The 86,447-nt window shown below is 38.8% G+C and carries 77 protein-coding genes, 3 tRNA genes, 1 pseudogene and 1 riboswitch; of the genes and pseudogenes, 38 read left to right on the top strand and 43 right to left on the bottom strand.

All coding sequences use genetic code 11. From position 1 onward, the window contains the following. The first annotated feature begins 170 nt into the window (after positions 1 to 170). Positions 171 to 851, top strand: a pseudogene (locus JW794_04280) (DNA alkylation repair protein). Beyond that, a complete protein-coding gene (locus JW794_04275; GenBank protein ID MBN2017332.1) occupies positions 844 to 1,296 on the top strand; it encodes a GNAT family N-acetyltransferase in 453 nt (150 codons plus the stop codon). Before JW794_04280 ends, JW794_04275 begins: the two are co-directional and overlap by 8 nt. Before the next feature lie 141 nt (positions 1,297 to 1,437). Here the strand turns inward: JW794_04275 and JW794_04270 are convergent, their stop codons facing one another. The 13 genes from JW794_04270 to surE all read right to left on the bottom strand — a co-directional run bounded on the left by JW794_04270 (position 1,438) and on the right by surE (position 10,617). After that, on the bottom strand, positions 1,438 to 2,196 hold the full coding sequence (locus JW794_04270) for a class I SAM-dependent methyltransferase (GenBank protein ID MBN2017331.1): 759 nt from the start codon (positions 2,194 to 2,196) through the stop codon (positions 1,438 to 1,440). Further along, positions 2,196 to 3,524 carry a glutamine synthetase gene (locus tag JW794_04265; protein MBN2017330.1) on the bottom strand — a complete coding sequence of 443 codons (1,329 nt, stop codon included), beginning with the start codon at positions 3,522 to 3,524 and terminating at the stop codon, positions 2,196 to 2,198. Before JW794_04265 ends, JW794_04270 begins: the two co-directional genes overlap by 1 nt. Next, positions 3,517 to 4,140: an RdgB/HAM1 family non-canonical purine NTP pyrophosphatase gene (gene rdgB, locus JW794_04260; GenBank protein ID MBN2017329.1), complete on the bottom strand. Its 624-nt coding sequence runs from the start codon at positions 4,138 to 4,140 to the stop codon at positions 3,517 to 3,519. Before rdgB ends, JW794_04265 begins: the two co-directional genes overlap by 8 nt. Beyond that, the gene (locus tag JW794_04255; GenBank protein ID MBN2017328.1) at positions 4,137 to 4,655 is read right to left on the bottom strand and encodes an NUDIX hydrolase; all 519 of its coding nucleotides are present in this window, start codon (positions 4,653 to 4,655) and stop codon (positions 4,137 to 4,139) included. The genes rdgB and JW794_04255 overlap by 4 nt, the downstream gene beginning before the upstream one ends. A gap of 7 nt (positions 4,656 to 4,662) precedes the next feature. After that, the gene (gene efp, locus JW794_04250; GenBank protein ID MBN2017327.1) at positions 4,663 to 5,220 is read right to left on the bottom strand and encodes an elongation factor P; all 558 of its coding nucleotides are present in this window, start codon (positions 5,218 to 5,220) and stop codon (positions 4,663 to 4,665) included. Positions 5,221 to 5,233: 13 nt separating this feature from the next. Continuing rightward, a complete protein-coding gene (gene recR / locus JW794_04245) occupies positions 5,234 to 5,827 on the bottom strand; it encodes a recombination protein RecR (protein MBN2017326.1) in 594 nt (197 codons plus the stop codon). Then, positions 5,827 to 6,153 carry a YbaB/EbfC family nucleoid-associated protein gene (locus JW794_04240; GenBank protein ID MBN2017325.1) on the bottom strand — a complete coding sequence of 109 codons (327 nt, stop codon included), beginning with the start codon at positions 6,151 to 6,153 and terminating at the stop codon, positions 5,827 to 5,829. The genes recR and JW794_04240 overlap by 1 nt, the downstream gene beginning before the upstream one ends. 91 nt (positions 6,154 to 6,244) lie before the next feature. Next, entirely contained in the window at positions 6,245 to 6,826 is a 582-nt protein-coding gene (locus JW794_04235) for a TerB family tellurite resistance protein (GenBank protein ID MBN2017324.1), read from the bottom strand. Positions 6,827 to 6,854: 28 nt separating this feature from the next. Then, a complete protein-coding gene (locus JW794_04230) occupies positions 6,855 to 7,925 on the bottom strand; it encodes an AI-2E family transporter (protein MBN2017323.1) in 1,071 nt (356 codons plus the stop codon). Positions 7,926 to 7,928: 3 nt separating this feature from the next. Continuing rightward, positions 7,929 to 8,513, bottom strand: coding sequence for a cyclic nucleotide-binding domain-containing protein (locus JW794_04225; GenBank protein MBN2017322.1), 585 nt, complete (start codon positions 8,511 to 8,513; stop codon positions 7,929 to 7,931). Next, a complete protein-coding gene (locus JW794_04220) occupies positions 8,510 to 9,196 on the bottom strand; it encodes a small multi-drug export protein (GenBank protein ID MBN2017321.1) in 687 nt (228 codons plus the stop codon). The genes JW794_04225 and JW794_04220 overlap by 4 nt, the downstream gene beginning before the upstream one ends. After that, positions 9,190 to 9,843, bottom strand: a complete 654-nt coding sequence (locus JW794_04215) for a protein-L-isoaspartate(D-aspartate) O-methyltransferase (protein ID MBN2017320.1) — start codon at positions 9,841 to 9,843, stop codon at positions 9,190 to 9,192. Before JW794_04215 ends, JW794_04220 begins: the two co-directional genes overlap by 7 nt. Positions 9,844 to 9,858: 15 nt before the next feature. Continuing rightward, positions 9,859 to 10,617: a 5'/3'-nucleotidase SurE gene (gene surE, locus JW794_04210; GenBank protein MBN2017319.1), complete on the bottom strand. Its 759-nt coding sequence runs from the start codon at positions 10,615 to 10,617 to the stop codon at positions 9,859 to 9,861. A gap of 176 nt (positions 10,618 to 10,793) precedes the next feature. On the opposite strand from surE, the gene JW794_04205 reads away from it, so the two are divergent. The 3 genes from JW794_04205 (at position 10,794) to JW794_04195 (ending at position 13,390) form a co-directional block, all read left to right on the top strand. Beyond that, a complete protein-coding gene (locus JW794_04205; GenBank protein MBN2017318.1) occupies positions 10,794 to 12,554 on the top strand; it encodes a tetratricopeptide repeat-containing sensor histidine kinase in 1,761 nt (586 codons plus the stop codon). 148 nt (positions 12,555 to 12,702) lie between these two features. Continuing rightward, the gene (locus tag JW794_04200) at positions 12,703 to 12,957 is read left to right on the top strand and encodes a helix-turn-helix transcriptional regulator (GenBank protein MBN2017317.1); all 255 of its coding nucleotides are present in this window, start codon (positions 12,703 to 12,705) and stop codon (positions 12,955 to 12,957) included. 1 nt (position 12,958) lies between these two features. Beyond that, on the top strand, positions 12,959 to 13,390 hold the full coding sequence (locus tag JW794_04195) for a hypothetical protein (GenBank protein MBN2017316.1): 432 nt from the start codon (positions 12,959 to 12,961) through the stop codon (positions 13,388 to 13,390). 319 nt (positions 13,391 to 13,709) lie between these two features. Here the strand turns inward: JW794_04195 and JW794_04190 are convergent. Then, a tRNA-Asp gene (locus tag JW794_04190) sits at positions 13,710 to 13,786 on the bottom strand. Positions 13,787 to 14,023: 237 nt separating this feature from the next. On the opposite strand from JW794_04190, the gene JW794_04185 reads away from it, so the two are divergent. From JW794_04185 to JW794_04170, 4 genes are all read left to right on the top strand, one after another. Continuing rightward, a complete protein-coding gene (locus JW794_04185; protein MBN2017315.1) occupies positions 14,024 to 16,168 on the top strand; it encodes a T9SS type A sorting domain-containing protein in 2,145 nt (714 codons plus the stop codon). 80 nt (positions 16,169 to 16,248) lie between these two features. Continuing rightward, complete coding sequence (locus JW794_04180) at positions 16,249 to 17,535, top strand: ABC transporter substrate-binding protein (protein ID MBN2017314.1); 1,287 nt, start codon at positions 16,249 to 16,251, stop codon at positions 17,533 to 17,535. 502 nt (positions 17,536 to 18,037) lie between these two features. Next, positions 18,038 to 18,577, top strand: a complete 540-nt coding sequence (locus JW794_04175) for a hypothetical protein (GenBank protein MBN2017313.1) — start codon at positions 18,038 to 18,040, stop codon at positions 18,575 to 18,577. A gap of 16 nt (positions 18,578 to 18,593) precedes the next feature. Continuing rightward, positions 18,594 to 22,286: a PKD domain-containing protein gene (locus tag JW794_04170; protein MBN2017312.1), complete on the top strand. Its 3,693-nt coding sequence runs from the start codon at positions 18,594 to 18,596 to the stop codon at positions 22,284 to 22,286. A gap of 96 nt (positions 22,287 to 22,382) precedes the next feature. Here the strand turns inward: JW794_04170 and JW794_04165 are convergent, their stop codons facing one another. The 11 genes from JW794_04165 to JW794_04115 all read right to left on the bottom strand — a co-directional run bounded on the left by JW794_04165 (position 22,383) and on the right by JW794_04115 (position 29,524). After that, positions 22,383 to 22,814 (bottom strand): hypothetical protein, encoded by a 432-nt coding sequence (locus JW794_04165; GenBank protein MBN2017311.1) that lies wholly within the window; start codon positions 22,812 to 22,814, stop codon positions 22,383 to 22,385. 165 nt (positions 22,815 to 22,979) lie between these two features. After that, positions 22,980 to 24,635, bottom strand: coding sequence for an arginine--tRNA ligase (locus tag JW794_04160; protein MBN2017310.1), 1,656 nt, complete (start codon positions 24,633 to 24,635; stop codon positions 22,980 to 22,982). Positions 24,636 to 24,646: 11 nt separating this feature from the next. After that, positions 24,647 to 25,009 (bottom strand): ribosome silencing factor, encoded by a 363-nt coding sequence (rsfS, locus tag JW794_04155; GenBank protein MBN2017309.1) that lies wholly within the window; start codon positions 25,007 to 25,009, stop codon positions 24,647 to 24,649. Between the two features lie 6 nt (positions 25,010 to 25,015). Beyond that, positions 25,016 to 25,291 carry a LytR C-terminal domain-containing protein gene (locus tag JW794_04150; protein MBN2017308.1) on the bottom strand — a complete coding sequence of 92 codons (276 nt, stop codon included), beginning with the start codon at positions 25,289 to 25,291 and terminating at the stop codon, positions 25,016 to 25,018. 138 nt (positions 25,292 to 25,429) lie between these two features. Beyond that, positions 25,430 to 25,918 carry an HIT domain-containing protein gene (locus JW794_04145; GenBank protein ID MBN2017307.1) on the bottom strand — a complete coding sequence of 163 codons (489 nt, stop codon included), beginning with the start codon at positions 25,916 to 25,918 and terminating at the stop codon, positions 25,430 to 25,432. 4 nt (positions 25,919 to 25,922) lie between these two features. Beyond that, a complete protein-coding gene (locus JW794_04140; GenBank protein ID MBN2017306.1) occupies positions 25,923 to 26,666 on the bottom strand; it encodes an NTP transferase domain-containing protein in 744 nt (247 codons plus the stop codon). A 5-nt stretch (positions 26,667 to 26,671) separates the two neighbouring features. Further along, positions 26,672 to 27,289 carry a deoxynucleoside kinase gene (locus tag JW794_04135; protein ID MBN2017305.1) on the bottom strand — a complete coding sequence of 206 codons (618 nt, stop codon included), beginning with the start codon at positions 27,287 to 27,289 and terminating at the stop codon, positions 26,672 to 26,674. Next, on the bottom strand, positions 27,270 to 27,710 hold the full coding sequence (folK, locus tag JW794_04130) for a 2-amino-4-hydroxy-6-hydroxymethyldihydropteridine diphosphokinase (protein ID MBN2017304.1): 441 nt from the start codon (positions 27,708 to 27,710) through the stop codon (positions 27,270 to 27,272). The genes JW794_04135 and folK overlap by 20 nt, the downstream gene beginning before the upstream one ends. 32 nt (positions 27,711 to 27,742) lie before the next feature. After that, the gene (folB, locus tag JW794_04125; GenBank protein ID MBN2017303.1) at positions 27,743 to 28,102 is read right to left on the bottom strand and encodes a dihydroneopterin aldolase; all 360 of its coding nucleotides are present in this window, start codon (positions 28,100 to 28,102) and stop codon (positions 27,743 to 27,745) included. A 39-nt stretch (positions 28,103 to 28,141) separates the two neighbouring features. Then, positions 28,142 to 28,585, bottom strand: coding sequence for a SoxR reducing system RseC family protein (locus JW794_04120; GenBank protein ID MBN2017302.1), 444 nt, complete (start codon positions 28,583 to 28,585; stop codon positions 28,142 to 28,144). Between the two features lie 6 nt (positions 28,586 to 28,591). Next, positions 28,592 to 29,524, bottom strand: coding sequence for a PorV/PorQ family protein (locus JW794_04115; protein ID MBN2017301.1), 933 nt, complete (start codon positions 29,522 to 29,524; stop codon positions 28,592 to 28,594). A 190-nt stretch (positions 29,525 to 29,714) separates the two neighbouring features. On the opposite strand from JW794_04115, the gene JW794_04110 reads away from it, so the two are divergent. The 4 genes from JW794_04110 (at position 29,715) to JW794_04095 (ending at position 37,834) form a co-directional block, all read left to right on the top strand. Then, the gene (locus JW794_04110) at positions 29,715 to 35,216 is read left to right on the top strand and encodes a protein kinase (protein MBN2017300.1); all 5,502 of its coding nucleotides are present in this window, start codon (positions 29,715 to 29,717) and stop codon (positions 35,214 to 35,216) included. Then, on the top strand, positions 35,216 to 36,187 hold the full coding sequence (locus tag JW794_04105; GenBank protein MBN2017299.1) for a hypothetical protein: 972 nt from the start codon (positions 35,216 to 35,218) through the stop codon (positions 36,185 to 36,187). The genes JW794_04110 and JW794_04105 overlap by 1 nt, the downstream gene beginning before the upstream one ends. Positions 36,188 to 36,477: 290 nt before the next feature. Further along, positions 36,478 to 37,620, top strand: coding sequence for a KamA family radical SAM protein (locus tag JW794_04100; GenBank protein MBN2017298.1), 1,143 nt, complete (start codon positions 36,478 to 36,480; stop codon positions 37,618 to 37,620). Further along, on the top strand, positions 37,604 to 37,834 hold the full coding sequence (locus tag JW794_04095; GenBank protein ID MBN2017297.1) for a DUF2007 domain-containing protein: 231 nt from the start codon (positions 37,604 to 37,606) through the stop codon (positions 37,832 to 37,834). Before JW794_04100 ends, JW794_04095 begins: the two co-directional genes overlap by 17 nt. 32 nt (positions 37,835 to 37,866) lie before the next feature. On the opposite strand, the gene JW794_04090 is transcribed toward JW794_04095, so the two are convergent. The 6 genes from JW794_04090 to JW794_04065 form a co-directional block, all read right to left on the bottom strand. Continuing rightward, entirely contained in the window at positions 37,867 to 38,121 is a 255-nt protein-coding gene (locus JW794_04090) for a hypothetical protein (protein MBN2017296.1), read from the bottom strand. After that, entirely contained in the window at positions 38,114 to 38,656 is a 543-nt protein-coding gene (locus JW794_04085) for an isoprenylcysteine carboxylmethyltransferase family protein (GenBank protein MBN2017295.1), read from the bottom strand. The genes JW794_04090 and JW794_04085 overlap by 8 nt, the downstream gene beginning before the upstream one ends. Positions 38,657 to 38,693: 37 nt before the next feature. Continuing rightward, positions 38,694 to 39,398 (bottom strand): DUF4332 domain-containing protein, encoded by a 705-nt coding sequence (locus tag JW794_04080; protein MBN2017294.1) that lies wholly within the window; start codon positions 39,396 to 39,398, stop codon positions 38,694 to 38,696. Between the two features lie 148 nt (positions 39,399 to 39,546). Beyond that, on the bottom strand, positions 39,547 to 40,761 hold the full coding sequence (locus tag JW794_04075) for an aspartyl protease family protein (GenBank protein MBN2017293.1): 1,215 nt from the start codon (positions 40,759 to 40,761) through the stop codon (positions 39,547 to 39,549). Positions 40,762 to 40,778: 17 nt separating this feature from the next. Continuing rightward, positions 40,779 to 41,378, bottom strand: coding sequence for a TetR/AcrR family transcriptional regulator (locus JW794_04070; protein ID MBN2017292.1), 600 nt, complete (start codon positions 41,376 to 41,378; stop codon positions 40,779 to 40,781). 115 nt (positions 41,379 to 41,493) lie between these two features. Further along, positions 41,494 to 42,951 carry a transporter substrate-binding domain-containing protein gene (locus JW794_04065; protein MBN2017291.1) on the bottom strand — a complete coding sequence of 486 codons (1,458 nt, stop codon included), beginning with the start codon at positions 42,949 to 42,951 and terminating at the stop codon, positions 41,494 to 41,496. A gap of 235 nt (positions 42,952 to 43,186) precedes the next feature. Between JW794_04065 and gcvPA the strand changes: the two genes are divergently transcribed. The 10 genes from gcvPA to JW794_04015 all read left to right on the top strand — a co-directional run bounded on the left by gcvPA (position 43,187) and on the right by JW794_04015 (position 52,745). After that, positions 43,187 to 44,533 carry an aminomethyl-transferring glycine dehydrogenase subunit GcvPA gene (gene gcvPA, locus JW794_04060; GenBank protein ID MBN2017290.1) on the top strand — a complete coding sequence of 449 codons (1,347 nt, stop codon included), beginning with the start codon at positions 43,187 to 43,189 and terminating at the stop codon, positions 44,531 to 44,533. 1 nt (position 44,534) lies between these two features. Continuing rightward, a complete protein-coding gene (gene gcvPB, locus JW794_04055) occupies positions 44,535 to 45,983 on the top strand; it encodes an aminomethyl-transferring glycine dehydrogenase subunit GcvPB (GenBank protein MBN2017289.1) in 1,449 nt (482 codons plus the stop codon). 2 nt (positions 45,984 to 45,985) lie between these two features. Next, positions 45,986 to 46,171, top strand: a complete 186-nt coding sequence (locus JW794_04050; GenBank protein MBN2017288.1) for a 4Fe-4S binding protein — start codon at positions 45,986 to 45,988, stop codon at positions 46,169 to 46,171. Then, positions 46,161 to 47,342 carry an NAD(P)/FAD-dependent oxidoreductase gene (locus JW794_04045; protein MBN2017287.1) on the top strand — a complete coding sequence of 394 codons (1,182 nt, stop codon included), beginning with the start codon at positions 46,161 to 46,163 and terminating at the stop codon, positions 47,340 to 47,342. The genes JW794_04050 and JW794_04045 overlap by 11 nt, the downstream gene beginning before the upstream one ends. A 36-nt stretch (positions 47,343 to 47,378) precedes the next feature. Next, positions 47,379 to 47,470, top strand: a riboswitch (TPP riboswitch). 35 nt (positions 47,471 to 47,505) lie between these two features. After that, the gene (thiE, locus tag JW794_04040; GenBank protein MBN2017286.1) at positions 47,506 to 48,144 is read left to right on the top strand and encodes a thiamine phosphate synthase; all 639 of its coding nucleotides are present in this window, start codon (positions 47,506 to 47,508) and stop codon (positions 48,142 to 48,144) included. Between the two features lie 3 nt (positions 48,145 to 48,147). Further along, positions 48,148 to 48,951: a hydroxyethylthiazole kinase gene (gene thiM / locus JW794_04035; GenBank protein ID MBN2017285.1), complete on the top strand. Its 804-nt coding sequence runs from the start codon at positions 48,148 to 48,150 to the stop codon at positions 48,949 to 48,951. 29 nt (positions 48,952 to 48,980) lie between these two features. Then, a complete protein-coding gene (gene thiC, locus JW794_04030) occupies positions 48,981 to 50,249 on the top strand; it encodes a phosphomethylpyrimidine synthase ThiC (protein MBN2017284.1) in 1,269 nt (422 codons plus the stop codon). A 41-nt stretch (positions 50,250 to 50,290) separates the two neighbouring features. Continuing rightward, a complete protein-coding gene (locus JW794_04025) occupies positions 50,291 to 51,037 on the top strand; it encodes a hydroxymethylpyrimidine/phosphomethylpyrimidine kinase (protein ID MBN2017283.1) in 747 nt (248 codons plus the stop codon). A 70-nt stretch (positions 51,038 to 51,107) separates the two neighbouring features. Then, the gene (locus JW794_04020) at positions 51,108 to 51,758 is read left to right on the top strand and encodes a hypothetical protein (protein ID MBN2017282.1); all 651 of its coding nucleotides are present in this window, start codon (positions 51,108 to 51,110) and stop codon (positions 51,756 to 51,758) included. A gap of 66 nt (positions 51,759 to 51,824) precedes the next feature. Next, on the top strand, positions 51,825 to 52,745 hold the full coding sequence (locus JW794_04015) for a glycosyltransferase (GenBank protein MBN2017281.1): 921 nt from the start codon (positions 51,825 to 51,827) through the stop codon (positions 52,743 to 52,745). Here the strand turns inward: JW794_04015 and JW794_04010 are convergent. After that, positions 52,742 to 55,063: a patatin-like phospholipase family protein gene (locus JW794_04010; protein ID MBN2017280.1), complete on the bottom strand. Its 2,322-nt coding sequence runs from the start codon at positions 55,061 to 55,063 to the stop codon at positions 52,742 to 52,744. The genes JW794_04015 and JW794_04010 overlap by 4 nt on opposite strands. Before the next feature lie 178 nt (positions 55,064 to 55,241). Between JW794_04010 and JW794_04005 the strand changes: the two genes are divergently transcribed. Further along, positions 55,242 to 56,420: an aminotransferase class I/II-fold pyridoxal phosphate-dependent enzyme gene (locus tag JW794_04005; GenBank protein MBN2017279.1), complete on the top strand. Its 1,179-nt coding sequence runs from the start codon at positions 55,242 to 55,244 to the stop codon at positions 56,418 to 56,420. Between the two features lie 17 nt (positions 56,421 to 56,437). On the opposite strand, the gene JW794_04000 is transcribed toward JW794_04005, so the two are convergent. From JW794_04000 to JW794_03970, 7 genes are all read right to left on the bottom strand, one after another. Beyond that, on the bottom strand, positions 56,438 to 57,478 hold the full coding sequence (locus tag JW794_04000; GenBank protein ID MBN2017278.1) for a hypothetical protein: 1,041 nt from the start codon (positions 57,476 to 57,478) through the stop codon (positions 56,438 to 56,440). Positions 57,479 to 57,529: 51 nt separating this feature from the next. After that, on the bottom strand, positions 57,530 to 58,621 hold the full coding sequence (locus tag JW794_03995; GenBank protein ID MBN2017277.1) for an alanine racemase: 1,092 nt from the start codon (positions 58,619 to 58,621) through the stop codon (positions 57,530 to 57,532). Beyond that, positions 58,622 to 61,954 carry a hypothetical protein gene (locus tag JW794_03990; GenBank protein MBN2017276.1) on the bottom strand — a complete coding sequence of 1,111 codons (3,333 nt, stop codon included), beginning with the start codon at positions 61,952 to 61,954 and terminating at the stop codon, positions 58,622 to 58,624. Between the two features lie 6 nt (positions 61,955 to 61,960). Further along, positions 61,961 to 62,365, bottom strand: a complete 405-nt coding sequence (locus JW794_03985; GenBank protein MBN2017275.1) for a PspC domain-containing protein — start codon at positions 62,363 to 62,365, stop codon at positions 61,961 to 61,963. Next, positions 62,355 to 64,229 carry an amino acid permease gene (locus tag JW794_03980; GenBank protein ID MBN2017274.1) on the bottom strand — a complete coding sequence of 625 codons (1,875 nt, stop codon included), beginning with the start codon at positions 64,227 to 64,229 and terminating at the stop codon, positions 62,355 to 62,357. The genes JW794_03985 and JW794_03980 overlap by 11 nt, the downstream gene beginning before the upstream one ends. Positions 64,230 to 64,324: 95 nt before the next feature. Then, a complete protein-coding gene (locus JW794_03975) occupies positions 64,325 to 66,469 on the bottom strand; it encodes an LruC domain-containing protein (GenBank protein MBN2017273.1) in 2,145 nt (714 codons plus the stop codon). A gap of 135 nt (positions 66,470 to 66,604) precedes the next feature. Then, positions 66,605 to 68,590, bottom strand: a complete 1,986-nt coding sequence (locus JW794_03970; protein MBN2017272.1) for an LruC domain-containing protein — start codon at positions 68,588 to 68,590, stop codon at positions 66,605 to 66,607. Positions 68,591 to 68,734: 144 nt separating this feature from the next. Between JW794_03970 and JW794_03965 the strand changes: the two genes are divergently transcribed. The 14 genes from JW794_03965 to JW794_03900 all read left to right on the top strand — a co-directional run bounded on the left by JW794_03965 (position 68,735) and on the right by JW794_03900 (position 80,775). Next, positions 68,735 to 69,802 (top strand): CehA/McbA family metallohydrolase, encoded by a 1,068-nt coding sequence (locus JW794_03965; GenBank protein ID MBN2017271.1) that lies wholly within the window; start codon positions 68,735 to 68,737, stop codon positions 69,800 to 69,802. Positions 69,803 to 70,047: 245 nt separating this feature from the next. Then, positions 70,048 to 70,998, top strand: coding sequence for an HD domain-containing protein (locus JW794_03960; protein ID MBN2017270.1), 951 nt, complete (start codon positions 70,048 to 70,050; stop codon positions 70,996 to 70,998). Between the two features lie 89 nt (positions 70,999 to 71,087). After that, complete coding sequence (gene thrS, locus JW794_03955; protein ID MBN2017269.1) at positions 71,088 to 73,004, top strand: threonine--tRNA ligase; 1,917 nt, start codon at positions 71,088 to 71,090, stop codon at positions 73,002 to 73,004. 31 nt (positions 73,005 to 73,035) lie between these two features. Continuing rightward, the gene (locus tag JW794_03950; GenBank protein MBN2017268.1) at positions 73,036 to 73,854 is read left to right on the top strand and encodes a 7-cyano-7-deazaguanine reductase; all 819 of its coding nucleotides are present in this window, start codon (positions 73,036 to 73,038) and stop codon (positions 73,852 to 73,854) included. 70 nt (positions 73,855 to 73,924) lie between these two features. After that, positions 73,925 to 74,809, top strand: coding sequence for a M28 family peptidase (locus tag JW794_03945; protein MBN2017267.1), 885 nt, complete (start codon positions 73,925 to 73,927; stop codon positions 74,807 to 74,809). After that, positions 74,802 to 75,437 carry a ComEA family DNA-binding protein gene (locus tag JW794_03940; GenBank protein MBN2017266.1) on the top strand — a complete coding sequence of 212 codons (636 nt, stop codon included), beginning with the start codon at positions 74,802 to 74,804 and terminating at the stop codon, positions 75,435 to 75,437. The genes JW794_03945 and JW794_03940 overlap by 8 nt, the downstream gene beginning before the upstream one ends. Position 75,438: 1 nt before the next feature. After that, on the top strand, positions 75,439 to 75,927 hold the full coding sequence (locus JW794_03935) for a hypothetical protein (protein MBN2017265.1): 489 nt from the start codon (positions 75,439 to 75,441) through the stop codon (positions 75,925 to 75,927). Then, positions 75,927 to 76,694, top strand: a complete 768-nt coding sequence (locus JW794_03930) for an HAD family hydrolase (GenBank protein MBN2017264.1) — start codon at positions 75,927 to 75,929, stop codon at positions 76,692 to 76,694. Before JW794_03935 ends, JW794_03930 begins: the two co-directional genes overlap by 1 nt. Beyond that, the gene (locus tag JW794_03925; GenBank protein MBN2017263.1) at positions 76,694 to 77,473 is read left to right on the top strand and encodes an NAD+ synthase; all 780 of its coding nucleotides are present in this window, start codon (positions 76,694 to 76,696) and stop codon (positions 77,471 to 77,473) included. Before JW794_03930 ends, JW794_03925 begins: the two co-directional genes overlap by 1 nt. Positions 77,474 to 77,485: 12 nt before the next feature. Beyond that, the gene (locus JW794_03920; GenBank protein MBN2017262.1) at positions 77,486 to 78,745 is read left to right on the top strand and encodes a tetratricopeptide repeat protein; all 1,260 of its coding nucleotides are present in this window, start codon (positions 77,486 to 77,488) and stop codon (positions 78,743 to 78,745) included. After that, a complete protein-coding gene (locus JW794_03915) occupies positions 78,684 to 79,757 on the top strand; it encodes a radical SAM protein (GenBank protein MBN2017261.1) in 1,074 nt (357 codons plus the stop codon). Before JW794_03920 ends, JW794_03915 begins: the two co-directional genes overlap by 62 nt. Beyond that, the gene (locus JW794_03910) at positions 79,758 to 80,537 is read left to right on the top strand and encodes an inositol monophosphatase (protein MBN2017260.1); all 780 of its coding nucleotides are present in this window, start codon (positions 79,758 to 79,760) and stop codon (positions 80,535 to 80,537) included. Between the two features lie 78 nt (positions 80,538 to 80,615). Next, a tRNA-Pro gene (locus JW794_03905) sits at positions 80,616 to 80,693 on the top strand. A 7-nt stretch (positions 80,694 to 80,700) separates the two neighbouring features. After that, positions 80,701 to 80,775: transfer RNA gene (locus tag JW794_03900), tRNA-His, on the top strand. Positions 80,776 to 80,792: 17 nt separating this feature from the next. Here the strand turns inward: JW794_03900 and JW794_03895 are convergent. The 4 genes from JW794_03895 to JW794_03880 form a co-directional block, all read right to left on the bottom strand. After that, positions 80,793 to 82,676 carry a T9SS type A sorting domain-containing protein gene (locus JW794_03895; GenBank protein ID MBN2017259.1) on the bottom strand — a complete coding sequence of 628 codons (1,884 nt, stop codon included), beginning with the start codon at positions 82,674 to 82,676 and terminating at the stop codon, positions 80,793 to 80,795. 350 nt (positions 82,677 to 83,026) lie between these two features. Further along, the gene (locus tag JW794_03890; GenBank protein MBN2017258.1) at positions 83,027 to 84,118 is read right to left on the bottom strand and encodes a DegT/DnrJ/EryC1/StrS family aminotransferase; all 1,092 of its coding nucleotides are present in this window, start codon (positions 84,116 to 84,118) and stop codon (positions 83,027 to 83,029) included. A 113-nt stretch (positions 84,119 to 84,231) separates the two neighbouring features. Beyond that, a complete protein-coding gene (locus tag JW794_03885; GenBank protein MBN2017257.1) occupies positions 84,232 to 84,981 on the bottom strand; it encodes an N-acetyltransferase in 750 nt (249 codons plus the stop codon). Between the two features lie 8 nt (positions 84,982 to 84,989). Beyond that, positions 84,990 to 86,015, bottom strand: a complete 1,026-nt coding sequence (locus JW794_03880) for a Gfo/Idh/MocA family oxidoreductase (protein MBN2017256.1) — start codon at positions 86,013 to 86,015, stop codon at positions 84,990 to 84,992. Positions 86,016 to 86,447: the final 432 nt, after the last annotated feature.

The following is an 86,447-nucleotide window of genomic DNA, read 5'->3' as shown; positions in this document are numbered from 1 at the left end:
CATTGAGTATCTAATTTGATACTCGTTGTCTTCCTTATCCTGATTCATCGATAGAAGACCGATGATGAGATAGTAAAACTTAAAGAAAAATTATTGGTTACAATTCTTATTTTCTAACTAATTAAATGATATAAAGTTGATTTAAAATTCTCAATACTAATATTTTAGTCATGACTATACAGCAAATCATCGATATACTGACCGCAGCATCAGACGAGAAGTCTATTGAGGGTATGAAACGTTTTGGGATAACTCCTGAACAAACATATGGTGTTAAAGTGCCGATTTTGAGAGCAATTGCAAAACAAACCGGACGAGACCATAAACTCGCTTTGGAATTGTGGAACATGAATACCAGGGAGACAAGAATTCTTACCTCCATGATTGAAGAAATCGAGTGTGTTTCTGAAGTGGATATGGAAAGATATATTGCTTCATTTGATTACTGGGAAATCTGTGATCAATTCTGTATGAACCTGTTTGAAAAACTCCCCTATGCCTATGAAAAAGCGATCGAGCTTGCACAGCGTGATGACGAGTTTGCAAAGCGAACCGGATTTGTTATGATGGCACGGCTTGCTGTGAGTGATAAAAAAGCATCAAACGAGAAATTTGAGTAGTTCTTTCCTTACATTCTTAAGGAGTCAACCGACAACAGAAATATGGTGAAAAAAGCTGTTAACTGGGCACTTCGTCAGATCGGTAAAAGGAATGTAACACTGCATAAAAAGTCAATAGCGCTTGCGGAAGAAATTCATGCAACTGATAACCCCACAGCTCGATGGATCGCAAACGATGCATTAAGAGAATTGCGCAATCAGAACATTATCAGAAGGTTGAAAAATGGATAACAATATCATTCATAAACTTATTATCAGAGAAGCATCTCAAGAGGATGTAGATATAATTCTCACTATTTGGGAAAAGGCTGACCTTACGTACAAACCAAAGGGGCGAGATACAACAGAAAATCTCCTGGCACAATTAAAACTCCCTCAAATCAGAATTTTTATCGGTTCCATACATAATGAAGATATTGCGACAATAATTACTACACATGATGGAAGAAGAGGGTGGTTGAACCGTTTAGCGGTCTTGAAGAAACACAGGAATCGAGGAATAGCACAGCAATTGATAACTTACTCCGAACAATGGCTCGCATCACAGGGAATACAAATCTATGCAGCGCTTATCGATGATCCTAATGATCCCTCGATGAATTTATTTAAAAAAGCCGGTTATGTGCGGCATGATGATATTATTTATTATACAAAGAAAATCCATCCGGAAGTGTGATCGTAAATTTCAAATGACAAATTTCTAATTCCTAACAAAAATCTTAATGCCGAATGTCAAATAATTGAGATACTATCTATTTTGTAAGTAAAATAAAAAATAACTATTTGATTTGATATTTTTAAATGAGAATAAAATGATTTATTTTTTTCTGCAAATAATTATCTGTTTTGGGGAATCAGAGGTAAAAGTTGTTCCATCGAAATCTCCGAATTTATCAACGATTTCGAAACCGTTGTAATACAGCAAATCATCCAGTTCCTGCGGGTAGTATATACGCATATTGAGTTCGACAGGAAATTCATCTTTCTTCCCGATCTTGTAATACCATGTTATATGATTGATCTGCGTTTCTTTATCGTACACATTATTTTCTGTGATCGTGACTTTATCATTGCTATATGGATCTTCGTATTCTGCAACAACAAATCTTTTTGTTGGATCACTCGTCAGAATTTCCAGTTTCGGATTAAAGATATCGATGAGGAAACGTCCCTGCTTATCGAGATGATCTTTTACTGAATTACAGAGTGCTTCAAAACTTTCCCGATCATGGATATGCGCAATCGAGTTAAACGGGATGAAAATGAATCTGAATTTTCTTTCAAGAGAGAAGTATCGACAATCTGCATGTATCAGGGTGCAGGTAAGATGTTCCCGCTGTACTTTTTCTTTGGCAACCTTGAGCATTCCCTTTGAAATATCTATGCCGGTAACATCTAATCCTTTTCGTGCAAGAGGAATTGTTAATCTGCCCGTACCGCACGCAAGTTCAAGAATTGGTTCGCCATATTTTTTTGCACTTTTTATGTAAAAAGGGATGTCATCAACGATCTCTACATGCTGGGAATCATAATGAAGACCATCGCGGTAGAGCGATTCAGAATCGATAGGTTTCATCAATACAGCTCTAAATACCTTTTAAGCTCCCATTCCGTAACCTGAATTCGGAACTCGTCCCATTCTTTGAATTTTGCTTCGAGATATCGTTCAAAGGTATGATCTCCAAGTGTCTCTTTAACCAATGGATCTTTTTTCAGTTCGTATAATGCCTGCAGTAAGGAGCCCGGAAGTGTATCGATCTTCAATTCTTCAAGTTTCGCATCGCTGAAATTATACACATCTTCTTCAACCGGTTTTGAAGGTTGGAGTTTTCCGGCTAATCCATCGAGACCTGCTTTCAGCATGACTGCAAATGCAAGATAGATATTGCAGCTTGGATCAGGACTTCGCAGTTCGAGACGTGTTGATTGACTTCTTCCTTCCTGGTATCGAGGAATCCTGATCAAAGATGACCTGTTCGTTCTTGCCCAGCTAATGTACACGGGTGCTTCATATCCTGCAACGAGGCGTTTATATGAGTTGACGATCGGATTGAGGATCGCAGTCATTCCTTTGATGTGTTTCAGTTGTCCTGCAAGATAATTGTAGGCAGTCTCCGAAAGGTGATATCTGTTCCTCTCATCATAAAATACATTTTGACCCTCGGCATTGAAAAGACTTTGATGAACATGCATACCGTTACCATTAACGCCGGCAAGAGGTTTGGGCATAAAGGTTGCAAGAAGATTGTATTTTTGTGCAATAGCTTTGAGGGCAAATCGTATCGTAGTAGCATTATCTGCGGTTTTGAGAGCATGATCATAACGGAAGTCGATCTCGTGCTGTCCGATCCCCACTTCATGGTGCGTAGCTTCAACATTGATACCGATACTTTGCAACACCGATGTCATTTCCCGCCTGATCTCGTATGCCTGGTCCATGGTCATATCAAAATAACCAGCAGTATCATGAGGTAATGCCTGTATTCCACCATCTTTTTTTAGAAGAAAAAACTCAAGCTCAGGACCTGTATTAAAGAAATATCCCAATTTTTCAGTTTCAGCTAATACTTTTTTCAGAATAAAACGGGGATCACCCTCAAATGGTGTTCCGTCCGGTCCATATACATCACAGATCAGACGTGCAGTATTACCGTATTCTGAAGTAAGCCATGGGATAAATGCATAGGTATTCGGATCAGGCATAAGGTACATATCGCTCTCTGCAATCCTGGCAAATCCTTCGATAGACGAGCCGTCGAACCATGTGCCATGATCGAGGGATGATTCGAGATGATTCACCGGGATTGTGATACTCTTTACCACACCATATATATCTGAAAACTGGAGAAGAATATATTTTACTTTCTCCTCTTGTACTTTCTTGAGCACATCTTTTTTATCCATAGTTTTCCTCATTATCATGTATTTTTTGAACAATCTCTTTCAAAATTTCTTTAATCTTTTTCAATGCACGTCCACGATGACTGATGATATTTTTCTCATCAATGGATAATTCTGCAAAGGTTTTACCAGAATCTTTAAGATAAAAAATCGGATCATAACCGAATCCCATATCACCTTTTTCCTCAAATCCGATATAACCTGGACAGCTTCCCTCGACGATATATTTATTATTTTTATTCATAACGAGTACGATTACTGTTTTGAACTCAGCATCTCGATTTTCGAGAGTGATATCTCTCATGTTTTGCAGGAGCAGATGCCTGTTATCAGCATAGGTTACATCTTCACCTGCATAGCGAGAGCTATATACTCCAGGGGCTCCGCTCAGTGCATCAACAAAAAGACCGGTATCATCTGCCATTGCCGGAATACCGGTTATCTCAAAGATCTCACGTGCTTTTTTTTCTGCATTTCCTACAAGCGTATCTTGATTCTCGACAACATCAGGAAATACATCGAAATCCTTATATGTTAAAATGTCAATTGGAAGATCATATAACAGTGCTTTGATCTCTTTTATCTTATCTTTGTTATGCGTTGCAAGGACGATTTTCATTGTTCTGTAATTTTTTTCTTAATCAATGCGATCAATTTATTATGTGATGAAAAAGGAATTTCTGGAAGCTCATCTATTGAACAGAACCGTGCATCCAGAGCATCATCACCTGGAGTGAGTGAACCACCTGTAATATTCATCAAAAAACCAAATGTTATCACTCGCTGATAGATCGATGAAATCTCAAAAAAGTAACCCAGGAATTCCACAGCATCTCCTGATAATCCAGTCTCCTCTTTGAGTTCATGAACTGCACATTCTTTAGCTGTCTCGTCGATCTCGATATATCCGCTTGGCAACGCCCACGCTCCGGGTTCTGGTTCATTTTTTCTTTTTACGATCAGGAGCTCATTCATATCATTGAGTACGACACAGGCAGAAGCAGGAATGGGATTGGCATAGTAGGTCCATTCGCAGAACGGGCATGTCAGACGAATTCGATTGTTCTCGTCTATCTTCTCTGTCAATTCCCTACCACATGACAGGCAGTATCGTGGTTTTTTTGTGTACTGCACAAGTGTTTTATACTCTTTCGAGGTACTGTCCTGTCCGCGTATCAATCTTCAGTATATCCCCTTTGTTGATGAACATGGGAACCTGAACTTCAAGACCGGTTTCAAGTGTTGCGCTTTTAGTTACATTCGTGACCGTATTTCCCTTAATACCCGGTTCGCATTCGGTTACTTCAAGATTTACTGTTGTGGGAAGTTCTATATAGATGATCTCATCATCTGTTTGGAAGAGTGCTATTTCCGTATTTTCCTTGAGAAGCAGTTTGTTATCTCCGATGAGTTCTTCGTTGATCTCGATCTGAGCGTACGTGTCCGGATCCATGACTACATAATGCATGCCGTCGTTATACAGGTATTCCATTTTCTTCTTTTCGATACGCACTTCATCAACCTTCTCTCCTGAGCGGAATGTATTATCGATAACCTGACCAGTTCGTACATTTTTCAACTTAGTTCGTACAAAGGCACCTCCCTTTCCGGGTTTTACATGTTGAAATTCTACAATTTCATATAACGCATCTTTAAACACGATGACCATACCGTTGCGAAAATCTGCTGTTGATGCCATACTTACTCCAATCTTATAATTCGTTTCTATGCGTCATTGCACTGGCAAGTGTCTTTGAGCTGGTATATTCAATATCGCCGCCCACAGGTAAACCTGTTGCAAGACGGGTGATCTTTATTTGTGGACCTTGTAGCTTAGATGTCAGAAAAGACATGGTTGTCTCACCAGCGCTGCTTGGATTTAACGCAAGAATTATCTCTTTAATACTGTTTTTTTCTATGGTTTCTTGTAATTTAGGAAAATTAATATGAGCCGGGCCAATGCCGTCCAGAGGGGAGATGAGATTTCCAAGCACGAAATATTTTCCGTTATAAACTCCCGTTTCTTCAATCAGATAGACATCCTGGGATTTCTCGACCACACAGAGTGATGCTACATCACGCTCATCATCTGAGCAGAACTGGCATGGACTTTTCTCTGAGAGCATATTGCATTGCTCGCACTTTTGGATCGAAGTGACCGAATCATGAATCAGTTCTGCAAGATTGAGTCCAATTTGCTTATCCTGGCTGATGAGGTAAAAAGCAAGACGTTCTGCTGTCTTTTCACCGATTCCGGGCAGTTGCTTGAATCCGTTCTTGAGCTCTTCTAATTTTCCTTCAAACATTATGCATTCAGTCCGGGAATTTTAAGTCCACCGGTTAAACCAGACATTTCGCTTTCGACCATTTCTTTTACTTTCTGCCTGGCTTCTTCAACTGCAGCAACGATAAGATCCTCAAGCATTTCTACGTCTTCGGGATCAACGACTTCTTTTTCTATCTTTATTGAAAGCAGCTCCTGATTACCGTTCATAACGACATTTACCATGCCGCCGCCGGCAGATGCTTCAACTGTTTTCTGTGCAAGAGCTTCCTGGCTCTCCATCATTTTCTTTTGCATCTTCTGGGCTTGTTTGAGTAAGTCCTGAAGACCTTTACCACCTTGGAACATATAGTGTCCTCCTGTAAAATCAATTGTTACTAACGCTGTGAAATTGTGAATTTGTGTCAAATTTCACACATACCGAATATGAGAGGATTTTTTATATTTTTAATTCAGTGCGTACTTCCTGTTCGATTCTTTGTGTATCAGCTTCTGAAACGTCGAGTTTTTTTGCAATTTTCTTTATTGTTGAGAACTCCTTCTCTGAAAATGTTTTATCTGCATACGCTACATAATAGCAAAGACGTACAAGAAACATCCTTTTATATGGATTCTTTTTATAGATCATATTAATGATCCGTATGATCTGATCAAGATTACATGCATTTTCTTCAAGCTCAGTTTGGAAATGATCAAAAAGATGATTAAGTATCTTCATTTCATCAGGACCGATCTCTTCTGCAAGTGTCTCATATTCAAAATGGCGCTGATTGAGCTGAAATTTGAGCTCCTTCATGATCATATCTTTTTCTTGCGCATCGACCTCGCCATCGGATCTGGCGACGTAGATCAGCAGAGCCATTGCACTGCTTACAAATGAGAAATCCTCGTATTCTTGTTTTTCTCTTTTGGTTTTCGGGATGAACGCTTTGCTTTCAAAGAAATCTTTAAGAAAATGTTCCTGTGAACCTTCTTGTGTTGTATGAAATATCGAACCTTCTAATGTTTGCCAGCGAGCCATAGCTCTCCTTTCTATTTATCTTGTGTTATTAAATAATTTCAAACTGTTTTAAACTTGTTGCAGAAACCTGGATGACGGTTTTAATGAGAAATACGACTGGTACTGCCAATAATAATCCAACCACACCAAAGGCATAACCTCCAGCAATAACGGTCAGTAAAACCCAGAGTGGATGCATGCCCAATCCTTTGCCTACAAGGGAGGGAAACAGGACATTGCTGTCTATCTGCTGCACAATTATGGACATCAGTATTGCATATATGACCATAACATTGGGCACCGGACTGAAAAGTATGACCAAAATCACAGGTACAAATCCTATAAAGGGACCAAAAAATTTGATTGGATTGGTCAGTCCAATAATGATACTGAGCGTTAAAGCATATGGAATTCCAAGTATCAACAGACCGATATATGACAGGAGTGCAACGATAACTGTCTCCAGGAGAATGGAACGGAGATATCTACCAAAGCTATCCTCAATTTTCTCAAACAGATAGATGGAGAATTCAAAATACCGATTCGGTATCCAGCTAAAGAAAGTTTTAAAAAGCTGCCGTTCATCTTTCAGCAGGAAGAAACATACAAAAGGTATCACAACCAGGAATGCAAGAAAGTTAATGATCCCGCTGAGAGAATTAATAAGGATCTGAGGAATTGCGTTGATCAAACCAATGAACTTCTCACCGAGTAATTTCGTATATTCATCAACATTGATAAAGGTGAATCGCGTTTGCAGACGGTCGACAAAGTTCGCCACACCATCGAGACCAAAGGATCGGAGTGTAAATGCTTCAGGATCTCTTATGACCTCTTTAAAGAATTTTGCAGCTTCTTCTGCCTGTGTCTTCACCTGTGGAATGATCACATTGATCAATATCACGATGAGTCCGATTATAATCACATACACGATGAGAATAGAAAGTGCTCGCGGAATATGAAATTTTTGAGCATAGTTAATGATAGGAGATATAAGATAGGCAATAATGCCCGATATCACAAGGTATGACAGGATCGATTTATAGAATAAAACACCTATCACAGCAATACCGAGTGTGAGAAATCCGATCACCCAGCGAACGATTTTTATTCTATCCATAAATCAACTCTTTTCGGACTGGTCGTCCTGTGAGTCTTTAATTTCCTGAAGCTGGCATTCACTATCTTTAAGTCGCTTCTTAAGGTCATCGAGTTCATCCCGTTTCTGCGCAAGAGTCATATTCGTATTTATAAGATGAGTACAGAGAACAGTAGAGAGTTTTCTCAGGATCTTACTTCCGGCACGTGGATACTCATCAATAAACCTGTTCATATCTCGTTTCGAAATTCCCAGGAGAACAGAATCTTTAGATGCAAGGATCGTTGCAGTTCGCTCTTCTTCGAGAAAAAGACCGACTTCACCAAAAAAGTCTTTCGGTTTAATCGTTTTAAGATTTTCACCTTCTGTTGAATCGAGAAAGGTTTGAAGTTCTCCCTCTTTTACAATATACATGACGACGTTGGGATACCCTTTTTTAAATACAATCTCGTCTGACTTGTAATGGCGTTCATACAAATGCTGTGAAAGATTCCTTCTCTCGTTTCGTGTAAGGTTTTCAAACAATTCAACTTCTGAGAGGAAGCGTATCAGATCTTTTTCCTCTTCAACCTTGTCTGTCTTCGGTGTGAAGAATTCTTTGAACTTCATTTAGATGCCCCCTTTTCATTGTTTCTGGCGGCTTTTAATGCTTTGATGAATTTTATGAGCCATAGGATAAATAATGTCAATAAAGCTATACTTGCAATCAGTGCACCCCATATTCCAAACATGCTGAGTGTTGTCACGATGACCCCCGCAAGGCAGATGCCGACAAGTATGCAAATTATTGCAGGTAAGAACTTTATGCCGAAAACGTATGCTGCAATGCTACCTGTCCATGCACCGGTTATAGGCAAAGGGATCATAACAAAAAGTATCAATCCAAGAGATTCATATTTTTTAATGACAGCACCCTTTCTACGTGTACGTGCAAAAAGCCATCCGAAAAATTTCTTGAATAGAGGCACCTTTTGAAGTAGATCGAGCCCGAATTTCAGGATAAGTAAAATGATCGGAATGGGAATAAAATTTCCTGCAACACCAAGAAGATATGCCTTCCACCAAGGCATTTTATAATGATGTATCGCCCATGGTATTGCACCACGGAGTTCAAAGATCGGCAGCATTGCCATAGACATAACGATAACTTCGTCGGATAGATTCTTGTCTTTGAAATACTGTGAAAACTTCTGCTGCTTCACCGGTTCCTCAGGTGGTTCATCGCAACCAAGTGCCACAGGTATACTTATAAGCACGATCATCACTAAGATAATAAACTTTATTTTTACCATCCCTGCTCTCCGATCAAAGGTACAAACTGACATCCGCCAAAACCCTCTTTCTTTATTTTCCCTTTTTCTTTGTGAATACATACCAAATCCTGAATAAATCTGCTTCCCACAGGAATGACCAACCGACCTCCCTCTTTGAGTTGTGAAACGAGGGCATCGGGTACATTTGGAGCTGCCGCAGAAACAACGATCGAGTCAAACAAAATTTCTTTCTCCTCGTCAGACTCCGGTATCCATCCTTTTGTGCCGTCTCCCTGTTGAATACTGATATTCGTGTATCCCAGTTTTTTTAGTAATACGTGTGCTTTTTCTGCAAGAGATGGAATTCTTTCGATTGAATACACTTTTTCGGCGACCTCGGCAAGTAGGGCAGTTTGATAGCCGGATCCTGTGCCGATTTCCAGCACAATATCCTCTTCTGAGAGTTTCATGCAATTAAGCATGAGTGCAACCATGTATGGCTGCGAAATGGTCTGTCCTTCACCGATGCACATTGGACCGTCACTGTAGGAATAATGATGCGAACCAGAAGGTATGAATAGGTGACGCTCTACTTTTCTGAATGCTTCCAGAAGCCGACTGTCAGTAATACCCCGAGCTTTTATCTGGTGCTCAACCATGCTGATTCGTTGTGCTTCGTAATCCATCTATTTAAATTATTATTATATGAGCAGGTTCTTTTCTATCCACTCTTTGATCTGTGGAAAGGAAGAATACTTGGTCATATCAATCGTGATAGGTGTAATCGAAACGCTGTTTTGCTGAACTGCATGAAAATCAGTTTCCACTCCACCTGTCCAATCAGGTGTCTGCCCTCCGATCCAATAATAGGGACGTCCTCGGGGATCATGACGCTCTTTAATAAAATCACTGTACACACGGTGTCCCAGTCTAGTAACTTTAAAACTATTCACTTCTTTCAAAGGAACTGGTGGAAGGTTTATGTTGAGAATCGAATTATCAGACATGATTGAGGTCAGGTCATTTTCCAGCATGTGAAGCAGAATCTCGGCACCATCTTTAAAATCACCTTTGTCTCGAAAGCCCATAGAAACTGCAAGCGCAGGAAGTCCGAGATTCATTGCCTCTATTGCTGCAGCAACAGTGCCGGAATAAAGTATGTCTTCACCCATATTTGGACCATTGTTAATTCCCGATATCACAAGATCGATTTTATCTTTTATGATCTTATGTGTCGCAAGGATAACGCAATCGGTTGGCGTACCGTCAACTGCATATTTATCCTCTTTGATCTTAAAAATGCGTAAAGGATGGTGAATCGTTAGAGAATGTGAAGCAGCACTTCGTTCTCTGTCTGGGGCTACAATCGTTACATGGTATTTTCTGCGTAATACTTTCGCGAGTTCACCAATTCCTTCTGCAAATACGCCGTCATCATTTGTTAATAGAATATTTTTCATAGATTATCAGTGATTAAAAGCCACAGTTTGCTGTCAATATTATTGAAGAATTGAGAATATATCAAATCCACAATTTATGATTATACTTACTTTTCTTGACTCCAACAAAGTCGAATTGATGTGTTGAAAAAATTGTATTATAAATCCATTATTCTAACTTATGAAAGGAATTTCTAGTGGATAAGATCAAAGAACTCGAAGAAAAAGTTCGCAATTCCTCAGGTGAAGAGAAAGTAAGATATTTGAACGATCTAGCATTCTCATTTTATAATCATGACCCAGAAAAGACTGAGAAATATGCAATGGAAGCTCTTTCTCTTGGTGTTGAATTAAATGCATCCGAGCAGATTGCCCGAAGTTACAATAACATTGGCATTTCATTCCATATAAGGGGTGACTATAAAAAGGCATTGCAGTATTATCATAAAGCCCTTTCAGCTTTCAAACAATTAGATTTAGATCATAAAGTTGCAGGTGTAAAGAATAATATTGGTGGCATTTATGAGAAGCAAGGAGATTTTGAAAAAGCTCTCAGGTATTACCTGAAAGCGCTAAAACTTTGGGAACAAGCTGACGAAAAGCATTATACGGCAGCAACATATAACAATATCGGAATTATTTATGAGAAGCAGGGAATGTATGATGAAGCGTTACACTATCACCAGAAATCTTTAAAAATAAAAGAAGATATAGGTGACGAGAGAAATATCGCAATTTCTTTATCTAATATTGGAGTTGTATATGAAAGACAAAACAAATCAGAGCTCGCTCTGGAATATCATCAAAAAGCATTGGCAATAAAAGAAAAACTGGGTGACCAGCGATCAATAGCTATCTCTTTTCACAATATAGCTAATATATTATTAAGTCAGGAACAATATGATACGGCACTCGAATATTGCCAGAAAGCTAGCAAAATTTTCACTGATATTAATGAATCGTATGGTCAGATAACTTCTCTAACAAGCCTTGGAATTGTCTTGGAAAAACTCGGAAAATTCACCGAAGCGGAAAAGCAACTCAAAAAATCCCTTGATATGGCTCGTGAGATAAAAGCGAAAGAATTGGAAATGAATAGTCTCAATTACCTGTCTGATCTTTTTGAGAACCAAAAAGATTATGAACAAGCACTACATTATCAAAGAGAATATTCTGTGCTTAAAGAGGAAATATTCAGTGAGAAAAAATCAAAACAGATCGCAGAAATGCGAACCAAATACGAGACCGATCAAAAGGAAAAAGAAGCTGAAATATATCGCTTGAAGAATGTAGAACTTGCAACTGCAAATGAAATGGTCAATATCAAAAACCGAAAACTCGAAAACCGTGAAAACCAGTTAAAGCTTGTTAATAAAATACTCAGGCATGATCTCATTAATAATCTTTCCGTTATCGATGCTGCCTTGAAGCTGTATAGAACTGACCACGATGAAAATCTATTTGTCGAGGCAACAGCTAAAGTTAAAAAAAGTATTGCATTAATCAATAAATTAAGAGTTCGAGAAGACGAAGTAACTTCTGAAGATCTAAAACTTATCGATTTTAATGAAATTATAAACAGGATAATCAAGCACTATCCGGAGATAGAATTCACAGTTGTCGGTCATGGTAACATACTGGCAGATGATGCGATTGACTCTGTTATCGATAATATTATTAACAATGCTGATATGCATGGTGAGACGTCCAAAATCGATATCTCAATAGCTTCTGAAAAAAGCATGAGTACTATTAAGATTGCTGATCAAGGTAAAGGTATACCCGATGAAGTGAAAGACAAGATATTTAATGAGGGTTTCATATATGGTGATAAAGGTAATACCGGTGTTGGTCTTTATATTGTTCGAGAATATTTGAAACAGTGGGGTGGGAGTATTACAGTTATGGACAATAAACCAAAGGGAATTGTTTTTACATTGACGTTAAGAAACTCATAATATAGTCAGTTTAGCAGCAACCTTTATATTTTGTAACATTAAACAACTACTTTATAATAACTGAAAATAAATATTATTTTATTTATTTTGTTGTATATTTACAACATTTTACTTGACATACTATACACAATTTGTTTTCAACACCTCCATGGAAATAAGAACGATATTCAATCGTATCGCAGTTTTACGAAAAGAGCGTGGACTCTCGCGAAAAGAGCTTGCGGATAAGATTGGAGTAAATTTTCAAACCGTTGGATATCTGGAGCGTGAAGAGTACAATCCGAGTCTCGATCTTGCATTTCGTATCAGTGAATGTTTTAATCTTCCTATTGAATTTATCTTTTCAACCAAACCAATGAAACCCCTCAGTGAAGAACTCATGAATCTTAGAAAAGGAATATAAAATGAATACACAAACCTATAGACATCGTTTTTCAGTTATATTGAATTACTTGGGGATTATATTAATGCTCATTATTTTCTATCTTGTGAAACTTCAGGTTTTGAAAGCTGCATTTTTGTTACTTGAAATACTGCCTTTATTCATTATTATTTTCAGTTTTCGAAACGCATTTATCAAAACCGGCATCTGGAAGATGACACACGCACCCGGCAAACAACTTGATGAGCGGGAGATGCAGGTTATTTTACATGCAACAAATATTTCATACAGTTTATTTGCAATCGTTGTTTTGATTGTTATCTATCTTTTTCTCTTATGCGGTTTTGGACAGATCGATGCAGTACTTGCAATATCAATTTTGTATATCGCGCACATTCTTCCGGCATCAATACTTTTATGGAATGAAAGAAACCATTCTCGCGATAAAGAGTAAAAGTTTATTAATTTTATTACTTGCAATATCAAAATATCGTATGTTGTCGTACTGATCAGACAAAAAATATTGAGATTGCAGGAATTTGGGAAGGCAAAGTTCAATTTACCGAATTCAGTATTTTAAATCATAAGTATGACCAGTATAGTATTTGTCTATTGAATGAGAATAAATAATATAAGTGTAAAACATAATAATCCTCTGAAGAAATAGTGGGATTGAAGAGACTTTCGGATTCATCGGGATGACCTCTGGTATTGGAATGTGTAAAAAAAAACTAATCTTGCTCAACTCCAATTTCTATGTATCCAAAATAAAATGGCGGGAGCGACGAGACTCGAACTCGCGACCTCTGGTGTGACAGACCAGCGTTCTCACCAACTGAACTACGCCCCCGCAGTGAGGATTGATTCATCGATCTGCAGAATGTGTGTCAAGTTTTTTGAAATCCCATAAAATATTTCTTTAATTGACTCATTTCAAACTCAAATTTGATTAAATATCATGCCAACTTAAGCAGTTTATTCTACTTGTGAAAAGAAAAATACAAACAACTATTTTTGTTGTGACTCAGAAACTTGACTGACACATTGCATTTGCTATCATTATCACAAAATCAAGGGGAGACCACTCATGAAAAAAGTATTACTTTTTTTTGTTTTGTTTGTTTTATTTTCAAGCAATCTTTGTGCAAACCAATACTATTCATTACATAGAAAAAATCCAAGAGCTTTTGGTATATTACCATCGATGAAAGAACTATCTCATCCGATAAAATATGAAAAAACTTTTGCTTACTCTTCAAAAAATCAACCTCAGATTGTACTTAATTTTGAAGGACTTGATAATCCAAACAATGTGCCGAATCCAGACACTCAAGGTGATGTCGGTCCAAATCATTATGTCCAGATCGTAAAAAGCTCATTTGGAATTTGGGATAAACAAGGAAATGTATTAGCCGGCCCAATCGACAACAGCCAGATATGGACAGCTATTCCGGGACCGTGGAACAATGAGGTGCACACCGACCCAATCGTCCTGTATGATGGTATCGAAGACCGTTGGCTTATTACAAGTATGGTGTATGATATTCCAACAGTGTATTGGGAGCTCATCGCTTTATCGCAGACTCCCGCCCCTACTCAGGGGTGGTATTGCTGGGCTTATGAGTTTGATGTCATGCCCGATTATCCTAAATTTGGCGTGTGGGATGATGCCTATTATATGACTATCAATGATTTCTATATCGATGCCTCATACAACTCGACTTTCGAAGGACAGACTGTTATGGCATTCAATAAAGAAGATATGATTACCGGAATAAGTGATCCAGACAATGTTCTTTTTCACTTTGATCCTGTCAGAGATGAGTTCTATCTAAGTTTGTCAAACCTGCTCCCAATGAATTTGGATGGACCAATGCCTGATCACGATGTGCCCTATTTTCTTGTCTGTGTGAAGGATAATGCCTGGGGTTTTAACACAGATCACCTGCAGATATGGCAATGTGATGTGGATTGGGATCATACTGCTTCAAGCACGATGACGTTATTCCAGGAAATAGAAGTTGATTCCTTTGATACGATCACTCCAAACATGAATTACGTTCATCAACCCGGGACCGGCACCCGAATTTTCTCCATGAATGATAGGTTGATGTTTCCACTTCAATATAGACACATTGATGGAAAAGATATTCTTATGGCGAATCATACTATCAACATGGGAAACGATATTGCTGCTGTACGCTGGTACGAGTTGAATAGAGTAGATTCTCTTTGGACAATCCATCAACAGAATACATATAATCCCCCAGACGGTTTGAGCAGGTGGATGGGAAGCATTGCAATGGACAAATACAAAAATATTGCTCTTGGATATAGCATTTCTGGCGATGCTGTATATCCATCTATTCGTGTAACCGGAAGAAAAAATAGCGATCCATTGAATGAGCTCACAGTTGATGAGATCGAAATTGTAACAGGAGGTGGAAATCAAATGACAAATACGCGCTGGGGAGACTACAGTATGATGTCTGTTGACCCTGTCGATGATCTCATATTTTGGTATACGCAGATGTATCTACCAGTTAGTGGGGCATTTGCATGGTCAACTCGCATTACTTCATTTATGATCAACACAGAAATATCAGTTCTTCCGGATCAACTGGTTTTTGAAACCATCGATGATTGCATAAACGGCAAGGAAACGATACTCTTCAACCTTTCATGGGATGATATTCTTATCGATAACATTCCTCAAAGTGGAATATTTCCCGGGACTGATGTCACGTGGTTTATCGAACCATGGACAATACAACTTCCCTACCTGCTGGAAACAATGAACACCTTACCATTGAAGATCAAGATTGATCCGGGTACTACAGAAATGGGTTATGTGGTAACAGAGATTCCCATTCTTGCAGAATTAAAAGACTATACTATTACTCTACAGGTACAGGATAGTCTCGTTTCTAACGATCCAGCAATGGAATTTTTTAATGAGATTTCAATATTTCCCAATCCATTTCAACTGAACAAAGATTCTCAGAACTATCTGAATATTTCTTTCAATACCATAGACAATGATAATATTTTTTTTTCTCTGTTCAACATAAAAGGACAATTGATTAATTCACAATCATATAATATTGAATCCTCAGGTGACCATCAGATAAGCATACCACTCGATTTGATGACACTAAAACCAGGCATGTATTTTTTACATTGTACGCCAGATCACGCACCAGCTATTTTCAAAAAGTGCATAATTTTTTGAGAAATGCAATTCAAAAAAAAGAACTTGACGCAAGAAACATGGCTTAGAGTTTTAATAGTATTAATTTCAGGGAGTAAGACATGCGAAAATTTGGAATTTTAGTAATAATCCTTGCACTTATATTCGGGTGCACATCTGAGAAAAAAACCACAAAGATCGAACTGGAATTCTGGCACGCAATGGGCGGTCCTCTTGGTGATGCCCTGGCGATATTAGTAAAAGAATTTAATGACACACATCCTAATATATTCATCAATGATATCAATATGGGTAATTACACTGCTCTATCCCAGAAACTCATGGCAGCAATAGTGGCAAACACGCAGCCCGATCTTGCTCAGGCATACGAAGCATGGATCGCAAAATTCATTGATGGAAACGCACTTGTTCCTATCGAGAAATTTATAAAAGGACCAAATGGGCTTTCTCAGGAAGAACTAAATGACTTCTATCCTGTCTTTATAAAGAGCAGCACCTTCAATGATACGATGTATGCATTCCCTTTCAATAAAAGTGTACGGGTGATGTATTATAACAAAGATATGTTCTACCGCAACGGGCTGGACATCGACAAACCGCCTGCAACCTGGGATGACTTCCTTGCGGTTGGGAAAAAACTCACCCAGGATAGGGATGGTGATGGCAAACTCGATCAGTGGGGAACAACCTTTGCGACCAATGCATGGCAATTTGAAAACTGCCTTTTAGAAGCAGGTGGACAGATCATGAACCAAGACCTGTCAGAACCTCTTTTCAACAGTAAGTACGGGGTTGAAGCAATGGACTACCTGTCAGGACAACTCAATAAATCAAAGATCGCTTACCTTTCAACCGGTTATGACGGACAGAATGATTTCCTTGCAAGCAAAGTAGGGATGGTAGAAGGATCGAGTGTGTCCATGGTGTATCTCCATAAAGGTGGCATTCCCTTCAATCTCGGTATGGGCGCAGTTCCCTATTTCCGCACCAAAAAGAGTCTTGTCAGTGGAACAAATATTGTGATATTCAAGAATGACACAGATCCGCAACAAAAGAAAAAGCAGGAAGCTTGCTGGGAATTCATAAAATGGTTTACCAGCCCCAAGCAAACTGCGAAGTGGTCAAACCTGACTTATTACATGCCGGTCCGAAAAAGCGCTATCGAAGACGAGGAAACTCAAGCAAAATTCAAAAAATATCCCGGACTGAAAAGCGTGTATGATCAACTTCTATATGCAGAAGTGGAACCCCAAACCGATGCATGGTTCGAGACAAGAAAACTTCTCGAAGAGCAGGTCATTGAAGCAGTGTTTAGAGGTCAGATCAGTGCACAAAAAGCGCTTGATAACCTTGCCGATAAAATGAGAGAGATATTGAAAGACGAATAGGTAAACCTTCCGAAATCATATCTTTTCACGAGAATAATGGCGTAGCAACCCTATGATATTCTTCGGTTGATACGGCGGAGGTGCAGGATGTCGTAGAAGACGTTAGAGAGTTTAGAATAGCATTATAAAAAAGAAAAATTTGACAGAAAAATTATAAATTACCATAAAAAAGTATAATGAAAAGGGATAAGCATGGAACACGGAAACTTTTTATCGAAATTTGTCACAAGAAGGACAAACCATGACATAGCTAACTAAAATATAAATATCGCATCTCTTATTTGTTCTACTTGTAAAATCGCCAATTTTATGAACACCAGAACTGGTAAGAAGGATGCGTCCCCTGTGGGGCGCACTTTCTTGCGTCTTGGTGTTCTGGTATGGCGATACCCACAAGTGAGGCGTAATGATTGTTGCGTCCTTTTTATATTCAGAAAAAAATCGGATGATAAAATGAAAGAAAAAAAGGAAACAAAAAAAATTATGAAAGGATGGATTAAGAATGATTAAATTAAAGAAAACCACAAAGAGGTTAAATTTAATTAATGAAATAATAAAAAAAATGAAAGAACATGATATTTTCAGTGAGTCTGTTAGTAGAAAAACTAATACAGAAAATATGATACAAAAATCTGTATTTTCAATGTTAGACAAAAGGTTGCCAGAAATAATTTCAAAAAATTACGGTATAACTGAGAGAAATGCAAGGAAACAAATAAAATATAATTTTATATTCGAGAGTAAAACAATTAAACCAGTGCCAAGTTTTAATTTTTTTGCAACGAATCACCGACCTGATGCAATATTGGAACTCAGAGATATTAGAATTGCATTTGAAATAAAAAAAGGAGAAAAGGGTAATTCGATTAGATCTGGTATTGGACAATCTATAGTGTATAGTACACAATATGATTTTGTTTTATACTTTTTTGTTGATACTACACCTGGATGTGACATCAATAGTTCTAAACATGGCGACAAGGAAAAAGAACTAATTAAATACTTATGGGATAACTACAACATAAGATTTTTTGTTGTGTAAAGAATGGAGGAATAAGATGAAAAAAACTAAAAAGACAGTAAAAGTTTGGAGAACAACCAAATTAATATTAACAGTTATTTGTTTACTAATTACTTTGCCATTATTAGCTGATAATTATACTCTTAGTTTCGATGGTGGAGCTGATGAAGTTGAGCTTCCTTCATTGGTTTTAAATGGATTAAATGAGTTTACTTTTGAAGCATGGTTTTATGCTGATGGTAATCAAAGTGGTTATTCAAATATAATACAGCATGATGGTAATTCTTACAGATTTTATATTCGATATAATGCCGGGATGGACAATTTTACATATGCACTAAAAATGAATTCAGCCCCAACTTCGCAAATTGTTATTGATGCACCAACTCCAAATAATTGGCATCATGTAGGATTTACATATGATGGGTCCAATGCAATTGCGTATTTAGATGGAGAAAATGTAGGAAATGGTACAGGAATAGGAACATACTATTGCTCAGGAATTGTATATTTAGGAAATTTTGAAAATGTAGAAGGATTTAGTGGTAACATAGATGAGGTAAGAATATGGAATACAGCTCGTACCGAACCTGAAATACAGAGTGATATGTTTACAGAACTTGTTGGGAATGAAACTGGTTTATACGGCTATTGGAATTTTAATGAAGGAACGGGAAACATTGCTTATGATTCAACAATAAATGGGAATGACGGCACAATTTATGGAGCAACCTGGAGCACGGATACACCTTTTAATATTATAGCCAATTTCACTGCAGACAAAATTTCCGGCTATGTTCCCTTAACTGTAAATTTTACTGACCAATCAACACCACCAGATTCTGTTATTTCTTGGGAATGGGATTTTGATAATGACGGAGTGATCGATTCCTACCAGCAGGATCCTTCTTATACATATGCTGATACTGGAAGTTACACTGTTTCACTTACTGTCACTGATGTAAATGATTCAACTGATACTGAAACCAAATTAGATTATATCATAGTTTTTGAAGAGCAAAACTACTCCGTTAGCTTTAATTATATGGACGGATATGCTTCATCAGATGCTTCATCCCAAACTATCTTCCAGAATGTATCTTCATTTACAGTAGAAGTATGGTACAAAAATCCAGGTATTGTATCTGGACCAAACAGTGGCTATACAAGTTGGGGAGCTATTATAACAAATTATAGGCGTCTGGATGGTGGTGATCCCTACAATAATTTTGCTCTCTATATGCATTCAAATGTTCAGCCAAATCCAGGTAAAGTTTCATTTCTTGGAGCCTTGTCTAATGAACAACTGGATGATGATGAATGGCATCATATTGCTGGTGTATATGATAATGATAATGGAATAGCGTATTTATTTGTTGATGGTGTATTAAATGATTCTAATAATGCTTCAGATGACTTTTTAAGCAGTTACAATAAGTTATATATCAATAACTGGGCACCGTTTGCTGGCGAATCTCATATGGATTGTGATGTAGCTGCCGTTAGAATTACAGATGGTGTGCGATATCAATCAAATTTCAATCCCAGCTTTCCGTTGACACCAGAAAATAATTCAATTGTTGCATTGGGCTTTTGTGCAGGTGGTGGAACTGTTCTCAATGATTTATCCGTCAATGGAAATAATTTTACACTTTACGATGGTTACACCTGGAATACTGATGTACCACCTATTGAACAAGAGATGCTATCATTGCCAACAGATGTATCTGGTGCTCCGGGGTCATCAGTTTCAATACCATTAACATTTAATAATACTGATAGTGTTGGAATTGAAGGCATTGAAGCAACTATATCATTTGATGAAACTATATTAGGATTTATGAGTGCTACTTTATCTGGGGGTGTATTAGAAAATGAAAATTATAGTATTCAAGCGAATGCAATATCTGACAGTGTAATTTCTATCTGGATATATGCAAATGGCGAGCTGTTTAATGGTGAAGGTGTAATTGCATTTATTGCGTTTAATGTTGATCCTAATGCAAATTGTGGTCAAACAACTGTTTTAGAATTTACTCAATCTGTACTAAACGAAAACCCCATAAATGCTGATAATGGTTTGTTCACTGTTGCTATGAATGCCTCATTATCTTTACCAACAGATATTAGTGCTTCCAACGGTGATTCTGTTTCTATACCTCTAATTTTAGAAAATCCGGATTGTATCGGATTAGAGGGAATTGAAACAACAATATCATTTGATGAAACCATATTAAACCCAATAGGGGCAACATTAACAGGTGGCGTGTTAGAAAATCAGAATTATGGAATTCAGATAAATATAGTTGGTGACACTTTATTAACAATTTGGATCTATGCCAATGGTGACTTGTTTACAGGCGATGGTATAATATCATTTCTAAATTTTGAAGTCGATCCGAATGCAATAAATGGTCAGACATCTGATTTGAATTTTACATTTGCGGAAATAAATGAATATCCGGTTGATACTACAAATGGTTTATTCACTGTTGTTGGCATATATGATATTTTTGGTAATATTGTTTACTTTAGTAATGATAATCCGATTGAACATACCCTTGTTAATTTTGATAATTCCAAATATCAAGCCTTTACTGATCCAGATGGTGATTATGAATTTTTAGAGATTCCGTATGGGAATTATATTAGTTTCGCATCAAAAGGAGATGACCTGGGTGGATTGAGTAGTATGGATGCTTCAAGAATAGCTCGTTATGGTGTAGGATTGTACAGTCTTACGGATTATGAAATAATTGCGGCTGATGTAAGCTTGAATGCAACTGTATCACCATTGGATGCTTCACGAGTAGCACGTTATGGTGTAGGACTTATAGACGAATTAAATGATGATAATATTCATTGGGTTTTTTCTGCTGATTCAGTTGATAGTTCGTATTGGCCACCAATAAATTATGAAACATTTAAATATTATACACCTCTGAACACAAATATGACTGATGAAGACTTTGTTGGTGTACGGCTTGGAGATGTTACTGGAAATTGGGCACCGTCAAAAAAGAAATTAATAACCGGAACAAAAGATATTTGGGCTACATTACCCGAAGTGACAGGAGCACCAACTGATACCGTAACAGTACCATTAGATGTATTTGGTTTAGAAAATCTTGAAGGAATGGACATTACGATAACCTTCGATGAACAAGTGATTGATGCACTCGGTGCAACACTTAATGGTGGCATACTGGAAAATGAAAACTTTGGATATCAAGTAAATACAAATGTTGATAATGAAATAGTATTATGGATTTATGCTTTAGGTGATCCATATTCAGGAAGTGGAACTGTTGCTTTCATTGATTTTGAGGTAGTTGGAGCAGTAGATGATTCAACCGATATTAACTTTACTCAGTTCGATGTGAACGAAGTTGATCATTTAGATAACACTGAAGATGGTTCATTGATGGTTGTACCATATAGCATAAATGGGAGTGATATTCCAAAAGAAATATTCCTTGGTCAGAATTATCCAAATCCAGTAAAGACTAATTCTGAAATATATTTTGGATTAAATAGAAAATCTGATGTTGATATTAGTATTTACAATTTGAAAGGACAATTAATTGAGATGGTTATTCAAGGTAGTTTTGATCCAGGATATCATTCAGTTAATTATTCAATAAAAAATCTACCTAATGGTATTTATTTCTATAAAATGAGTGTTAATGGAGTTGATAAAGAAATTAAGAAAATGATAATACAAAAATAGTTGGATATTCGATATTCCGTGTTGGATATTGGACATTCTGAATTTAGGTATATTTACTAAATCAACTCACTTAAAACTCGAAAAATCCTTTTCTCTCTACTTCTCCCACCTATCAATTGAAAACACCGGCTTATTCTCAAAGGTATCATGTCCCACAAAAATGATGTAAAGCCAGTCACCTTTTTCAAATTGCAGTTCATAATACTTCTTTCCATTTTCCACTTCGACCGTGAATTTTTTACCGAGTTTCTCTTCATAAAAAAGGGGCACTTTCTCATACTCATCAATAGTAAGGATAACCTGTGCCTGCATTGGTTCACCGGGAATTTGGTCATCACGCAATGGTGTAGTAATATCTGCAAGCACACTATTCGGATATATTGGGATATCCATAAATTTTTCCAGTTTTACAAGTTCATCGCTTCGCGCAGGTAATTCCTTTTCTTGCTGTACTTTTTTTGAACAAAAAGATAGAAAAATAATGAGTATTGCACAAAATACTGCAACGAATATTCTACTGATTTTCATTGCTCCCCCAAGATTTTTTTGGATTGATATATTTACATAATGGAATGTCAATTTTTTTGATTACATCTTTATACAACAAGTCGTATAATTGTTTTAATACTACTCTCTTCATCCCATTCCTTTCTTCCAAACTATAAAAGTTTATTTCTTAGTCGATCATCGTTATCACATTTTTGTTGGTGCAGAAATACCCAGCATAGTGAGACCGTTTTTGATCACAGTCTGCACTGCCTTACACAGGAACAAGCGTGCGAGAGAAAGCTCTTTGTATCTGTTATTAATAATTTTATATTTCTGGTAATATCTATGAAATTCTCCTGCGAGATCTATCAAATATGAAGTGAGAAGGTTCACGTCATAGCTAGAACTGATATGTGCAATAAGTTCGGGATATTTCATAAGATTGCGGATGATGTCCAATTCCTCTTCGTGGCTGAGGCGTTGCAAGTATTCCGGCTTGAAATCTGTTACTTTGAGCTTTTCTGTTCGGGCATTCTTCTCAATACTCGCAATACGTGCATGCGCATACTGTACATAATAGACCGGATTTTCAGCAGTGCGTTTTTTCGCGAGTTCAATGTCGAAATCAAGAGGTGTATTCGATTTTCTCATCAAAAAGAAGAAACGCGCTGCATCCGAACCGACCTCTTCGATAAGCTGCCGTAATGTTATGAGTTTCCCTTCTCGTTTGGACATCTTAACTCTCTCCTCATCGATGAGAATATTTACATGCTGCAACAGGATGAATTGCATAAGCGAAGGTTTATATCCAAGGATCGCAATACCTGCTTTCAGTTTTGGAATATGCCCATGATGGTCGGGACCTAGTATATCTATGATGCGGTCAAAGCCTCTTTTATACTTCGTAATATGATAGGCCAGATCAGGAACTAGATAGGTCACTGTGCCGTCTGAACGCATGATGACGCGGTCTTTTGAGTCACCAAACTCACTACTGCAAAGCCATACTGCCCCATCCTTATCATATATCTTTTCAGTCTCGGACAGATACGCAAGCACATCCTCGACACTTCCCTTTTGCCGCAATTCATTCTCCGAGATCCAGTTATCGAAGTTCACCTTAAAAAGTGCGAGGGTATCTTTCTGGTCATTGATGAGAATATCGAGAGCAATATCACGGATTCTTTCACCTTTATCTTTTTTAGAAAGTTGATGAAGCGCGACTCCCTCAGTTTCCAGTATTTGAGTAGCTATATCGGTAATATATTCCCCTTTATATCCCTCTTCCATTTCTTCGACCTGTATTTCCTCAAGGCGGTTCATCTCATTCTCGATCGACTCAACAAGTAACTCGATCTGATGTCCGGCGTCGTTGATATAGTATTCTCTCTCAACATTATAACCCTGAGAAAAGAGAATATTCGCAAGGGAATCTCCAAAAGCTGCAGCTCGGGCATTAACAACATTGAGCGGTCCTGTTGGATTTGCACTAACAAATTCGATAAGAACTCTTTTCCCAGCACCACGTTCGTGATTTGTTCCGAATTTCAATCCGAGTTTATTGATATCCTGAAGTGTTGAAAAAATAATCTTATTGGCAACGTGGAAATTTATAAAGCCCGGTTTCGCAGCTGTTACTTCAGAAAACATAGGATCGATACTCAGCTGACTCGCAAGCTTTTTTGCAATGGACATTGGAGGTTGTCCGATTTTCTTTGCAAGACTCAGCGCAACATTGGTTGCATAATCACCGTGATTTTTATGCTTGGGGTATTCAACATTTATTTTGGATTTAGGAGGAGCCTGCAGTTTCAGTTCTTTCAGCGCATCCCATATTTTTTCTTTGATTATATCTATCAAGGTCGCCTCACTTATGATTCCTGAATATTTTTTCTTTTACGAACCAGTTCTTCCCAGAGATCTTCAAGTTTATAGTAATCCCTGGTTTCCTTATCAAAAATATGCATAACTATGACCCCAAAATCGATCAGGATCCACATACCGTTTTCCAACCCTTCTTTATGATGAATGAGAATATTGTTCTTTTTAGCTTCTTCAATCACATACTTCCCTATTGTACGCGTATGAATATCTCCCTCACCGCTGCAAATAATGAGCCGATCTGTCAGGTCGGACGTCCCTTCAACGTCCAAGATGACGATATTTTCAGCTTTTTTATCCCGCGCAAGCTGGGTGATGAAGTCGAGTTTTTCTTGTGTTGTCGTATCTTTCATATACAATTATAATCCAAAAATTTTTTTATAATCCTTTCCTATGATTACGGTAAAATCATAGATAGAGAGCTCATTTATTTGCCTATATATCTTTTTAACAGGCACCTCTTTATATAAAATATCGAATTTCTCGTAATTCATATGCCTGATGACGATCACTGTTTTTTCATAAAGAAATTTCTCTGCATTGTCAAAAGACAGGACATCAAATCCCTTTTCGATAAGAACATTCCTGACAACTCGAGCCAATCCCTTCTTCCCGCATCCATTGAGTACTTGCAAGGTGATTTCATTATGTGGAATTGGTTCGGTATCCTGTTTTGCTTCATCCGGTAGAGTCCTTAAAAGTATCGTCAGGCATAGATATAGTATATTTAGAATAAAAAAAAAGCCAAGAAGATTTTTAGGAATTTCGAGAGTTTAAGACTCATATGTATCAAAAACTTTTTTCAATTTTTTATACGCTTCTTCCATGTTTTCGGGAATAACCCGCGTATTACCAAGTGTCGAGACAAAGTTCGTATCTCCTATCCATCGTGGTACCACATGAATATGAAGATGATCGGCAACGCCTGCCCCTGCAGCTTCTCCAAGGTTCATGCCAATATTCAGTCCATCAGGATGATATACTTCGGTGAGGACTCGTTCACAAAGTCTGGTCATTGTACCGAGTTCACACAGCTCTTTATCGGTCAGCTCCTGCAATCGGTCAACATGTCTGAATGGAACGATCATAAGGTGTCCATTGTTGTACGGATACAAATTCATGATGATGTATGTAAGTTTACCTCGCTTGAGAATAAGATGTCCTTTGTCATCATCAGCTTGAGGTTTATCACAGAAGATACAGCCACCCTCTTTTTCGCCGAGGATATAATCAAGACGCCAGGGAGAATAGAGTTTTTCCATATATTTATGTTCGTGCAATATACTCTTTTTCAAGTTCCTGCAACTGTTCTTTTGAGTTTATACCAGCCACTTCGATGGGATCGTGAACTTTCACAGCTGCGATCTGTTTTCCATCCTCCTTAAATAATTCAAGCGCATCGGTAAGATACATCTCGTTCTGGGAATTAACCTGTCCAATCTTGGGCAGGACAGAAAAAAGTTCCTGAGCATCAAAGCAGAAAATGCCTGTATTGATTTCATTTATTCTTTTTATTTCCTCTGAAGCATCTTTATGCTCAACGATCTTCTCTACATAGCCCTTCTTATCGCGAACAATACGCCCATATCCTGTCGGATCTTCAAGATCGACGGTGAGGACGGTAGCAACCGCGCGTTTCTCTATATGAACTCTAATAAGATCTTCGATTGTTTCTTTGGTCAGCAAAGGAACATCACCGGGCATGATTATGACTGTTCCATCAAAATCCTTAAAGAAATCCCTTGTTACATACACTGCATGCCCTGTTCCAAGCTGTTGTTTCTGTTCCACAAAGGTGAGGTTATCAAAACCAGACAGGCATTTCTGTACGACTTCTTTTTTGTATCCTACAACCACAATGAGTTTCTCGGGATTGAAATATTCTGCAGTGGTTACAACACGTTCAACCAGCGGCTTTCCGGCAAGAAGATGTGCAACTTTTGGCAGGTCGGATTTCATGCGAACACCCTTGCCTGCTGCTAAAATGATTATCGATGTTTCTTTTTTCATATTGCTCAATCTTGGAGCAGTTTTTTTATGTCACCTAGTAAATTGTCAAATTGTTTAGGGGACTTCAAGAAATTGATATTATTGGTATCAACCTTGAGGATCGGGCATCCTTTATGGGTGGAAACATACTTCTCATACGCTATTGAGAGATTGGCAAGATAGTCCGGCTGGATGTTATGCTCGAATGAACGATTTCGGTAATGAATACGATCTATTATTCGATCGAGGTCAGCATAAAGATAGATTATCAGATCGGGTTGGACCAGTTTATCATTGAGTATGGTAAAGAGTGCTTTATACATCGCGAGTTCTGCGTCACCCAGTGTAAGATCAGCAAAAATACTATCCTTCGTGAACATATAATCACTCACGATATTCGTCTGGAAAGCATCGATCTGGAAGTACTTTTTCATTTGACGATACCTGCTCAGGAGGAAGAACATCTGTGTCTGAAATGCCTTGCCTTCGATATCGTCGTAGAATTCAGCAAGAAATGGATTTTCCTCGACTACTTCGAGAATGAGCTGTGCCTGCAGTTCCTCTGCGAGTATTTTTGCCAATGTCGTCTTCCCCACACCGATAACTCCCTCGACTGCGATGTGCTTATTCTTTATCATTATCATTTAGTTCTTTCATTGATTTTTTTAATTCAGGATGTATGAATTGAGGTTTTAGTTCGTTCATAAGATGCTTCAAAAATTGTCGATTCATGAATTCGGGATGCGGAATTCTCAGTTCATGTGTATCTATGACTTTTTTATCAAAAAAAAGTATATCAAGATCAATAGTTCTCGGTCCCCATTTTTCTCGTCGAACTCTTCCTAATTTTTGCTCGATACTGAGCAGCGTATTCATGAGTTCTTCAGGATTCATGTCTGTATCACATTGCACAATGCAATTAAGGAAATCGGGTTGATCGCTCTTTCCAATTGGAGCTGTTTCTATGATAGTAGAAATGTGTTTCACTGAAATTCTCTTTTCATCTCTTAACGCCGAAATAGCTGAGTCGATAAACTGTTTCCTATTCCCGAGATTCGAACCCAAACTAATAAAAATATTTTCGAAGGCTGCTCCTATTATTTTCTTTCTCTCTGCATTTCAAGCTCGACATAATCGAGTGTACCATTGATCGGTACTGCAATTTTTCTTACTTTTAGTGATACTTTCTGAACGAGTAAAAACTTCTGAAGTATGGCATCGATGATCTCATTTGCCAGTTTTTCGAGAAGGTGATATTTATAGTTCTCCACATGTTCTTTAACTACTTCAAATATCTGGGTATAATCAATTGTATCATGGAGGGATTTTACTTGTGAATCAAGTTTCGGATCACTGGAAACTGTCACATCGATCGCAAATCGCTGACCTAATGTACGTTCTGCTTCATGCAGTCCATGATAGCCGTAAAAGATCATATTTTGTAATGTTATTTTCATGATATGTCCAATTATTTTGTTACTCAAACATTTCTATTTCTAATTTACAGATTTTATAATAGCCACCATCTTGGGCTGGATCAACGCTTTTTTCTTAATCTGATTATCGATCAGTTTGACCACAACAAATGCAACTGCAACCGAGACTATAGAAAGAAGGATAGAGAGATTCTCGGAAATTCCGAATGCGCTTTTAAACAGAAAATATGATCCGATCAGGAAAATGATAGGTAATATAAAGACAAGAAAGGAACTCAAAATGCGCATTTGGGGATTTATCTCAAATTGAATGTCATCGCCAATTTTTGCTCCAAGATCATTTTTTATTGTCAGCTTCGTTACATCTCCCTCTTTATGAAAACAGAATGCCTTTAGTTTGCACGTATTACAAGCTTCAGAACGAGAAAATTCAATGATTGCATTTTCCTTCTGAATGTCGACAACTTTACCCACATCAGTAGGTGTGTCGTTTTCAAGGCTCATATAATATTAGAAATGATATCCCACTGATAGTTGATGAATGAAACCGAGTTCCCCGTATGAATTTACTGCGTAATCAAATTGATAATCCTTCCAGCTGAAACCAACCCCAGCAGAAATTCCGGACAGAAAATCTATGCCTGAGCCGACCTTCCAGTCACTTGCATTCGTACGATATCCTGCTCGAACAGTGAACTTATTCTGGAATGTTGTTTCAAGACCGATGGTACCATAGAAATTCGTATGCATAGGTTTATGAACATCCAAAGCAAGCACACCAGTATTGAGTTTATATGCCAAACCTAATGAGAATGTAAGCGGAAGCTTTTCCTTTTCCTGGTCGAATTTTGAAAGTTGCATGCCAAGATTTCTTGCAGCAAGACCGATCTTCAAACGTGGATTCGGAGACTGATGCAGGATACATACGTCAGCTGCTACTGCCTGTGAGGAATATTCATCGATAGTTTCTGAAATCACTTTAAGGTTGACTCCCCAGTTTATGATCTCAGAAAGGTATTTCCCGTAGGATACCCCAAGCATGACATCGTATGAGCCGAAGGTTCCGAGATCGACAAGATTCTGGTTCCCATCGATACCTGTCTTAGGAATACCGCCAACACCCATGAATTTTGAGAAAACGGCAATGGTCGAACCTTCTTTCAATGGCATGGTATAGCTTGCAGCTCCTCCATTGTAACCGGCAAAATAGTTGATATATGTTACCTGGAGAAGTTTTGCTCTCACATTTGGCAGTCCGGCAGCATTCCAGAATGGTGCAAGTGCATCATCAGAAACAGCGGTAAATGAATTGCCCATACCAGCACCACGAGCACCCATCGGAATATTGAGAAAGTTGAACGCAGTTGTTCCGGCATCTTCACTTATCGCAAAGAGACCGGTCGTTATAGTGAAACTCATCACTAATAAAAAAAACTTTTTCATGTAGTTCCCTTTGTTAAACATGGCGTAAATTTCCTGGTAAGGGGTTGACTTGTCAAATTTATTTCAAACTGATTTCTCCTTATCATGAGTATCCCAACCAAATTATTGACAGTTTATTATGAGAACCAACAAATGATTTTTACGAGATTAAACGATAATTGCGGCATATTTATTTTAACCAGGAGTTTACATGAGTTTGATCGCTTTGCATTATGAACTGAAAGAAAAGATCGGTTCCGGTAACTTCGGCACAGTATATAGAGTAGAAGATATCGCTACAAAGAACATTCTCGCAATCAAGATCTTTGACAAGATACCTCTTGAAGACATTCGAGAAAAGATGGATCCCAAAGTGATGCGTGAGATCACAAAAATATCACACCCAAATCTTATAAAGATTTTTGACTACGGCATCTACCAGGAAAGCTTGTACTTGCTCTCCGAGTTCTATGAAAGCAAAGGATTGCAGAATTTTCATCTTACAAAGAGGAACAAACAAGAATTTTTTGATATCATTACACAGATATGTTATGCTCTTAACCATCTTCACAAGCATAATATCGTTCACAAGGATCTGAAACTCGAAAACGTTCTTTATAAGAAAGTTGAGGAAGATTTTCACGTCAAAGTATGTGATTACGGATTTAATAAAATCATTTCCCAAACAGACGCCTACCCGGAAGGCGAGGTTGTCAGTCTCCCCTATATTGCACCGGAACTTCTGCTAGGATCATATTTCAGTGCGCAAAGCGATTTCTATGCATTGGGTGTTATCATGTACTATCTCTCAGTCGGCACTTTTCCGTTTTCCAGGGAAGAGATCAAGCTCATGTCCGAGAAGAAAATTCCGAATATCATTCCTCAATTTCCAAGCAAGATCAATCCAGCAGTAGATAAAAAACTCGAAGACCTTATTTTTAATTTGATTGAATTCAATCCGGCTTTGCGTGTAAGTGATACCAAAGAAATCATACAAAATATCAACGAGATGCAGGAGAAAAAATATCCTCTAGCAATCGAACCTCCACTTGTTAAACAGATCGAAGCAAAGCAGTTCCGTTTCAGGGATCAGGATGTGATCACCCTTCGTGACCAGATCAATGAAGTGAAGAACAAAAAAGGTGAGATCATCTTTGTTACGGGTGAAAAAGGCGTAGGCAAGACCAGCCTCATGCAGTACATCAAATGGTATATTCTGTCTGAAGATTACCATGTGTTCTATTACAACTGCACCGACGAACATCGTGATCCATTCTTTATGTTATGCAAGGAAATATTCCTTTCACAGGATGAAAAAGGAAAACACTTTTTCGAACAATCCGCATCGAACAAATTCTGCGAATTTCTTTTTAAATCAGAAGAAAAATCACTCAAGATTATTGAAGATGAATCCGAGCTTTTGCGTGACTTCGATCTTGCGAGAGATTATATGTTCTGTTTCTCGGCAACAAAACCAATCGTGTTTTTCATTACAAGCATAGATAAGGTTGAACCGTCAACGATCCAGTTTCTCGAATACATCTCAAAAGACCTTGGCAACTATCCTATTGCAATAATCCTCAGTTCATACAATCCATATATTCTCGATCCGATCGAGGATGTTCACAGGATACATATCGAGCCCCTTTCGAGGGATGAAGCTTTTACGTTTATTCAGGAGACAATCGGGCAAAAATGCCCTGAACACTTCTGCAATCAGGTTTATAGGATCACAAACGGGAACCAGCGTTTCATTCTTGAATTAATAAGTCATTTGATAGGGAAAAAAATCATTCTCGATGATGACGATATCTGGCATTTTGACATGGATATTATGAATGTAGAACTTCCAAAAAAAATCCTATCTGCCATTGAAGAAAAAATCACATTAATACCTGATAAGATCAAGGGATTACTTTCTCAGCTTGCAGTCCTCGAAGTACCTTTATCCACACAGGTCATTCAGTACACACTTCAGATGAAAGATTCAAAAGACCTTTTCTTTTTCATCCAGGATGTCGAAAGTCTGGATATCCTTGTAAAAAATGATGACTACATTGAAGACGGTTATTATAAATTTGTGTATCCTGTACTAAAAGCCGAACTTGCAAAGGGAATAAGTACATCAGAAAAAAAGAAAATCTCGAAGCAGGTTATTACCTACTTCAAGTCCAAGGAAGTAACAAAATCAGCCATCATTGATGGAATAATTCATCATTGTGAAATAGCAGGAGACCATGAAGCCGAGATCCATTACCACCTACTCAAGACACAAAGATATAGTGAATCAAAGAATATTATTGCAGCGTGGAAATCATGTTACAAAGGATTGTTTAAATTAAATAAACTAAAAGAGCATCTTCGTGAAAAGACAATAACCGATTACCTGAAAGCTCTTTATCCTCTTAGTATTCTCCTCAAAAAGTGCGATATCAAGGAGATTTGCTGCCAGCAGTATTTGTCATACATAAAAAAAGATCCCGAACTCATGCTTATGAATGCACGCCTTAAAATGGCATGCCGGGAATTTTCTGCAGCTGAAAAAATGTTGGATGAACTTGAGAATTCGAATTTTTCGTATGATATAATTTCGCTTGAACTTGCACGCCTGGAGCTCTATAATTTCTCTCATGAGGAAGACAAAGCTCATGCAATCGTAAAAAATCTTTCGAATGAAAAGTTGGCACCTTTTCATGAAATAAACTACTTTCTCTTTAGCGGGGATTATTATTACTCGATCGGTGCGTATGAGCAAGCAATTGAGGAACTCAAAAAAGCCCAAAAAGTTGCAAAAACACATGAAGCTCCAATACGACTCGGGCGAATTCTGAAAGTCCTGGGAGATTCCTATAACATCCTCAATAAAGTCGAGAAAGCAGTTCAACATTACCAGGAAGCTTTTGAGGTCAGCACACGTGAAGGTGATATTCTGAACATAGCAAACGTTCTCTCCCACTGGGGTTTTCTCAACATGAAGCAGGGCTCGCTGAGGGACGGACTTGAAAAATCACAAGAAGCACTCTCGTATTTTAAGCACATCAACTTCTCATCAGGTATGGCGGAGGTCAACCTGAACATTGCCCAGACAAGCTTCAAGCTTGGAGATTTCAGGGATGCAGAACGATATTTCGAAACTGCTCTCACCATTGCGAAAAAATTGAAATACACCAAACTTATCAATAAGATTTACAACCGGTCGTCATTTCTGAAATTGCGTATCCTCCAACCGGCAAAATTCCTGGCTTTTCTCGATAGTCAATACGATAATTATTTCAAGCATGGTACAATTGGAAACATCAACTCCTATCTGAAAAATTACTGTTTCTGGCTCGTTATCTCAGGTAACTATGATGGTTTACGTGCTGTATATGAGCAGATCAAAGCAGAAAAAATTGATACATCACTTGAAAAAGAGTTTATGCTCCAACTTGAGGGATGGCTAGCGAGAGCAGACAAAAAATATGCACAAGCTGTAACAAATTTTAAAAAAGCCGGCACGCTTGCAAAAAAGAATCAAAATGAATATGCATTGATGATGTCCTACCTGAATATTGCAGACACCTGTCTTATCGCATCGGACAATAAACAGGCGGAGATATATTGCGAACAGGCACATGCGCTTGCATCAAAAAACGAATTCCTCCGATGGGATAATTACACACGCATTCTTCAATGCAAAATATTATTACGAAAACCAGAATTGAACCTCAGAACTGTTATCCGCAGACTCCTCAAAGCTGAAGTGATCGCAAAAAAAATGAAGGACTGGAGTTTGCAGTGTGAATCCCTTGTTCTTATTACACTTATCTATAGGACACTTCATATGAAAGCCCTGGAATACAAGTACAGGAGAAGATACAATCGCAAACTTGATGTCATCTGTAAGGGTCTTGATGAAGCAGATGTAAACAGAATGAGGAATCAATTCCATTACAATGCATTGCAATCTCCCCAACAATTACGAAAAGTTGTTTCCCAGCGCACCAATATATCACCATCAAAACTGCAGCATTACTTCTTTGATCTTCTGCATCTTACAAGTGTAAACCAGATCAGATTCTACTTAAAAAAATATATTCTTGAAGTAATTGGAATCGATAAATTCGGCTTCTTTCTTCACAATGCCCAAACAGCCGAGGGGGATTTCTGGATAAGTAAAAATCTGAAAAGATCAGATATTTCAAGTGTCCACCAGCGCTATTTTGATAAACTGAGAACCGAGTTGCAATGCCAGTATTATACGGTAAAAGATCAGCATTTCTGCCTGGTTCCCCTTGCCTTAAAAAATGAATTGGAAGGGATTGCCATCCTTGCAGACAGAGGTGAATATCCTTTCACCAAATCTGAGAAATTGATCATTAAACTCTCTGGATTTTACCTCACCATTATCCTCAAAAAAATTGGCGAATATGAGGAAGTGATCGAACAGCGGGAACAGCTTTCTAACCTGATCTCCATCAGCAGAGATATTTTGCAGATCATGAACCAGGAAGAGTTAAAAAACCAGATCACACTCAATGCCATAAAACTGTCCGGCGCCGAGCGTGGATTCTTTATCAACCTGGATGAGAATAATAATTTCGTTTTTAATGTTGCGCTTCTCAGTACCGGTGAAAAAATCGATAAAGATAATCTTAAGATAAGCAAAACCGTGCTGAAAGACGTGTATGAGTCACAAGTTGCACTTACTACTTTCGATGCTGTGGATGAAAAACGATTCGCAGATTCAGACAGCATTAAACGGCACGAACTCCGATCTGTTTATTGTGCACCCCTCTATGTGAATAATAATATTTACGGATTCCTTTACCTCGACAATCTGACCAGTGCAAGCAAGGTACTACGATTCAATGAAAAGCTTCTCGAGATATTTATCCTCATGGCAGAAACTGCGATCAAAAATACTCTGGATTATGAAAAACTCAGCGATGCGAACAAGGAACTTTTGAAGATCGATCAGGAACGCGCACAATTTATCAATATATCATCCCACGAATTTAATACCCCGATCCAGACCTTGAAAAGTTACATTTCCATTCTGAAAGATCCAAACACTCCTGATAAAGTACGTCAGAACACAATATCAATTATGGAAAAAAATGTCGAACGTCTTCTCCATGCGATCAATAACATCCTCCAGATGAATGCACTGGAAACCCGTAGTATTCAGTTCGATAAAGAGTTGATCGAGCCGGATGATTTACTGAAGATTGTCTATGATGAGACACATATTCTTGCTGAGATGAGGAAGCAGAAACTGAACCTGAAACTTGCAAAGGGACTCAAACCGATCAGGGGTGAACGTATTACATTGATAAACGGGATCAAAAATCTGGTGCTCAATGCGATCAAATTTACCGATGATTATGGTGAGATAACGATCGGTGCTCGAAAATCGAGATTCCGTAAGGAAGAAGCAGACAGTAAAGAATCGTTGATTATATATGTGAAAGATAATGGGATCGGAATTCCATCTTATGAACTGGATAATATTTTCAGGGAATTTTATGAAGTAACCGATCTGAAATCTCATCATTCCGGAGTGATCGAATTCAAATCATCAGGATTAGGTCTCGGGCTGCCGATAACCAAGACTATTGTCGAGCATTATGGCGGTAAGATGTGGGTCAGGAGTGTTAAGGGAGAGGGTTCGACCTTCTTCATATCCCTACCTTTCGCATCTAAACCACGGAAAAAGAAGGAGGACAGTTAATGTCAATCCTATCATCCAAAAATTCTTTAAAAAATAAACCAGCTCACAATTTCAGCCAGAAGATCAGTCAGCCGACATCAACCGTTATCGTATGTTCATCTGACCTTGTCGAATTCATCTCCTCTCTCTGGGGATTGGGAATCCTGCTCCAGTACTATGCAAAACCGATTATTATCCTTCCTGACAGAGAATGGCAAAAGTATATAAAGCGCTTGTATCCTGAGTGTGATTATTCAGTTGCAACCTTAACGGAATTCATGATGAACAAAGACATCAGTTCTTTTGAACTTATCATTTTACTCACGTGCAATCTTGCGAAGGATGTTCGATCTGCTCCCAACAAGATACCCAATGCAGTAATTGCCGGTACAAGCGATTTTCGTGATATCCATGTTTTAAACTGCATCATCTGTGTAAATGAGTTGCAGTCTCGTTATTATCAGTATTTCTCATTCGCAACGCAACTTACAGGCATCTTAGAAGATTGGGAATCCTATATTAAGAAATTTAAATTCATAACTGATGAAAATACAATCCCTCAAAAAATGGGAATGATATGCATCGATATTTCGAATGGAATATTTGATACGCAATTTTCTAAAAAACTCATATATGAACTGGTGAATGGCCTTCAAAAAAGTTTTCCAATCGAGATCATCCTGATCGATAGCGATAGGGATTACTATAGCAAACTCTCCGACAAAAAGTTCAAGAAAAAACCAGAACTCCTCATCATCGACGATTGTTACAAAAGCGTTGAAATCCTCAAAAGTACTCGTCTTCTTATATCCCCCAATGCACCAATCGTGCACTGCATGCAATATACATCGGTTCCAACATTCTGTATCATAGCTTCCCATGAACGAAGGTACTTGAGTAAGCGCTCCAAAAACCACATACATGTTGTTCAACGATTTTCCGGTCTGAAAGCAAAAAACATCTTACCCGATATAAAAGAGATTTTAAAATAGTCCATGATTGGATCTCTTACCCAAATATGAATGAGTATTGATTGTAAAATGAGATAATTTCAGTTAGCAATAAAACTGAGGAATAATCCCCCTATAGAAGGGATTTTTTCGTATGTTCTCTGGCTTGATATAAAGATCGACACTTCACAAAATAGCACTTTTCAACAAAACAAATATTTCTAAAATTTATCACTTTTATCTTCCCAGAAAATATATTGACAGCCCTTAAACCATTGCCACACTTACAGATAAGTCAATTCAATTATTTCAATAACTTCACGAGCAAACCTATGACCTATTGGAAAAGAGAGAAAGATTTTATTACATCTGTGGGTGAGTTGAAACAATATATGCCACTCACCCAGAAAGATGAAATCCAGCTCCGAAAGGTAGTGCTGCGCCATCCAATGCGTATCTCGAAATTTTATCTCTCTTTAATCGACTTCTCAAAAAAAGATGATCCGCTCAAAAAAATGGTCGTTCCAACTGCAGCAGAGTTGGACATATCCGGTTCTTACGATACAAGCGATGAGTCCAAACACACAAAACTGTCAGGTTTGCAGCATAAATATAAGCAAACAGCGCTGATCCTTTCTACGAACAGGTGTGCTTCCTATTGCAGGTTTTGTTTTCGTAAACGCCTTGTAGGATTGGATTCCACAGAGATCATCAAAAATTTCAACCATGCCGTGAAATACATTCAAGCTCACAATGAGATCAACAATGTACTCATCAGTGGGGGTGATCCACTTATGCTTACAACTCGTGTTATCAAAAGATTCCTTGAACTGCTTTCCCCAATCCCCCATCTCGAATTTATCCGCTTCGGCACAAAAGTACCGGTGTATTACCCAAAAAGACTTCTAGAAAATAATGCACTTTTTGATCTGCTCGAAAGTTACACTCATTATAAAAAACAAATATATTTTGTGACACAGATCGACCATCCTCGTGAGATCACCCCTGAACTCCGGGAGATCGTGCAAAGATTACTGAAAGCCGGTGTGATCATTAATAATCAAACCGTTTTCATGCGCGGTGTGAATGATGATCCTGATGTACTGGCAGCACTCATGAGAAAGCTCGTGGCAACAGGCATCAATCCGTACTACCTGTTCCAGTGCAGACCGGTCAAACGCGTGAAACGACATTTCCAGATACCACTTGTAAAGGGCTATCCGATAGTAGAAAAAGCAAAAGCACAATTGGACGGGCACAGCAAACGGTTCCGATTTGTTATGTCCCACAAAAAAGGCAAGATCGAGATCATCGGCATTAAGGAAGATGAGATGTTCTTCAAATTCCACCAGGCAAAAGATGAACGAAATGCTGGACGAATTTTTTCCCACCCTCTTAATCCTGCTGCCACATGGCTGGATGATCTGAATAATCCAAAAAATATATTATGGAGTACCAATGATAAACGAAGATGACATAATCCTCGAAGTTTTTGATGATAAGATCGAAGCAGAACTGCTGGAGGGACTGCTCAAACAAGCTGGCATCGAATGCTATATTATTTCAGATGACTGCGACGGCATGATGCCTCAACTACAACTCACTGAAGGTGTTGGAGTGGTTATCAACAAAGCTGATGAAGATGAAGCAAGAAAAATTGTGGAGAGTGTGAACACGAACGAGAAGTAGGAAAATATTAATCGGGTTGAATGATTCGATCCCTACGCGGATTTGTGTATCTCTTTTCCCCATTTATCAACTTCTGTACCGCAGTGGGGGCATGTGCTCCCTCCCCACATCGCTTGGCGTAAATTTTTAGGTTTCCTGATAATCGGTAATGGTTTCTTGCAATTCGGGCAGATCATCCGTTTTGGATTTATTCCCCATTTGCTTTTCTTTCTGAACAGCATGTAGTAAAAGATGAACACAAGGATAATAAACAAGACCAAGATCATAATTAAAAGCAGACTATCCATTTTTATACTCCTGTCGATTCCTTTTTATAAGACGAAATATACCTAACAAGATGTTCATTCCAGGTACGTTTTTCATATATATTTTGTAATTGTCACCGAATTTTATGAGCAGACGCTTATCTTCTTCCCTGCTGCCAAAATAGACAACAGCGGTCCCGATGACACCAAGCACTGCGAACACCCAATGCGGATACAAGAGCAATGTTGTGACAAAAACTGCAAAAATACCGCCAAGATACTGCGGATGCCTGACAACACGATAGATGCCTGTTGTAACAAGATTGGTTGTATGCACAAATGCTTTTCCTTTAGGAACTTTGCCACGTTTTGGAAACAATATCATTGGTGATATGATCAGAAGCATGCCAACAAGCCAGACCACCCATCCGATCCAATAGGCAAGACTATTATGACCAGGCTCGATGATCCCGAGTATAACAAGCAGATTAAATGGAAAGCAGGCAAGACACAGAATCGTGAGTAACGTACTCCATATAATATTACTTTTTGACCAATGGTTATACTTTTCTGTCATACGATCATTGCCTTATTATTACACTCAAATTATCGCCCTATTCTTGGACGACCTTCTTCAATTTTCGGGCACTGGCAATGTTTCCAACCAGGTCTTTCAGATTCGGTACCATACCATCCCATCCGGATTCTTTTACGAATTTTACAAAGAATGTATGAAGTTCTTCCGGTTTGAATGCTGCGATCTTTTGCGGTGAATCGAGTCCGGCATTGTAGTAGAGACGGGTCAGTTTGGTTTTCACATATCCAAGACGAGTTATATCTGAAAGTTTAACCAGTTCGAGAATGGAATCCTCAGGAATATTGAGTTTCTGAGATAGCATCTCTCTTTTTATTTTCGTGTTTCCTGCTTTCAGCATGTCATCGACATTCTTTATACCTGCGTTTGCTAATACCTTCACATATTCCTGGTCCACATGCATGAAATTTTTGAGCAGGAATACACTTCTTGATTTTTCAGTTCGTTTTTGACGAAGAGTTGCTGCGCACTTTAACAATTCCTTATTGCCAGTGAACTTGAAATAATTCATAAGTACATAAAGATGTCCTTTGGGAGATTTCTTCTGTGATTCGAGTGTTGCAACGTATTGTGTGATGTCATATGTTGCACAATCTTCTAATTGTTTATTGAATTCGTTATTCAAGTATGCTGAGAATGTTTTCACTAATCGTATATTTCTTTCGATCACATTGGTTTTTTTCCCTTTCTTTTTCAAAAATGCGGCAAATGCTTTTTCATCCATGTTTTTCCCCTTTTCTATAATTTCTTAATGTAAATGATAATTTGGTATCAGGCATGTCAATTTTTTATTGATATGGTTTATAAAGGGGCTGAGCACGATCAGCCCCTGCATTTGTTTTACTTATTACAAAACCTTCAAACCTTATAATCTATTCACCCAAATATTCCTTTTTTAACACGATTTCCCGAACATCCTCACTTCCAGCTTTATGGATTTTCAGTTTCAAGTCTTTAACATTAGTATCAAATCTCATAAGATAAAATTCTCCTGTATCAACATCATTCGCTGGGTTTCCATTCACCTCAGTGATAATATCATCCAGCTCTACTCCTGCAGCATCAGCAGGTGAACCTTCCCAGATGCCGACAATTTTAAATGTTCCGTCATCCAATTTACGCACATTGATCCCGGTCGAATAAAGAACATCTTTTGATGAGCCTTCAACTTTTGAAAGAAGTACCTTCCTGTTTGGAAAATCCAGTGTGGTCACGAATTGCTCAAGGAAATCTTTTCCGATAAGTGCAGAATTATTGAAGGGAAAATTTGCGAAGATTATGCCCACATCTTTAAAGACCATATCTCCAACGGTGATTTCGGGACATTTATAAAGGTAATTCTCATGTGAATCGACAAGGGGCCAGCGTGCAAAATATCCTTTGCATGACACAAGTTTTCCCTGCTCTTCTTCAGGAAGATTCTCAATATATATTATCGGCAAGACAATCCCATAATGAAGTCCTGTATCGATCCTTCCCATTATTGGGAAAAAATCCGCAATCTGCATTTGGATGCTCGGGTGATATGGCATCATGATCTCCATATCAAGAAGGTGCTGATCAGGTGTTTTTGCAGTAAGCTGTACATCGTTGTTCTCGAAAAGAAGTTGATTGGTCTGGTAATTGATGGTGGTTCGATAAAATCGTATGAAATCCGGTCCGATCATTCCTTCAAGCTCATCATTTCCAATTTCGAATGTTTTTTTGAAATCCATAACTGACAACGTAAAATCTTCTACGGTAAGACCTCCTGCAATAATCTCATCAATTTTACTTAAATACATTGTCTGCATGGGTGTCGCCATCGAGTCGATCTCAAGTCTGAGTTGTTCTGCCAGGTCCCAACCTATCATTGTGTTACCGGCAGTATCAAAAACAAAGGTAAACTCCTGATCACAATCATTGATTGTCACCGGTACTTCAATGACATGCGAACGGGTTAGATTGAATGGACACACAACTTTTGTTATCGGTCCGGGAACACCTCCTCTCAGTTGTTCAATAAATTCTGTTTGAGCATAAAGTGTTCCAAAGATGAGTAAAAATCCTAAAAGTAAAATTGGAAAAATTTTCATTCGATTAAACATGATCGCTCCTTTTAATGTTATTCCTTTTGTATCATTTTCCAGAAAGCCTGATACAAGCTTTCACTTTCTGTTTCGACATCTGCACACTCGGTCAGTTCTCCCAAAAATGAAAGTCCTTCAAGAATCGAATGCATCATACGTGATAGTGTTTCAGGGTCGATGTCATTGCGAATATTCTGCTCTTGCTGAAGACGTGTAAAAGATTCAGTCAATTTTTGATGCGTGAGAAGTAAGTCTTCTGAAATTCGTATTTTATATTCGGATTTCATGCGGCTCATCAGCAGCATGAACATGTTGTAACTGTATGGCAAGTCAGTATCAATAGAATCAAGGAGCACCTCTTCGATGTGCATAAAAGTTGGCGTTGAAGAAAACATTTTATGAATTTTATCTTTGTCCGATAGACCACTGTAAGATGCTTGAGTCCAATTCGCCATTTTTGCGGTGAAATGATCGAAGATCGCTTGCACGAGTTCGTCTTTATTTTTAAAATGATGGTAAATGGCAGGCTTTGAGATGCCGACTTCCACCGCTATCTCATTCATAGACGTTTCGTTGAAACCCTTTGAGAGGAAGAGCTTGAGTGCGGTTTGCACAATTAAGTCTTTTGTTTTCATGATACTCCTTACTTACCGGTAAGTATTTTTGTATTTGAAAAAGTTTGTCAAATTAAATATTAAAAAAGGGACACACAAACGTGCATCCCTTATCGAATATATCGTTAGAATAAATCTATTTATTGATTTCAGGTAATTTACTTTTTGGTAACCATTTTTTATACATTTCTTCTAATGTTCCGTCATCATACATCTCCAAAAAAACCTGCTGCCATTCATCGACTACGTATTTAGGTGTCCCTTTCGAAAGGGCGATATAAAATTCTCCCGAGCTAACCGTAAATACAGGTACGAGGTCATTGATAGAGTATCCAGCTTGTTGAGCAATATCAGGAATCGTAATATCGGTGAAGATCGAAAGATCAACCTCTCCCTCAACGAGCTGACGAACATTTTCTTTAGGATCGGGTGAACTCACCAGGTTGGTAAATCCCTTATCCTTCAAATCCTGTTCTGAGAACCAGGCGGAACACGTAGCGATCTTCCCGATTTTTTTAGCATCATCAATACTACCAATCTTGATGTTCGAACCTTTCTTTGCATAGAACATTGTTCTGTTTGAGCCAATTGGTCCTATCCAGTTGAAAAGATCCTCTCGTAATTTAGTTCGCTTCATTGTATAGAGTACTACATTGGGGTTAACAAGGCATAAGTGATACCCGTTTTCCCATGATGAGATTCGGATGTTGTCCGGAATATCGAGTCGTGATATGATCTCACGAACAACATCGGTTCCAAAACCAGTAATAACACCGTCTTTCTCAAAACTGAGAGGAGGATAATCCTCAGTATATATCTGCATGATCCCCGGAGGAATTTCATCAGGCAACCATTTCTTGAATATCTCATCGAAATAACCATCATTCTTCATTGCATCGAGTTCTTTTTGCCATGTTTGAATGAGTGCATCAGATGTTGATTTCGAGAAAGCGATGTATTCGAGTTCGGAGGTAATGAAAAGTGCTTTTTTGATTTTATCGCTTTGAATATTGAGTTTGTTTAATTGGCTGTTCAAAACAAGGTTTGAGCATGGGAAAAGATCGACTTCACCGCTTATGAGTTTTGTGATGACATCTTTTGCTGTCCTGAATTCTACCAGGTTTTTAAAACCTTTTTCCTTGAGAATACTTGTAATCGCATAATCTTTCAACACCCCGATCTTCTTTATTTTTTTTGCTTCCTCGAGAGTTGTGATATCAACCATGTGATCTTTCGAGGTATAGAAATAGATTTCCACAGAACTGATTGGTCCTACCCATTTGAACAAATCCTTTCGTTCTGCAGTAAGGCATGTGGAATAGAGTGCAATATTGGCTTCATTCATAAGCTTCTGATAGGCATCAGACCATTGCAGTAAGGTGATATTCTTATCGATTCCCAATCTGTCGAGAAGCGCTTTGACAACTTCTGTTGATTGACCTGTTATCTCTCCATCCTGCATAAAATTAAGTGGAACGAACTCCTCAGTATAGATCTTTAGTTTATCCATCTCCTTTGAAACATCTGCATTTAGTTTTGTGACCAGCGTTCCAATGAATAAGAGTATCACACATAAAATTGTAAATTTTTTCATGTTTTCTCCATTTTTGATATGATGTTTAAGATTCATGATATATAAGATTTCTTGTCCATAATTTTCTAAAAACAGAGGTAAGATCCTCTTTGCTGTTTATGTAAATGTCATAGACAGTCAATAATATTTTCCATAGAAGAAGGTTACATCAAAAAACAATAAAATTTGACACTCCCTTGATACAAAGAAAATTTTCACAAATTAATTTTTAATATTTTAACTATAAGGAGTATTCATGCCCTTTATTTCCAATACCGATGAACAGCGGAAGCGTATGCTCGAAGAGATCGGCGTACGATCTTTCGAAGATCTTTTAAAGGGAATTCCCGAAGACCTTATCATTCGCCATCCTCTCAAACTCGATAAACCTCTTTCTGAGTTTGAGATCACAAAAAAGATCCAGGATCTGTCATCTTTGAATATTAATACCTCGGAAGTTGTATCTTTTCTCGGTGCTAGTATTTATGATCATTTCATTCCTGCGGCAGTAAATTACGTCATTGGACGTCCTGAGTTCTATTCCGCATACACACCCTACCAGGCAGAGGTCAGCCAGGGAACCCTGCAATTCATATACGAATATCAGACAATGATCTGCGAATTGACCGGTATGGATGCATCGAATGCATCAATGTATGACGGGGCAACAGCATGTGCAGAGTCATTACTGCTAGCACTCAGACATAACAAAAATAATAAAGTTCTCATTTCTGACCTGATCCACCCGCAATACAAACAAGTTATTGAAACATATATCGAACCGCTCGAACCGAAGATCGTGTATATTCCTCAAAATAATGGACGTATCGATCTAAAAAAGCTTAAAGATGAGATGTCCGATGATGTTTCAGCAGTTCTGATCTCGTCGCCAAATTTTTTAGGAGTTATTGAAGATCTCGAGTCGATCGAACCGATCATACATGAAAACAAGAAAGCACTTTTTATTGTTTCGACAGATCCCATCTCTCTCATGCTCTTCAATCCTCCTGGTAAATATAATGCTGATATTGTTGTTGGTGAAGGGCAGGTTCTTGGAAATAAGCAAAATCTTGGTGGTCCACTTTTCGGTTTCTTTGCAGTAAATCAAAAACTAATACGAAAGATGCCCGGAAGAATTGTCGGTGCTACGATCGACACAAACGGACAACGGGGGTATGTTCTGACGCTTCAGGCACGTGAACAGCATATCAGGAGAGATAAAGCCACTTCGAATATCTGCACGAATGAATCGCTTTGCGCCCTCGCAGCAACCGTGTATATGGTGCTTATGGGGAAGCAGGGACTGAGAGAAGTTGCTGAACAATCTACGATAAAAGCTCATTATCTTCATGATAAGATCTGTGAAATCCCGGAATTCGAACTGGCAAATACAGCGCCGTTCTTCAAAGAATTTGCTGTTAAAACTCCTATACCTCCCATAGAAATAATTTCACAACTAAAGGAAAAAGGATTTTTCGCTGGTGTTGATCTTACTCCCTTTGGATTTGAGAACCAGTTGTTGATAGCTGTAACTGAGAAACGGACTAAAGAGGAACTGGATGCGTTTGTCGACGAACTTGGTAAAATTGCGAGGGAGGTGTAACATGGCGACAAAAACAATATTTGAAAAAAGTATCAGCGGACGGAAAGGATATACACTTCCTGAATGTAAGATCAAGATGACTATTAATAACCTTTTTCCTGAGAATCTACTCCGAAAAGATATTCCCAGGATGCCTGAGGTAAGTGAACTCGATACAGTTCGTCATTACATCGAACTCTCGGATAAGAACCATTTTATTGAAAAGGGATTTTACCCGCTTGGTTCTTGCACGATGAAATATAATCCGAAGATCAATGATATTGTAACTGTACTTACAGGTTTTACAGATATCCATCCGATGCAGCCGGAAGACACAATACAGGGCGCACTTCAGGTGATGTATGAACTGCAAAAAGACCTGGCTGAAATTTCCGGAATGTCTGCGGTTTCACTCCAACCTGTTGCTGGAGCTCATGGTGAATTTACCGGTGTTAATATTATTTATAATTATCATAAAAACAAAGGTCAACACCGCACAAAGATCATCATGCCCGATTCTTCTCATGGAACAAATCCAGCCACTTCTGCATTGCACGGCATGGAAGTGATCGAACTCAAATCTAATGAGGACGGCAAAGTAGATATTGAAGCCCTTAAAGAGATTCTTGATGACGATGTCGCCGGTTTCATGCTTACCAATCCAAACACATTGGGCGTCTTTGAAACGGATGTAAAAGAAATTGCGGAACTCATCCACTCAGTTGATGGACTAATGTACATGGATGGTGCAAATCTCAATGCGATGCTCGGGTACATCCGTCCTGGAGATATGGGATTTGATATTGTTCATTTCAATCTTCATAAGACGTTCTCAACTCCTCATGGGGGTGGTGGTCCAGGTGCTGGAGGAATTGGTGTTAGCGAAAAACTCGTAGATTTCCTACCCGTTCCAATAGTACAAGTACAGGATGGCACTTACTACCTCGATTATCATGTTAAAAATACAATCGGCAAGGTACATTCCTTTTTTGGGAACTTCCTTGTAATGGTTCGTGCGTATATCTATCTGAAGATGCTTGGTGATAAAGGATTGAAGCGCGTTGCCGAGAATGCGGTGATCAACTCCAATTATCTTATGAAGAAATTATTGGATGTCTATCCCGTACCGTATCAAAAAGATATTATGCACGAATTTGTCGCCTGCGGAGAGAAATTTAAAGAATATGGTATTAAAACATTGGATATCGCAAAAAGGCTTCTCGACTACGGTTATCATGCACCAACGATCTATTTCCCCCTTATTGTTCACGAAGCACTTATGATCGAACCGACTGAGACAGAGAGTAAAGAAAAACTTGATAAATTCGCAGAAGTAATGCTGAATATCGCCAAAGAAGCAGAAATAAATCCTGAAGTTCTGAAAGAAGCCCCTCAAAAAACACCTGTCACAAGACTTGACGAAACAAATGCGATAAAAAATCTTAATATTAAATATACTTTCGAAACATAATTATGAAATATAGAGTTATTGAAAATCTCTGCGATGTATGTGCATCTTGTGCTTCTGTTTGTCCGCAGGATGCAATCAGAATTTCCGAACAGACTGCAACGATCATCCTTGAGAAGTGCATTGGTTGCTCAAATTGCTATATCGTCTGCCCTATCTCAGCCATAGAAGAGGTGGAAGATGAAGCTTAGACCATTCTACGATATCGTTGTTGTTGGAAGCGGACCAGCAGGAAGTATGACCGCACTCTTTGCTGCAAAGAACGGGGCATCTGTGCTCATTCTTGAACGCGATCGTGAGGTCGGTATACCTGTTCGATGTGCTGAGGGTATTTCAGGAAGAGGGCTCGAAAAATTCTTCGCCCCGGATGAACGATGGATATCACAACGAATCAATGGTGCAAAGCTATATGCACCCAACGGTAGATCATGTGTTATGAATACCGGGGCTGTTGGAAGTGGATATATACTCGAACGTCGATTATTTGATGCATTTATTTGTGAACAAGCAGTGAAAAATGGTGCTGATATTCTCACAAAAGCAGATGTTCATGACCTTTTATTTAGTGGCGACAAGATTTCCGGTGTTCAGTTTACGCATCTTGGAGAAAAGAAACGAGTGAAAGCACATATAGTTGTAGGCGCTGATGGTCCAGAATCCCGAATCGGAAAATTAGCAGGTATTAATACAACCCTTTCTCTTAAAGACATCGAATCAGGTGTTCAATATCTTCTCACCGATATAACCATCGAGCAGGATCTTACGCACTTTTATTTCGGAAATGATTTTGCGCCGGGCGGTTATACCTGGGTTTTTCCAAAAAGCAGAAATATGGCAAATGTCGGGATTGGTATTCGCGCAGACAGGACAAATGGCAAAAATGCAAAAGAGTATCTCGACGACTTCATTGTAAACAATTTTCCAGATAGCAGACCGCTGGCATTTACCACAGGTGCAGTGCCTACAGCTCAGACTCTTCCTGAAATTACGAAAGACAACCTCATGCTTGTCGGCGATGCTGCACGCCAGGTCAATCCGGTTACAGGAGGTGGTTTAAGCAACATTCTCACTGCAGGAAGTATTGCTGGTACCGTATCTGCGGATGCAGTCAAAGCTCAGGATTTCTCACATAGATTTCTTAGAAAGTATCATAAATTATGGATGAAAGAAAAGGGCAATCATCAAAAAGTCCATTATAAATTAAAAGAAGTATTTTTCGATTTTTCCGATAAGGAATTAAATGAGATCGTAGGACTTCTTCATGATATCCCACAGGAGAAACTTACTCTTTTCCAGCTTTTCAAGACAGCGGTTAGAAACAAGCCCTCTCTCGTAAAAGAATTGATCAAGATATATATCTGAACATAAATTTGACATAATATCTGGATAGTGCAATTCTATCCTTTTCAGGGGTGCTCCCATGAGCTGAGAACATACCCTATGAACCTGATCCAGATAATGCTGGCGTAGGAAATGATGGTACCGGGCATCCTTTGATGACCGGTTTTTTTATTGAAAGGATACTATGAATATGTTGCCAAAGAGCATAGGGCTTTACTTCATCATTGATGGAATGTATACAAATCAATTTGAGAAGTATGCTCACATTGCGGTAAAAAACCACATTTCTATCATACAGTACAGGGACAAGAATGCCGATCTTATCGCAATGATAGGAAATGCTTCCAAAATGCATGATGTAACTGCTGGTACCGATACCCGTTTAATTGTGAATGATATTCCAAAAGTTGCAATCCAATCAAAAGCTGATGGAATCCATGTTGGGCAGACAGATGAGAACTATCATAATGTAAGAAGCATGATACCGGAGAAAATTATCGGTGTAAGTACGATGACACTCGAAGAATCCATAGAAGCCGAGAAACTTGGTGCTGATTATCTTGGTGTTGGACCGATATTTGTTACACAAACCAAACTTGATACTCCTCCTCCTATTGGACTGATAAATCTCAAAGAAATTGTCGGTAAAACTTCAATCCCAATTGTCGCCATTGGAGGCATAAATGCTGACAATCTTGAGCATGTTCTTCAAACTGGTGTGAGTGGTGTCGCGATCATTTCAGCAATCCTGACTGCCCCTGATCCGGAAAAAGAAATTCAAAAGATACAAAATATCATTGAAAAATTTAATAAATCGAGGTAAGACATGCAAGAACTCCACTTACAACTTTATGAACTTCTTAAACGCATTAGAACAACCAATCCGCTTATACATCATATTACGAACTGGGTTACTATTGCAGATTGCGCAAATATAGTCCGGCTAACGGGTGGTCTGCCAATCATGGCACATGCCCAGGAAGAGGTTGCTGACATGACAAAGTTGTCCAATGCCCTGGTTCTTAACATTGGTACTCTTACGACAGAACTTATCGCGGTAATGAAAATCGCTGGAAAAGCCGCTAACGAGAAAGGAATCCCTGTAGTACTCGATGCTGTAGGCGTTGGCGCAACAACCTTTCGAGACAAAAAAGCTTTTGAATTACTCGACGAATGCCACATAGATATCATAAAAGGAAATGCATCAGAGGTTGCAAAACTTGCTGGCGAAGATGTAATCACAAAAGGTGTCGAAGCAGTCGATGTTCAGGTCGATCTCGCCGAAGCGGCAAAGAAACTTGCAAAAGAGCGAAATGCAGCTGTGGTCATAACTGCACCTGAAGATATTGTCGTTTGGCGTGATGATGTATATAATGTGAAAAATGGACATCCCTTTATGGGACAGATCGTTGGAACCGGCTGTATGGCTTCATCCGTACTGGGCTGCTTCTGCGCGGTTGAAAAAGATTATGGCAAAGCTTGCGCATCAGGTCTGGCCATATATGAAATAGCTGCAGAAAAGTCTGCACGAGAAACAACTACACCTTTTGAATTCAAACAGAGGTTTTTTGATGAGCTCTATAAGATGGATGAAGTGTGTGATTGGATGCAAAAAATTTTCAAAGCATAATATTATTAATCATTTAGTGAGAAGGTACCATGACATTACTTGAACAGGCAAAAAAGGGAATGATAACCGAGGACATAAAACTTGTCGCCAAGGACGAACAATATGAACCAGAATGGGTCAGAGATGAAATAGCTGCAGGACATATTGTAATCCCTAAAAATGTAGGAAGAAAATTCCATCCGGTTGGAATCGGCAACAAGCTCAAAACAAAGATCAATGCGAATATTGGAACTTCTCCCGATCATTTCAATATTGACGAAGAACTTGAAAAACTCAAGGTAGCTGTTGCATATGGTTCGGACAGTGTGATGGATCTTTCGACAGGAGGAGATTTATCAGCGATCAGAAAGGCGATCATCGCACAATCACCTGTCATGGTAGGCACCGTTCCGATCTATCAGGTTGCTGCTGAGCTTCTCGATGAAGATAAAGATATTACGAAAATGACTGTTGATCAACTGTTTGAATCGATCGAAAAACAATGTGCAGAAGGTGTTGACTATATAACTGTTCATTGTGGTATTACCCAAAAAGCATTAGACGCCATGAAACAACAACCTCGTTTACTCGGTGTGGTCAGCCGGGGAGGTTCTCTGCTTATAAAATGGATGAAAATTCACAAGAAAGAAAATCCTCTCTTTGAATACTATGACAGGTTGTTGGAAATTGCATACAAATATGATATCACGCTTAGTCTTGGCGACGGATTACGCCCGGGTTGTCTTGCTGATGCCAGCGATGCCGGTCAAATCCAGGAACTCATTACTTTGGGAGAATTGCAGCAACGAGCTTATAAAAAAAATGTTCAGGTCATGATCGAAGGACCGGGGCATGTTCCTCTTCATCAGATCGAAGCAAATATGCGTCTCGAAAAATCCCTTTGTCATGGCGCACCCTTTTATGTACTTGGTCCCATAACAACTGACATAGCACCGGGATACGATCATATTACCAGTGCAATCGGTGGTACGCTTGCCGCGTATTATGGTGCAGATTTTCTCTGTTACGTCACCCCATCAGAACACCTCTGTCTTCCAACAAAAGATGATGTTCGCGAGGGTGTTGTCGCTGCAAAAATAGCTGCGCATTCTGCAGACATTGCCCTTGGGTTACCCGGCAGTATGGAAAGAGATAATAAAATCTCCAGGTACCGTGCCGAATTTGATTGGGAAGGTCAATACAAAACTTCTCTCGATCCCCTCCTTGCAAAACGTAGACGTAAGGAAAGTGAAGACTTTTCAGAAGATGTATGCACTATGTGCGGGAAACTATGTGCCATTAAAACTTTGAAAAGTTAGGAAGTTTAAATGTTAGAACGTTAAAAGGTTGAGGGACTAGAATGAAGAAAATAAATGTTTTATCTATAGCAGCAAGCGACACTTCCGGTGGAGCTGGCATCCAGCGTGACCTGAATACCTTTCACGATCTTAGAGTAAATGGATTATCGGTAGTAACTGGAATTACTGCTCAAACAGACACAAAAGTATTTTTTGCTGATGCATTAGATGAAGTAACGGTTGACATCCAGCTAAAGACCCTTTTTCAGAATTATGACATATCTGCTGTAAAGATAGGAGTTGTATTTAATCGTGCAATCATGGATACAATCTCTCATTATCTAGAAAAATATCAACCAGCACATATTGTCATCGATCCAATTCTTCATGCAAGTGACAGCTATGCTTTTCTCGATGAAAAGGATTTCCTTCATTTCAGAGACACCTTTCTAACAAAAGCGAATGTAATCACACCAAACGTACCTGAACTCGAACATCTAACTGCCATGCCGGTTGAAAATGAACAAGATTTGATCAAAGCCAGTAGGTTTCTGTCTGAGAAATATGATTCCCTTATATTTGCAAAGGGTGGACATCTTACCACATCTACAACTGTTACTGATTATTTATTGAAGGGAGAATTACTCGAGCGATTTACCTCACCGAACAGTAATCTCTCCGATGTACACGGTACCGGTTGCCTGATCTCTTCTGCTATAACTTCGTATCTTGCACTTGGTGAACAGACAAAAGAAGCGATCAAAAAAGCAAAGAAATATTTTTATTCAATTCACGTAGATGATGTATAAACACATATAAATTCAATATCCATTATCTCAAATATTTGACAATTTATTCCCTCACTGCTAGATAAACACGATGGTATCAGAAATCAAACCGATCGGTCACGTTGAAGTATACAGAAAATTTACGCATCTCTTTGCGATCATTATTCCTGTACTCTATTATTTTGTGGTAAAAAGCCAGCTTCTCTCTATTGCAATACTGCTCCCCTTTGCGATCGGTTGTGTTATTTGGGATTCAGCGAGAATCGAAAATAAGAAGTTCAGACATAAATTTCTTAAACTTTTTGGTTCACATCTGAGAGACTCAGAGGTAAGCAGACTCACTGGTGGTTCCTATCTCTTGACTGCTTCGGTTATCACGATTGCAGTATTTCCAAAAGAGATTGCTTTTCTCGCGATATCCTATCTTGTTGTTGGAGATACGTTTGCAGCATTCTTCGGGCTTTCTATGGGAAGACGTAAATTTAGGAACTCGAATAAATCACTTGAAGGTTTTATCGGTGCTTTTATAAGCTGTGCAGTATATGGACTTGCATGTTATTTTCTCTTTCTCATGCGCGTTTTTGCTTTCAATAGCGCCCATCCTGAATTTGCTGTAATAATGATCATTATTGGTGCAGTCGTTGCTGCTATTGTAGAATCTGCGAATCTTCATATTAATGATAATATCAGCATTCCGATTCTGTCTGCATTGGCAATGACTGCTGCATATCTATTTATTTAGGGATATAAATATGAAACGAAGTATAAATTTTATTTATTGTATCAGAATATATTTTGAGGAGACGAAATGAAGCTATCTTTTGTCATTCCAGTTTATAATGAAGAAGAGAGTCTGCGAGAACTCCATCGCAAAATTGTGGAAAATATCCCGAACCAGAGCTACGAGATCATCTTCATCGATGACGGGAGTAGAGATAATTCCTATTCTGTCATACAGGAATTAGAAGCGCAGGATCAGAACATAAAAACGATTCGCTTTCGTACTAATTTTGGGAAGGCTGCAGCACTCCAGGCAGGATTTGACAAAGCAGAGGGTGATGTCATCTTCACCATGGACGCCGATCTTCAAGACGATCCGGTCGAGATACCCAGATTTCTCGAAAAAATCAATGAAGGATACGACTTGGTTTCCGGTTGGAAAAAGAAACGTAAAGACCCGATCACAAAGCGCTGGCCCTCAAAATTCTTTAATTTGATCACATCGATGGTTTTTCACTTGCGTCTCCACGACTACAATTGCGGATATAAAGCATACACAAAAGAAGCAGTAAAATCTTTGAATATCTATGGAGAATTATACAGATATATCCCTGCCATAATTTGGGCAAAAGGTTTCTCTGTTACGGAGATACCGGTCACACACCATAAGCGTAAATTCGGAAAATCCAAATATGGTGCTAACCGTTTTATTAGAGGTTTCCTTGACCTCCTCACCGTAACCATGATCACGAAATACCAACGGAGTCCCCTGTACCTTTTTGGTGCAAGCGGTCTGATCATCTCTCTTATCGGATTCATTATCAGCGTATGGCTGGCAGTTAAGAAGATCTTCTTTGGAATGAGTCTGAGTAACCGACCTTTGCTTTTTTTGGGAATCTTACTTATCGTTGTTGGAGTACAGTTAATTTCATTGGGATTACTTGGGGAAATGATCGTATACAGTTCTCGCCAGAGGGATAGAAAAGCAAACAAAAAGGAGCTGGACTAAAAAGAATATCCGATTGAGAATTTCCAGAAGTTGTTGTGCTTGCTTTGCTCGTATGCAAGCTTGACAGGTCCGATGATGGTTGTCATCTCCAGACCGATCGAATAACCTACTTTCTCACCCTTATCAAAAATACCCCAAAAATCTTCCATTGAGTCTATTTTCCCAAAATCACCAATGCCAATCTTGCCTATCAAGAAGAGCTCTCGACGGGGATCGCTGATTGAAAATTGCCGTATCAGATAACGCAATGAAATAGAGGTATAGAACATGTCCTCTCCATCTACATCATCGTAACCGAATCCATAAAACGTATTCTCCGGTCGATGAAAGAAAAATCTATTTTCCGGAATGCTGCCCTCATCACTTTCAAGCATATGCAACCGAAACCAGTTTACCAGCGTAAATTTTTCTAAGAAAGAAAAACAAAAAGCATTCTCAAAATTCACCTCATTAAATGTGGCAAGCGAACCAAATGCTTTGTCATAATGGATGTATGATGCTTTTCGAAATATACCTTTCGAAGGATATAACATATTATCAAAATTATCAAAAAGGAGTTGAAGACCAAAACCAGAACTTCGTTTTCTAAGCTTCAAATCAGCTGTACGGTAATCTATTATCAAGGAAAGCATTCCAAGCTTTTGGTCATCAAAAAATCCACTCTCAGCCCGGAAACTCCAGAACCTGTTCTCTGCGTTCTCAGCATCATCGTTAAGGTAAAAATGTAAGAGATTATTCCAATTTGAATTCAATATCCTATCCGTGCTAAAGCGTACGCCATATTTTCTTTCTCTTCCAAATCTTATGTAGGACTGCAAGAGCTGTCCCGTACCGAAAACATTGTCATAACCAGCTGATATAAAACCAGATGCGCCCTGTTGTGATGCATATTGAGCACCGGCTTCTATAATACCGAAGGGTTTTTCCGAAACAACAAACTCAACATCTACTACACCATTTGGATGAGGATTTACATTGCAATTAACCAGATTAAAATAATTCGTTCCGTGTATCCGTTGAATATCTTTTTCAATCTTATAAATATTGAAAATATCCCCGGGTTGGGTGTTGACTTCTCTTAAAATAACACCCTCATGCGTTATAAAATTCCCATCTATGAGGATATTATTAATCAATCCTTCTGTCATCATGATCAATATCTCATCTTCTTTGACTGATTCTTTGACGATTTCAACCAGAACATATCCTCTGCTCACATAGTAATTCTCTATGTATGACTCCAACTCCTGTAAGGTAGAAAGTGAATCGAAAATCTCCTCAGTCAGCATATCATCAGCAGCGAAAAGTGTATTTCCAAATAATGAAATCTTTTTATCCTTGATCGATACACATTCATCAATCGATACATCAAATGAACTATCATGTTTTACAACACTGAGGATCGTATCGATCATCGAATAGGTTTGATAATATCCAAGTGTAAGGAGTTCTTTGTAACGAGAAAATTCTGTATTTTTGATATGACGGGTCGAAGGTCTGATAACGATATCTGCTTGTGTAAGTTCATCTTTGATCTTTGAGAACATCATAATATTGATGAGCTGACTTGCAAAACTTGAAATATTCGTAAGATCCGTTTCTGTTGCAAGATAATTCGTTGCATTTGACGCAATGATGATGTCTGCCCCCATATCCCGCATACTGCTGATCGGGAGATTATTCGTAATACCGCCATCGACATATAGCGTGGAATCTATCAAAACCGGAGAAAGAAGAAACGGAACCGTCATACTCGCCTGAACAACCTGTGGGAGCTCTCCATGTGTGAAAATGTGATTCGTGCCCGTTTTGATATCAGTTGTTGAAATAAAGAGCGGTGGATTCAATTTCAGGAAATCCCCCCTACTGAGATAGTTTGAACGCGTAAAATAATAATCAAGCTGGCTCGTGATCTCCTGCGTGTTCCCGAGTGAGTTCGGGAATTTCAATTCCCAATCCTCGAATCGTACACGCAAAACGTTTGCTTCATTGATGCGTCTGGAGTAATAATAGTACTGCTGCCTGTCTGAATCTGACACAAAGCTCCAGTCCGTTTTTTCAATTATTTCCTGGATCTGGTCAACTGAATATCCTGAAGCATAGAACGCAGCAATAAGTGCACCAAAGCTCGTTCCCCCAATATAATTGATAGGAATATTATACTCCTCCAAAGCGCGAAGCACACCGATATGTGCAATTCCACGTGCACCACCACCACTGAGCACTACACCCACAGTCGGTTCAGTATGCTCTCCAGCGTAGAGCATAACAGCACAAATAAACAATATGCTGAAGAGAAGGATAATTTTCTTTTTCATAGGTGTTTATAAAACCAAAAATCAGAGTTGTGATGTCAATATTTTTACGGGTTGAATAAGAATCTGAATTTATTGACATCCGATTTACCATTCAATGAAATACGAGCAATGAAAAATAAAAACGTCATCCTACTCATGTTTCGATGAGACATTCATTGTAGACAAAAAGGAGTATTCCATGAATCTTTATGATAAATTTGCGAGCTTTACAGAAGCCAAAATCCTCGAAGAACAGGGCTTTTACCCCTACTTCCGCGTGATCAGCTCAGAGCAGGACACAGAGGTTATTGTCAACGGCAAGAAAACCCTAATGCTCGGTTCGAACAGCTATCTTGGACTCACCAATCATCCTAAGGTCAAAGAAGCTGCTATAGAAGCAACCAAAAAATATGGTACCGGGTGCGCCGGCTCGCGATTCCTGAATGGTACACTGGATATCCATATCGAGCTCGAAGAACGGCTTGCAAATCTTGTGGGAATGGATGCTGCACTTGCATATTCGACCGGCTTCCAGGCAAACCTTGGTGTGCTTAGCACGATCGTGGGTCGGGGCGAATACTTCGTTACCGATAAACTCGATCATGCCAGTATTATCGATGGCTGCCGTTTATCATTCGGGAAGATGCTCCGCTTTAATCATAATGACATGGATGATCTCGAACGGGTGCTGCAAAACATCGAAGAAGCTCCGAAACTTATTGTTGTTGATGGTATATTCAGCATGGAGGGTGACATCACAAAACTACCCCAGATCGTACACCTTGCAGAACGATATAATGCGCAGATCATGGTTGATGACGCACACTCGATCGGTGTTCTCGGCGAGAAAGGTTCAGGTACGTCAAACCATTTCGGATTGACCGATAAGACCGATGTCATCATGGGAACCTTTAGTAAGTCTCTTGCTTCGGTTGGTGGTTTTATTGCAGGAAATGAAGAACTGATGCATTATCTGAAGCACTTCTCCAGACCGCTTATCTTCAGTGCTAGTCTCCCGCCAGCTTCGGCTGCAACGGTGATCGCTGCGCTGGATATTATGGAGAGCGAACCGGAACGTATCGAGCGTCTCTGGGAAATTACCAGATATATGCAAAAAGGATTCGTTGATATAGGTTATGATATCGGAACGAGCTGCACACCGATCATTCCGCTCCATGTTGGTGAACTCATGACTGCATTCAAGATGTGGCGCATGCTGGCCGATGACGGTGTGTTCATTAATCCTGTTATTCCTCCTGCAACTCCTCCGAATGACTGCCTGATCCGCTGTAGCTTCATGGCTACCCATACAGATGACCAGATTGATATGGCGCTGGATAAATTCAAAAAGGTTGGTAAGAAACTGGGAGTGATATAGAAAACATTTAGAATAGTTTAAAAAGCTAAGCTTCTCCAAAATTCTGAAAAGAATTCAAAACATTTATTATCTATCATTTTAGTCTTAACTTTTTTCATATACAATGAGTTTATCTGTCCCTTGATTACCTCTTTATCACTTTCTGAAATATTATAAGTTGTAGCAAAGCAATTTAAGTCCTTTTCAACACGATTTAACTTTTTAGGTGAAATAAGCTGCATATTTAACTCATGAAATGCAAAACCTAAAAATACAATTCTATCTGCAGTATTCATCTCTTGTTTGATTTCTAAAATTTCGCTTGAACTAGGATCAGTTCCTTCAGTAAAAGTTTTAATACCTTTGCTAAGCTCAATTAGCTTATTTGGGCTAAGAGAACCACCAAAACCCATAACGCAACTTTGATTTGACCATGGTAAATGACCAACGCTTCCATAAGGATGAAAAATGTTTATACAACTCATCATTTCAATTGCTTCATCCTGTTCTAAGTGATAATAGTCTTGAAGGGCATTAAACATGAAATGTTCCAGACATCTATCATAATTAAATATAATAAATGAAGTAGATTCAAATCTAGATTTAAGTTCATTTTTTGTGCAGTTAGCTCTTAAAATTTGAAATAACTTATTGTACCATGTCTTAGATAAAGATGAAAAATCAATTTTGGAATTCATATCAGATGTTTCAATAAATAACTTACTACCTTTCTCAGCATCCAATATTGAATTAACAATTGCTAGTTTCCCACATGTTGCAATCATATTATCATCTCTATGAGAATCTATTAAGTCATCAATTGATGTTGCTAAAGGAAGAGAATCTCTAATTTGCCAAGACTTTTGAATATATGTTCTAATGTCATCATCAGGTCCACCTGTTTTTGTAAGTATTCGGAATGCTTTATCTATAAGATCACTTCCACTTATCTTTCTATTCCAATCATCATAATGTATATCCAATAAAGATGATATATTATCTTTAAGCTCGACTCCTGTTGGAAGGTCGACTTCCTGACTTGCTCCAGCACCTAGAATAAACACAGTTTCTTTTTCCATTTTGTTACCTCCTAGTATCGTTTTGATTATGTGATTTCAATTTCAAAATTATCATAATCTCTCCACCACTCTCCCGTCAGTCGTCACATACTCCGTCATCAAGTTCGCGGTTAAGCAGGAATGCACGGGCAAAATGTAGAGCACATCCCCAATCTTATAATTTGAAATTCGTGCTTCCGGAACAGCAACGATACCATGTTCCTGCGATAAATTCTTTACATACATGCCCGGAATAATATTTCCCCAACGTTTACCAATATTCTCAACAATTTGTCCATAAATTGTTCCATACTCATGATGTTCCAGTCGTTCTTTGGAAAAATGTACTCCCCCGCCATATATGACGATCTCATGCCTTTTTTTGTGTATTGCAACGATCGGGCATGCCATTGCCACTGCAACCTGGTCAATAGAACACGATCCAATATAATACTGCATGAGATCATAAAAGACAAAATTGCCGGGTCGTATTTCGTCAATACCCGAAAAGTCCTCAACCACACTACAGCTTGGCGTATCTCCTATCGAGAGAAGTGCATCGGGATACCTTGATTTGAGTTCGAATAGTTGTTTTGTGTAGCTTTTATACTCCTTTAGAATTTCTGGTTGTGACCTACAATTGTACATTTGTCCCGCATGAGTGAGAAATCCTTTAAAATTCAACAAATCACTTTCTTCTGCACATTCACGTATAGAATTGATCATCATACAATCATTAGCTGGAATTCCGGCTCTATGATAGCCGACATCTATCTTAATAAAGAATCCAACCTGGTTTTTCAGATTTTCAGCAAGAAATTGCACAACCTCCTCTGACTCGACCAATACATTGAGAGAAACCATTTCTGCGAGGGCATTTATCGTATCGATCTCGAGAATATTTACAGGAAAAGCAACAGTGATATCACTCCATTCCTCAGAAAAGTATTGTGCCATCTCAAGAGATGAAACGGTAATTTTATCAACCCCAATTTCTCTGAACCAGTTCCCTATCTCAAGTGACTGATGCGTTTTGAAATGGGGACGGAAGATCACGTTATTTCTCTGTGCTTTGTCATACATTTTCCGGATATTTTTCCTGCATGTATCTTCATCTAAAAGTAAGGTTGGTTTCGTGATTTTGTTTGATCTCATTTCTGCCATCTAAAAATCTGCTCTCACTTCCATTTTAAGCTGGTAGCGCGCATCGGATTTTGGATATTTTTCCAGATAATATTTCAGGAAACCGGTCACGTATTTGCTGAACTTATAATCGAACTGAAACGTAACCCGGGAATTCAGTCCGGCTCTTTTGCTATAGAGAATATTCGCAAAATAATCCGAACCTTTTCGTTCATTTTGCTGCAGATGCACCTGGGCAGTAAAATGATACTTCGATCCTGCATTATACACGAACTCAGGTTCAACTGTGTATGATGTAATTGTATAATCATCTGTACCGTCGAGTTTTGCACCATTTTCGCAGTCAAGGGCAAATTCAGACGAGATGATCATATTGTACCCGAATTTATATGAAATATCAGTCGAGAATCCCCATACTTTAGAGTTGAGAAAATCCGCTGTCTGATAATTAGAAATAACATCAGTATACTTGACTTCATTCTCGAAATTCCACTGCCTCACTTTGTAAAAATTCAATGCTGCAGTATAGCTGTCCTGATCCAACTCGTCGAATTCGTTTTCATATTGATTATCGATCTTTTTTGTCTTTTCATAAAGAAATCGCAGAACGATCTTGTTTTTTTTGATATTATACCAGAGCTGTTCCTTATATCGCTGATATCCATAATCGGTATATTTTTTATTCATAAGAGCACTCGGCTTGAGGAGGTAGAGATCGAGCTTGTGTGGTGTGCTGGATTTCTCTTGAATTGCAACATCTGAGGTGAGGATGATCTTATCAAGAAAAGAATTCAAACCATACGATTTTTCAGAGATTCCTCGCGATGGATGTATCTGCAGATTCCAGTTCATCTGAAGTTCAGTGATCGGTTCAGGTGTTCCCACGATCGTGATCTCATAATCATAATCTCCATCCTCCTGGTGAAATCCAAGACTGTCATACAGTCCGTTACCGTCACCAACATAGATAAGTTCTTTCACTTTTGGATATAGTTCGAGATTCCCGATCTTATAATTTACGCGATTCGATATAGTATTCTTTATCATATCAAAGGAAAGCTGCGAATTCATAAGATCAAAATTCGTGTTGCTGGCACCGGTAAGATATTTATTTTCTCTGTGCGAGTATTCGATCTTAAAATTCGTCGTACCCTGGATATATGATATTCCTGCTTTGTAGAGTTGTGCTTTTTTATAATCGAACCAGTCGATCTTGAGACTGTCAACGAACTCGTGTTCATAACCGAGTGTGAATTCCGTATTCCAGAAATTAGATGTGAAGCCGTAAAAATATTTGGTTGTTCTAAAACCGAAATCCAATATGCCGTCATTCTCAAACATCTTATCAGAAAAACCAGCTTTCAACTTTATAAAACCTATCGCGTAATCCCCATCAACAGAATGAGTTCTTTGAATGAGTTTTTCATCTGCTGTGCTGAGAGTCGAATCGCTTTCCTGGGTAATTTGTGAAAATGTGTATCGCATAGATGGAAGTATGGGAAAAGCCGGATTTTGCGAATATGAAAATGAGTTCGAGAAAGTTTGTTGATGAGCTACATCCTTCATATACTTCTCATAAAAACGTACTCTATTAGATATCCATCGCGGCATCGACATATCGACCGATCCACCGTATTCGGTTACATCAACGGTATCTGTTTCAACAAAATCAGATGTCTGATACTGGGTTTCTGCGGATTCCACCCGTGCAAGTGAGTGAAAATACTTATCATGAGCCCGATAATATACTGAGGTTTTTGCTTTCCCTTGTAAGAAAAATGGTAGCTCAAGATTTAATGAATGATAGTGCGCAAAACCGTTATTATGATCGTCATCGATGGGAGAGAAGCTGTTTTGGTCATAGTTTGTTAACATACCCTCAGAAACAATTTCGAAACTCCCCAGTTCAAGCTGTGCCCTCATATCCACATTTGTGCGTTTCTCCGGGAATGGAAGTTGGATCTCAGGAATATATTCTCCTTTCCCTTCCCCGACCCATTCATATGAAATATAGCCCGACTTATTATATGTGCCTTTGCCTGAACCCACATAGGAAAAACTCACCAGGTAATTCCCTGTAGAATCGAAACCCACATACACATAATGAGAATCTGCAAGAATGTAGTTTCCATCTCCAACTGCAACCGAATCAACACCACTGATCCGGGCTTTCTCAGGATCATTCCCGGCTTCTTTTAAGATCTGCTTTTCCTCATCGGTCAAACTGAAATTCAATGGATTGTCTTTATCATCATTATTACTGACAATCTTCAGTGATAGGTTAAGACCATTATCAAAAAAGGCAAGTTCCCCGGCACCAAGATAGAAATTACTTCGATATTCCTCTGCTGTGTACTCGTAATCCGCAATAATATATGACTCTTCAGTGATGATATTGTTATTCTGGAATGTGATCGAGCCCTCATTGTAATCGATAAAATAATCATTCCCTCTCGTAAGAAGAGAGCCGTTCAAATATATCTTATCAGTTCCGGAAAGCACCCGAACACTTGAGCTGTTCTTGCCCGGCAAATAATATGGTCCCTGGATCCCTTCTGTTCCGTAAAAAGAATAACTTTTAAAGTCACCATTTGATACTGCTGCCGACACATTCACCTTTTGTGCACTTGTCCAGTTAAACGTCACCCCTTCGAGTTTGAAATCGTAATTTGCATAATACGTGTCATCAAAACGGGTGAAGAAATCACCGAACTGCAGACTATAGTTTCCGGAATATACTTTGATGAACATCTTATCGAACTCGCTAAGTTTTTTGGTTGTGCCTTCAGTTGATATTGGGGTCGTATTGTCAGAAAGCTGTGCCTTCAAAAAGATATTTTTAGACAACTCTCCATCAACCTGCAAATAGAGTGACTGATCAAGATCCATATCCTGTTTATTTCCGAGTGAAAGGGCAAAACTCTTGCTTCCAGAAATATTCAGATTGGTTTGGGTATCATACTGTTGCTGAAACTCTTTTGTTTTCTGCTTGTCTGTTTGTGTTTTGGGTATTCTATCAAGAGGTAAGAATTTCTGAAATGAATACACTAGACTTTTGGGAAAAACCTTAAAAGATACTTTGATTCTTTGGGAAGGTTCAATTTGTTTCTGCATGAAAATCGTACCCTTTATGTAGTTTAGAGTATAGTCCGCTCCTTTAATGAGCAAGGTATCCTGATAGCTTACCCGTTCCGAATTATTAATGATATGGTCGTACCCAAGATCATATACACTTTTTTCTGATTCGAAAGTTATGATATTTGTTTTATTAAGAATCGAAAACTCTTCACCAAGAAGAGGGCTCGCCAAACAGCAGATGACGAGTACAAAGAATATGAAACGGTAAAAGTGCATTCCCCTCTATGATTTAGGAAGGATTAAGGCAAGTACGATATAAAGAAATATTCCCGAAGCGAAATATATCCCAAGCAGCACAAAAATGATCCTCACAATACTCACATCCATGCCGAAATATTTTGCAATACCTGAGCATACACCCCAGATCACGGCATGTTCAGAATCCCTTGTCAGATGTCTATCTTCATCACCTTCGACCGATATTTCCGTATCATCACCTGATTTTGCCGGAATAATCAACGCGGCAACAATATACATGAGAAAACCTGCTCCACCAAATATTATAAATAGCACCCAGATAGTGCGTATAATCGATACATCTACATCCAGATACTCTGATAAGCCGCTGCAAACACCTGCGATCTTACCATTTTTCGGATCTCTATATAATACCCTATTAGTTCTCATTTGACTCTCGCTTTCTTGCTGATAAATATATAATATTTCGTAACTCATCGACATTTTTTGCATTTTTCCATCTTGTGTAGAAATTTTTCTCTTTCACGATCTGAGCTATTGACATAAGCGCACGAAGATGGAAATTGCGTTCATCCATCGAACCGATCAGCACGAACACGGTATGGACAGGTGGTTCATTTTCGTCAAATTTTATTCCTTCTTTACATCGAACGATGAGGATATCAAATTTCTTCTCACCCTGAACGATAATATGTGGAATTGCAAGACCTGGCTCGAGTGTTGTTGATGACTGCTGCTCCCTTTCCAAAAAAAGATCATATAGTTCATGATATGGAATATCGAGTCGAGGAGCGAGTTCTTTTGATACGATAGTGAAAAATTCATTTTTACCGATTTGACAATCAAGATCGAGAATTACAGCTGACCGAACGAGTTTATCGAACCTGTCTTCAACGATATTATCCCGCCGGATAAGGATCTCCTTCAATTCATCAATTAATGTTGAACTCGAGATCTTCTTATTGGTTACCCTTTCTACGATATGAATCAGCGCTGATTTTCTTTCTACTCGTACACGAACGTAAAGAAAATACCAGGCAATACACAAGAGAACAAATATTCCTGTAATGATGAGGGGTATTATTCCCATTTCGAAGATGAGAAAAGCATATATGATGATCGCAACAATCTGCAGCCATGGATAAAGCGGCGCCTTAAATGATGGTTGATAGGTATCAATCCTGCTCTCTCTCATAACGATCAAAGCGACATTGGTATAGAGGAAGAGGATGATCATCATGGTAGATGCCGCTTTCACGAGGTTTTCCAGGTTAAGAAATGTTATCATAACGATCATGAACAGTGCAGTAAACATGATCGACATATAGGGCGTTTGTCCACTTTTGCTCATTTTACTGAAAATATTTGGAACAAGTCTGTCCCTGCTCATTGCCATCGGGAATCGTGATGCTGACAGGATACCAGCATTTGCTGTCGAGAAAAAGGCGAAAAGAGCAGCAACAGCAAGTAAGATCATGCCGAACTTTCCAAAGATAACATCTCCACCTTTTGAAATTGGTGTTAGAGAATTCGCAAGAGTTTCAGGTCGGACTATTCCTACTGTTACGAACACAACTGCTACATAAAAAAACATCACGACAATAAAAGCAATGAACATACCAAGAGGGAGATTTTTCTTGGGTTTTTGGATCTCCTCAGCAATACTTGCAACCTTTGTTAAACCGCCAAAGGAAACAAAAACAAGGCCGACAACAGGAATGACTGCACCAAAACCTTTTGGTGAAAAGGGTATAAAATTGTGTAAATTTACCTTTGTGACTCCGAGTAAGCAGTATAAAAACAGAATAGCAAGTAATGAGATAACAAGGAATATCTGAAACCTGCTCGTATTTTTCACACTTCTGATGTTGATAAGAGCAAACAACAAGCAGAAAGCAATAGCAATTACTTTGATATGAATTTCCGATAATCCTGGAAAAAGTAAATTGGCAAATGCACCGATCCCGATAAGTGCAAAGGCACTTTTTAAAGCCAGGCTTAACCAGCTTGCAAATCCCCCAAGAGTACCGGCAACGGGACCCATACTACGTTCAATAAAGAAATAACTGCCTCCGGCTTTGGGCATTGCAGTGCTGAGTTCGATTTGAGCAAGCATTCCTGGGATCACTATTAAACCTGCTAAAATATATGCGACAACAACTGCAGGACCTGCTTTTGCAAAGGCAAGACCGGGTAACACGAACAACCCGGAACTTATCATTGCGCCACTCGCTATGCTAAACACATCGATTAGATTTAATTTTTTTTGGAGTATCTGTTTTTCCGCCATAATTATTTCAAAACTCAATGAAAAAAAATGTCAATCTTCTTTCAAAACAAAAGCCAGGCATGAAACCTGGCTTTAAATTTATATGTTTAACTGTTTTATTAGGGTGAATAGATATTATTGGCATCAATGTTTGCAGGAACAGAGCTATCATACCAATCTGTGTGTGTGTTACCACCGTTTTCTGCCCAATCCACAAAGAACAAATATGCCCAATTAATTGGAGATAGTTCAATAGGATAATCCCATTCATCTGCTACATTAATCGCCCATGGTAAATTATTTGATGTTTTAAAGTATTTGGGATCGGGAGCAGTAGGATCTGAGTCATCGTCACAGGTTCCCCAATGGGGTGTGCCAGCCATCTTGATCGTGGGCTCATAATCGGGAAGATGAATCTCTTTTTGTCTGTCATCATTAACGTATATGAATGGATTGTAAGGAGCAGTTCTTGTCAGACTAGCTACAGCGATCGGTGTGTCTAAAGTATATGTGAACTCGAACTCTGCAGGTGTGATGTATGTTTCGCTCTCAACCGTATTGATCCATGTTGAAGGATCTCCAGGTGCTTCCTGCATCAGGTTGAATGCATCCTGGAAGAGAATGACCACTGCATTGTTCGTACCAGTATCAACATATTGATGGGCATCTCCGTGATCATCAAAGGCACTGAAATTTGAGATTGCAAAGGGGAACTGTACACCAAAGCCATTGTGATAGCCTGCTCCAATAGCTTCAAGCTTAAATGAACCGTGAATATCAACAAGTTCATTACTCGCATTGGTCACCTGCATATAACTCCAAAGTATTACAATATCATTGAAATCATAATCGCCTTTACTGGGCCATTTATCCTCAAAAGCAAGGGTATAATAGGTATTTTCTGACGGGGTATAGTTATTAAATGCTCTATCGGGATCGTCGGGATAATCATCTTCATCGTCCGGAACACCATCTCCATCGGTATCTGTCCCATAAGCACAATCTTCGGAGTACGATGCTGTTGGATCTTTATAAGGCCAATTAGCTGTTGACCAGTCTGCATCATCTACCTGGATACATGTTAAATTTGGATTATTTGATGCATCAAATTCAGTAAAATTTGTATTATTCCCATTTTTAACGTTCAGCATTGTGAGTTGATTGAAATGACAACCTAGAATAGTTAAAGCTGTATTAGCAGATACATCCAAGTTTGTGAGTTGATTGTCCCAGCATTTTAATTCTTCTAATGCCGTATTAGCGGATACATCCAGACTTGTGAGTTGATTATAAGTACAACATAAGATTGTTAATGCCGTATTAGCGGATACATCCAGACTTGTGAGTTGATTTACATAACAATAAAGATCATTTAAAACTGTATTAGCCGATACATCCAATGTCGTGAGTTGATTCCCCCAGCAATATAAACCGGTTAAAGCAACAAAGTCTTCAATACCTGTTAAATCACTAATACTTCTAGAAGTGACATCAAGACTCGTAACCGTATTAATATTAGCCGTTAATACATAATCATCCAATACATCATCATAGCCCCAATCAATTAAGGCTTGTTCAAAGTTATCATCGGGTACATACGTTGTGTTTTTACCACCATCTTCGGAGTGCGATGCTGGTGCATCTATATTTGGCAAAGTTTTTGTTGGGCATACATCATCGGGGATCAAGCCAGATTGTGGATTCGTTATGTGCGCAGTTTCCTGTAATTTTCTCCTTTCATATTCTTCATTCACCTCAAGATCAGAAATACTCCCTCCGCGTTTGGTATCTGCAGATTCAGAAATTTTCTCATCGGAACTCTTCCCGGATGACATACATAGACAGGGTGTGTCGGGAAGAAGATATGTATCATCTCCAAATTCAAACTGCAGCTCCCCGTTAATGATCGGCACCTCCTGTGTGCCAAACGGACTGACCACGGTTAATTGTTCACAGTCACAGGGTACTGCAACGATCGTGTTGAACGCACCATCAGACAGTGTCATGCCCTTTGCAATAAATCGTCCATCATCTTCGGGATCGTTATCATATATCTTGAATATGATCCCTTCAATAGGTTCATTCGAGTTATCTGTGACACTAAGATCGACATACACAGACTGGATTGTTCTGTAATTGAAATCTTCGGGAACTTGAATTTGATTTATATCAATGGGATCATCATTTCCTATGTTTGTTGTCTGTTCACAAGCAGTAAAAACAAATAAAAAAACAAACGTTAAAAATATACAAATCTTCTTCATTCGTCCTCCAAATGAATTGTTGAATGTATTTTTGTATATTCTTCCATGTTGGTCAAGTTTTTTATTATTTATTTCTCACATTAAAAAAAGCCAGGCATGAAACCTGGCTTGGAATTTATATGCTTATCTGTTTTATTAGGGTGAATAGATATAATTTGCATCGATGTTTGCAGGAACAGAGCTGTCATACCAATCATTATGCAAGGCACCCCCGCTTTCTGCCCAATCGGCAAAGAATAAGTATGCCCATGTGATCTGAATCTTCTCGATTGGATATTCCCATTCATCAGCTACATTGATAACCCAAGGTAAATTGTTCGAAGTTTTGAAATACCGATCTGTTCCAGGGTTGGAGTCATCATCGTATGTTCCCCAATGAGTGGTTGCTGCCATCTTTGATGTGGGCTCATAATCAGGAAGATGAATTTCCAGAAGACGGTCATTATTAACATAAATGAAGGGATTATAAGGTGGTGTTCGTGTCAGACTTGCTACAGCAATTGGTGTTCCCAGTGTATAGGTGAATTCGAATTCCGCAGGGGTTATGTATGATTCGCTCTCAACCGTATTGATCCATGTTGAAGGATCTCCGGGTGCTTCCTGCATAAGGTTGAAGGCATCCTGGAAAAGAATAACTACTGCATTAGTGGTGCCGTTATCGAAATACTGGTGGTCATCTCCATGGTTATTGAACGCATAATAGTTGCCCCTCAAAAAAGGAAACTGCACACCAAAACCATCGTGATAGCCTGCTCCAATAGCTTCAAGTTTGAACGAACCATGTATATCAACCAGTTCATTACTTGCATTCGTAACCTGTGTAAAATTCCAGTGTATGACAATATCATTAAAATCATAATCATTCTTTCGGGGCCATTTATCTTCAAAAGCTAATGTATAGTACGTATCCTGTGCAGGGAAATAACTATCATATGCACGTTCGTCGTCCATGGGGTAATCGTCGTTCATATCAGTCACTCCATCACTGTCACTATCCCAGCCATTGATGAACTGTGCCCAAGTGCAACCATTTATCGGTGCGTCATAATCATTTGATGTTTCATCATATAGCATAGTTGCACCAGTTCCTTCATCCATTCTCCAGTATGCTACAAGTCCTGAAGTTGATGGATCAATGAGCTTATTATATGTTGAATTAACCTGTGCTCCTGAACGTGCAGTTGACCATACACGGACTTCATCCATGTAACCACCAAAAGGACTAGCTGTTGTTGATAATGATGCATTATTCCCCGAAAGATTGGAAGAAGTAGTTGCCGGAATAGTTCCCGTAAATGCTAATGTAATGGGTGTTGAATTCCCATTAATGTACAATTTTAGTCTGTCTGCATTCGTGCCACCAGCTCCGTCAAAAACAACTGCCCAATGAAACCAAGTGTTGCTGGAAATTGCTGCATCATACCCTGCCCAGGTGGCATAGGAGTCTGACCCGTTACCCAGGTCGATATAGAATGTTCCACCACCTGTGTATATACTGATGTCATTATTCGCATCAGAATATTTCGAAAATATAATTTCGCTGTCAGTGTTACTGGCTTGACATGCCCGTCCTTCAACAGTGAATGTCGAAACATTGTTTAATTCTGAAACATCACCAAGATCAACATAGTCATTAACCCCGTCAAAGCTTAGGCAATAATTAGTTAATTTTGTAGTGGGATTGTAACCCTTTGGATCAAGAAATGGGGCTTCAAGTTTTGTATAATCACCATATTCAAAGTATAGTTCGCCATTGACAATTGGGATCATACGAATATCTATTGGGCTGACAACAGCTACTTCTGTACAACCTTCAGGAACAATAATTTGAGTTTGATATTTTCCACCACCAAGTGTTATACCTTTTGCAACTAATCTACCACCAGCATCAGGATGAGCATCATAGATCTCAAAATTGATACCTTTAACAGGTTCATCAATAGGAGATGTAACATGTAGATCTACAGTGACATCTATACAGGTCTCATACGCAAAATCTTCAGGTACTTGAATTGTATTTATGTTTATAGGATCATCTTGTGTTATTGTTTCTGTTACATTTTCACATGCTGTAAAAAATAAAAATGTTGTAAGGATAACCAATAATATATTTTTTTTCATGGCAAACTCCGAAAGTTGATGATAAAAAAAAATGTCGTACAAAAAAAAGTCAACTTTTTTAGGAATTTATAAAATAAAGTTTTATTATCTCAATAATTATTGACAATCTCAACCCAAAACAATGGGTTACCCAAAAGGATTTACATGATAAAAAAATCAGTCTTTGGAAAAGAGATATATGAGTATACAGGAGTTATACATATTCATACTGAGCACTCCTTTGATGGACACGGCACACTACAAGAAATAGTTGAAATAGCTCAGCAGGAACATATTGATTTTCTCATAATTACCGATCATAGAAATATAGATGTGAAAAAAGAACTATCTTTGTTACTTCCACATAATGTTATACCAATTATCGGTTATGAGATGAATGATGCAAACAAAAATAACCACTACCTAATCTTCGATATTGATGAAGTTTACCCCCTGACAATGACAGTTGAGGAATATGTTTCAAAAACAAGAGAACAAGGTGGAATAGGTTTTATAGCACATCCTTTTGAGAAAAGAAAATCGCGGCGAACACTGAGAACCTATGTTTGGACTGATTGGTCAGTCATGGAATTTGATGGTATGGAAATCTGGAATTATATCTCCGAATGGACTGATAAGTTACGCATTCCCTTGAACGTAATCCCTAAAATACTATTTCCCGATACTTCGATAAGCAGACCCAACAAACAAACAGTCAGAAAATGGGATGAATTGAACAATAACGGTCGAAGAATTCCAGCCATCGGGAGTGTTGATTCTCATCAGAACAAGTATTCTTTTGGTCCGTTTTCGATATCCTTCCTTCCTCATAAGAAATTATTCAAGACAATCCGCACGAATATCCAGACAAGAGAACCCATTTCTGACAAAAAACCCGAGCAAGCAATTCTCTCGAAGCTCAAGGCAGGGAATTCATATGTTGTGAATTACACACATGCTGATCCTTATATGTTCTATTGCGGAATTGAATCTAAGATCACAGAGAATTTCGCATTGCCCGGTGAAGAAATTTCAATATCTGAAAGAGAATTATATCTCTATATATATCTACAGCAGGATTGCCATGTAAAAATTATTCATAACGGAAAAGTAGTACACACAGAATATCGAAATAAGATATCATATCCAATTAAAGAAAAGGGATTGTATCGAATAGAAGTCTTCATTGGACTGAAAGGATGGCTCTTCTCTAATCCGATGTATGTGGTGTAATAACCTGCTCCTTAGTCTACACCCGATAAATCGAGATACGACCCGACAAGCAAATCCATCTCCTAAAATATGAGAAGGGAAATCGAGATTTAAAACTATAACAAATCCTTCCTGGATAGGACGGATTGAGGAAGGTAGACAACATTCATCCAAAAACTCAATTCATATTTGTTTTGACAGAAATATGCTTTTTACGATTTAGTGTCTTTCGTCAATTTCGTGAATAATATTTAAGAAGGAGTATTATGAAAGAGATTTTTGTTCAGGATCTCAACTCCATGGAAGGTAGTGAGATCATTGATTTTTTTGCCGTAAGCGAAAAATCGATAAGAAAAAGCAGAAATGGTAAATTTTTTATACGCGTGCTTTGCCTTGATAAAACGGGACAAGTTACAGGTTTTATTTGGGATAATGTTCCTCAATTCCAGGATTGTTTCAATGTTGGAGACATTGTAAAACTTAAAGCGCTTGTCACAACTTTTGAAGGTAATCTACAACTATCTATTAGAAACATCAGAAAAGCTGAAGATAACGAATTTGATATAGCAGATTTCTCTCCAACAACAACGAAGGATACAAACAAATTATTAGATAGACTGTTTGGTTTTATCGATTCTGTAAAAAATGAATACCTCTCAAAGTTGCTCCATCTGTTCTTTGATGATAAAGAATTTCTCGAGAAATATTCAAAAGCACCAGCAGCGAAAAACTGGCATCATAACTTAGTTGGTGGGCTTTTGCATCACTCCACGACTGTCACGACAATATGTGATGCTGTAAGTCCGCTCTATGAAGAAATCGATAGAGACCTTCTCATCACCTGTGCAATCTTGCATGATATTGGAAAAATAAAGGAATACACGTTAGCTCCCTTCATCGATTTTACTGATGAAGGACGTCTGATCGGGCATGTTGTTATGGGAAATAAGATGGTGGTTGATAAATGCGAAGAAATTAATAATTTTCCTGGAGACCTCCTGATGAAGGTCGAGCACTTGCTTCTCAGTCATCATGGTGAACGGGAGTATGGTGCGGCTGTTCCTCCCAAAACAAAGGAAGCGCTTATTCTTCATTATGCAGACAATCTCGATGCACAAGTTGCTGGGGCATCAGACCTGATCGATAAAGCTTCAGAAGAGAATTCAACGTGGACTGATTATCACCATCTTACTAATCGGGAGTATTTCACAGAGTAACATTTTCTCGGAATGCCGATTTTCTTGACTGCATTTTAGTAGATTGGACATTTTACGAGTTCAAAATATATTCTAATCAAGGATTTCTCATGAATATTAAAATTTCATTTCCGGATGGTTCTGTACAGGAATTTCCAAATGGGATCACTCCATTGAAGATAGCTGAAGGCATCAGCAAGGGGCTGGCAAAAGAAGCTCTTTGCGCACAATTCAATGACAAAGCTGTCGATATGACACGTCCCCTTGAAGAAGACGGTTCCATTCTGTTCTATAAATTTCCAGACGCCAAAGGCAAAGATGTTTTCTGGCACAGCAGTTCACACATCATGGCACAGGCAGTCAAACGCCTTTTTCCTGATGTGAAAGTCGCAATAGGACCCTCAATCGAGCATGGTTTCTATTATGACTTTGATAAAGAAACTCCCTTCACTGAAGAAGATCTTATTAAGATCGAAGAAGAAATGCAGCGTGCTGTCGATGAGAATTTCTTCTTTGAAAGAAAAGTACTCGATCGTGATGAAGCTCTTGAATTATTCGAAAGTCTCGGCGAAACATATAAGATCGAACTTATCAATGACATGCCAGAAGATGAAGTCATATCAATCTATGTACTCGGAGATTTCGTCGATCTATGCCGTGGACCTCATCTTCAATCCACCGACAAAGTCAAATTCTTCAAACTGCTGAAATTCTCCGGCGCTTACTGGCGCGGTGATGAGCATAATAAGATGCTCCAGCGTATTTACGGCATCTCATTCCAAACCAAAAAAGAACTTGAAGATCATCTTCAAAAATTGGATGAAGCAGAAAAAAGAGATCACAGAAAAATCGGTAAAGAACTCGATCTGTTCGGTTTTTATGAAGATGTTGGAGCCGGTCTTGTACATTGGCATCCAAACGGCGGGATCATGCGCGATGTTATCGAGGATTTCTGGAAAAAGGAACATTACAAAGCCGGATATCAGATTGTATATACTCCGCATATTGGAAAGTCTGTTCTTTGGGAAACCAGCGGACATCTTGATTTCTACCAGGACAGCATGTATGCACCAATGAAAATTGACGAGATCGATTATTACATCAAGCCGATGAACTGTCCTTTCCACATCATGATATATAAATCAAAATTGCGCAGTTATAGAGAACTCCCCTACAAGTCGGCAGAACTTGGAACTGTATATCGTTACGAACGCTCCGGTGCTCTGCATGGTTTGATGAGAGTCCGTGGCTTTACTCAGGACGACGCACACATTATGTGCACTCCCGACCAACTGGTTGATGAAGTAGTAAAGCTGCTGGATTTCTCGCTCTTCTTCCTCAAAGCATTCGGATTTGACAGATATGACATCTACCTTTCAACACAGCCAGCTAAATTTGTTGGTGAAAATGAGATGTGGATTCGAGCCACCGATTCACTGAAAAAAGCTCTTGAAATTTCAGGCTTGGACTATACTGTCGACCCAGGAGAAGGTGTTTTTTACGGACCGAAAATTGATATCAAAATAAAAGATGCGCTTGATAGAGCATGGCAGTGCACCACCATTCAATTTGATTTCAATCTCCCAGAACGCTTCGATATGACCTACATCGGCGAAGATAACGAAGCACATCGTCCTTATATGATACACCGCGCTCTTCTCGGCTCACTTGAACGATTCTTTGGTGTGCTTATCGAACATTATATGGGCAACTTCCCGGTTTGGCTTGCTCCAGTTCAGGTTCAGGTTCTTCCGATAAGCGAGAACCAGCTTGATTATACAAAGGAGATAATGCAATCGCTCAGAGATGCTGATATTAGAGCTAATATCAGTATGCAGAACGAAAAGATCGGTTATAAGATCAGAGAAGCTGAAAAACAGAAAATCCCATATATGGTGATCGTTGGCAACAAGGAGATCGAGCAGGGAACTGTCTCTATTCGAAGACACCAGAAAGGTGACATCGGATCATTTACTCTTCAAGATTTCATTGAATACATTAAACAAGAAATCAAAAATAAAAAATAAGGGAGAACTTCTCCCTTTTTTCTTTTGAAATATGAAAGTGCATGTTTCGGAATTAATAGCAATTCCAAGATCAAAAGGAAGAGACGCCATCGGTTGGAAAGAACCGGTCCCATTTCAAGGTTCAGATATCTGGAACACCTATGAATTCTCATTCCTGCGACCAGACGGTAAACCAACTGCAGGAATTCTCACTATCGAATATGATGCAGATTCTCAAAATATTGTTGAAAGCAAGTCACTCAAGTTATACTTGAATTCCTATTCCATGAAACGCTTCACTTCTTTAGAAGAAGTGCTGCATATTATAGAAACAGACCTGGGAAAAACTCTTGGTACAAAAAACTTACAGCTTTCATATGAATCAAATGCTTCTTTCACTAATAATTTTACAGACAGCTCTCAATTCCTCTGTTTGGATGATATAGATATCGATGATATCTCAGAATACACACCAAATCCAGAATTGCTGAAAACTGCTCATGCGAAAAGTTTGGATTATTATTTCTCATCTCACCTTCTCAGATCAAACTGTCCCATAACAAACCAGCCCGATTGGGGTTCGGTGTATTTGTATTATCGTGCAGATGATAAAACACTGCAACCAGGATCATTCGTACAATATATCATTTCATATAGACTTCACAATGAATACCATGAAGAGTGCTGCGAGAGAATACTGTATGATTTGGTGCACATTCTTGAACCGGACAAGCTTGCACTGATCTGCAAATACACCCGACGCGGCGGTATTGATATTAATCCCCTACGAATCTATCCAAGAGAAACATGCCTTGCTGAGATCCCCGAGGAATTTACACAACTCATATACACCCGTGACTTTCATCAATAGAAAATATTGACATCAAATTCATTCTCAATATCGTTACATCAAAGGAAAATACTAATTGTATAAAAAAGTTATGAAGATTATCAGCTTGCTTATCGTTTGTGCGGTGTTATTTGCTGGATGCAATAGTGCAATTCCAACTTTTGATGGAGAGAAAGCATTCAAATACCTCGAAGAACAATGCACGTTCGGTCCACGGAATCCCGGCTCAGAAGGTCATGAGCTCTGCAAAAATTATATTATCAAGTTCATGGAAGATCATGGTGCTGAGGTTCGCACACAGGATTTCACTGCATCAGTTCGAGGTGACGAATTCAAATTCACAAATATTATAGCATCCTATTATCCTGAAAGACCTCAGCGAATTTTCATCGGGGCACATTGGGATACCCGTCCCTGGGCTGATAGAGATGCAGATAGCACAAAGCATAATACACCCATCCTCGGCGCTAATGATGCTGCGTCTGGAGTTGCGGTACTTTTGGAGTTAGCAACGATCCTGCAAATAAATGAACCTCCGGTTTATGGATATGATCTTATCTTTTTCGATGGAGAGGATGCAGGTTCATATGGAAAAACAAAAAACTGGTGTCTTGGTTCGCAGTATTTTGTTGAACATTATCATGGAAAAGAACCCGAATTTGTTATCGTGATCGACATGATCGGTGATAACGAACTGGAAATAAAAAAAGAGCCATTCTCTCTGATGTCATCTCCCGAGCTGGTTGATAGAGTATGGAAAATAGCAAAGAAAAATAATCTGAAGGGATTTTCATCAAAAGTCACAACCTATATTTACGATGATCATTATCCCTTTCTTGAAGCCAGCTATGATGCGATCGACATCATTGATCTGGATTATCCATACTGGCACACGACAGAAGACACACCCGACAAATGTAGTCCAAAAAGCTTACAAAGCGTAGGCACAATGCTTATGCATCTGATCTATGAATAAATATTTTACTCCCGACGAACGAAATATTATCATCTTCATTGTCGCCTTTCTGGTCGTGGGGCTTGTGGTCATGAATGTGCGAAATATCTCATCCATTCTGGAGGCTGACTCAACACTTAATATTCAGGATAGCATCAAAAAAGTGGTTGATAAATCTCACGAACCAATGATGATCAATATAAATGATGCCGACATAGAAACCCTTGCCGAACTGCCGGGAATAGGACCTGTAAAAGCGCAGGCAATATATGATTATAAAACCGAACAGGGAACTCTCTCCACTCTTTGTGAATTGACAAATATCAAAGGCATCGGCAAAAAAACACTGGCAAAATTACTCCCCTACCTCGAAATGATCGGTGATTCAGCAGAAGTTTATGCATACGTTGCTGAGGATACTCAAACGTCTTTTTCTGAAGAATCCTTAATGGATGGTCAAAAGTTAAATATAAACATTGCTACTGTTGAGCAGCTCCAGACCTTAAAAGGGATCGGTAAAACAAAAGCACAAGCAATTATTGACTATAGAAATGAACATGGCTCTTTTCAAACCATAGAAGATATCATGAATGTCAAAGGGATCGGGCAAGGTACCTTTGATACGATCAAAAACGACATTGAGGTGTAATATGGAATTTCAGGATGTCGCAGCTTCACCGGCTCTTGCGAAAATGTATGAAGAACAGGGCAACTACGCAATGGCACTCATTATGTATAAGAAGTTGAACGAGAAAAAGCACGATGAATTCTATGATAAAAAGATAAGCTATCTCGAAGAGATCATCAGCTCCAAAAGTAAAAAAGATCGTGCTGCAATCGGGTCGTTCGTTATGAGTGACAATGAAAAGGATGTCTTCAATATTCCGAAGGAAGAAGAAAAAGAAGTTGAAGAGCCAGAGCCCAAACCGGAAAAAAAACCAAAGAAAACAGAGCAGAAAGAAGAACTCGACGACATCCTAAAAGGGAGTACCTCTGATATATCATACCTGATCCTTGATAAATATGCAGACATGACTGTTGAGCAATTTCTTGCACAGCTTGCAATACTTATCGGAAAAAACAGAAAACTCGATGACGTCAACTTAATGGATATTCTTCAGGCAATAGAAAGGTTGTAATGACACATAGTGCAGCTCATCATGAAAAAGGTATTGTTTACATCGACCCGGAAAAGATAAAATTAGTGATCTTCGACAAGGATGGCACACTCTCGGACCTGAACATGTGGATCGAGATCATCAAACAGAGAGCTCGATTATTGGGCAAACATTTTGACCTCACGCAAGAAAAAGTGAATGAGATCATTCGTTCGATGGGTGCAGATCCGTTTTCCACTAATATTCTCGATGTTGCGATCTTAACTGATTCCAGACCGATAACTGAAAAAAAAGTTATTATGAAATTAGTGGATTTCGGTTTTGATCGACCGACTGCATATCAAGCTACTCATAAGATTTTTGGAGAAGTGGACAGTATTGTCGATCTTCGTGAAATTGCGATGCCACTGGGAGATATACACGGACTTTTTAAATCTCTCAAAGATAATAAGATAAAGATTGCTGTTGCTACATCCGACCTTGCGGTTCGCTGTGAAAAGATCATGGAAGCATTTAATGCGCTGGAATACATCGATGCGATTTCCGGTGCAGACAGCACAAAAAATGATAAGCCAGCTCCAGATATGGTGCATTATGTATGTGAACTCCTTAATGAAACTCCGGAACATACTGCTGTTATCGGTGACAGCACATTGGACATGGATATGGCAAAAAATGCTGGTTGTACACTTACAATTGCTGTACTTACAGGCAAGGATGGAGCTGAACTGCTCGAACCAGCTTCGGATTTTGTGGTAAATTCTATTGATGATATAAAGGTTATGTGATGCGCAATATCGATTTGAACTCAGAAAAAGATAAAATTATTACATTTATCAAAACCTATTTCAAAAACGCAGGTTTTTCAAAAGGCATTATTGGACTTTCTGGCGGAGTAGATTCTTCTTTAGTAGCTTATCTTGCGGTTGAAGCACTTGGCAGAGAAAATATGATCGGCGTACTCATGCCTTACAAAACCAGCAGGAATGACAGTTTCGATGATGGCAAATTAGTTGCAGAAAATCTCGGAATGAAATATTATGTTCGTGAGATCACGCCAATGGTCGATGCCTATTTCGAGACCTATGAGCCGGAAGCAGACAGATTGCGAAAAGGGAACATGAAAGCACGAATGCGCATGTCCACACTCTATGACCTTGCTGCAAAGGAACATGCTCTTGTTCTTGGTACAGGCAATAAAACGGAACTACTATTTGGTTATGTTACACAATATGGTGACGGTGCCTGTGCACTCGAACCACTCGGCTGCTTGTATAAATCAGAAGTATGGAAACTTGCAGAAATGATGGGTGTTCCCAAAAACATCATACAAAAATCCCCTACTGCCGATCTGTGGGAAGGTCAAACCGATGAAGAAGAACTCGGACTTTCATATAAAGATGCAGATGAAATATTATATGCTTTATATGAGAAAAAACTCTCCCTAAATCAATTACTATCACAAGGATTTACAGAAGAACAAATACAACATGTTAAATCAATCGTAAAGAGAAATCGCTTTAAACAATCAATACCTCCTAATCCGGAAACTTATCAAACCGTATAAGAAAGACATCATATGAAGACCTATTTTGGAATACTCCAGCCCAAACGCTGCCAATTATGTAAAAAGCATAAAGCAACGAGAACATGTCCCAAAACCCATAAAAAGATCTGCTTTCATTGCTGCAATGAGATTCGCATAAAGATGGACTGTCCTTCGGATTGTAAATATGCGCTTAAAAGCACCCATGAAAAAAAGAATCTCCAGTTGAACAATTATTCGGAATCTATCACCGAGCAGCAGGAGCTTCTTGATCTGCATCTTAATGAGTGGTTAAAGACTGAAAATCCATCCTTCGATAATAAAACCCCTCGGGCATATGCTGAAACAGAGCAGGGAAAAAAGAAGATCGATAAATTTTTAAAGAATCACGAGCAAGCACTCAAAGGTCACCTAACATACAATTTTGTTAGGCAAGAACTTGGCATCCCGCAAATCAAGAAAACAATTGAAACTCACGAGGATATAGCTCAGAAATTCCTGGAATATGTCATCAATTATGATCACGAGAAATCCCTTCGACTTCTTGTTCATCACGACATCTATAAAGGTGATGTTTTGGTCCAAAATTATCTAAAGCGAAATCTCGGATTGAAAGCATTCAAGGCGATCAAAGAATACGATCTTGTTCGTTCCGCTCTGAGCAAGGAGCAGGATCAGGCAATCGTCGAATTTGAGATCAATGGCAAATATCCCCTATCTCTCGTTCTTCAAAGAATAAACGGTAATTGGTTCATAAAAGAAAAGGTGTTTGGTGAATCTGGTATGGTTTTGTCCGAAAGTGAGTTTATACAGCGCATTGCGTATAACTATGCTCAGCAGCACTTTGACAAAGCGTATAATGATCTTAAAAAATACCTGGAAGTCTTCCCCGATTCGGCTGATCTTCACTACTATTTTGGTATCTATTATTCGACAAAAGGCAAGATCGAGAAAGCGAAAGAACATTTCTTTCATGCAATGGAATTAGATCCGGAATTCATCGAAGCGAAATACAATTATGCGTTCCTTTTCCAGGCAGAGGGTAATATCGAGAAATGCCGCGAACTGTATGAAGAAATTCTCGAAAAAAAAGAAGAGAAAAAGACCTTGAATAATCTTGCAGTTATTTATGAACAAGACGGACAACTCGACCAGGCAATCGTCCTTTTGAAAAAAGCACTTGAACTCGACCCTAATTTTGAACTTGCTCAAAAAAATTTAGAAAGAATCAATGAGAAAAAAAAAACTGCTCAAAACACTTCCGAAAGTAGCGCAACACTTCCTTCAGAATAAACCGATAAATTCCGTTACGGAAATAAAAATTACCCGTCTGTGCAATCAACGCTGCCGGCAATGCAACATCCACGAAGATCTAACTGGTAATCCTTATATGAGTTTGTCAGAATACATGCTTGTACTCCGAAGATTAAAAAAATACGGCAGTCTCGTTGGCATGATCAGTGGCGGTGAACCGCTCTTGCATCCAGATATTATTGAAATACTAAAGCACGCTCAAAAAACATTTCCTCTTTCCGTTTCTCTTGTGACAGGATTGTACTTCGATTATGAGAAAATTTCTGATGTCATTGATTTTTGTTTGAAGAACGGTATAAATATCCAGACATCGTTAGATGGGCTTGAAGAAACCGGTTCCTATCTCAGGGGGGTGGAAAATCATCCTGCAATAATCTTGTCGAACATGAAAAAAATAACTGAACGCAAAAAGGAATTCAACTCCTCTTCCTTTACGTATGTGAACTGCGTTCTCAGTGCAAAGAATCTCCATCAAGTTCCGGAAATAATTGAAGCAAGTAAGGATGCAGGATGGGAAGTAACGGTTGGTGTTTATCATTCTCTGCTCGATACGACAAAAGAAGATGATGAGATGAAGATCACAGATGCCGAAGCCTTGCACAATACAATTGATTTTCTTACAGATAATCCTTCGATCCTTAACCTTAATTCATTTATTGAAGGCATTCCGCGCATTCTTGATAATGATTTCCCGGATTTCTGTCCATTTGTCGACGGTAAGAGAACTGCAACACGTCTAACAATTATGCATAATGGAGAGGTTCATCTCTGTAAAGGTGATGCGGTTGGAAATCTGCTTGACCAAGACCTTGAAAATATCATGGAAAACGACCAATATCGTAGAACCCTTGAAGAATATTCGACCTGCGATGGATGCTGGAGCAGCTGTTACACCCAGAAATATTTACTCTTCCATCCCCAGAATTTCTCACAAGTCTTGGCGCATGGGAGAAAACTGTTTAATCTTAAAGGAGCTGCAAAGGAAAGATAAATGAAATCCTATCTTGATATTGCTATAGAAGCTGCTCGAAAAGGCAGTGAAATTATCAAAGAGAATTTTCATAAAAAGAAGGAAATCGACTATAAAGGGCGAATCAATTTGGTGACAAATGTCGATAAAGAAGCTGAAGCAGTAGTAATAGAAACAATCTCAAAATATTATCCCAAACACAATATCCTTACTGAAGAAACTAAGCATAAACAGGATAATAACCAATCCTATCGTTGGGTGATCGATCCATTGGATGGTACGACAAATTATGTTCACGGATTTCCTTTTGTGTGCGTTTCAATAGCACTCCAAAAAGATGATGAAAGTATCCTCGGTGTTGTATATAATCCCATCCTCGATGAATTGTTTTATGCTGAAAAAGGCAAAGGCAGTTTCAGAAACGATCAAACCATTTCAGTCTCTTACAATGCAGATTTTTCAAAATCCCTTCTTGCAACAGGTTTTCCATATGACATGTATAATGAAGAAAGAAATAATATCAGATATTTTTCAAAAATGATAAAACAATGTCGTGGTATAAGACGTCCAGGCGCTGCAGCACTTGATATGTGTTATGTTGCATGTGGTATATTTGATGGCTATTGGGAACTCGAGCTTTTTCCGTGGGATACTGCAGCGGGATTGATCATTGTTGAAGAAGCTGGCGGGAAAGTTACGACATTTGATGGGTTACAATTTTCAATATTTGATAAAGAGATTGTCGCTTCGAATGGAAAAGTTCACAAAGAAATGTTGAAGGGAATATCATTGTCATCTTAGTTTTTGTTCATATACTTTTTGAGTTATTTGAAAAACTTGACCGAAATTACACTTCATTTGTACAAGAGTATCTCTTTTCGGGGTGTGGCGCAGCCCGGCTAGCGCGCTTGAATGGGGTTCAAGAGGTCCCGAGTTCGAATCTCGGCACCCCGACCATTATGTGGTGGATGTAGTTCAATGGCAGAGCCCTGGATTGTGGTTCCAGTTGTTGTGGGTTCGAATCCCATCATCCACCCCATTTTTTTACAGCCAATTCTATTTAATCATAACCATCTTTCCAAAAGACTGATTATCATCGTATTGTAATTTGTAGAAATATATTCCATTTTCCAGATCATTCCTATAATCATCCTTGCCATCCCAGAAAATTGAAAATTCATTCTGAACAAATTCATTTTGAAGGAGTGTTCGAACTTTCTGTCCCTTTTGATTAAAAATGGTCAAAGTGCAAGATGAACCATCCTTCTGATAAAAATGAATTGTCGTTCCATGGGAATAAGGATTAGGAAAACATGAAAGAAATTCGAAATTCTGTAAATCATTATTGCTAACTCCAACCCCCTGATAGGTGAATTGGATCGAAATTATTGCTGACTCCCCCTCATCGTATATAGCTTTTACCCCTGCGATATATTGCTGCCCATTAACAAGATCCTCATACAGGTAAAATAAATCACCTGTTGAAGCAACATAGCTGCCGTCGAGATAGACATCATAATGAAGAAGAACAATCCCTGAATAATCCGGTTCATTCCAGGAAAAAAGCCCTGTAATAGGATCAACCGTCAGCCCTGTTGGTGCAGGCAGGAATGGAGATGGAGGTGGATTTTGCGGAATGCTTATAAGATAGGGATAGGTCACATTTTCTTCCAATATCCATGTATCGACAAAGTTCCAATTTGTAAAAGAATCTTTCTGGATCATCTGGTTTGTTGTTAGCCCGACTCCTCCAGCACTCGAGGACTGGGAGGAAGTCTCGATATTCCAAAATCCATATTGCACGATACCCCGGTTATTATATCCTATCAAGCCACCGGTTGGAGAATTTCCAGATACATTTCCGACTGAGTAAGAATACTCCACGATTGCATCTTCACCCTGTTCGCCGACCAGCCCACCAATACCTTTCTGATAGGCAACAGAGTTGGTGCCATGCACTGAACCGGTTGCATAGGAATTTGATATCAGGTTTAGATTCTCACCCGCAAGACCACCGACACTTCCGTCACCGTCAACATCACCTGTCGCATAACAATACTGAATGATCGGATCATCCATTCCGGGCAGCCCACCGTTCGAACCAACCAGACCGCCTGTACAATTTGTGGTGCTGGTCACATTGCCGGTCGCATAAGAATAACTTATCGTTCCATCGTAATTTCTTCCCACGAGACCTCCAGTATAGAGATAGCCATCGACATCACCGGCAGCATGACAATGATCGATCGTACTTTCATTCCATCCGACCAGACCTCCAAAACTGTTGTTGCCGTACCCCAAAACCTGGCATGACGAAAAACTATATGTTATACTTCCAGCGTAGTGACGCCCCACTAATCCGCCAGCATTATTCCCCGTGGTTGCAGTGATCGTTCCAGAGGAAGAGCAGTTATCGATTGTGCCTTCATTACGTCCTGTCAAACCACCTACTCTTGATTCAGCAGTTATACTGCCACTTATTGAGCAGCTTGAAATTGCACCTTTTTGAAATCCAGCAACGCCCCCGACCATACTATAACCGGTAACATCTACTCCTGTTAAAATGAGACCTGTTATTTGAGCACTTGAACCAACATAACCAAATAATCCAATATACCAATTATCAGGTCGATTGCTGAATAGGTTTTCAACTCTGTAGTTGCAGCCGTTGAAATTTCCCGTAAACTGGTTTGATGCATTCCCTATCGGTTCCCAGCCCGGATCGACATTATAAGGGGAGATATCTAGATCGATATCATTTATCAGGATGAAATGTTTATCTGCATGTGTTGTCCCGAGATAATTTCTTACTTCATTTAAATGTGAAGCAGTTGCGATCTGCCAAGGATCAGACGCTGAGCCGTCTCCTCCTGCAAAGGAATAGAGCTGAGCAACTAATAGGCAGGAAATCACTACTAATAAATATGTTTTAATGAGCATAGGGCACCTTCATAAATTTTATAATTTTTTTAAATATTCATATTCATAACGTCAAGGATTATGAAAAGTATTCATATGGAATTCATTGATGAGATCATTTCAGCAAGCAGCTCTATAGATTTACCTATGATAAAATGTACTTACTACCCGTTCTTCCTGCTCAAAGACAAACTTGTGATTTTTGGGACATATTGATCAAATCTCATAAGGTAACCTCTGTTAAGGTAATGACCGTTACCTTAATAAATTTTGTCAATAAAACCTTACTCAAGTTTTGTATTTGAAATTAAAACCGTAATAAAAATAGGGCTGAATTTCTCCAGCCCTGTGAGTACTTTTAAATATATTTTTTAGATTTCTTTAACTACACTGATAACATAATCCTTTTGTTCCTTTGTAAGTTCGGGATATATGGGAATTGAGATAACTTCATCCGCTGCTTTTTCAGATTCAGGGAGATCGCCTTCTTTGTAACCGAGAAATGCAAAACATTCCTGCAGATGCAATGGAACTGGATAGTAGATCGCGTTGCCAACATTTGCTTCATCGAGTTTGTTCTGCAGCTCATCTCTCTTGAGAGTTCGGATCGTGTACTGGTTATAGATCATTTTATTGTAGGATTCCACATACGGTGTAATAATTACATCTTTCAGATGTTCATTATAATAGTTCGCATTTTTCTGGCGTCCTTTATGCCACTCTTCGAGGTAAGGGAACTTTTCAAGAAGCACTGTTGCCTGAATTGTATCTATCCGGAAATTACCGCCGATGATCTTATGGTAATATTTTGGTTTGCTGCCGTGCTGACGAAGTATTCTGATCTTTTCAGCAAGTTCATCATCGTTTGTCGTAACGAGTCCACCATCGCCGCAGCAACCAAGGTTCTTGCTCGGGAAGAATGAGAAGCAGCCAACATCACCCAGTGATCCTGCCCGTTTTCCTTTGTACTCAGAACCGATTGCCTGAGCAGCATCTTCTATCACGAATAGATTATGCTTCTTTGCGATCTCATTGATTCTGTCCATCTCGGCACATTGGCCGAACAGATGAACGGGCATAATCGCTTTGGTCTTTTCCGTGACCTTTGCTTCGATCAGGTCGGGATCGATGTTGTAGGTCTTGGGATCGATATCAACGAATACCGGTTTTGCACCGGTACGGAATACAGAACCTGCAGTGGCAAAAAAGGTAAAGGGTGTGGTGATCACTTCATCACCTTCACCGATATCAAAAGCCATGAGCGAGATAAGCAGCGCATCGGTTCCTGAAGTAACACCGATCGCGTGTTTGCAATGGCAATACTCAGCCAGTTTTTCTTCGAGCTCTTTTATCTGAGGACCGTTGATGAACCGCTTGGATTCAAACACGTCCTTCATAGCATTCAATACATCTTCCTTCATAGGTTCATATTGTGCATTAAGATCAAGCATTGGGACTTTCATTCATTTCTCCTTTTATGTAACCACGAAATACACGAAAATCGCGAAACAAAGAAATATAAATTTTAAAATAAAAAAAGCTTCTGTTTCCATTAGTGACTTTCATGGTTCAAGTATTATTTATCAAGATTATTTTTCAGTAATTGCTTTTCATCAACATCCCGAATCACTTTTGCAGGATGTCCAAGTACAACTTTTTCTTTGGGAACATTTTTTGAGACAACTGAACCAGCAGCGACCATACCATCTTCCTCAATGATCTTACCCGGTAGGATGGTTGCGTTCACACCTATTCGTGCACCGGTCTTAAGTGTCACACCTTTGAAGTGGTTATAACGCTCTTTGTCACGAGCCATATAATTATCATTGCTTGTTGCCACACAGGGTGCGACAAAGCAGTAATCACCAACCTCAGAATAAGCTGTAATATACACATTGGTCTCGAACTTACATCTGCTCCCGATGTTCACGAAGTTCTCAATGGTCACGTTCCTGCCGATGATATTTATGTCTCCAACTTTTACATTTTCACGAATGGTCGAGAAATCTGCGATGAGATTTTTATCTCCTATCACACATCCCACATATATGACCACATTTACTCCGATGAGACAATCATCACCAATCTGCGCAGGGTCAAAGGTCTTCTTTTTGAAAATACTTCTCGGTGAAAAGAGGGGCTCTTTACCAACGATCGTTCCGTCATCTATGCGTACGCCACTACCGATCTTCGATCCTTCATGAATGATGATGTTATGACCGATAAGGCAGTTATCTCCTATGATCACATTATCTTCTATGATAACGTTTAAGCCTATCTTTGTATCTTTTCCTATTGTTGCTTTTTCAGAAATATAATTGTTCATACTACTCCTTATGCAAGTTCTTGCGGTTCACCATAGTTCTCGAGAGAAGTCTGGGCTGCGACGAGAACTTTGAGCACATCAAGGCCATTCTGTCCATCCGTAAGAGGTTTTTTCTTATTAATAATGCAGTCGATAAAATGACCATCCTCTCGTTTGAGGGGTTCAGTAAGGGTAATTTTAGGGATTGAGATATCTCCGTCATGAATGGAAAGGGACTCAGCAAAGGAATCATAGGAAACATCAGATGCATCCACACCTTTATCATATATTCTTATTTTCTCTCTCACTTCCATATCATCAAAGGTAACCATCTTTTCGCTTCCCACAATGGTGAATTTCCTGATCTTATGCGGATCAAGCCAGCTGACCTGACCTGTTGCGATCGTTCCGTTCTCAAAATATATAGTGAAGAATACCACATCGTGAATATTGTTCTTTTTCTGGAGGAAACTCTGTCCTGTTGCAGATACTCGTACAGGCTTGGAATCGATCAGATACAACATGATCGAAATATCGTGTGGAGCAAAACTCCACAGTGCATTCTCATTTGATCTCACCTTGCCCAGGTTTACACGCTGTGAGTAAAGGTACAGCATATCACCGATAGCTTTTTCATCGACGAGTTTCTTGAGATAAACCACTGCACCATGATAGAGCAGCAGATGTCCGACCATCAAAACCAGATCTTTTTCTTGTGCTAAGTTCACCAGCTCCTGTGCTTCATCGATGTCCAACGTGATCGGTTTTTCCACGAGACAGTGTTTACCGTGCAGGAGCGCATTCTTGGCGATCTCGTAATGGGTTTCTGCGCTGGATGGAATGACGACAGCATCGATCTCATCACTGTGTGTGAAATCAGTATACTTTGTTGTTGTTCTTACTTCCGGGAATTGTGTTTTTACTCTCTTAAGATTCTTCTCGCTGAAATCACTTACGCCCACCAGCTCGCATGTCGGGAGGTTGTAAAATGTCCTCACATGGTTAAAACCCCATGACCCGGATCCTATCACCGCTACCCTTGGTTTATCCTGCATAAATGTTTCCTTTCTGGTTTCTCTAACTTTTTATACAAGCAGAGTAATATTTTATAGCACTCGATTGCTGTTTATTGAATCATTGCGTCAATAAATTTAGTGGAATCAATTTCATAAAGTCAATATTAGATTTGCTAGATCATCAACAAATACAAGTAAAATCAGAATCTAAAATGTGGCGAGAATTATGAATTTTTATATTCTCGGGAGTGGGGAGAAAATTCCGGAAATTCTTGACATGAATTCAGTTGAGCAATTTCAAATTGCATAAAAAATTTTGTTAATCATTCATTAAATAAATTTTATTTGTTAGAATGGAGTTCATAATAGATTTATCTGTAATTGTAGGGGCTTACGTGGCTCAAATTGTAAACCAAAAATTCGCTTCCGCATGTTCTAATTTATTCCCTTTTAATATTGTTAATTATTTAT

The sequence above is a fragment of the Candidatus Cloacimonadota bacterium genome (assembly GCA_016932035.1).
Classification (GTDB): domain Bacteria; phylum Cloacimonadota; class Cloacimonadia; order JGIOTU-2; family JGIOTU-2; genus Celaenobacter.
This window is presented reverse-complemented; position numbering and strand designations above follow the sequence as displayed.

Coding starts and splice junctions, on each gene's coding strand:
- JW794_04275 (MBN2017332.1), top strand. CDS start 844: ATGGATAACAATATCATTCATAAACTTATTATCAGAGAAGCATCTCAA.
- JW794_04270 (MBN2017331.1), bottom strand. CDS start 2,196: ATGAAACCTATCGATTCTGAATCGCTCTACCGCGATGGTCTTCATTAT.
- JW794_04265 (MBN2017330.1), bottom strand. CDS start 3,524: ATGGATAAAAAAGATGTGCTCAAGAAAGTACAAGAGGAGAAAGTAAAA.
- rdgB (MBN2017329.1), bottom strand. CDS start 4,140: ATGAAAATCGTCCTTGCAACGCATAACAAAGATAAGATAAAAGAGATC.
- efp (MBN2017327.1), bottom strand. CDS start 5,220: ATGGCATCAACAGCAGATTTTCGCAACGGTATGGTCATCGTGTTTAAA.
- recR (MBN2017326.1), bottom strand. CDS start 5,827: ATGTTTGAAGGAAAATTAGAAGAGCTCAAGAACGGATTCAAGCAACTG.
- JW794_04240 (MBN2017325.1), bottom strand. CDS start 6,153: ATGTTCCAAGGTGGTAAAGGTCTTCAGGACTTACTCAAACAAGCCCAG.
- JW794_04235 (MBN2017324.1), bottom strand. CDS start 6,826: ATGGCTCGCTGGCAAACATTAGAAGGTTCGATATTTCATACAACACAA.
- JW794_04230 (MBN2017323.1), bottom strand. CDS start 7,925: ATGGATAGAATAAAAATCGTTCGCTGGGTGATCGGATTTCTCACACTC.
- JW794_04225 (MBN2017322.1), bottom strand. CDS start 8,513: ATGAAGTTCAAAGAATTCTTCACACCGAAGACAGACAAGGTTGAAGAG.
- JW794_04220 (MBN2017321.1), bottom strand. CDS start 9,196: ATGGTAAAAATAAAGTTTATTATCTTAGTGATGATCGTGCTTATAAGT.
- JW794_04215 (MBN2017320.1), bottom strand. CDS start 9,843: ATGGATTACGAAGCACAACGAATCAGCATGGTTGAGCACCAGATAAAA.
- surE (MBN2017319.1), bottom strand. CDS start 10,617: ATGAAAAATATTCTATTAACAAATGATGACGGCGTATTTGCAGAAGGA.
- JW794_04200 (MBN2017317.1), top strand. CDS start 12,703: ATGGAAATAAGAACGATATTCAATCGTATCGCAGTTTTACGAAAAGAG.
- JW794_04195 (MBN2017316.1), top strand. CDS start 12,959: ATGAATACACAAACCTATAGACATCGTTTTTCAGTTATATTGAATTAC.
- JW794_04185 (MBN2017315.1), top strand. CDS start 14,024: ATGAAAAAAGTATTACTTTTTTTTGTTTTGTTTGTTTTATTTTCAAGC.
- JW794_04180 (MBN2017314.1), top strand. CDS start 16,249: ATGCGAAAATTTGGAATTTTAGTAATAATCCTTGCACTTATATTCGGG.
- JW794_04175 (MBN2017313.1), top strand. CDS start 18,038: ATGATTAAATTAAAGAAAACCACAAAGAGGTTAAATTTAATTAATGAA.
- JW794_04170 (MBN2017312.1), top strand. CDS start 18,594: ATGAAAAAAACTAAAAAGACAGTAAAAGTTTGGAGAACAACCAAATTA.
- JW794_04165 (MBN2017311.1), bottom strand. CDS start 22,814: ATGAAAATCAGTAGAATATTCGTTGCAGTATTTTGTGCAATACTCATT.
- rsfS (MBN2017309.1), bottom strand. CDS start 25,009: ATGAAAGATACGACAACACAAGAAAAACTCGACTTCATCACCCAGCTT.
- JW794_04145 (MBN2017307.1), bottom strand. CDS start 25,918: ATGGAAAAACTCTATTCTCCCTGGCGTCTTGATTATATCCTCGGCGAA.
- JW794_04140 (MBN2017306.1), bottom strand. CDS start 26,666: ATGAAAAAAGAAACATCGATAATCATTTTAGCAGCAGGCAAGGGTGTT.
- JW794_04135 (MBN2017305.1), bottom strand. CDS start 27,289: ATGATAATGATAAAGAATAAGCACATCGCAGTCGAGGGAGTTATCGGT.
- folB (MBN2017303.1), bottom strand. CDS start 28,102: ATGAAAATAACATTACAAAATATGATCTTTTACGGCTATCATGGACTG.
- JW794_04120 (MBN2017302.1), bottom strand. CDS start 28,585: ATGAGCCTTGAAAACGACACACCTACTGATGTGGGTAAAGTTGTCGAC.
- JW794_04115 (MBN2017301.1), bottom strand. CDS start 29,524: ATGAAAAAGTTTTTTTTATTAGTGATGAGTTTCACTATAACGACCGGT.
- JW794_04110 (MBN2017300.1), top strand. CDS start 29,715: ATGAGTTTGATCGCTTTGCATTATGAACTGAAAGAAAAGATCGGTTCC.
- JW794_04105 (MBN2017299.1), top strand. CDS start 35,216: ATGTCAATCCTATCATCCAAAAATTCTTTAAAAAATAAACCAGCTCAC.
- JW794_04100 (MBN2017298.1), top strand. CDS start 36,478: ATGACCTATTGGAAAAGAGAGAAAGATTTTATTACATCTGTGGGTGAG.
- JW794_04095 (MBN2017297.1), top strand. CDS start 37,604: ATGATAAACGAAGATGACATAATCCTCGAAGTTTTTGATGATAAGATC.
- JW794_04090 (MBN2017296.1), bottom strand. CDS start 38,121: ATGGATAGTCTGCTTTTAATTATGATCTTGGTCTTGTTTATTATCCTT.
- JW794_04085 (MBN2017295.1), bottom strand. CDS start 38,656: ATGACAGAAAAGTATAACCATTGGTCAAAAAGTAATATTATATGGAGT.
- JW794_04080 (MBN2017294.1), bottom strand. CDS start 39,398: ATGGATGAAAAAGCATTTGCCGCATTTTTGAAAAAGAAAGGGAAAAAA.
- JW794_04075 (MBN2017293.1), bottom strand. CDS start 40,761: ATGTTTAATCGAATGAAAATTTTTCCAATTTTACTTTTAGGATTTTTA.
- JW794_04070 (MBN2017292.1), bottom strand. CDS start 41,378: ATGAAAACAAAAGACTTAATTGTGCAAACCGCACTCAAGCTCTTCCTC.
- JW794_04065 (MBN2017291.1), bottom strand. CDS start 42,951: ATGAAAAAATTTACAATTTTATGTGTGATACTCTTATTCATTGGAACG.
- gcvPA (MBN2017290.1), top strand. CDS start 43,187: ATGCCCTTTATTTCCAATACCGATGAACAGCGGAAGCGTATGCTCGAA.
- gcvPB (MBN2017289.1), top strand. CDS start 44,535: ATGGCGACAAAAACAATATTTGAAAAAAGTATCAGCGGACGGAAAGGA.
- JW794_04050 (MBN2017288.1), top strand. CDS start 45,986: ATGAAATATAGAGTTATTGAAAATCTCTGCGATGTATGTGCATCTTGT.
- JW794_04045 (MBN2017287.1), top strand. CDS start 46,161: ATGAAGCTTAGACCATTCTACGATATCGTTGTTGTTGGAAGCGGACCA.
- thiE (MBN2017286.1), top strand. CDS start 47,506: ATGAATATGTTGCCAAAGAGCATAGGGCTTTACTTCATCATTGATGGA.
- thiM (MBN2017285.1), top strand. CDS start 48,148: ATGCAAGAACTCCACTTACAACTTTATGAACTTCTTAAACGCATTAGA.
- thiC (MBN2017284.1), top strand. CDS start 48,981: ATGACATTACTTGAACAGGCAAAAAAGGGAATGATAACCGAGGACATA.
- JW794_04025 (MBN2017283.1), top strand. CDS start 50,291: ATGAAGAAAATAAATGTTTTATCTATAGCAGCAAGCGACACTTCCGGT.
- JW794_04020 (MBN2017282.1), top strand. CDS start 51,108: ATGGTATCAGAAATCAAACCGATCGGTCACGTTGAAGTATACAGAAAA.
- JW794_04015 (MBN2017281.1), top strand. CDS start 51,825: ATGAAGCTATCTTTTGTCATTCCAGTTTATAATGAAGAAGAGAGTCTG.
- JW794_04010 (MBN2017280.1), bottom strand. CDS start 55,063: ATGAAAAAGAAAATTATCCTTCTCTTCAGCATATTGTTTATTTGTGCT.
- JW794_04005 (MBN2017279.1), top strand. CDS start 55,242: ATGAATCTTTATGATAAATTTGCGAGCTTTACAGAAGCCAAAATCCTC.
- JW794_04000 (MBN2017278.1), bottom strand. CDS start 57,478: ATGGAAAAAGAAACTGTGTTTATTCTAGGTGCTGGAGCAAGTCAGGAA.
- JW794_03995 (MBN2017277.1), bottom strand. CDS start 58,621: ATGGCAGAAATGAGATCAAACAAAATCACGAAACCAACCTTACTTTTA.
- JW794_03990 (MBN2017276.1), bottom strand. CDS start 61,954: ATGCACTTTTACCGTTTCATATTCTTTGTACTCGTCATCTGCTGTTTG.
- JW794_03985 (MBN2017275.1), bottom strand. CDS start 62,365: ATGAGAACTAATAGGGTATTATATAGAGATCCGAAAAATGGTAAGATC.
- JW794_03975 (MBN2017273.1), bottom strand. CDS start 66,469: ATGAAGAAGATTTGTATATTTTTAACGTTTGTTTTTTTATTTGTTTTT.
- JW794_03970 (MBN2017272.1), bottom strand. CDS start 68,590: ATGAAAAAAAATATATTATTGGTTATCCTTACAACATTTTTATTTTTT.
- JW794_03965 (MBN2017271.1), top strand. CDS start 68,735: ATGATAAAAAAATCAGTCTTTGGAAAAGAGATATATGAGTATACAGGA.
- JW794_03960 (MBN2017270.1), top strand. CDS start 70,048: ATGAAAGAGATTTTTGTTCAGGATCTCAACTCCATGGAAGGTAGTGAG.
- thrS (MBN2017269.1), top strand. CDS start 71,088: ATGAATATTAAAATTTCATTTCCGGATGGTTCTGTACAGGAATTTCCA.
- JW794_03950 (MBN2017268.1), top strand. CDS start 73,036: ATGAAAGTGCATGTTTCGGAATTAATAGCAATTCCAAGATCAAAAGGA.
- JW794_03945 (MBN2017267.1), top strand. CDS start 73,925: ATGAAGATTATCAGCTTGCTTATCGTTTGTGCGGTGTTATTTGCTGGA.
- JW794_03940 (MBN2017266.1), top strand. CDS start 74,802: ATGAATAAATATTTTACTCCCGACGAACGAAATATTATCATCTTCATT.
- JW794_03935 (MBN2017265.1), top strand. CDS start 75,439: ATGGAATTTCAGGATGTCGCAGCTTCACCGGCTCTTGCGAAAATGTAT.
- JW794_03930 (MBN2017264.1), top strand. CDS start 75,927: ATGACACATAGTGCAGCTCATCATGAAAAAGGTATTGTTTACATCGAC.
- JW794_03925 (MBN2017263.1), top strand. CDS start 76,694: ATGCGCAATATCGATTTGAACTCAGAAAAAGATAAAATTATTACATTT.
- JW794_03920 (MBN2017262.1), top strand. CDS start 77,486: ATGAAGACCTATTTTGGAATACTCCAGCCCAAACGCTGCCAATTATGT.
- JW794_03915 (MBN2017261.1), top strand. CDS start 78,684: ATGAGAAAAAAAAAACTGCTCAAAACACTTCCGAAAGTAGCGCAACAC.
- JW794_03910 (MBN2017260.1), top strand. CDS start 79,758: ATGAAATCCTATCTTGATATTGCTATAGAAGCTGCTCGAAAAGGCAGT.
- JW794_03895 (MBN2017259.1), bottom strand. CDS start 82,676: ATGCTCATTAAAACATATTTATTAGTAGTGATTTCCTGCCTATTAGTT.
- JW794_03890 (MBN2017258.1), bottom strand. CDS start 84,118: ATGAAAGTCCCAATGCTTGATCTTAATGCACAATATGAACCTATGAAG.
- JW794_03885 (MBN2017257.1), bottom strand. CDS start 84,981: ATGAACAATTATATTTCTGAAAAAGCAACAATAGGAAAAGATACAAAG.
- JW794_03880 (MBN2017256.1), bottom strand. CDS start 86,015: ATGCAGGATAAACCAAGGGTAGCGGTGATAGGATCCGGGTCATGGGGT.